This is a genomic window from Pseudomonas sp. H26/SER47-MNA-CIBAN-0231, from assembly GCF_040310465.1.
Taxonomy (GTDB): Bacteria; Pseudomonadota; Gammaproteobacteria; order Pseudomonadales; family Pseudomonadaceae; genus Aquipseudomonas; species Aquipseudomonas atacamensis.
Genome location: NZ_JBEOPW010000001.1, coordinates 451,142 through 564,803 on the forward strand (window position 1 = coordinate 451,142; position 113,662 = coordinate 564,803).

Sequence of the window (113,662 nt, forward strand, 5' to 3'; positions counted from 1 at the left end):
ATCCATATCCACCATATCCGGGTTGAAGCTGATCTCCAGCACATCATCGCCATTCAACGCATCGGCATCCGCCGCAGCAATCTCGATCTTCAGCAGTTTCGAAGTCAGCGTGACCTTCACCCCGTCAAGCGTCGAAGGCTCGCCATCCAGGGTGATCTCCAGCTCATCCTCATCCGGATAACGGCTCATCAGGAACATCTCGCCCTTGTCGCTGTGGCAGCAGAGCATGGCCATGTTGTCTTCTTCGTCGTCGCACGGGTTGACGATCAGTAGGGCGGTGGTCATTTGCATGGGGGAAATCCTGAGCAGTGGCGGCGGTGAGTCTGTTCGAAGGCGCGATTTTGCCAGTCTCAACCGGTTTGCGCTGCCTGCATCGGTAAAAAGTGGCAAAGCAGGACATTTCTGTCGCCCGGTTCCGAGTAGCGAGAAGGGAAAATCCGACGCCAGCGTAAGGCGATTACCGGATGCGCAAAATCCACCCGAAATTGCGATTTTTCGCTTGTGATCGCGGCCTTTTTACCGTTAGTTTCGGCGCTCTTGCGCAATGGAGTGCGTTACGACAACCCCAAAAAGGGAACTTTGCCATGACCCAATATTTCGATCGCGCCGAAGAAATCCGCCACCTGTCCGATGAACAGATCGAGGAAATCTACAAGCGCTATCTCGAAGGCGAAAAAACTGCCGCGCTGATGGCGGAATTTCAGATCCCTGCAACGGTGCGCAGTCTGCTCAAGGTTTTGCCCCCGGTCATCAGTGCCGACCTCAGCTGTCCTTACTGCAAACTGCCGATGTGGGTGCGCCGACACGCCAGGGGTACTCCGCTTTCGCTGCGCAGTACATTCAAATGCGTACGCTGTGAGCACCAGCAAAGCCTTCCCGGCACCAATACCCGCCACATGACTTGCAGCTGCACAGAATGTTTCAAGGTGCGCCAGCAGCAGCTTGCCGCCCGGGCCACGCGTGATCGCCTGGAATTGGAAGCTCGATATGGCGCGCGATGCCCCGCAGTGCCTTACGCCAATCTGGGGTTTGTGCAGAAGCTGACGTTGCTCGCCTTGCTGGATGATGGTTACGGCGCGACCGTTGAATGGATTGCGCCGTTGAATGCGCCATCCAGAGAAGAACTCCTCGCCCTGACGTTCGAGGCACGTGAGGAGCTGCTCAAAGGCCTGCACGAAGCCGGGGTGCTGGCAGTTTCCACCGATTCCGACATCAACGCCTTCGATCGCAGCGAGGGCTGCAATATCCGCGAGTACAGCGCGGTGCGCTGGCTGCCCAGCGTCACGCTCGACGGCGTAACGCGCTGTGCCCGCGAGAATTTGTATCAGGTGCTGTATCAGGAGTTGTCGGGCAGCGTCAAAGCCGCCTGGAAGAGCGAAATCTATTCGCTGGTCTTCAGTCTCGCCCGCGAAGCGTCCATTCAATACATCCGTGTGCTGGCCGCTGAAGTGGATTTTGCCTTCACGGCCGAGGCCCGTGCCGAGGAGGTGGTCGGGCAGTTGTTGCAGGACTTCTCGGTGAGTCAGTTGTATTACTTCGCCCGCCTGGCGGTACGAAACGCCGCGCACTTTTATGCCACCGGCAATTCCAAAGGGCGCAGCCACGCCTCCAACACCATTCCGCGCAACATGCTGAGCACGGCGCAGGACGCGCTCGCGCGCAACTGGCGCAAGAACGCCCATCGCGATGCGCGAGTACCGCAAACGGCCTTGCAGCGCTTGCTCTACGACGTGGTGCTCAAGGACAGCGGCGCCGGGTTTTCCAAGTCGCCGGGCATGTACTGGCGTGACGAACTGGTCCCGCAATTCTTTTCCGCCGTGGCGTTCGACAGCGACTTGCTCAGCCATCTGCGCCTGTTCTGCCGCGAATGCGATTCGAGCAACATTGACGCCAGCATGGACAAGCAGATCCTGCAGACGATGTGCTACGACTGCGCCACGGTGAGCAAATTCAGAGCCTTTGAGGAACTGCCGGACTGATTCGCGTCAACCGCTGGCGCTGAACCGGATGCCACGCTCAGGGTCGATAACAGGGCCTTGGGCGTTTTCGTTTCCGGATATGTAACGTCCTCGGCGACCGACCTGGCACGAAAGTCCCGTGAAACCGGGGTTTTGAACCTGCATTTCGGCGCACGCCTGCTAGTGTTGATGCAGGCCAAACCCTGCATTTACGTGCCAATGACCGAATATGTCGCAGCACCGCAAGCAGACACATTGTCGCACCCATTAAGCTGCGCAACGGATGAGCACCCGTAAAGGCATTGCCGGCAGTGCTGGCAGTCGCTTTTGCAGATGCTCATTCATGGAAGGTGAATGTGACCTGAGTGTCCCGTCCAGCTTCACCCACCTGTCTCCCTGTTTCCTCTGCCCGAGAATCAGGAACAGGGCGACACCAGCCCCGAAAGGGGTGTTGCACGCGACGCTTTCCATCAATAACAAGCTTAAGCGGAGTACCACAGATGGCGTTCTTCACCGCAGCCAGCAAAGCCGACTTCCAGCACCAACTGCAAGCGGCACTGGCGCAGCACATCAGTGAACAGGCACTGCCACAAGTGGCGCTGTTCGCTGAACAATTCTTCGGCATCATTTCCCTGGACGAGCTGACTCAACGTCGTCTCTCCGACCTCGCTGGCTGTACTCTTTCTGCGTGGCGCCTGCTTGAGCGCTTCGATCACGCGCAACCGCAAGTGCGTGTCTACAACCCCGATTACGAACGCCACGGCTGGCAGTCGACCCACACCGCGGTCGAAGTGCTGCACCACGACCTGCCATTTCTGGTCGACTCGGTGCGCACCGAGCTGAACCGTCGCGGCTACAGCATTCACACCCTGCAGACCACCGTGCTCAGCGTACGTCGTGGCAGCAAGGGCGAATTGCTGGAAGTCCTGCCAAAAGGCAGCACCGGCGAAGGCGTGCTGCACGAATCGCTGATGTACCTGGAAATCGACCGTTGCGCCAACGCGGCCGAGCTGAATGTGCTGAGCAAAGAGCTTGAGCAGGTGCTCGGTGAAGTGCGCGTAGCCGTCGCTGACTTCGAGCCGATGAAAGCCAAGGTGCAGGACATCCTCACCCAGCTCGATAACAGCGCCTATCCGGTCGATGCCGACGAAAAGAACGAAATCAAGAGCTTCCTGGAATGGCTGGTGGGCAACCACTTCACCTTCCTCGGCTACGAAGAGTTTGTGGTTACCGATCAGGCCGATGGTGGCCACATCGAGTACGACCGGAACTCCTTCCTCGGCCTCACCAAACTGCTGCGCACCGGCCTTACCTACGAAGACCTGCGCATCGAAGACTACGCCGTGTCCTACCTGCGCGAACCGACCCTGCTGTCGTTCGCCAAGGCTGCGCACCCGAGCCGCGTACACCGTCCGGCTTACCCGGATTATGTGTCGATCCGTGAAATCGACGCCGACGGCAAAGTCATCAAGGAACATCGCTTCATGGGCCTGTACACCTCGTCGGTGTACGGCGAGAGCGTGCGGGTCATCCCGTTCATCCGCCGCAAGGTCGAAGAAATCGAGCGCCGCTCCGGCTTCCAGTCCAAGGCTCACCTGGGCAAGGAACTGGCGCAGGTCCTCGAAGTGCTGCCGCGTGACGACCTGTTCCAGACCCCGGTCGACGAACTGTTCACCACCGTGATGTCGATCGTGCAGATCCAGGAACGCAACAAGATCCGCGTGTTCCTGCGCAAAGACCCGTACGGTCGCTTCTGCTACTGCCTGGCCTATGTGCCGCGCGACATTTACTCCACCGAAGTCCGCCAGAAGATCCAGCAAGTGCTGATGGAGCGCCTGAAGGCTTCCGATTGCGAGTTCTGGACCTTCTTCTCGGAATCCGTGCTGGCCCGCGTGCAGCTGATCCTGCGTGTCGATCCGAAGAACCGCCTCGACATCGACCCGCTGCTGCTGGAAAAAGAAGTGGTCCAGGCCTGCCGCAGCTGGCAGGACGACTACGCCGCACTGACCGTCGAAAGCTTCGGCGAAGCCCACGGCACCAACGTGCTGGCCGACTTCCCGAAAGGCTTCCCGGCCGGCTACCGCGAGCGTTTCGCTGCGCATTCGGCCGTGGTCGACATGCAGCACCTGCTGAGCCTCAACGAAAAAAATCCGCTGGTGATGAGCTTCTATCAGCCGCTCGGTCAGGTCTCCGGCCAGCGCGAGCTGCATTGCAAGCTGTATCACGCCGACACGCCGCTGGCGCTGTCGGACGTCTTGCCGATTCTGGAAAACCTCGGTCTGCGCGTACTGGGTGAATTCCCGTACCGTCTGCGCCACACCAACGGCCGCGAATTCTGGATTCACGATTTCGCTTTCACCGCCGCTGAAGGTCTGGACCTCGACATCCAGCAACTCAACGACACCCTGCAGGACGCGTTCGTGCACATCGTGCGCGGCGATGCCGAAAACGACGCGTTCAACCGTCTGGTGCTGACCGCCGGTCTGCCATGGCGCGACGTGGCACTTCTGCGTGCCTACGCCCGTTACCTGAAGCAGATTCGTCTGGGCTTCGATCTGGGTTACATCGCCAGCACTTTGAACAACCACACCGACATCGCTCGCGAGCTGACCCGGTTGTTCAAAACCCGTTTCTACCTGGCGCGCAAGCTCGGCAGCGACGATCTGGAAGACAAGCAACTGCGTCTGGAACAAGCGATTCTGACCGCACTGGACGACGTTCAGGTGCTCAACGAAGACCGCATCCTGCGTCGTTACCTCGACCTGATCAAAGCCACCCTGCGCACCAACTTCTATCAGACTGACGCCAACGGCCAGAACAAGTCGTACTTCAGCTTCAAGTTCAACCCGCATGCGATCCCTGAGCTGCCGAAGCCAGTGCCGAAGTTTGAAATCTTCGTCTACTCGCCACGCGTCGAAGGCGTGCACCTGCGCTTCGGCAACGTTGCTCGTGGTGGCCTGCGCTGGTCCGACCGTGAAGAGGACTTCCGTACCGAAGTGCTCGGCCTGGTAAAAGCCCAGCAAGTGAAAAACTCGGTCATCGTGCCGGTAGGTGCGAAGGGCGGCTTCCTGCCGCGTCGCCTGCCACTGGGCGGCAGCCGTGACGAGATCGCGGCCGAGGGCATCGCCTGCTACCGCATCTTCATTTCCGGTCTGTTGGACATCACCGACAACCTGAAGGACGGCGCACTGGTACCGCCGGTCAATGTCGTGCGTCATGACGACGATGACCCGTACCTGGTGGTTGCGGCGGACAAGGGCACTGCAACCTTCTCCGACATCGCCAACGGCATCGCCATCGATTACGGCTTCTGGCTGGGTGACGCGTTTGCGTCCGGTGGTTCGGCCGGTTACGACCACAAGAAAATGGGCATTACCGCAAAAGGCGCGTGGGTCGGCGTACAGCGCCACTTCCGCGAGCGCGGCATCAATGTTCAGGAAGACAGCATCACCGTGGTTGGCGTCGGCGACATGGCCGGCGACGTGTTCGGTAACGGCCTGTTGATGTCTGACAAGCTGCAACTGGTCGCTGCGTTCAACCACATGCACATCTTCATCGACCCGAATCCGAACCCGGCGACCAGTTTCGTCGAGCGTCAGCGTCTGTTCGACCTGCCGCGTTCGGCCTGGACCGACTACGACACCAGCATCATGTCCGAAGGTGGCGGTATCTTCTCGCGCAGCGCGAAGAGCATCGCGATCTCGCCGCAGATGAAAGAACGCTTCGACATCCAGGCTGACAAGATGACCCCGACCGAACTGCTCAACGCCTTGCTCAAGGCGCCGGTGGATCTGTTGTGGAACGGCGGTATCGGCACCTACGTCAAGGCCAGCACCGAAAGCCACGCCGATGTCGGCGACAAGGCCAACGATGCACTGCGCGTCAACGGTAACGAGCTACGCTGCAAGGTCGTGGGCGAGGGCGGTAACCTCGGCATGACCCAACTGGGTCGTGTGGAATTCGGTCTCAATGGCGGCGGTTCCAACACCGACTTCATCGACAACGCCGGTGGCGTGGACTGCTCCGACCACGAAGTGAACATCAAGATCCTGCTGAACGAAGTGGTTCAGGCCGGTGACATGACCGACAAGCAACGCAACCAGTTGCTGGCGAGCATGACCGACGAAGTCGGCAATCTGGTGCTGGGCAACAACTACAAGCAGACTCAGGCCCTCTCCCTGGCGGCGCGCCGTGCCTACGCGCGCATCGCTGAGTACAAGCGTCTGATGAGCGATCTGGAAGGCCGTGGCAAGCTGGACCGTGCCATCGAATTCCTGCCGACCGAAGAGCAACTGACCGAGCGCGTCGCTGAGGGCCACGGCCTGACCCGTCCTGAGCTGTCGGTGCTGATTTCCTATAGCAAGATCGACCTGAAAGAGCAGCTGCTGGGCTCGCTGGTGCCGGACGATGATTACCTGACCCGCGACATGGAAACGGCGTTCCCGCCGACCTTGGTCAGCAAGTTCTCCGAAGCCATGCGCCGTCACCGTCTGAAGCGCGAGATCGTCAGCACCCAGATCGCCAACGATCTGGTCAACCACATGGGCATCACCTTCGTGCAACGACTCAAAGAGTCGACCGGCATGAGCCCGGCGAACGTGGCTGGCGCTTACGTGATCGTGCGTGACATCTTCCACCTCCCGCACTGGTTCCGTCAGATCGAAGCGCTGGACTATCAGGTTTCCGCTGATGTGCAGCTGGAACTGATGGACGAGCTGATGCGTCTGGGCCGTCGCGCTACGCGCTGGTTCCTGCGTGCTCGCCGCAACGAGCAGAACGCTGCCCGTGACGTCGCGCATTTCGGTCCGCACCTGAAAGAGCTGGGCCTGAAACTCGACGAGTTGCTCAGCGGCGAAATCCGCGAGAACTGGCAGTCGCGCTATCAGGCGTACGTCGAAGCCGGTGTACCGGAATTGCTGGCGCGTATGGTTGCGGGCACCTCGCACCTGTACACGCTGCTGCCGATCATCGAGGCCGCCGACGTCACCGGGCAGGACCCGGCCGAAGTGGCCAAGGCTTACTTCGCCGTGGGCTCTGCGCTGGACATCACCTGGTACCTGCAACAGATCAGCGCCTTGCCGGTGGAAAACAACTGGCAGGCTCTGGCCCGTGAAGCGTTCCGTGATGACGTCGACTGGCAGCAACGGGCGATCACCATCTCCGTCCTGCAACAGGGCGACGGTTCCCAGGACGTGGAAGCACGCTTGGCGCTGTGGATGGCCCAGCACGAGAGCATGATCGAACGCTGGCGCGCCATGCTGGTGGAAATCCGTGCTGCGAGCGGTACGGACTACGCCATGTACGCGGTGGCCAACCGTGAACTGCTGGATCTGGCGTTGAGCGGGCAAGCGATCGTGCCTGCGATCACTGCGAATGCCGAGCTTGAACTGGCGTAAGTAGTGGCTGAGTGAAAAAGCCCCGCTCTCGAAAGAGGCGGGGCTTTTTCTTGTCTGTCATTCAGAGCGTATCGGCGCAGCGGAAGGCGAAGCTACCAACGCCGTCGGCACGGGGCAGGGATGTTCCGGTTACGACAATCTGATTGTTCTGAATAGCAAGGCCTCCCGCCATGTCGAGCACGTCGGTCAGATTGATCACCAGCACACCGTCGTCGGCAAAACCGCGATCCGGAGCGCCGTCCGATTTGAACTGGGCAATGACGATTTCGGAATCTTCTTCGCCGTGGGTGCTGGAAAGCAACACGATGCGTACGCCTTCTCGCAGCGTGCCAGCAGTCCATTGGATGCCGAAAGGCGCATCGGAATAAGACGTCAGGACTGGACTCCCTTCATTGAAGTCGCTGGCGTATTTGCCATTTCTGTCGACACAAACCAGGACGCCCCGGTGAACAAGATCCTCCGAGGTGGCGCTACCGATGCCGAGGATGTTGCCATCAGGCATTTCCACCAGTTGGTTGATCTGACTGAGCTTGTCCAGGCGGTCGAACAGGGCAAAACCGTTATCGCCAAAGCTGCTGACAGGCTTACCTGCGGCGTCGAAGAGGGCGATCATTGCGCGATAGCGGTCTTCACGTGAAATGTAACCTGCGATGGCGAATTTGCCGTCCTGCAGCCGGATCAATGAGCCAGCCCACGTGGAATTGTCCAGGTATCGAATCGTGATGTAACCCTGACCTTGGCCAAAGGAAGTGTCCAGAGCCCCGTCGCTATGCAGCCTGATCAAAAGACCGTATTGGTCATTGGGGGAATATTGATGATTGCTCAGGACCATCAGTTTTCCGTCGGCCAGTTCAATGGCATGGCCACTGTAATCGGATGCCGTAGTGCGTTTTTGCTCCGGTGCTACCTCGGACGACACGAGGGCGGGCAACGGAATCTGGCTAACGATGACCACGCCGTTGTCGCCAAATCCGCTCTCGGGCGTTCCGTCATTGCGAAACATTGCCAAGCAGCGCTGTGGTCGTGCGTATTCGTGTAGGACAAAGGCACCCTGAAGCAACAGATTGTTGTTCTTGAGGATGCTGATGCTGCCACCCGTGGATTTATAGCCCTGCGCGAAAACCCCGGTCGCCACGCCATCCCGGGCAAACGAAGCGTCCTGTGTGCCATCAGGCTTCAACCGCACAATGGCGAACTTGTTGCCCGCACTGGCGGCGATCAGCAGCTTGCCGTCCGCCGCGACGGTAACTGCGTTGGCGAAGCCGTTTTCCTGATCGGGATATTCAAACCAGGTGAGGCCATTTTTATTGGGGCCGAAAGTGGGGTCCAGGTTAAGCACGGCGGTGTCTTTGACTTCAGTCATGGTCAGCTCCTCGAATACGCTGTTTTTGCGTAAAGCGATCAGTCGATAGAGACCGGCAAATCAACGCAGTGCTGGTATTTGGGAAGCTTTCGGTCGCGCTGTCCACTGTCAGACCTGACAGTGGACAGCGGGGGATGATTGTGGATTTGGCAGCAGGATGGCCAGTCTTGGCGGGCTTTAATGTCAGAGGTTTTTGTGGTGTCTGGTCTGGCGCCTTCGCGAGCAGGCTCGCTCCCACGGTTGATCGCATTCCAAATGTGATCACGCAGCCATCAGTTTTCCAGCGGGATCAACACCTGCTCATTCGGGGCCATCACCATGAACACCAGCAACTTGGCCGGCTTGGTCGAACTGGCGTTTTTCGACACCAGATGCTCGGAACCGGCCGGCTCGTACCAGAACTGGCCCTTCTTGTAAGTGATGGCCTGTTCGCCTTTGACTTGGGAAATCACTTCGCCGTCGAGCACGTAAGCCATCGCCGTACCCTCGTGTTTGTGCGCGATCGAAGACTGGCCGGGCTTGTAGTCGACTTCGATCATCATGGCTTTCTTGCCGGGGACGTTTTTCAGCAGTTGGTCCTGCAGGACGGTGATTTTCTCGGATGGGTCGTGAGCCATTGCTGAAGCGGAGAGGGTGAAGGCGAGGGCGGCAGCGACGAGGTGCAGGGCTTTCATGGCGGGTTACCTGTGATGGTTGGGGTGTGCTCACAGTAGGCCGCAATGGGGCCGGTTCAAACGGCCAATATTCGCGAAGATCAGGTGACCAATTGGTCTCGCAAGGATTTCGGTGTGGCGCAAATCGCCTTCGCGAGCAAGCTCGCTCCCACAGGTTCTGCGGTTGCTCACCCATCTTGTGAACAACAAATAACCCTGTGGGAGCGAGCTTGCTCGCGAAGAGGCCGGTTCAGACGATGGGAAAGCTGTTGAAATCCACGCTATTGGCCAGGCGGCTATCGATCAGGTCGATAAACCCCTGTGCCTCCGGCCGGTTGAAATGCGCCTGCATCGCCGCTTCCGACTGCCAGCGCGCGCTGACCGTCCAGCGGTGGCTGTCTTCCGGGCAGCGGTCGACCAGGTAGGAATCGCAGCCCGGAGTTTCGCGCAGGGTGTCGACGATCTTCTGCAATTGCTTGCCAAGCTCTTCCGAGCGGCCCGCAACCGCCTTGACCTCAACCGTGTTGATCACTTCGTTGGACATTGCTCACACTCCTGAATCAGGCCGGACGAATCCTGCTCACTGAGGGATAACGCCTGTGCAGAATAGGCCTGCCGCCGTGAATCACCAATAACCAATCGGCGGTAAAAGCCTTATACCAACGGCTCATGACAGCTGTTCGAGGATGTCGCGCAGGCGATCGAGGGCGATGTCGATGTCGAGGGTTTCGATGGCGCCGAAGCCGAAATACAGGCCTTCTTGCGCCGGCTGCTGGTAGTAGAAACCACTGATCGCATACAGGCCGACCTCGACCTTTTTTGCCAGCTCGATGACCAGCGGCAAATCGACCGGCACCTTGCAGAACACCGCCATGTGAAACCCGGCACTGGCCGGCACGGCTTGCAGCCATGGCGCAAGGTCGGTGGCCATGCGCTCCAGGATGCGTTCGCGGCGTTGCGCGTAGATCGTGTGGCAGCGGCGGATGTGCTTGAGCAGGCAACCTTCGGCGATGAACTTGGCCAGCGCCCATTGCGGCAGGGTCGAGGCGTGCAGATCGGTCAGCTGTTTGGCACGAATCACCGCTTCGATGATCGACGGCGGCAGGATCGCGTAGCCCAGGCGCAACTCCGGCAGCAAGGTTTTCGAGAAGGTGCCGACATAGGCGACGATACCGCGCTGATCGAGGTTGTACAGCGAGTCGGTGGGCCGGCCCTCGTAGCGGAATTCGCTGTCGTAATCGTCTTCGATGATGATCGCGCCGAGCTCATAGGCACGGGCAAGCAGGGCCTCGCGGCGCGCCTGACTCATCGCCATGCCCAGCGGAAACTGATGCGACGGCGTCACATAAATCAGCCGCGTGCCATCGGGAATGTGCTCGACCTGAATACCCTCGGCATCCACCGGCACCCCGACCACTTCGGCGCCGTGCGTACCAAACAGCAAGCGCGCGGGCGGGTAGCCGGGATCTTCCATGGCCACCAGACTGCCGGGGCGGGTCAGTACCCGGGCAATCAGGTCCAGCGCCTGTTGCGCGCCGTTGCATACGACGATGTCCTCGTCCTGACAGTTGATGCCACGGGAAAAGGCGATGTGCCGGGCGATCGCATTGCGCAGCGCCGGCAAGCCTTCGGCGACGCTGTAGAAGCCTTTCGACTGCGCCATCTGCCGCATCGCATGGGCGACGCAGCGGCGCCAGTCGTCGTGTGGGAACTGGCCTTTGCTGGTGGCGCCGCCGATGAAGTCGTAGCGCAGCGAACCTTCCAGCGTCGGGTGACGCAGGAACACCGGCAGATTGCGCCAGCTCTCGATCACCTCGGCACTGGCCAGCTCGGTGTGGCTCTGCTTGCGCTGCACCTGTGCCGGGCGGGCGTTGACGTAGGTGCCTTTGCCGATCACGCCGGTGAGGAAGTTTTCGTAGGTCAGTTGCGCATAGGTGTCGGAAATGGTCTTGCGCGAGATGCCCAATTGCTCGGCGAGCAAGCGACTCGGCGGCAACTGCGTACCCGCCGCCAACCGCCCGGACTCAATCGCCGCGCGCAACTGCTGATACAACTGACCGGCAAGATCCTTGCGGCCGTTGATCACGACATGAAGTTCCATACCGACGAGGCTCCCGGGTGTTGAGTGAAGTGTCGGTCAGATTAGCGTTGTTGGGCTTTTGGCAGTAGTTGCGTGGAGTAAAAACCGCAAATTGGCGCAAGTCCCTGTGGGAGCGAGCTTGCTCGCGAAAGCGGCGGGTCAGTTACCTGATCGTTCCCACGCTCCGCGTGGTAACGCCTCCCGTGACGCTCTGCGTCACAGTGGACGCGGAGCGTCCATGGCTGCATTCCCACGCAGAGCGTGGGAACGATCAAAAATCAGGACTGCCATATGACCCGAAACTTGCGCTTGCCCGGTGAGGCTCAAGACGGTATCTACACGGGATTGGTGTTTGACGGGGATGCTGTGGTGTAGCGGTTTTCCATGCAATTGGGGCTGTAATGCTTTGCTGTCTGCGTTTACCGTGAACTCATCATTCCGCCTGCCGAGAGCCGCGCCATGTCCCTGCGTCTGGATTACTACAACGCGTCGCCCAAGGCGATGAAAGCGATGCTTGCCATGGAGGCACTGACCGCCAACCTGAGCATCGAAGCGCCGCTGCTGCAATTGATCCGGATCCGCGCCTCGCAACTCAACGGCTGCGCATTCTGCACTGACATGCACTCGGTGGACGCGCGGCGAGCCGGGGAGAGTGATCGGCGTCTTTACGCGATCGCGGTGTGGCGCGACAGCAACTTCTTCAACCCCCGCGAACGGGCGGCGCTGGCCTGGGCCGAGGCGGTAACGCTGTTGGCCGAAAGCCACGTGCCGGATGACGTCTACCAGGGGGCGCGCGAGCAATTCGATGAAGGCGAACTGCTAGACCTGACGGTTGCGGTCAGCACGATCAATAGCTGGAATCGCTTGGCCGTGAGCTTCCGCCAGACCCCGAGTGATTGAGTTGCGTCGTAAAAACAAAACGAGAGAAAGAAGAGGTACACGCCGATCGTTCCCACGCTCCGCGTGGGAATGCCTCAAGGGACGCTCCGCGTTCCAATGGGACGCAGAGCGTCCCGGGCTGCATTCCCACGCAGGAGCGTGGGAACGATCAGTCCTTCACTGCGGCGGTCGCTGCGGTTTCACCGAGGTGCCAAACGTATTCCCCATCCGCGTACTGGTCGCCGCCGGGGTCGCCAGCCCGACCTGATTCGGCGCGCGCTTGTGCACCGGCACATTCAACGCTTCCATGTTCTTCTGCGCCGCCGCCGCGCCGTCGGGATTGTTGCCCATCTGTTGGCTCAGGCAATCGTAATTCGGCGCCTTGTAACCGCCGACCGTGACCTCGACACAGCCCAGCGGCTCCTCCGCCTGCGCTGCACCCACTGTCATCAGCAAGACCCACATCCACCGTGTTTTCATGTCCGCCTCCTGGCCCGCCCGAATGGGCCGCTCTGGGTTTGAGTCTAGTGCAAGCGCGGGGCAAAACCCGTGATGGTTTTTTTGCACTGCCCGTCATACCAGAGTCATAAATGCCCCGCAGGATAGCGATTTTCAGGGGTGCGCCAGTCGTGCAGCGAGGCAGTTCGCGGATCAGTCTTCAGCGCTCGGCGACGCTTGTGCGCCGCGCGGGTCTGGGGTGGCTGCTCGGTCTGCTGACCTGCGCGGCCAATGCGGATTCGGCAGCCGCGGACATGCGCATGACCTTGCACATCCCCGCGCAGGAACTCGCTCGGGCGTTGGATCAATACAGCCGCGCCACGGGCGTCGCGGTGTTGGTCGACAGCCAGTTGAGCCGGGGCCGTCGCTCCCTCGCCGTGGATGGCGAATTCACCGCCGCCGATGCCTTGCGCCACCTGCTCGGCGGCACCGGGTTGATGGCGCGCTACGCCCGCGCCGACGCGTTCACCCTGCAAGCGGCGCAGGTGGAAGACCTGCCAGTACCGACGGACAAACCCACGCCGGCTGCTGTCGCGGTCAACCGCAGTTACGCGACGGCGGTGCAAGCGGCGATCGAGCGCAAGCTTTGTCGTTCGCCGCTGACCCGCCCGGGCAGTTATCGCGCGGTGTTGCAGGTGTGGGTCGGGCGCGACGGCGTGGTGCAGCACAACCGGTTGGTCACTTCGACCGGCGATGTACGGCGCGATAACGCGCTGGTGGAAAGTTTTCGCAACCTCACAATCGACCGGCCGACGCCCAGCGCCTTACGCCAGCCGGTCACGTTGCTGTTGTTACCGGAGTCGTCAGGGAAACGCATGGAATGCACGAGATGGGAAGGAGTTTCCGGGGGATGAAAGACGCCGGACAAAGCGTGATGGGCCAGCTGTTCCTCAGCTCCTACGAGGATTTTCGCGTGCGCCTGCGCCGCCGCCTCGGCTCCGAGGACCTGGCCAATGACGTGCTGCACGAAACCTGGCTGCGGGTCGATCGCATGGAAACCCCGCCGAACCTGCTCAAGCCCAACGCCTACCTGTATCGCATGGCCCTGAACATCGCCGCCGACCGCCGTCAGGCCGATGCGCGCCTGCTCACCGGCACCGAAGTCGAGGAACTGCTGCAACTGAGCGACGAGGCCCTCGACCCGGCGCGGGTGGTCGGCGGACAAAAGGAGATGCAGGCCCTGCTCAGCGCCTTGTACGAACTGCCCGCACGGCGTCGACGGATCTTCATCGCCGCGCGGCTGGAAGAAGCGCCGCACCTGGAAATCTCCCAGCGTTTCGGCATTTCCACGCGCATGGTCGAGAAGGAAATCAAAGCCGCGCTGGGCTTCTGCGCAGCGAAACTGGAAAGAAAAGTGTTTCAGCGGTTCGGTCGCGGGGCCGGAAAACCGTCTAGCGAATAGTGACCCGATTAATCCGTTGAGAATTTGCGCGTTTGAACATCTTTCGACTGAAACCCGCCGAGCCTTCGGCCACCGAGTCTCTGCACAGCGAAGCCCAAGATTGGCTGATCCTGCTGACCTCGGGCCGCGCCACCGTCGCCGACGCCCGCGCCCTGCGCGAATGGTGCGCGCAAAGCGGCGAACATGCCCGGGCGTTCGAAGAAGCCAAGCAGCTCTGGCATCACCTGCAACCGGCCGCCGAAGCCGTGCAGGGCCGACGCAGCTTCGGTCGACGGGCATTTCTCGGCGGTGCGATTGCCGCGTCAGCCGCATTCCTGCTGGTGCGCGGCACCATTCCCGGTGGTTTCGAAGGACTGGGCGCTGACTACATCACTGAAGTCGGCCAGCAGCGCCGGGTCGAACCGGTGCAAGGCGTCAGCCTCGAACTCAACACCCAAACCCGCATCAACCAGCGCAGCGTCGAAAACGGCGTGCAGGGCTTCGAACTGCTCAGCGGCGAAGTTGAAGTGCAGACCGCACGCCTGCCACTGGCGATGCAGGCCGGAGCAGGGTGGTTGCGCGCCAGCCATGCCCGCTTCAACCTGCGCAACACCGACCAGCAAGTCTGCGTGACCTGCCTCGACGGCGCGGTCGACGTCGCCCTCGAAGGCCGCAACCTGCGCCTCGAAGCCGGCCAGCAAGTCACCTACGACGCACGGCAAATCGGCAACGTACAAACCGTCGACACCGCCGCCGTGATGAACTGGCGCCAGCAAGTGCTGGTGTTCAACGGCGCGACCCTCAGCCAGATGATCGACGAAATCAACCGCTACCGCCCCGGCATGCTCCTGCTGCTCAACCGCGAACTCGGCCAACGCCGCGTCCAGGCCCGCTTCAACCTCGACCAACTCGCCGGCGTCGCCTTGCTGATCCGCGACGCCTACGGCGTCAAATGCACCGAACTGCCCGGTGGCGTCGTAGTGCTCAGCTAACCAAAGCCCAGCGCAATCCAAATGTAGGAGCTGCCGAAGGCTGCGATCTTTTGATCTTGCTTTTGCTTTCTGTGGGAGCTGGCTTGCCAGCGATGACGGCCTCACAGCCTCCCAATCCCCAACTGCCTGCACCCAATCCAAATGTAGGAGCTGCCGAAGGCCGCGATCTTCTGATCTTGCTTTTGCTTTCTGTGGGAGCGAGCCTGCTCGCGAATGCGGTTGCCCAACTGGCCAAAATCTTCCGGTCGCACTCGAACCCTGTGGGAGCTGGCTTGCCAGCGATGACGGCCTAACAGACCGCCCCCAATTCAATTGTGGGAGCGAGCCTGCTCGCGAAAGCGGTCTACCATCCGACCAATATCTTCCGGTCGCACTCGATCCCTGTCGGAGCTGGCTTGCCAGCGATAACGGCCTAACAGCCACCCAACCTGCAACTGACCGCCCCAACCCAATTGTGGGAGCGAGCTTGCTCGCGAAAGCGGTCTACCAGTAACAACAATGCTGACTGACCCACCGCAATCACGAGCAGGCTCACTCCTACAAAAAAGCCGCGGTGATCCCGGCTATTGCAACAACCCAATCACCTGCCGATACCGCTCAACCCCCTGCGCCGTCTGCCGACTCAAACGAATCTCCAATCCCAACGGATCCTCCCGCCGATTCCCACTCAACTGCCGCCACCCCTTATCCACCTCCCAAACCCGCACCTGCACATCACTCACCTCACTCAACACCGCAACCCCATTCCCAGGCGCCGGCAACGGATAGCGACTGCGCGCCTCAGCCACCGCCCGATACAACGTATCCCCCTTGACCCACCACCGAACCCGCTGCAACGCTCCCGGCTGATCCGCCGCGCTACGAATAATGTCCAGCCGAAACGCCTTGCTGTCACTACTGCGCACCGTCACCGCTGGCGGCGCAGTCGGCGCCTCATCCTCAGCCCCGACCTTGCGCGGCTCGCTCAACTCCACCCCCGCGCGCATGTCCACATCGCGCTGCAACTGATTCAACACCCGCAACAACCCATCGCTCTGCTCACTGCTCGCCTGCAAATGACTGTCCGCTCCCGTCACACTGTCCAGCCCGCGCCAGGCAATCAGACTCACCACCGCCATCAGCAGAATCGCGACCATCACCTCTATCAGAGTGAACCCTTGCTGAGTCTTCATTGAATACTGATCCGCCCACTGCCATCGCGCAGCACACTCAGCCGATTGGCCCCATCAGACAAAATCAGCCGCAACGGCGGATTGATCCACTCGGCATTCAGCACCACCGTCTGCCGGGGCTCCACACGCACCTCCACCTTCGGGCTCTGCCACGCACGCGGGCGCAACTGCGCATCCTCCTTGAACGACTCAAACCCCACGCCACCCTCACCACGCCGACCAAAACGAAACCCCTTGGCATCCGTCACCCACACAATCGGCCGCCCATCCGCGCGAGCCTCCGCCTGCGCCACCTGCAACAACTGCGCAACCCGCTCGGCATCCTTGCGCAACAACTGCAACGGATCGGGCCTGATACTCAGGCTGATCGCGGCACTGGCAATCCCGATGATCACCAGCACCACCATCAACTCGATCAACGTAAAACCCTGCTGCCTGCTCATCACCCACGCGCTCCTTGGCGTCCCACCCCATCGTGCCCGGCGAACATGTAAGACATGTGAAATAAAACGGAGAGAATTGCCGCGTAGGCTGGCAACAGGGACAACAAGGAGCGACAACCCATGAAACTCACCGCACGGATTACCCCGGCGCAAACCGTCCAGGCCCTGGCACTGCTCACCGCCCTGGTGGGCGTCGCGACGTGGTCGTCGCTGCTGCTGACCTCCGCGGAATCCCACACACCCGCAGCCACCCCGCAAGTGCTGGCGGCGAGGAGTGACAGCCCGGCGTTGCAGTGGTTTTCCAATGAGACCGCGCCGGTGGATATCAAGGTGAGCGGGGTGATCGCGGGCGGGAGTGGGACGGTGGCGATATTGAGTTTGAATGATGGCGCGCCGAGGAGTTTTTTGGTGGGGGAGAAGGTTGGGGTTGGAGTGAGGTTGGTGGAGGTTGAGGGGGATGGGGTGGTGATTGAGCGAGGGGGGGAGAGGGTGCGGTTGGGGGTGGAGAAGTTGGGGGAGGGGGTGGAGTTGCCGAGGCTGATCCGGCCGGAATTGTAGAGCGGCGAAAAAGGGAGAACTCCCGAGGTCTGGGCGTTTGCTTTTACCCAAAAGCCAACAATTGTGGTTGTCCGTTATCGGCCAAAAGCAGACAGTTGCGCCCTTTTTCTTTCGGCGAACTCAAGATTACTCAAGCTTGCCTCTTTCTTGATTGCTTGGCATATGCGTTTCTGCAATCATAAATCGATATCCTTCATTAGTCGCAATTACGATTCCGTCGAAAAAATTCAAGGCTCGCATAATGGAAAGAGACGAATACAAAAAATGCCACGAAGACGAACTTGACTGGTCATCAATTGAGCAGCTTCATGAGGCCACTTTACAAATAAGCAATCAATGCTTTGAATATAAAAAACTTTGCGTTGGCGTAATTGGAATCATTATCGCGGCGCTACTCAAATTCGAGACATCCACAAGTTGGAGTTCGATTTCTAACATATGCGCCGCTATAAGCTTTGGTTTTTGGCTGTGCGATGCTAATGCATACTACTACCAAAGAGCTAATAGACAGAAAATAAACAAGCTTGTCGATCAAATAAGAACTCGAAATTCAAACAAGCAAGAGCATGTTTCAAAACTTGAAAACTCTTGGGCAAGCGCATTTTTCAATCGATCAATGAGTCTATATTTCTACGCATTGACACTTTGCTTTGGGGCAGTTCTTTATGAAAAAATCGCATAATTCATGCTTAAATAAAGACAACAAGATATTTGTCAGCTACACGACTCGAGATTCGATCATAAATATGGAATCCTTAGCATCATTACTGCACACGATCTCTTCACTAGGGAAACCTTTTATTGATCTTATCCATAATAATTCCCCAATGAAACAGGCTCGCGTAAAATCCGAATTACAGAACTCAACCCTATTACTGCTACTGGAAACGGCATCGGTTGAAAAATCCCAATGGGTTCAATGGGAGATTAAATTGGCCAAAAGCTGTGGAATTCCAGTGAAATCAATTAAGATTCATAACATTATGCCAACCAAACAACAGTTGATAGTCGCGCTAAACAGCTAGAACAGCGGCATGCAGCCGGTCAGACGAGACCGCTAACGGGCACATTCGGACGTTCACCAGGTCATCCCGAGCACAGCATTTCAATCGACCGGTTATTCCTGCGATGCTTGCCTCTGCATCATCATATTCCGAAGGAATTTTATGACAACCGAGAGCGAAAAGTATATCCGAAGCAAGGCTCAGATCAAGCAAGCCTACAAGCAAACCGTGCGAATCAGTCGCAACCAACGCAAGACCAATAGAAACTATCGTATTGAAACCCTATATTTTTGGTCCGCTATGATAAGCCCGTCAGTTGTGGCGGTATTACTGGCAATCCTTGGCAAATCCATCGTCGCCCACTGGATGTTCAACGTAAGCTGGGTGCTGATTGCCATGTCTTATCTGGCCTTGTTCCTCTACCCTTTTGTGGGTGTGTTGCTGTACCGCCATTCGTTAAAAAAAGTGATTTCTGCTCCGTTTGCCAGCCTTTTGGAGTGGAGCGTTAAAACGGTAATGCAAATCGACGCACAGTATTTGCCCGAACTCTCAGCACTTTCTCGTGAGACTCTAAAACTTGGCGCACTGGAACTCAAAAGCGAGCGCAACGGATTCGAAAAGCGCACCTACATGTTAGTCGGCGCATTGGAAAAAGTTGGGATTTTCCCTGGCTTCCTTGCCCTATTTATCGGCATTTCGACACTCATTAAAACTCTCGACGGCGCAGGCATCAGCGCACGTATGGATTGGGTATTTGCCGTAGCAGTGGCAAATGTCTTTTTCTTCTTCATGTGTGGCTATGTGCAAATGATGCTTGTGCAATATGATCGTATGATCGCGCTCACTGAATTGGCCATAGAACTCAAAAAAGAACGTCTCGAATCCGACAAAGCGGCAACGCGCTAGATAACGCTTCCTACCTCCATTACTAAATGCTGGGCGTGAGTTGCAGCTAAACCAGGCGACATTTCCATGGTCCATGAAGCCTGCCATTCGAAGACTTTACGAATTCGCCTTCACTCACAGGCAGCAGCCGACCCAGAGCTGCCAGTCAGTCTTTTCCATGGTCTCCCCGAGATTTGTCTGCGAGGAAGATACGTCTGGATGAGACGCCTATAAGTCCTACAGGCAGAATCACGAGAAATGGGTTTGTCGCCGATCTTCCATTCAGTGTCATAGCACTCACCTCAAGAGCTTAGGCATTCTCTGAGATGGCATCTGTGCTTGAACCCTTGGCACCACATTTTGCCCTCATTGATGGACTGAAGACATGCCAGACTGAGTTGGGCTGGCAAAAATCCAATCGAGGAGCTGCAACTTGAAAAATCCAAGGGGGGCTAGGAGGCATATCAATGACTGCCCGTAATGGCGCCATGATACTATGCATCTCTTTCCGAGCAATGGACTGCCCCCGTGAGCGAGTCAAAACCACTGAGTAAGCACGTCGCAACGACACCGCATTTCGGTAACGTCGAGTATTTGAGCGCCATAGAAGTGCGCGACGAGGGCATTGATCCGGCTGAGGCCAGTTTCTGCACAGTGACTTTCGACGCTATACCTATGCAGCTTCTGCCTTTCTTACGCCGCGCCAGCTCCCAAGAAATCCTTAACGCTCCAGACATGGCATTGAGTTTCCTGTTGATGGAAGCAGAAATCCCCATTGCCGATTTTCAACAGGCTGTGGGAAACGGTGGCTGGTGCTCTCTCATTGTCTCAGACGATCCAGAGGCTAGCGAGGGTTTCTATGAGGCTACAGCACTTGAGTTTTCTCAAGATGGGCAGGAATTTACTCCGACAGTCCTCTACGTGAAGATCAATTCATCGCCACCTGACAAAAAAGATCTTAAGGCGCTAAAGCGAGTTACCGAGTGTCGACATCATCCAAGTGTGGCATTCGATAATTTAGGAGTTCAACCGAAAGACGATTTGTTCGTTGTAGTTTACGACGTCGGTCAGGCCAACATGTGCGCCATTATCGGTGAGGATTGCAAACCTAAAGCGTTCTTTGATTTCGGATGGCCCATAAACGCTAAACGCAGGTCGGCTCCAAATTGCCTGGCCTTCGACCCGTTGGCCGGCGATGATCCAGCCAACCCTGCTCCAGTCTTCCTTTCGCATTTAGATTGGGATCACTGGGGATATGCTTATCAATCTGGTCGCGCTACGAGAGACGCACGCGGCTTCTGGAAGACACACGTTACGTATCGGCCCGGCGTACTAGATCGTCCGTGGGTAATGCGACGGCCGTCCGAAAGCATGAAGCTGGGTATCAGCCATGCACACCTTCTATTTGAGTTGCAAAATCAAATTCTCCACGACGGCAGTCGCGCATTGAAATTCTGGCCCTCTGCCAGAACACAGGTTCATTGGGGTGCTTGCGTATTATTTGCCTGCAATCCGGTTCTTGGTACACACGATCCGAAGTACTTGCGCAACAATTTAGCTTTGGGCATGTTGGTGGAAAACTCCCAAAGTCCCTACTACAGACGCGTGCTACTCTGTGGAGATGCCGATTACACTTCTATCGCCTCACGGTACAAACAAGACCTGAGCGGAATTGTGGCACCTCACCACGGAGGTCGAGTAACACTTAACTCGATTCCTGCGCCAGGCGCTCACACCAATGATCACCGATATATGGTATTTTCAACTCATGAAGGCTGCTATTCTCAAATACCGTCGACCGACACCATCGATGAGGCCCTAAGATTAGGTTGGAGGATTTCCCGAACTGACGAGCGACGGAGATGCTTGTGTGGCCACGGCGAAAGACGAAACAGGTGGTTTTCCCTTTCCAGAACTTCAACTCCAAATTGCGGCCGTTATTGCACATGCTGCTGTCGGTAGCTTTATTTACGTTGCTCGGTGATTCCTTAGTTACATCTTCCGTAAATACTAGATAGAAGGAATTTAAAGTGAAAGTGAGCATGCTCACTGAGCGGGAAGCCACTAGTGCTCTCAAACGATTAGTTAAAACATGCAATCGATATGCGGTAGCAGTTGCATGGGCTGGTGCGAACGAAATTGTCGAATCCATGCTGGATGCAAAAAAGAAGCTCGGAAAGGTCATAATTGGTACACACATGTATCAGACGGATCCGGCAGTGCTGCGTCGCTTTAGCAAGTGCAAAGGTGCGCGCTGCCTACCTCCAAGCGGACGTCTTTTTCATCCAAAACTTTATTTTTTTGAAATGTCTGACGGGTACGCAGCGGTCGTTGGAAGCCATAATCTGACAGGAGGTGCCTTCGGAGGAAAAAACATTGAGGTTAGTGTGTTACTCAAAGGCGGCGAAGAAAACTCTATTTTTCTCGACCTAAAGAATTTTATCGAATCGCAATGGTCTGTTGCTGACGATATCCTTGAGGATGAATTTCTGTTTGCCTATGAGGCTCAGTACTTTGTAAATAAAGAAAAACTTAATGACTTAAATAAATTCCATAACTTTTGCAGGCCACGTGCCGGCGCGAAAACTTCACCTTTAGCCATCACATGGTCGAGTTTCGTCGATGACGTCAAAAACGACGACCATCACAATCTGCAGGGTCGGCTTGCCGTTCTGGAACGCGCAGCTACATTGTTTTTGAAACACGACTCATTTGACGCTATGCCTCGCCCCGAACGCAAAGCTATTGCTGGGACTTATGCGGCTAACGAGCGAGGACTCGATAGTATGGATTGGGCTTGGTTCGGAAGAATGTCTGGTCAAGGGGACTTCAAAAACTTGGTCAATGAGTCTCCTCAATTGCTTTCCAAAGCACTGGACAATATTCCTGTCGACGGAGCAATTTCTGAGGGTAACTATGACTCCTTCTGCCAGGATTTCGACCTCGCTTTCCGCAACAAAACTCACAAGGGCGGGATAGCAACGGCCTCTCGTCTCTTGGTAATGAAACGTCCGGATTTCTTCGTGGGCGTCAACGATGCTAACAAACGCGGCATATGCGATGCATTTGGTGTAGCTCACACAACGCTAGGCTTAGGAAATTATTGGGAGCGTATCGTTGTGCCGATGCAGAATAGTCCTTGGTGGCTAGCGCCAAGACCTCGAACGACGCTTGCTGCGAGAATTTGGGATAACCGGTCAGCGTTGCTCGACAGCATTTATTATGAGCCAAAGTAGTTTTAAAGGGTGTCACTAGTGGCTTCTTTCTGCTCTCGCTGGCAGACTGCTTCTGGCCGTAAACAGCCTCTCAGGAACGTTCGCTACTGGCCGAAAGCAGGCGGGAATTACCTTGTTTCAGCTGCGTCAGGAGGCCAGCTCTCATAGAAAGAGCCGCATACAGGAATCGGGTTGCCATCCATATGGTGTGCGGCCCATGCCAGTAGGTGTGCCATACGTTCGGCAGCAACTGGCGACAGCGTTTAGGGCTGGAAAAGACCATGGGGGCGGCAGCTCTTGGCCGAAAGCGGTTGACCTTGTGTGGCAACTAACGGCCAGGAACAGCCATTCGAGACCGTCGCCTGGCCGGTTGCTGCCTGCGGCGGAGGGCCGCAAGCGACCCAAGGCTGCCGCTGGTTACTAACCGGGGTGGCCCGAATGGAGCGTCAACATCCCTCTAGTTAGCTTTCAGGTGACTTCTATCCCAACTCTGAGAGATGATCCTAAATAGTCGCCGACATGGAGAAGAGCATGGACGATAGGATTTTGCAGCTAATCGGAGATGCTCAGTTCGAGCGTGAGCTGTATGAAGCCGCGACATTGAACCTCGAGGACCGCAGAAACAAGCTGCGTTTTCATAACTTCGCCTTCGCTATGCGTGAGCTGGTGGGGCACACGCTGAAGCGCCTTGCTCCAGATGCTGAAGTGAGAAAGTGCATATGGTGGCAGCAAAAGCCAGAAGGCGTTGTCCCGCAGGTAACGCGAGTCGAGCGGTGTGTTTATGCAACGCAGGGCGGACTTTCCAATCACTACGTGCGGACAAAGCTGCGGCTTGACTTCGCTCAGGAGTTCAGTGAATTTCGGGATGCCGTAATCCGTTTGAACGAGTACGTTCACATCACACCGGAAGTTTTCCAGTTGGAAGACGACGACATCAAGCACCTCGCACTGGAAACAACCGAAGCCGTGGCCGTTCTTATGGTATGCATTCAGGAGTGCAGAGCCGCGGTTGGAGATCGGTTATCAAGTGCGATCAGTGATGCAACAGTCCAGCAGATAGTCGGAGAAAGCTTGGACGCTGTAGATGAGCTAGCTACGCACTATTCTCTCGAGCAAATCTACGTGGATTCGCATGAGGTTACCTGTATCACTTCGCAGACCGTTCATATCAAAGTAAGCGGTAGCCTAGGCGTGACACTCCAGTGGGGTTCCAACTCTGATCTCAGAAGGGGCGACGGAGCCGAACTGGATGAATCCTTCGAATACACCTGCGAATTGACTTGTGAAGCGGCAAATCCAGATCCTGAGGCGCTTGAGTTCGTCGAAGACTCGTTGATGGTAGATACGCGAGACTGGCACGATCATGAGGATGAATGGAGCGCCCCTGCAGCAGATACCCTTCAGGATCCCGAGCCTCTCGACGCCACTGACATGCGGTCAGACTTCTAGACTCAGTTATTTATCTATACCACACGGACGACTGTTATGGAGCCATAGCTACCTGCCGGTGGCAACCGGCAGCCATCGGCAGAAAGTAGCCAGAAGGCCATCTATTTTTTATGCTTATTCTGGCTACCTCCTCATTCGCAAAAAGTTATACTCTTTTACTTCGTGGTTTCTTTCTGTACATCAATTGATTTCCAATATTTTCGTACTATTCTGTCCCACCCGCCCGGAAGATTATCCCCGGTGGTAATTAGGAAAGAGTCATCATCTTTAAAAATGTTGAACTTGCCTTTGACCTTCCAATAGAATTTATCTTCCGCCATTTGTATTGGCTCGCCAAATGCCTTCTCCAGCTGGGCCTGAAGATAATTCGCCTCTACACTTTCTCCAAAACCAGATCGAGTCATGTACATAACTTGATAGATGTTTTGTGGAGCTTCATCACTATAATAATAAACGACACTCCCAAAGAGAGGATGATCCACATCCAGATTAACAAATCCATCTTCTTTTTTTATGAGAGTGCCCGCAAAGACTTTTTCAACGATGCTGATTGGCTGTCCAATCTTGACCTTATCAAACGAAGATGGATATACCCCGCCCTCAAAAAATAGATTCCCTAGTTTGAAACTTGAAAACTCAAGTTTTGTTTTTTCCAACATCGCCTTAACGGATTTCAACTCATCCGACAGCTGTCTTTTTTCAGACGAGCTGGTAACTATATTTTTTTCGGCGACTTGCTCTGCTATCAGCTTCTGTGCTTTAACATCTTTAAGCTGTCTTTCAAGCTCGCTAACCTTGTAGTCACTCGCTGCCATTTGAGCTGGCAGCAAAACCTCTTTATACAACGCAATACATATAGCAATAGTTCCTGCTACCGAAACTCCCGCCACATATACGGGATGATCCACCCAACTCCCATTAGCCATGCTTATCCTTAAAATATTAGTTGGTTGTTAGTCTTATTATTAACAGCATGAGTCTTGGCTGATGACTTCATCAGACGCGAAGGATTGATCACCATGTATAATCCACTTCAGATCTGCAATTTATCCACCTCTGGCTCTCGCAAAACAGGCCATCTGGAGATCCACAAATCACCAGCCATCCCATCAGCAGCCACTCTATCGATGAGTTTGGTTTCTGCTGCGCACCGCCCCAAATGGCATTCGAGACGAGGCATGATGGCATCGGATAGACATACACATTGAGTTAACCCCACGCCCGAAGCGTTCTACTGTATATGACCTATAGCACGGCTAACATCATGCTAGAAAAGCAGCCCCTTCGCTGGAGTACGCCTGCGTCCCTCGTCCTTCGCCGTTGATGCCCTGCGGGCCCAAATAGCATCACATATATCTAGCTAAACGGCATCGGGGGCTTTCGGCCAACACCGGGCACTTACTAACGATGAACGGCAGTCATTCCCTGTGCATACGATATTAGATGTGCGTCAGTATTCATTTCCAAAATTAGGTTGCTAGGATTAAGAGGAATCTTTCATGTTCTTCATAGTTTTCGGCACGGCATACACTCGCATCCCTTCTCGAAGCTTCATCGCACTTGAAGGCCATTCAAAGCCCGCAGGATCACCTTTTTTTGCGTTCTGAACGTCTAACTTGTTAACTTGGATTGATGCGATTTCTACCTCTTCAAAATAAATATCTCCTTCTACGGCTAAAAAATCACCTACCTCCACTTTATTTTCTAGGATGTGCATACCAAAAACGTCGCTAAAGACTTTTGATACGTTCCCAATATACTGATAATGCTCAGGTATAGGTGAAATTCGCTGGAGCTTATAGAACAAAGGCTTTACCCAGTCAGATGACCAACGATGTCTTTGTTTGTTTACTACTAACCGGTATAAATCAAACGTGGTCATTAGCCCCATCCCTGTTTCCCCAGCGAAATCAAGAATCTCTTTGCGAAACGGTTCGTTATTCTCTCGTAAGAGCGGCGGTAGATGTCTTTGCTGGTTGATTATTGATAGGCCTTGTATTGTAGTGACCTTCAACTCCCTCATATTTATTATTGCGTGCTTGTTGGCCTGCATGAGATCCTCGTCGCCAGCTTTACCTCCAACCCCTTTAATATCAATAACTAGAGTGAGTTCATTGTCTTCTATTCTTAAATCTTCACGTCGACTTTTGCCTTCAGCATCTCGTAGTTCATCTACATCAATAACATGCTGAAACCCAAGCTTGGAGAGAGCAGTTTTAATGGCTATAACCAGATCGTCCCCTGTAGCGGTTATTAGGTCATGCAGCCATCCATTCTCTGACCGATGCGCGGCAATTTCCCGAGTGATCTTGTCGAGTTCATTTTCAGCTTGAGCGATCACTTGCGATTTCTTGGCCTCTAACTCTAGAACGTGCTCAAGTTCATACTCAGGTAGATGGGTCCATTTTCCTTTTTCGATATCTGGAAATAAATTAGGCAAATATTCAGGTAACACGCTCTCAACGAGGTCTGCAATAAAGCTCGCTTTATCGGAAATCTGAGGAAAAATAAAAATCAATCCGTCTCCGTGCTGACCAGCTAAGGCGACATCCGAGCCGTATTTATTAGTCGCCAATGGGGTCCACTTACCATACTTCGACCATCGAGGTTTAAAGGAACATTTGAACTCAGCACCCTCCATGTGACGCTTCAATAGTTTTTCTATTGGAGCGTCGCCGTTCACATTGATTACGGAACCTGACTCGGAGGAAAATTTTATTTCCTCCATAGGGTCGATGAAATTCCATACGCCGCCATCAATGCTTTCACTTGTTGCTAGACCACGATATCCGGCAGACGCCCACTGAAATTTCATGGGACTATCCGGTTCTGCAAAGATTATTAGAGCGCCTCCGTTAGATACAATTCGATTAAAATTTTCTTTTGCGTACAATACTGTCCGCACCCTCGCATCAATCCACCCACTATCACATTTAGCCCACAAGTCTATTTCTTCTTTGGGAGTGTGCTTTCCTCCATCGGCACCAGGGGCCAGACCTCTTGACGTCAAATCAACGATAACTAGGTCTGACTCTTGATATTTTACAAGTTTCTTATGTTGGACTACCGGGCGCCAATCACTGTCACTTGGCACTTCGTAGGGGATACCAAGAGTGCCAACCCCAATGCTACCCCATTTGCTTTTTAAAGATTTGTAAACACTGTCGTCGGTATCAATGAGAAAAATATTGGGTTGGTGGTACATTTTTGCTCCCCTTACGTGGCAACACCATTATTTTACTGAAAGATAATAACTATGCGAACGAACGCGAAGCAACGGAATTGGGCGAACCACACCTCAAATTAAATTGACAACAGTGCATCATAATCAACGGGCTTCGATTGGGTTACACGGAGACAGAGCTCGTTCTTCGATCATAGCCAGTTCAGATTTCGGGCAGGGTTGAATGCATCCGCATCTGGCCAAAACAAGCACTGCTGAGAGTCTGCTTATGGCCGAAAGCAGCCGTTTGCATGCGTAAAAATAAGCTCAACAGTCCGATACGGGACGCATCTGTCCGCCCACCTTGGCGCAATTGCGCCTCATAAACACAAATGTTTAAAAAGACATCTCCAGTCACGCTCCTAGGCTACACATCCTTGCGCCTTTGCCTACAGCTGCGCCAGAATCCGCCGGCTTGTGCGCCTTGGGGGCGGGTTCTATTGTGGTCGGGTCGCTGACGAATCAGCGATCGGGTTTGGTAGCCCGGCTTAGACTTGGCGCATAGCGTCACCCGATTCAGTCCTTTTTGGGTCTGTGTTTTTATGGTGGCCATGCGCAGGGCGTCTTCGGGCGCGCCGGTTTTCCAAGTCACCGGTCTACCAACCTTCGTATGGCCACCACCCCTTCGTTTGGTAGCGAAAAGATGATGGCTCCTTTTCTATGATTTGGAGATTCACTCATGATCAAACCAACACCCAACCCGCCCGAAACCGATCCCACGTCTCCCTACGAATCCCTCGATTCCAAAAAGCTCCACGAAGCCGCTGACCGCGCACTCGATCATTACCTGTCGCCAAACAATCTCCTGCCTCCGCCGCGTAAGGCGCGTGGGATGTATGCGGTGACGGCGGATACCAAGAATGAAGAACTGCTGGCTGATGCTAGTGAAACGCTTGCTTCGGCGAAGACGATTGCTCAGGACATTTCCAGTCTGTTGCCGGCGCCGCAGCGGCGGGCGTTGTTGGGGGTTGCTCAACTGATCATGCTGGGGGAGCTGGCGGTGAATCGGGTGATGGATAATTTGGAGATGGCGGGGTGATGTGATGTGCGGGGGCGGCAGCAGGTTGATTTGTTGCTTGGGCTGGCGCTTTCGCGAGCAGGCTCGCTCCCACAGGGGTTTGGGAACAAAAGGGGGGGGCGGGTCTTGTTTTTAATAAAGCCGTCCCTTTTTACGCGATCCTATCGCTTGGCCCGTTACTCCTCCCATCCGAGCTCTGCGTAGGACATTTGATCATGCTCCGGAAAGTCTGTCCGGTATCCACCCCACTCCATGAGGGAATAGTATTTGGTCATCGCCTCGAAGTAACTGTCCGCTTCGACTGTCCAGATCAGTTGGGAGTTTGCTGAAAGTAGACTGCGAGCGTCATCACCGTGAACTCCGGCCAGGCAGAAAGTCTGGCAACCATCAGGTTCCAACCAAAGTTCATGTTTCATACTCATAGCTCGTTTTCCCCTGCTTTTATGGCGGACGCGCAGGCACCGATCTCAAGGTCGATGTAGCCCTTTCGCATCCCGCCAGTACAAGGTTTGTTCGAATTGAAAGCTAATTAGAAAGAAGGCGGGACACGACTGCGATATTGATTCAGCGATTTTATCCAAATCCTCCATAGGCGAGTGTCCCTCAGCGTCAGCCCCTTTTATTCTGATGGTGCAACGCAAAGCGACAGGAAACTCGATGCCTTTTTTATTCTCAGCATAGATCGTAGAGTCGGCTGTTACGTCGCCGCCGCTCACACTGAGTCCCGAGGCAAATATCGCTAACAAGCCATCACCCGCTACATCTATTTCCAGAGCTCCTGCATTCTCAAGGGCGCTTTTCAGCGCTGAAATTGTGAGCGCGCTATCGGCTTCCAAGTGCAGATCAAGACTCATGAACCCCTTTTCTCCCTGAACAGTTGCATCAGACTTTGAGCAATTTTGCGAGTGTATATGGTCAATGGCTTGAAGGTCTGCTTCTGGCTCAGTAACTGCCGGGGAGAAGGGCGGCTGCTATCAGGCGGGGTGGCCGGCGTGGGTAGTCGACTGACCTACGCCAGTGCAGCTTCGTCGATCGCAGCCATCGCTTCTCTGCGCTTCGCAATTAGCTCAAGCCTCTCCGAACCCGAAAGACGTTTTCCTGGTGTAGGCAAGGCGGAAGCTGTGGCCTCGCACCAACGTGAATACAGAACGCTGGTACTGGCGAAATCTGCTAGTTGCGCCTTGCGCGCCAATGCCTGCTTGATCTGTTTAGCGATGATGGGATTGACCGTGGAGTAAGCAAACTGCGAAGACGGGTGATTAGCCACTGCCACAGGTATACCGCCCGCTAGCGCAGTAACTCGACGTCCGTTTCGTTTGCTGAAGCAGACGATCAACTCTGGTGCCAGCACCTCCAAGACTTCAGTAAACGATTGCTTGCCTTTCTCCCAAGCTGCGGCCGATGGCGCTTTGCGGATGCCGGGTAAAAACTCTTGGATGAAGTTGTAGTAGGCAATGCTATGCCAAAAATCACTCCTATCTGCTTTGGAAAAGTGCTTCCTGGCATTCAGGATAGAAGCCATGATTTTGGTGAAATGTGCATGTTGCCGAAGCTTAGCTGTCGCTTGAGGGTGTTTCTGACCCAAGGCCAGGGCCTTCAATACCTCGGGTGTGGCTGTCGGGCGTTCATGTTCTTTGGCGCCATAGTGAGATTCGCAGACCACGAGAATGCGTAGACCGTGGATGCCGCGCTCGTAATGGGCGCCGACCCAAGGTGCGAAACGGACTGTAGATTTGCTCATTGCCGTCCTTAGTTTGTTTTCTCAGGCCAACACTTTTGGCTCAACCGTAATCACATCATTATTTTTGAATACTAGCGACCGGATTTTGAAGCCGGATTGGATACTGTCATGGGGCGCTGAAATTTGTGGAACCTGGCCGGCAAGGCTGGCGGTGGCACATGTGACCATTTCGGTGCCTGATACTGCGCATTCGCGAGCAGGCTCGCTCCCACAGGGGGATTTGTGTTGGTTGCGGGAGAGAGGATCCAAAGATCGTCCGATCGCGGCCCGAGCCTTCGGCAGCTACTGGGGGCGGGTCAGTAGGGTCTCGAGTTTTGCGAGTGGTGGGGCATCCTGGTTGCGGCCAAATACTTGGATTCCAATCTTGAGCAGTCGCCCATTCTCTGCGCTAGCGATCACCTGTTCACAGCGCAACAACAATCTTCCTTGATCACATTCAACAGCCTTCACCCCATTCGGCAATCGACCTTCCAACCGTAGCTCAGCCATCCGGCTCTGCGCGGCAATCATCGCCACCGACCGATCCCTTAAAACCCCACTGCTCTGCGTCATCAACCCCGCCACACGCACGGCGGCGGACATGGCGACGGCGATGATCGCCAGTGCCACCAGCACTTCAATCAGGGTGAATCCTTCCTCTCGCGTTCGCGCGCGCATACATGGCCTAAAAGCAAAACCCAGCCCTCGACGCTAACCCCCGTCCTTGACGGCTTGACGACGGAAACACCCGAGGATTTTCAACATCCCTGACATATCTTCTTGCAACACTGCGCGTCGAATTCGGATCAAGCCAGGGAATGTCGAGATGGATATCGCACCTTTGAACACGCTCAGTCAGTCGCCGCGCATGCCGCGGAACCAGCAGGGTTTTACCTTGATCGAGATCATGGTGGTTGTGGTGATTCTGGGGATTCTGGCGGCGATGGTGGTGCCCAAGGTGCTCGACCGGCCGGATCAGGCGCGGGCGACGGCGGCGAAGCAGGATATTGGCGGGTTGATGCAGGCGTTGAAGTTGTATCGCCTCGATCACGGCACGTATCCGAGCATGAATCAGGGGCTGAAGGTGCTGGTCGAGCGGCCGGCGGATGCGAAGAACAGCAACTGGCGTTCGTATCTGGAGCGTTTGCCGAATGACCCGTGGGGCCGGCCTTATCAGTACCTCAACCCGGGCGCGAACGGTGAGGTTGATATCTTGTCCCTCGGCGCCGATGGTCAGCCTGACGGCGATGGCGTGAATGCCGATATCGGTTCCTGGCAGTTGTAAGGCCGGCCGTGAACACAGGTTCGCTCAACGGGGCGAAGCAACAGGGCATGGCGATTATCAGCGCGTTGTTGATTGCCGCCGTGGTGGCGGTGATTGCGGCGGGGATGTTGACGCGTCAGAGCGTGGCGACCCGGGCGCTGGAGGCCGATCAGCAGCGGGTGCAGGGGCGTTGGCTGGCGCAGGGTGGTCTGGAGATCAGCCGGCAGTTGCTCTGGGATGCGCGCCTGCGTGATCCGTTGACCCGGCGCGATCAGCCTTGGGCGCAGCCGTTGTTGGCGGCGGGTTTTGCCGGGCGGCTGGAGGATGAGCAGGGCAAGTTCAACCTGCGCAATCTGGTCGCCAATGAGCGCATCGATGAGGCGCAGGTGCAGGCGTTCGAGCGGTTGTGTGAGCTGGTCGGTGTGAGCGCCGTTGTCGGGCAGCGCATTCGTCAGCGCGTGATTGCCGGTTATCCGCATCTACTGAATGCGCAGATTGGTGCGACGGGCAAAGCCGGTTTCGACAGTGGCCGCGCGACTTCGCCCGATGCCGATCACAAACCGTCACCGCCGAAGGTGCCGATGCTGCGCACGCTGGATGATTTGCGCAGCGTCGAAGGCGTGACCGATGCGCTGATCGGCCAACTGGCGCCGTACGTGACGGTGATTCCGGCGACGACGTGGATCAACGGCAACACCGCCACGGCGCAGCTGCTGGCGGCGTATGTGCCGGGGCTTTCGCTGGAGCGGGCGACGGCGTTGATTACCGAGCGTGACGCCGGGCGCTGGTTTATCAATCGCGGCGATTTTGTGAACCGCTTGCGCATGCCGCAGCTGGAAATGAGCAGCGTCAAGGTCGGTATCACCAGTGACTGGTTTCGTTTGCGCGGTGAGGCGCGGCGGGATCAGCGCCGGGTCAGTCTCGACGCTTTGCTGCACCGCAGTGAGGATCGGCTGCCGCAGGTGATCTGGTCGCGGGTGGGCGCATGAGCCAGTTGCGCGTTGCGTTGCCGCCGCTGGCGGAGCTGGAGTTGCACAGCGAAGTGAGCTGCGCCTGGCTGGATCGTCAGGGGCAGGTCAGTCGTGAGGAACGGCTCACTTTGGGTCAGTTGGGGCAACGGCCGAAGCAACCACCGCTGCTGTGTTTTCTGCATCCGGCCGACAGCCTGCTCGCCAGCATTGATCTGCCGCCGCTGCCCGCGAACAAAACGGCGGCCGCTGTGCAGTGTGCGGCGCAGGCGTTGATGCTCGGCGACAGCAGCCAGATGCATATCGGCCACAGCCCTCGTGATGCGAGCGGGCAGGTGCAGATTGCCTGGGTCTCGCGGCTGCATTTGCAGGTTCTGGCTGCGGTGCTCAAGCAGGCGGGTTTGAGTTTGCGCGGTTTGTATCCGGCGCCGTATAGCCTGCCAGTGGCGCCCGGTGTTGTCGCTTGTGTGGCGGACGGGCATTTGCTCCGGCGCGAGAGTTTGAACAGTGCGCAGGTTGAGCCGATGCTCGGTGACGAAGTTGATGAGGCATCGTTCGCAGCGGACGCGACACAGCGCTGGATCGGCCCCTTGCCCGGTTGGGGTTTGCACGGCGGCCTGCAGCAAACCGGCGGCGAGCAACGTGGCTGGGGTCGCGCTGTCGGGTGTGTGGCTTTGGCCGTGGCAGTCTGGGTGATCGGGCTGAATATGTACGCCGCTCGCGAAGCTCGGCAGGGCCAGCAGCTCAAGGCGCAGATGAGTCAGCGGGTGAAGCAGGCGTTCCCGGAATTGCCGGTGATTCTCAACCCGCTGCAACAGGCGCGTCAGCAACTCGAGCAGCGGCAAAAAGGCGCTGTCGATGACCCGGCGCAGAACTTCAATCGACTGGTGTTGCAGGCCGGCACCGGCATGCCGTTCATGGCCGGCAGTGTCGAGCGCCTGACCTATCGCGACGGCGCCTTGCAACTGGCCTTGCTCAGCGATGCAAACCATGGCGGCAACGATAAGGACTGGCAAAGCACGTTGGCCCAGGCCGGCATCAGCGTCACTGCCGATGACGCAGGCTGGACGCTGCGCCCGAGCGATGAATCCAGCGCAAACACCAACGAAGACGACGACAGCGGAGCAGACGATGAGTAGGGCGACGCTGGCGATTTACCGTGCGCGTTGGCAGCGCTTGCGCAACCAGTTGCAGGCGCGTTGGCAGCCGTTGGCGCTGCGTGAAAAACGCATGGTCGTCGGCATGGCGCTGGTGCTTGTCGGTCTGCTGATCTGGCTGACGCTGGTCAAGCCGCCGCTGGCCAGGATCACTTTCTGGCAGAACGAAACGCCCAAGTTGCGCGCGCAAACCGAGGCGCTGGAAGTGCTGTTGCGCAGCGTCAATGTGCGGCCGCAGGGGCAAAGCGTTGACCAGTCGCTGGAGCAAAGTCTGCAAGTGGCGGGGCTGGCCGGGCATTACCAATTACAGGCAGCGGAGGGCGGCGCGTGGCAGCTGAATGTCGACGCCGCACCGGCCGATGCGCTACTCGACTGGCTGCTCAGCCAGCCGTCACAACTTTCTCTGCAGGTGGTCGAGGCGCAGTTGCAGCGCGCAAACGAAACCTCGACCGATGTCACCGCCGGCACTTTGTCAGGCACCGTTCGCATGGATCAGGCGCAGGGCGCTAAGGAAGCTTCATGAAGGAGTCACGCTGCAAACCGGCACGTCTGGCGCTGCCGTTGTTGCTGATGGCATTGAGCGCGTGCAACAGCACCACGGCGCCGCAGAATCAGCCGCCGCTGTTGGTCGACAGCGAACTCGGGCGGCCGCTGGCCAACACCCAGCGCAGCGGCGATGCGGTGGCCGATCGCGAACGGGCGCAGGCTCAGGCGCGACCGGTGCCGAAGCAGTTGCATAACATCAGCCAGCGTGGGCGCAGTGGTGGTGCTGCGCCGAGCAATGCGATCCCGCGCAATCCGTTGGGCGAGCAACCGGTGACGCTGAATTTCGTCGAGGCCGATATTCAGGCGGTGGTGCGGGCGCTGTCGCGGGCCACCGGGCAGCAGTTTCTCGTCGATCCACGGGTCAAGGGCAATCTGACCTTGGTCTCGGAAGGTCAGGTGCCGGCCCGCCAGGCTTACGACATGCTGCTCGCGGCGTTGCGCATGCAAGGCTTCAGCGTGGTCGATGTCGGCGGCGTGGCGCAGGTGGTTCCCGAGGCCGACGCGAAACTGCTCGGCGGGCCGATCTATAGCGCCGACAAACCGGCCGGCAACGGCATGCTCACGCGCACGTTTCGTCTGCAATACGAGAACGCGGTGAACCTGATCCCGGTGCTGCGCCCGATTGTCTCGCCGAACAATCCGATCAATGCCTACCCCGGCAACAACACCGTGGTCATCACCGATTACGCCGAGAACCTCACCCGCGTCGCGCAGTTGATCGAGAGCATCGACACGCCGAGCGCGATCGACACCGATGTGGTGCAGATCCAGAACGGCATCGCTGCCGATATCGCGCCGATGGTCGCCGACTTGCTCGACGCGCCGGGCAATGATCCGACGCAGAAAATCGCCGTGATCGGCGACCCGCGCTCGAACACCATCATCATCCGCGCCGGCAGCCCCGAGCGCACCGAGCTGGCGCGCAACCTGATCTACAAACTCGACAACGCGCAGAGCAATCCGAGCAATCTGCATGTGGTTTATCTGCGCAACGCTCAGGCGGCGAAACTGGCGCAAGCCTTGCGCGGTTTGCTCACCGGCGAGAGTGACAGCGGCAGCAGCGACGCGGCGCGGTCGGTGCTCAGCGCGATGGGCAGCGGCACCGGCGGCAATGCCGGGCAGAATGGCCAGAGCAGTACGCCGGGCACTGGCACGGCGACCTCGACTGGCAGCGGCGCAAGCGGCGGCAGTTATGCCCAGGGCAGTGGCAGTGGCGGCGGCAGCAGCAGTGGCGGTACGCAGAGCAGCGAACAGAATGTTGCGTTCAGCGCCGGCGGGGTGACGATTCAGGCCGATGCCACCACCAACACGCTGCTGATTTCTGCGCCGGAGCCGGTGTATCGCAACTTGCGTGAGGTTATCGATCTGCTGGATCAGCGCCGTGCGCAGGTGGTGATCGAGAGCCTGATTGTCGAGGTCGGCGAGGACGATGCCAGTGAATTCGGTGTGCAGTGGCAGACCGGCAATCTCGGCGGCAAAGGCGTGATCGGTGGCGCGAACCTGGGTGGCGCGGGGCTCAACACGGGGGCCAAGAACAGCATCGACGTTCTGCCGCAGGGTTTGAATCTTGGCTACGTCAACGGCACGGTCGACATCCCCGGCATCGGCAAGATTCTCGACCTGAAAGTGCTGGCGCGGGCGCTGAAGAGCAAGGGCGGCACCAATGTGCTGTCGACGCCGAACCTGCTGACCCTGGACAACGAAGCGGCGAGCATTTTTGTCGGCCAGACCATCCCGTTTGTCAGCGGCAGCTACGTCACCGGCGGCGGGGGCACCAGCAACAACCCGTTTCAGACCGTGACCCGCGAAGAGGTCGGCCTCAAGCTCAACGTACGCCCGCAGATTTCCGAGGGTGGCACGGTGAAGCTGGATATCTATCAGGAAGTCAGCAGCATCGATGAGCGCGCGTCCAACAGCGTGATCGCCGCCGGCATCGTCACCAACAAGCGCGCGATCGACACCAGCATTCTGCTCGACGATGGGCAGATCATGGTCCTCGGCGGCTTGCTCCAGGACGGCTACAGCCAGAGCAATGATGCGGTGCCGTGGCTGGGCAGCCTGCCGGGCATCGGCGCGCTGTTTCGCAACGAACGCCGGGCGATCACCAAGACCAATCTGATGGTGTTCCTGCGCCCGTACATCATCCGCGACAGCGAAGCGGGGCGCAGCATCACCCTCAACCGCTACGACTTCATGCGCCGCGCCCAGGGCGGCTTGCAGCCGGAACGCAGCTGGGCGATGCCCGACATGCAGGCGCCGCAGTTGCCAAGCGCCGCGCAAGGCGTGCCAGCGCCGGGGCCGACATCAGGCCCACGCGCCACGATCAAAGCCGTACCGATTGAACGGAGCACCCGGTTTTGACTGAGATGATGAGGGTGGCGAGGGGATTTATCCCCGCTCGGCTGCGCAGCAGTCGTAAACCGGGCACATGCGATTTTCCTGGAGAAACCGGTTCTCAAAGATTGGGTCTGCTTCGCAGCCCAACGGGGATAAATCCCCTCGCCACAGGGGACCGCATTGCTACAGGGGATCTCATTGCTACGGTACCCATTGAAGGGAGCACTCGGTTTTGACTGGAATGATGACGGTGGCGAGGGGATTTATCCCCGCTCGGCTGCGTAGCAGTCGTAAAACCGGTACACGGGATTTGCCTGGAGAAACCGGTTCTCAAGGTTTGGGTCTGCTTCGCAGCCCAACGGGGATAAATCCCCTCGCCACAAGGGGTCTCATTGCCACAAGGGATCTCATTGCGCCAGAGGATCGCATTGCCACAGGGGATCGCATTGCTATGGCGAATTGCGGGGAGGATGGACGATGAGTGCATTGCCTTACGCCTGGGCCAAGGCGCAGCGCATTCTTTTGCGCGATGGCGTGCTGACGGTGTGCCCATCGACGCCCGGCTGGTCGATCAGCGAAGTGCGTCGGCAGTTCGGTGCGACGCAGGTTGAGCGGGTGCGCGATGACGAGCTCGACGGTTTGCTCGCCAGCGCTTACGCCGATACCGGCAGTGCGGCGGCGGTGGTGGGTGCGGCGGAAAACGAGGTCGATCTCGATCGGCTGATGCAGGACATGCCGGAAATCACCGACCTGCTCGACACCCAGGATGGAGCGCCGGTGATTCGCATGATCAACGCCTTGCTCACGCAGGCCGCGCGCGATGAAGCCAGCGACATTCACATCGAGCCGTTCGAAACCCATTCGGTGGTGCGCTACCGCGTCGACGGCACCCTGCGCGATGTGGTATCGCCGCGCAAGGCGTTGCACGGTGCGCTGGTGTCGCGGATCAAGATCATGGCCCAGCTCGACATCGCCGAAAAACGCTTGCCGCAGGATGGCCGAATCGCTTTGCGCGTAGCGGGGCGGCCGATCGATATTCGTGTGTCGACGGTGCCCACTGGCCACGGCGAACGGGTGGTGATGCGCCTGCTCGACAAACAGGCCGGGCGCTTGCATCTGGAAACCTTGGGCATGGATGCGCAGGTATTGGCAAAGCTCGACCACCTGATCCGCCAGCCCCACGGCATCGTCCTGGTCACCGGGCCGACCGGCAGCGGCAAGACCACCAGCCTCTATGCGGCGCTGGCGCGGCTGGATGCGAGCACCAGCAACATCCTCACCGTGGAAGATCCGGTGGAATACGATTTGCCGGGGATCAGCCAGATTCAGGTCAACGCCAAGATCGACATGACCTTTGCCCTCGCGCTGCGGGCGATTCTGCGGCAGGACCCGGACATCATCATGATCGGTGAGATCCGCGATCTCGAGACCGCGCAAATCGCCGTGCAGGCCTCGCTCACCGGGCACTTGGTGCTGGCGACGCTGCACACCAACGACGCGGTGTCGGCGGTCAATCGCCTGATCGATATGGGCGTTGAGCCGTTCTTGCTCGCGTCATCCATGCTCGGCGTCCTCGCGCAACGTCTGGTGCGGCGCCTGTGCAATCAATGCAAACAGGAAGACCCGGCCACGCCCGGCACCTGGCGCCCGGTCGGTTGCGCGGCGTGCAATCACACCGGTTACAGCGGCCGCACCGGCATCCACGAATTGTTCTGCATCGACGACGATATCCGCACGCTGATCCACCAAGGGGCAGGGGAGCAGGCCTTGCGCGCGGCGGCGTCGAAAGCGGGGATGTTCAGCCTGCGTGAGGACGGTGAGCGCTGGATTCGCAGCGGTGCCACCGCGCCGGAAGAAATCCTTCGTGTGACACGGGACGCCTGATGAATCGCTATCGCTTTGAAGCGGCGGATGCCACCGGGAAAATCGAGTTCGGGCACCTTGAGGCCGACAGCCAGAGCGCAGCGTTCAGTGCCTTGCGCGGACGTGGCCTGACAGCGCTGTCGGTGCACGAGGAAAGCAACGTCGCCCGACACGGCGGCGGTTTGTTCAGCGCCAGACTCTCCGACAACGACCTCGCCTGGGCCACGCGGCAACTGGCGAGCCTGCTCGGTGCCAGTCTGCCATTGGAAGCCGCACTGAGCGCCACAGTCGAGCAGGCCGAGAAAAAGCACATCGCCCAGACCCTCAGCGCCGTGCGCGCCGATGTACGCAGCGGCATGCGTCTGGCGGAATCGCTGGCGTCGCGGCCACGGGATTTTCCCGAGATTTACCGCGCGCTGATTGCCGCTGGCGAAGAGTCCGGCGATCTGGCGCAGGTGATGGAACGGCTGGCCGATTACATCGAGGAACGCAACAACCTGCGCGGCAAGATTCTCACCGCGTTCATCTATCCGGGCGTGGTCGGGCTGGTGTCGATCGGCATTGTGATTTTCCTGCTCAGTTACGTGGTGCCGCAGGTGGTCAGCGCGTTCTCTCAAGCGCGGCAGGATTTGCCGGGGCTGACGCTGGCGATGCTCACCGCCAGTGATTTCATTCGCGCGTGGGGCTGGTTGTGTGCGGCGCTGATGGCCGGGGCGTTCTGGAGCTGGCGTCTTTATTTGCGCAATCCGGCGGCGCGGTTGAGCTGGCATCACCGGGTGCTGAAATTGCCGCTGTTCGGGCGTTTCATTCTCGGCCTGAACACCGCGCGCTTCGCCTCCACGCTGGCAATTCTCGGCGGTGCCGGCGTGCCGTTATTGCGTGCGCTGGAAGCGGCGCGGCAGACCTTGTCCAACGACCGCTTGAGCCTGAGCGTCAGCGAGGCCACGGCGAAAGTGCGCGAAGGCGTCAACCTCGCCGCCGCGTTGCGGGTGGAGAATGTCTTCCCGCCGGTGCTGATTCACCTGATCGCCAGCGGCGAGAAAACCGGCTCACTGCCACCGATGCTCGAGCGTGCGGCGCAGACGCTTTCCCGGGACATTGAACGACGGGCGATGGGCATGACCGCGTTGCTGGAGCCGCTGATGATTGTGGTGATGGGCGGGGTGGTGCTGGTGATTGTGATGGCGGTGTTGTTGCCGATTATTGAGATCAACCAGTTGGTGCAGTAGCCAAATTTGATGTTGGCCGGGCCGGCCTCTTCGCGAGCAGGCTCGCTCCCACAGGGGAACGCATTTCAACCGTGGGAGCGAGCCTGCTCGCGAAAGCGCCAGTCCCGACAACACAAAACTCAAATATTTTGCACCGGCCTGACCCTCACCCGAGTCCCGATCCCATCATCCTCGGGTTCTCCATTCTGTCATCTGCAACCACCCGCCAACGGCTCTAGCCCGATTCAGCCAAACCCCCGATCCAGACATGCCGCCACATCCCGCAAACACCCGAGAAATCCCCACAAAAATCCCCGCGCAGCTCCCGAGGTTTTTTCCTTTATCTGTCACCGGAAGCTGCGAATTTCTCCCTGCGGCTCCACTGCGGTGGACCCTCCCGGTGTCATGCAAGCCTTCCGAAACCTGTGTTCCAAACCAAGTTGAAAAGGAGATTCTTCATGTTCAAGCGCACTCTGATCGCCGCCTCACTGACCGTCGCCGCTCTGGCTTCCGCCCAGGCCATGGCCGTAACCGGTGGTGGCGCCTCGCTGCCTGCCGCGCTATACAAAGGTTCTGCCAACAGCATCCTGCCTGCCAACTTCAGCTACGCCGTGACCGGTAGCGGCATCGGCAAAAGCGCTTTCCTGACCAACAACGCCGCCCAGTTCAGCACCACCGGTACTGTGCATTTCGCCGCTAGCGACTCGATCCTCAGCGCTGCGGAACTGAGCACCTACACCACCAACTTCGGTGCTTCGTACGGCCCGCTGATCCAGCTGCCATCGGTGGCCACTTCGGTTGCCATTCCGTACAAAAAATCCGGTCAGACCGCGCTTAACCTGACCAGCGCTCAACTGTGCGATGCGCTGTCGGGCACCGCCACCACTTGGGGCGCTCTGCTGGGTAACGCCGACAGCACGCCGATCCGTGTGGTTTACCGCAGCGTGTCCAGTGGCACCACTGAAATCCTCAGTCGCCACCTGAACGCCGTTTGCCCAGGCAAATTCGCCGTCAACTCCACCTTCACCAACGCTCGTCTGCCGGCCGGTTCCGCGCTGCCATCGACTTGGGTCGGCGTAGCCAACACCGCAGATGTGGCCACTGCGGTGAACGCCGTGGACGGTTCGATCGGCTATGTGGGTCCGGACGGCGTGAACGCCACCAGCAACGCTGTGGTTGCCCGCGTCAATGGCGTCCAGCCAACCAACGCTAACGTGACGCTGGCGCTGAGCACTGCACCGGTGCCAAGCGCACCTGCCAACCCGGCTGGCTGGGCCCCGGTCGTGCCTAACCCGGCAAGCGGTTACCCGATTGTGGCTTACACCAACTTCATCTTCGGCCAGTGCTACAAAGATGCAGCCGTGGCCACCGCCGTGCGCAACTTCCTGACCACCCACTACAGCAACCCGGGCAACAACGTCGCCACCGTCGCCCACAGCTTCACGCCGGTTCCCAACAACTGGAAAACCGCTGTGACCGCCAACTTCATCACCAACACCTCGGGCAATAACCTGGACATCAACAACGCCAACGCCTGCAACGGCATTGGTCGTCCTTTGTAAGCCTTGTCTCAACTGCAATGAAACGGCAGCAGCCTTCGGGCTGCTGTTTTTTTTTGCCGATTTACTCCTTGATCATGAAGTTTGTGTGACATCCGTTCGGTCGTGAGGCTCGCCAACTGCCTATGTCGTAACAGCAGGGCTGATCCGACCTGCCACCCAAAAGGACCTGTAGTGATGCTTGCTCGCACCTCCCGTCACAGTAACCGTATCCGGCCGATCAAACGTGGCGCGGGCGATCCCGCACAGTGGCTGCTCAAGCCATTGGCGCAAGCCGTCGCCTTGTGTCTGGTGGCGGGCAGTGCCGAGGCGGCGACCGCGTTCAGTTCCACCTGGTTTGCCGCGAAGGGCGCGGCGCAGCAGGCTTCGGCGTCGCGTCCGGGTGGGAGCGGTCTGCCGGGGATGACCCCACCGCTGGCACAGCAGCAACGGGCCAGCCAGCAGTTGCAGCGCTCTTTGCAAACACTCAATAACACCGTGGCAGCGATTGCCGCTCAGCAGGCCGCACAAGCCGCTGGACGTGCCGCCGCATTGGGCAGTGTGCAAGTGGTTCCGGACGGATTGGGCGAGGGTGGCCTGAAGATCGATAACAGCTTGAGCCAGGGCTGGATGAACGCCAAAGGCCCGCAACAAACCCAGGCCGACGGCAAGACCACGGTGAAGATCGAGCAGACCGCCGACAAGGCGATTCTCAATTGGGAAACGTTCAACGTCGGCCGCAATACCACAGTGGAATTTGCCCAGCAGGCCAACTGGGCGGTGCTCAATCGCGTCAACGATCCGAGCGCACGGGCCAGCCAGATCCAGGGGCAGATCAAAGCGGACGGCACGGTGATGCTGATCAACCGCAACGGCATCGTCTTCAGCGGTGGCAGCCAGGTCAATGTGCGAAATCTGGTAGCGGCAGCCGCGAACATGACCGATGCACAATTTCGCGATCGGGGTCTGTATTTCGACAGCACCGGCAGTCAGCCAACCTTCACCGACGCTGCTGGCAAAGTCCTGGTGGAGCGTGGCGCAGCCATACAAACGCATCAACCTGCGCTCTCCACCGACGCCGGCGGCTATACCTTGCTGCTCGGCCAGGACGTGCAGAACGACGGCTCGATCAGTACGGCCAAAGGTCAGACGGTGCTGGGTGCGGGCGACCGTTTCTATATCCGCAAGGGCTCGGGCACCGACGGTAATGGTTATTCAACCACCTTCGGCAGTGAGGTCATTCCCGGTTTCAAGGCTGACAGCTCGGGCAAAGTCAGCAACACCGGCCTGATCCAGGCATCCACCGGCGACATCACCCTGACCGGCCGCGACGTTGGGCAAAACGGTGTGCTGCTGGCGAGCACTTCGGTGGCGACGCGCGGCACCGTGCATTTGCTCAATCCGGCCAGCGATGCCCAAGGCCGTGTGACCCTGGGCGAAAATGGTGTCAGTGCGATTCTGCTCGACAGCAGTGATCTCACCGCCCTGGACAGCCAGCGCGATGCGTCGCTGACCGGCGTCAATGCCAACAACCGGATCCGCAGCGATCAGTCACGCATCGACATCGGCAGCGGCGGCACCGTCGAATTCAAAAGCGGCTCGATCACCCTTGCCACCGGTGGGCAGGTGGCAGTTGCCGCCGGACAGCGCAGTCTATTGCGCGAGGGGGCGGTGATCGACGTGTCCGGCGCCCTCGGCGTCAAAGTGGCGATGGCAAACAACAACATCAAGATCAACGTCCAGGGCAACGAGCAGCGTGATGCGCCGGTCAATCGCGAGAACGGCGCGCTCAACAGTAACGACATCTGGGTCGATGTCCGTGAGCTGGTATTCGTGCCGGCGGGCACCAACGGTTACGCCACCGACCGCTGGTACACCGCCGGTGGGTTGTTGGAGGTCGGCGGATACCTCGGCACTCAGGGCCATGGCGTTGGTGAATGGATGGCGCAGGGCGGTGAGGTGCGGTTTTCCGGAAAGGACGTGATCAGCGAAAAAGGTTCGCTGATCAATGTGTCCGGCGGCACGCTTGATGTGCAGGGCGGCGAGATTCGCCAGAGCTGGCTGCGCGGTGCGGACGGGCGGTTATACGAAGTGTCGCGTGCGCCGGGCGATATTCTCTACAACGGTCTTTACAAAGGTTACGAAAGTCACAGCGAGCGCTGGGGCCAGACGGATTATTTCTATAGCCCGCTGATCGCGCCGACGCGTCGTCAGGAAGCGGGTTACACCGTTGGCCGGGATGCCGGCCAGTTGGTGATCGCCACGGGCAACGCCGTGCTGGAAGGCCAGCTGTTGGGTGAGGTGTTTCAGGGCGAACGGCAAATCCAGGCACCGCGGGCAAGTCTGGACGGCTATGCCCAGACCCAGACCGCCCGGGCGCGGCGAGGGCAGTTGGTGGTTGGCAGTTACGATGCTGCTTATGTCGCTGCCAGTGCCGGCCTGCTCTATCAACTCGACCCGTTGCTCGATCAGGTGCAAGTGGGGGGCGCGCATGCCAGCGTAGCGAACGCAGGGCTGACCGACGCGGTCGCGGCAGAACGCGCAGGCAAACTGTTCCTCGATGCCGGGCTGCTCAATGGTTTCGCGCTGGGCGCGCTGAAGATTTCGGCGAAAAACACGATTGGAGTCAATGAAGGCGTGACGGTGGATCACGGTGGCAACATCACCCTGTTCAGCCCTGACGTGCAGGTCAATGCCGATCTGATTGCGCAAGGCGGCAGCCTGCAATTGGGCAACGTTTTGAACCAGCTCGCCACCGATCGGCGTGATGACACCAGTCTCCAGGTTTCAGCAGGCAAGCAAGCGCGAGTGACGGTTGCGCAGGGTGTGCAGCTGCAGACACGCGGTCTGTGGAGCAACCTGTCGAGTAACCCGGACGACGCGGGCGGCCTGGCGTACCTCAATGGCGGGACGGTGTCGATCCGCAGTACCGGCGACATTCTGCTGGCCAGTGGCAGTCTGGTCGATGTTTCGTCGGGCGGCGCGGTATTGGCCAACGGCAAGACGCGTGGCGGCAAGGGTGGCGACGTGACGCTTGAATCCAGCGCCAACAGTGCGCCGGGCCTGTCGCGCATGGTGCTCGGTGGCGAGGTGCAGGGCTATGGCGTGAACGGCGGCGGCACCTTGACCGTGCAGGCCAGCAAGGTGCGGATCGGCGCTTCCGGCGAAGTGGCCGAAGAACAGACCTTGCGCCTGACGCCGGAGCTGTTCCGCACAGGGTTCAGCGCCTACAACATCATCGGTCTGAAGGGGCTGGAGGTCGCTGCGCAAAGCGCGATCGATGTGCAGATGCCGGTCTATCGATTTGGCGAATCCGCCTCGACCATTGTGTCCGGTATGTCGCCGCGCGCTGCGCTGGAGCTATGGACGCCCGCGCTATTCCAGGAAGACCCGCTCAAGGGCGTCTTGACGCAAAGGGCCGGCGCTTCTGTCGCATTGCAGGCCGGCGCGACGCTTGTTGGCTTGATTGATCCCGCCAGCAGTCCGTTGTCGATTGGCGAAGGCTCACGGATCAGTGTCGATCCCGGCCAGCGCATCGGTTTGCGCGGGGCAGGCCAGATCACGCTTGATGGTGAACTCAACGCCTGGGGCGGTATTGTCGATATCCGTCAACAGCAGTTCGGCGCGATTGATGTGGCGACGTCCTTGCAAGAGGCCGATCCGACCCCGCACAACCGTTCGATCTGGATCGGTGAACATGCCTTGATCGATGTCGCCGGTCGGGCAGCGACCGCTGTCGATGCGCTGGGCCGCGTCTACGGCCAGGTTGGCAAGGGTGGCTCGATCATTGTCGGTGGCGAGATTGATGTGAAGAAAATCACGGCGACCGCTGCCGATGCTTACGTCATCATCCGCCAAGGTGCGCGACTGGAAGCGTCCGGTGCGCAAGCCGTGCTCGATAGCGGTGGGCAAGGCCCCGCTCGTGTGGCCACCGATGGCGGACGGATCACCCTGAGTTCCTACAATGGTCTGTTCATCGAGGGCAGTCTGCAGGCCAGTGCTGGCGGTGCAGGTGCGGCAGGCGGGCGTCTGGAGATCGCTCTGGATACACCGGCGTACGGTCCCGCGAACTTGAGCAATGCGGTGCGCGTGCCACGTGAAATGATCATTGCCCAAGGGCCCGCGCCGGCACTGCCGCAGCCGCTGCGAGCGGGCGAGGCTTCGCCACTTTTACGCTACGGGCGTACACGCTTGAGTGCCGATCAGCTGATGAGCGGTGGCTTCGACAGCGTGAGTCTGCTGAGCAACGGTCTGATGACGTTCGACGGCGATGTCGACCTGCACATGGGACAGGGCCTGAGTCTGTTCGCCGGTTCTCTTTCATTGGCCGAGTCGGCGAGTGACAGCGCCCGGGTCAACCTCAGCGCACCTTACCTGCGCCTGTCAGGGCTTGGCACCTATTTGAGCTCGGAAGTCAAAGTGCGTCCGCGGGTGATGAGCAATCCGACAGCGCAGTTGTCCGGCGCGCAATTCACCGCCAGCGCGAACCTGCTGGACGTGGGCAACTCGCTTTCATTCGGCACCGAAGGGACTCTTGTGCAATCGGCCGCACCGGCGCTGGCGGTCAGCCGCCGTGGCTTTGGTCTGGTCACGCTCGACAGCCAGGGCGACTTGCGCTTCCTCGCGCCAACCGATGAACAGCAGCGCAGCCGTCTGTGGACTGCGGGTGACATGCACATGCGGGCTGCGCAGATCTACCCGGCCAGTGGCGTCTCGGCTGAGGTGCGAGTGGGCTATCAGAGTATGGCCGGATCGGTGCCGGAGCATACGTTGCGTATCGGCAATCACGGGGCGGCGCCGACCGCTTTGCCTTACTCGGTGTTAGGCAGCCTGACACTCAGTGCGGGACAGATCGAGCAGGGCGGCGTCATTCGTGCGCCTTTGGGGCTGATATCCCTGGGTGATGACGTCATTGTCAAAACCCGTGAACTTCACCTTCTGCCGGGCAGCGTGACTTCAGTCAGCGCCGCCGGACTGGTCATGCCCTATGGAGGAACCACCGACGGTATCGACTATCGGTACAACGGTAAGTCGGTGATGTTGAATGGCATTGCCGGAGCGACCTCCGGGGTCATCCTTGATGCGCAATACACCAATGTGCAGGCCGGGGCGGTGATCGACCTTTCGGGCGGCGGCGATTTGCGCGGTGCCGGTTTTGTCTCCGGGCGAGGTGGCTCCACCGATGCGCGTTTCAATCCGCTGGTACGCAATGCCACCGATGGCACCTTCAGTTTGCCGGGGCTGGCCAATAACCCCGTGTATGCAATCGTGGCCGGTGACCAGAGCCGCTATGCGCCGATGCTGGCCGAGGCCGGCGCGGTCGACCCGCGTATCGGCCAGCAGATCACCCTCGGGACCGGCGTTGCCGGACTGGCACCCGGCACCTACACCTTGTTGCCATCGACCTTTGCCTTGTTACCGGGCGCCTTCCGGGTCGAAATCAATGGTCAAGCGATTGCGGGACCGATGGACAGTGCGTTGAAATTGCGCAATGGCTCGTGGACCACGGCCGGACAGCTGTCGATTGCCAACACCGGTATTCGCGACAGTTTGCCCAGCCAGGTCATCGTGACGTCTGCCGATGTGCTGCGGCGCTATTCAAAGTACAACGAAACCGGGTTCAGCCAATTTGTGCTCAACGATGCTGCCCGCCGCGGTCTGCCGCGCGCCCGCACGCCGCTGGACGGCAACACGCTGCACCTGCGCATGGTCAGTGGCGGCGAGCACGACTCAGCCCTGGATTTCAACGGGCAGGTGCTGTTCAAACCTGCCAGCGGCGGGGTCATTGGTACGGCGGTCGTTCAGGGCGGTTATACCGGTGCAGAGTTTGAAATTCTCGGTGCCGGGAATACGCGAACGCCAGGGTTCGACGGTGTATCGCTGTACGCCGACACCCTCAACCGCTTGAATGCCGGACGTTTGACCATCGGCGGCACCCCAACCGTGTATTACGGTTCGGAGGGCGGCTCGATCAAGGTGATCGGCAATACCTCGGCGATTCGTCTGCGCGAGGGCGCGATCCTCTCGGCGCCAGAGGTCGTGCTGAGCAGTAACAGCGCCAATGGCGGCATCACCATCGATGCGGGAGCGGGCGTCAATACCTTGGGGCGAGGTAACGTCCCGTATGATGCCGCAGCCGGTTTCGTCTACGAACCGGGGCGCTCCAGCCTGCTGGTGGTGTCCAATGGCTGGACGCCGGTGCTTGCGCCCACCGAAGGCGGGGGCGGGAGCATTCGTATCGGCAACTGTCCGACGGCCGATTGCACCGCTGCGGCGTTGCTGTACTCCAACGGCAGCATCATCGCCGCCACTGACAAAGACTTCGAACTGGGCGAAAGCGTGCGCTTTGGCACTCGTCAACTCGGGCTTTCGGTCGGTGTGGTCAATGCCGGTAGTCCGCAAGCACTGGCCGCAGCCAGCGGCCGCACACCCGCGGGCCTGACGCTTAACCAGAACGTGCTGGATCGCCTGTTGCGGGGCGACACGCAATCTGGCGCCCCCGCCCTGGAAACCCTGAGTCTGGTGGCCCGCGATGCGTTCAACTTTTTCGGCAGCGTGACCCTCGACACCATTGATCCGCAGACCGGCCAGAGCCGTTTGCAGAATCTGGTGTTGGGTAGCCCGGCCATCTACGGCTCGGGCGCTGCCACCGATGTCGCGACGATCCGCACCCGCAATCTGATCTGGAACGGGGCGACTCAGGCCCCGGGTACGGTGGTCAACGACGGCGCCGGCAACGGGCACGGCACGCTGGATATTCAGGCGCAGCGGATCGAATTGGGTTACGGCCCGAACCCGCAGCCCAATGGCCTTGATCGCAATAACCGACTGGCCCTGGGGTTTGCCAACGTCAACTTCAACGCCAGCGAGCGCATCACCGCCAACCACAAGGGCAGTCTGGCGGTGTACGAATCCCAAGGAGCTTATGACGCGGTCAAGGGGTTCAGCTACAGCGGCGGCAATCTCAATCTGCGCACGCCATTGCTGACCGGCGAGGCCGCCTCGGTCAGTGAACTCAAGGCGGGCAACAACCTGACTCTGAGTGGTAGCGCCACAACGGCTGCCGCGGATGCCCTCGGTGCGCAACTGAGCCTGACGGCACGCAGTGTTGTGCTCGACAGTCGCATCGTCCTCGCCAGCGGCAAGCTGCTGGTCAATGCCGAGGATGATCTGCTGCTTGGCAGCGGCGCGCAGGTGGACATGGCGGGCCGGGTTCTGCCGTTCAATGATGTGCAGAAATACAGCTGGGGCGGGGACGTGTCGTTGCAGAGCAACAACGGCAATATTCGTCAGTCGGCGGGCTCGCGAATCGATCTGTCCGCCGTCAACAATCAGGCCGGGCAATTGAACGTTGTGGCCCTGGCCACTGACGCTGGACAGGTTGATCTGCAAGGGCAGATTGTCGGCAGCAGCGGTGGCTATTACGACGCGGGCGGTACGTGGGTGCCGTACAAGGCCGGTGGCGTGGACATTCGCGCCCAGCGCCTGGCGGGTGATTTGAGCCAGGCCTTTGCCAGCCTTAACCTGCGCTTGAATGCCGGCGGGGTAGTAGGCAGTCGAAGCTTCCAGTTCAAGCAGGGCGATCTGCGTATCGGTAACGAACTCAAAGCGGGCGAAGTCAATGTCTCGGTGGACAACGGCAACCTGACCGTGGACGGGGTGATCGATGCCAGTGGTGAACGGGTCGGCAGCATTCGCCTTGCCGGCAAAAACGGTTTGAACCTGACGGGCAACGCGCTGCTCGATGCCCATGGCCGCGTACTGCGCGTCGACAGCTACGGCAAAATCATCGACGCACCGAACCGCGCCATGGTTGAACTCAATTCAGGTGACGGCGTGCTGACGCTGGCCGCTGGTGCACGGATTGATCTGCGTCACGGCACCGATGCAGTGCCTGGAAACCAGGCGGGACAACGCGATGACGTGTCGCGTGGGACGCTGGAGCTGAATGCACCGCGCCTGGGCGGCGGTGACATTGCGGTGGATGCCAGCGGTACGTTGAGTATCCAAGGTGCCCGCTCCATCGGGCTGAATGCCGTGCGAAGTTACAGTGATGCTGCCGATGGCACCGATCCGGCGGCCAGCGGTCGCCCGTATCAAGTAATCGATCAAGCCTACCTGGATCGCATTCACTCAGACAGCAGTGGCTTTATCGATGCGGCGCTGGGTAACAGTGATCTGCTTCAACGCAAACTGGCCGGCCTCAACAATGCGACCTATGCCGATGCGTTTCATCTGCGCCCGGGGGTGGAAATCGTCAGCAAAACCGCTGACGGCGATCTGGTGGTGCAGGGCGATCTCGACTTGTCCGGCTACCGTTACGCCAGCCTCAACCCGCACACTCGCCGGACCTCGGTGTATGGCAGCGGAGAAGCGGGCAGCCTGTTGATCCGTGCCGGTGGCAACCTCGATATCTACGGCAGCATCAACGACGGTTTCGCACCGCCGCCGGAAACCGTGGACGACGCTGGCTGGAAACTGTTGCCGGGGATACAGCCTTTCGGCGGTGACCTGATCGTACCGGGCAGTGGTGTCAGCCTTGCCGAAGGGACGCTCTTTCCGGTTGGCGCCACCTTGAATTACGACCTGCCGATTCAAGCCGCCACACTGGCTGCGGGCACGGTGTTGCCGGTTCAGAGCACTTTGGCCGCACCTTACGTGTTACAGGGTGGAACGGTGCTGGCCGGCGATGTGCATGACGCGGCGGGTAACCTGATGTATGCCGCCGGTACGTTGCTCGACAACGCTGTGACCCTGCCGACCGGCAGTCGTTTGGGTGCAGGTATTCGCTTGAACAACGCCACCGCACTGCAGGCCCTGCTCTGGCCCAAAGGCGTGCCGCTGCCGGGTGCGGTTGATGCCGACAATAAAACGGTGGGTGTTGTGTTGAACGGAACGTTGGCGCTGTTGCGGGGTTCGCTGATCCCCTCCATGACCAACGTGAAGCTCGCCGATGGCACGGTATTGCTCGACCTGCGTCCTGCCAATGGCAACCAGCAAGGTCGAAACTGGGCGATCGCCAGCATGCTGCCGGCGGGCAGTGCGTCGTGGTCAATGCGCATGGTGGCAGGGGCCGATCTGACCGCGGCCGACAGCCGTAGCGTGAAACCTCAGGCCAGCGTTGGCAACTTGCAGATGGCCGACACTCACTATGGTGTGAGCATGATTGAGGTGGCCGGCAAACTGGTCTGGGCGGTGGATAACGAGTATGGCTTTACACCGTACGAACCGGTTCCCGAGGAATACCTTGTGCTCTGTGATATCGCTCCCGGTTCTTGCGCGCCCATGGCGCGCAGTGTGTGGGCGCCTGGCAACTGGATGGGCATGCCGGATTACACACCGATGAACGATGACGAATTGTTCTGGTGCTCCATCGACCCGGCACTGTGCATTGAAAACAATCCGAGCAAGAGCGCCCGGGCCCACACGCAGATGTTCAGCGTTTTGCGTACTGGCACCGGCGACCTGGACTTGATGGCGGCCGGTAACCTCAGCATGGCTTCACCTTTCGGCGTCTACACCGCCGGCACCCAATCGGCAGACGTCGATGCGCGTTATAACCAGCCCCGCGGAAGGCTGTCGGCTGATGGCTCGGTATTGGGCAGCGCTGGCAGCGATTACGAAAAATGGGTCGATGGCGGCACTGCCAGCCTCTATCAGGCCTGGTATCCGCAGATGGGCGGTAACCTGACGATCAATGCCGGTGGGTCTGTGTCGGGTGACGTGCTTGGCCGTCGCTCGGTCGCCACGGGCGACGGTACGCGGGAGCAGGTGCCGAGTGTGGCGGTGGGCAATTGGCTCTGGCGCCAGGGCACCGGCAACAACGATGTACCGACTGCCTGGTGGATCAATTTCGGCAGCTACGCTGCGCAGCCATTGCCAGCGCTGGGCGAGGAAACCAGACCTTATCTGGTGGGCTTTACCGGGTTCGGTACGCTGGGCGGCGGCAACATCAGTCTGAGCGCCGGCGGGGATGCTGGCATGCTCAAGACCATGGGCGACGACAGGTATGCGTCGTACCCTCGCAGTCAGGGGTTGATCGTGGCTGTCGGCAGTACGGGCCGCGTGGGCAGTGACGGGAAGCTGCAACTGACCGGTGGCGGAGACCTGGATATTCGTCTGGGCGGTGTCCTTAATCCGTCTCTGCAGGCACGTGCCGGCCTGGCGGGTACCGGCACGCCGACGCACGACTTGCAGGGCGCGCTCATCAACCTGCGCGGTGCGGCGCAACTGACGGGCGCCGCGTTGGGCGGTATCAATCTGCAGTACGGCGCCTCGGCGCTGTTTCATGACCCACGGGAAACGCGCGCCTTCGACCCGTTCAACTCGACGGCCAGTAATGCCAGTGGTGGGCTGGTGCTGATTCCCGGTGACTCCGGCATGCGCCTCAACACCCGCGGCGATCTGGTGTTGGGTGGCGCCGCCGATCCGGGCCGCGTGAGGTTGCAGAACTCCACACCGTTTACCACGGCGGATGGCATTTACCATGCCGGTGGCGGTTTGAGTGGTTTCTCGCTGTGGACCGATCACACGGCCATCGATTTGTTCTCGGCCGGCGGCAACCTGACGCCCAGCACCCAGTTGATGGAAACCACCGGGCAGGACCCCGTCGCCGGGCTTAACGGGTCACCGACCGATGACCGCTTCGTCTTTCCTTCGATATTGCGTGCCGTGGCCGGCCAGGGCTCGATTTATGCGGGACCATCAGCGGCCTACGGCATAGGCAACCCGGCGCCGGCTCTGGCCTGGTCATTGCTGTTGGCACCTTCCAGCGCGGGGCAGCTTGAACTGATCGCTGGGGATTCGATCTATGCCGGCGGCTACGCCATCAACCAGTCAGGGTCCAGCCCAGCGGCGCTCGCCACACCGTTTGCACCCGCGTTCAATGGCTACGGCAACAACCAGTCCGCTCGGCCGATCACGACCAACGCCGGCAGCGATGGTGTGCTGGCGCAAACCAATTCGCGCTATCCACTGTTTGCCTTTGGTCCCGATAGCTACTCGGGGTTGAGCAGTGTTCAGGGGCCGGCGCGCTTCTATGCACTGACCGGTGACCTGGTAGGAATTCGCACGGGCGAAACGCTGGCGTTCGCGACCACGAAGCGCACCTGGTATGAATCGGCAGGCCCGGTGTGGATGGTGGCGGGGCGTGACATCGTGGCGTCCGGTACCAATTTGGGGCAACCCACGTTTGCGCCCGTTGGGGGCATGGGTCGCAATAACGAACAGATCGCGTCTACCGGCAATCTGTTCGTGCATAACGATGCGCGCGACATTTCGCGGATTTCGGCCGGGCGAGACATTCTTTACAGCAGCTTCGACATTGCCGGCCCGGGTGTTCTGGACGTCAATGCCGGGCGCAATATCCTGATGGAAGATCGCGCCAGCATCACCAGCCTCGGTCCTGTCGTGGCAGGCGATCAGCGCCCCGGTGCGAGCATCGTGATGCAAGCGGGTGCGGGCGCGCAGGGGCCGGATTACTCACGGTTCATTGCGCGTTATCTGAACCCGCAAAACGTCGCGGATTCAGCGGTGGCCCTGAGCGCGCAACCGGGCAAAGTGGTCAAGACCTACGTCGAAGAACTGCAGAGCTGGCTGAGCCTGGGTTATGGCTTCAAGGGTGGCGACGAACAGGCGCAAGCGTTCTTCGCCGCACTGCCGAGTACCGAGCAGGCGATCTTCGCCCGCCAGGTGTACTTCACCGAACTGCGTGCCGGCGGCCTGGAATACACCGATGCCGACGGCCCGCGCACTGGCAGTTACCTGCGCGGTCGCAACGCCATTGCGGCACTGTTCCCGACCACTGATGTCGCCGGCAATCTGATTCGCTACGACGGCGATATCACGATGTACGGCGGCGCCGGGGTCAAGACGCTGTTTGGCGGCGATATCCAGATGCTCACACCGGGCGGTGGTCAGGTGTTCGGCATCGAAGGCGCGGCGCCGCCGTCGACGGCGGGGATCATCACTCAGGGTTCGGGCGATATTCAGTTGTACTCGCAAGGCAGCATTCTGCTAGGCCAGAGCCGGATCATGACTACGTTCGGCGGCTCGATTCTCGGCTGGTCCGCCGAGGGCGATATAAACGCCGGTCGCGGCTCGAAAACCACCGTGGTCTACACGCCGCCGAAACGTGTCTACGACACTTGGGGCAACGTCACGCTGTCGCCGTCGGTGCCGAGTACCGGGGCCGGTATCGCCACGCTCAATCCGATCGCCGAAGTGGCACCGGGCAACATCGACCTGATTGCGCCACTGGGCACCATCGATGCCGGCGAGGCGGGGATTCGCGTGTCAGGCAACGTCAACATCGCCGCGCTGACGGTGGTCAACGCCGCGAACATTTCGGTGCAGGGCAAAGCGACCGGCGTGCCGGTGGTGTCGGCGGTGAATACCGGCGCAATCACCTCGGCCAGTTCGGCGGCGTCCTCCGCTACGCAAGCGGCGGAAGACGTCGCCCGGCAGCAACAGGCAGCGGCGCGGCAGAACCAGGCCTCGGTGTTCACTGTGCAGGTGCTCAGTTTCGGCAACGAGCAACTGGCACCAACGCGCGATGGTGCCAGTCGCACGCCGGCGACCGGTTACAACCCGGACAGCCCGGTGCAGGTTCTTGGCGCCGGGGCGCTGGATGAACAGGCGAAGCAGCAGCTGACCGAGGAGGAGCGCGGGCAGCTGACGTTGTAAAGGACTCTCGTGCAGTACGTTTGGGCGGGCGGTTGGCCGCCTTTTTTTATGAGTGGTTATGGATATTTTTTACGGGCGTGCAACACGGTCAGAATTTTGATGTGGTCTGTCACCCGGTAGACCAGTAAATAATTCGAGTTAATGACCATTTCGCGAGTGCCCGGTATTCGGCCGGAGCGGAAACCATGGGGTATCCAGGAAAGCCTTCGCGCTGCGGCGCTGAGCTTTTGGTGCAGTGCAACTGAAGCGACAGTGTTGCGTTGTTCTACGTATTCGATGATGTCAGCCAGGTCTCCAAGAGCCGGTTTACTCCAGCTAACCGGCAGCGCGTCGATTCTTGCGTCTCTCTTCCAGCATCTGACCTAGCAGCACCATTGCCTCATCGTGGGGGATAGGCGGACGTGGATCATCAAGTGCGGCTTGTACCTTGGCGCGATACCAAAGGTCGTAATCCGCAGCCTCTTCTTCGGTTTCGAAGTCTGAAACGATAAGTGAAAGTTCAGCGCTCATCATGACCTCCATGATCAATGTGAAGCAGTCTAAGGGGGATGTGGCTCGTTGTCGTCACTGGCGGGACGAGGGAGACATCATCCGCAAACAGACGATGCGCATCTGTCAGACGCTTCGCTTGTGATGCACGTGAAGTCGATCAGCTGTGTAGTTCAATTCTGTAGGAACTCAGCTTTTGGTCATTGGGCTGACAGCCGCCGTTCAAAGCAGCGGCCACAGCCACGCCGCACTCAGTTACCGTCCGCCACTTTGCGCTCAATCTCGTCGACCTTGCGCTGCAACTCTTCAGCTTCCTGCTCTTTGACCCGAGTGGAAGACGGCGTGATGACTTTGTCTACGCCTTCGGTTTTGCCGTCGCGGTCCTGCAGATCGCGCTCGACCACATTCACCGGTTTGCCGCTGGCATCGGTGGGCGGGGCGTTGGGGGTTTTGTCGTCGTTGGGGTTCATGGCGCTGGCCTCCTGTGGGTGTACACATTGGAGACAGCGCGGCGGCAGACGTTCGAAATTTTTCAGCGGCTGTGCCCTCTCCCGCAGGAGAGGGCACAGCGGTTGTTTCAGTCCTTGAGAATGTCGCGATCCTTGGTTTCCGGCAGGAAGAACGTGCCGAGTATCGCCGTCGCCACAGCAATGACAATCGGGTACCAGAGACCGTAGTAGATATCGCCAGTAGCGGCGACCATGGCGAACGCCACGGTCGGCAGGAAGCCGCCGAACCAGCCGTTGCCGATGTGGTAGGGCAGCGACATCGAGGTGTAGCGGATGCGCGTCGGGAACAGTTCGACCAGCCACGCGGCGATCGGGCCATAAACCATGGTCACGTAGATCACCAGCACGGTGAGCAGGAGCAGCATCATCGGGTAATTGATTTTCGCCGGATCGGCTTTTTCCGGATAACCGGCGTCTTTCAACGCCGCGCCGAGGTTGGCGGTGAAGGCGTCGTTGCGGGCCTTGAAGTCGGCGGCGGTGAGGGCGCTGCCTTCGAAGCTCTCGACAACGCGGTCACCGATGCGCACCTGCGCCACCGTGTTCGGTTCTGCGGCGACGTTCTCGTACGGGATCGCGCGTTTCGCCAGCAGGGTTTTCGCCAGGTCGCAGGAGCTGGTGAATCTGGCCTTGCCCACCGGATCGAACTGGAACGAGCACTGCTCGGGACTGGCGATGACCTTGACCGGATTTTTTTCCTGGGCGACGAACACGTCCGGATTGCCGTACTGGGTCAGCGCAGTAAAGATCGGGAAGTAGGTCAGCGCCGCCAGGATGCAGCCAGCCATGATGATCGGTTTGCGCCCGATGCGATCGGACAGGCTGCCGAAAATCACGAAGAACGGTGTGCCGATCAGCAGCGATCCGGCGATCAGCAGATTGGCGGTCTGCGCGTCGATCTTCAATGTTTGCAACAGGAAGAACAGCGCATAGAACTGCCCGGTGTACCAGACCACCGCCTGCCCAGCGGTGCCGCCCAGCAACGACATGATCACCACTTTGAGGTTGTCCCAGCGTGCAAAGGATTCGGTCAGCGGCGCTTTCGAGGCCTTGCCTTCATCCTTCATTTTCTGGAATACCGGCGACTCGCTCAGTTGCAGGCGAATGTACACCGACACGGCCAGCAGAATGATCGACAGCAGAAACGGAATCCGCCAGCCCCACGCCTCGAACGCCTCGTTACCCAGCGCGGTGCGACAGGCGAGAATCACCAGCAGCGACATGAACAGACCGAGGGTGGCGGTGGTTTGAATCCACGAAGTGAAAAAGCCACGGCGGTTGCGTGGTGCGTGCTCGGCCACGTAGGTCGCCGCGCCGCCGTATTCCCCGCCCAGCGCCAGGCCTTGCAGCAGACGCAGGGTGATCAGAATCACCGGGGCGGCGACGCCGATGGTCGCGTAGCCGGGCAGGAGACCGACGATTGCCGTCGACACGCCCATGATCACGATGGTGATCAGAAACGTGTGCTTGCGCCCGATCATGTCACCCAGGCGCCCGAAGACGATGGCGCCGAACGGCCGCACCGCAAACCCGGCGGCGAAGGCCAGCAGGGCAAAGATGAACGCGGTGGTTTCGTTGACGCCGGCGAAGAAGTGCTTGGCGATGATCGCCGCCAGTGAGCCGTAGAGGTAAAAGTCGTACCACTCGAAAACCGTGCCCAGCGAGGAGGCGAAGATGACCTTGCGCTCCTCCTTGGTGATGCCGCCGCTGCGCGGTGGCGTGCCGGTGGATGCTGTGTCGATTGTGGCCATGGGTGTTCTCCGTCGTGCTTATTGTTGTAGGCCGGAGTCCCCCGTTACTGCCTGTCGCACTCTGGCCCGTTGGCATCTGCCGCCGTTGCTCTAGCGTGAAGCTTGCACAGTCTGACCGCCTCGCAGGGCTGCAAGGTTTCCTGAAGCATAATCAGCTTTTGCCAGATATCCACTCGGCCTACGCTTTGACCCAACGCTGCCGGCTCCAGGCGCTCAACCAGTCGACCAGAAACACCAGCAACAGCATCGCCAGAATCACCGTGCTGGCCTGGGCTTCCTGGAACAGGCTGAGGCTGACATACAGCATCTGCCCCAGGCCGCCGGCGCCGACGAAACCGAGCACGCTGGCCATGCGGATGTTGTTTTCCCAGCGATACAGGCAGTAGGCGAGCAGTTGCGGGGCGAGGTTCGGCAGGGTGCCGTAGCAGAACGCGAGAAGCGGATTGCCGCCCTGCAAGCGAATCGCCTCGGCCGGTTGCGGCGGGGTGTTTTCCAGCGCTTCGGCGAACAGCCGACCGAGTACGCCGGTGGTGTGCAGAGCGAGGGCGAGGGTGCCGGCGTTCGGCCCGAGACCGGCGGCGAGCACCATCAGCGCCGCCCAGACCAGCTCCGGAATCGCCCGCAAGCCGTTGAGCAGCAGACGCGCCGCGCTTTGCAGCGGCCAGCCGAAACGCCCGGCAGCGGGCAGCGCCAGAACAATGCCGAACAGCGCCGCGAGCAGGGTGCCGAGGGCTGACATAGCGAGAGTTTCCAGCGAACCGTGAGCGATGGCTTTCAGATACCCGGCGCTCAAATCGGGACTGAGAAAACGCTGAACATAACTGCCCATCTGCTTGAGGCTATTGGCGCTGCCGAGTTCGGCGAGATCCAGTTCCAGATAGGCAAAAGAGGCGACCACCGCGACCGCAATGGCGGCGAGCAGCAGCAGGTTGATCAGGCGCCTCATGCCAGCCTCCAGCGTAGCAAGCGGCTGAGTTGATCGGCGCACAGCACCAGCAGCAGGAATGTCAGCAACATGCTGGCGACCTCACCGCCGGCAAACATGCGGATCGACAAGTCGATCTGTTGCCCCAGCCCACCGGCACCAACAAAGCCCATCACCACCGAGGCACGAATCGCGCACTCCCAGCGGTAGACGGTGTAGGAGAGCAATTCGGCGGCGACATTAGGCAGCGTGCCGTAGGCAAACGCCGCCAGTCGACCGCTGCCGGCCTGCAACAGTGCGTGCGCCGGGCGTTGGTCGGTGGATTCGAAAATTTCTGCGTAGACCTTGCCGAGCATGCCGCTGTAGGTGATGGCGATGGCCAGCACGCCCGCCGCCGGGCCGAGGCCGACCGCGCGCACGAACAACAGCGCCCAGACGATCTCCGGCACGCTGCGCAGAAAGATCAGCAAGCCGCGTACCGGCCAGCGCAGCAAGCGCCCGGGCAGGCTCGGCACGCCGCCCCGGGACGCCGCCGAGAGCGACAGCGCGCGACTGGCGATCAGGCTTGCCGGCACTGCCAGCAGCAACGCCAGGGCCATTCCCGCTGTGGCAATCGCCAGGGTTTGCAGGGTGGCTTTGAGCAGCAGTTGCATAAACGCCTGATCGTGCGCCGGTGGCCAGAACGCCGAAACGAAACGGCCCATTTCGTTCTGGCTATCGGCCTGAAACAGCACGCCCAGGTCCAGCTCGCTGAGCTGAATGCCCGGCCACAGCAGGGCCAGCGCCAGCAGCGTCAGCAACAATCGCGGCCACGCCGCCGGGTCCCGTGAATCGGCTTTCAGCATCGCGGAATCTGCACAATCAAAGGCGCGACCGCTGGTGCAGGCGATTGCAGTTGTTCATTGGCGTACAGCGCATCGAGCTTGTCGCGGCTGACTTGATCGGATGGGCAATCGAAAAGAATCTGCCCGTCGCGCAGGCCGATGATCCGTGGAAAGTGCGCCAGCGCCAGGTCCACCGCGTGCAGGCTCGCCACCAGCGTGACGTTGTGCTCGCGAGCATGGCGCGACAGGATCGACAGCGTGTGGCCGGCGAGGACCGGGTCCATCGCTGACACTGGCTCGTCGGCGAGCAATATTTCCGGCGCCTGATACAGCACCCGCGCAATGCCGACGCGCTGCAACTGCCCGCCGGACAACTGCTGGCAATGGGCGAACAGTTTGTCGCCCAGATCCAGTCGCGCCAACGCCGCGCGGGCGCCCGCCACATCCAGCGGATGCAGCAGATTCAACAGACTTTTACCCAGACTCCACTGGCCAAGTTTGCCGGCCAGCACCGCCGTGATCACCCGCTGACGCGGCGGAATCGGCGGCGTCTGATGCACCAGGCCGATGCGCGCACGCAGGCGCTGCCGCTGGTGCGCCGACAAGTGCCAGGCGCGTTCGCCGAGCACTTCGATGTCACCGCTGCTGGGTTTCAGCGCCGTCGCCAGCAGATTGAGCAGGCTCGACTTGCCAGCGCCGGACGGACCGATGATCGCTACCTGTTCGCCAGCGCCAATCTGCACGTCGATGTTACGAAGGGCATCGACGCCATTGGCGTGGCGCAGGCTGCCCTGGGTGAGGCGTAGGGTCATTTCAGCAGTTCGGCGGCGCGGGCGGCTTCCTCGATGCCCTTGTAGTTCTCGGGCTTGGTCTCGATGAAGCGACTGGCGGCCTGCAGATCGAGGATCTTCTTCTGCTCGGGATTGGCCGGGTCGAGGTCGAGGAAGGCTTGCTTGATCTTCGCGGCCAGCTTCGGATCAAGGGTGCCGCGCACGGTCCAGTTGTAATCGAAGTAGGTCGGCGTGGTGGCGAAGACCTTGACCTTGTTGGTGTCGACCTTGCCGGCGTCGACCAGTTTCTGCCAGACGCTGGCGTTCAACACCCCGGCGTCGACCTTGCCGGCCTGCACCCAGGCAACGGTGGCGTCATGCGCGCCGGAGTAGGCGACGCGGCTGAAATAGCCCTCAGGCTTGATGCCGTCGTTTTTCAGCATGAAGTAACGCGGCATCAGACTGCCCGAGGTGGACGACACCGAACCGAAGGCGAAGGTTTTGCCCTTGAGGTCGGCGAGGCTTTTCACGTTCGGGTCGGCGGTGATGAATTTGCTCGTGAACTGTGCATCCTGTTCGCGCTGCACCAGCGGGATCACTGGCGTAGTGGCGTCGGTCTTCAAACGTGCCTGCACGAAAGTGAAACCGCCGAGCCAGGCCATGTCGAGGCGATCGGTGGCCAGCGCTTCAACCACGGCCGGGTAGTCGGCGACGGGGACAAACTGCACCTTCATGCCCAACTGCTGCTCAAGATAGGCACCCAGCGGTTCGAACTTGCGCAGCAGCTCGGTCGGGGCTTCGTCGGGAATCGCGCTGACGCGCAACACATCAGCGGCTTGCGTCATCAGGGCAGAAAAGGACAGCGCCAGACCGGCGGTGAGGGCGAGGGTACGCTTGAACATAGAATTCTCCGTTTCGTAAGCGTCAACATTCGAAGGGCTGCCGGTAGTCAACGGCGCGCCACGTCAGGGTAGACGAAACGGCGAGGTTATACGCATTCGCGAGGAGATTGGCCAGCCTCCGTGCCGGCGCGTTGTGTCTGTTTGTGTGCGGTGCCGGTCAAGCGGCTTCCGGCAGTTTGGCAATCACCTTGATCTCGAAATCAAAACCCGCCAGCCAGGTCACGCCGACAGCCGTCACCGTCGGAAACGGCGCTTCGCCCCAGAACTCCGGCACCACGCTCCAGATGGTTTCGAACGTCGAGTGCGGATCGACCATGAACACGGTGACATCCACCGCATCATCGAAGCTGCAACCGGCCGCAGCGAGGATCGCGTTGAGGTTGTGGAAGGCGGTGCGCACCTGATCGCGCAGATCCGCCTCGGGCGAGCCATCCTCACGGCTGCCGACTTGTCCCGAGACAAACAGGAAACCGTTGGAGCGAATCGCCGGCGAGTAGCGGTGACGCTCATACAAGGCATGGCGGGCGGGTGGGAAAACTACATCGCGCTTGGACATGGGGCTGACTCCATCAGTGGGTTGATGGGAAACGACTTTAGGTATTTGCAGTGCGCGGATAAACGCGCAAGCTTGGCGTTCACTGTTTGCAAATCCCAAACAATCGAGGGGCGCGGATGGACCGGTTCGATGCGATGCAGGCCTTTGCCCGGGTGGTCGAGGCGGGCAGTTTCACCAAGGCTGCCGAAACCTTGCACATGAGCAAGACCACGGTGACGCAACTGGTGCAGCAACTGGAGGCGCGGCTGCGGGTCAAGCTGCTCAACCGCACCACACGCAAGGTCAACGTTACCGCTGATGGCGCGGCGTATTACGAGCGGGTGATCAAGCTGCTGGCCGACATGGACGACGCCGAAACCAGCCTGCCGGGCGCCGCCGCACGGCCGCGCGGGCGTTTGCGCATCGACGTGCCGAGCCCGTTCGCGCGGCACATTCTGGTGCCAGCCTTGCCGGATTTTCACGCGCGCTACCCGGACATCCAGATCGATATGGGCGTTAGCGACCGCATCGTCGACATCATCGATGAGAACGTCGATTGCGTGGTGCGCGGCGGCGAGCTGCTCGATCAATCGTTGATGGCGCGCAAGCTTGCCGATCTGCCCTTGGGTGTTTTCGCCGCGCCGGCTTATCTGGCCCGCGAAGGGACGCCTGAGCACCCGCTGGAACTGCAAGACTCCCATCACCGCGTCGTCGCATTTCTCTGGGCTCGCACTGGTAAACCTCTTCCGTACACGTTGCACAACGGCACCGAGCGCCTGCAGATCAAGGGCCGGCATGTGCTTGCGGTGGATGATGGCAATGCTTATCTGGCGGCGGGACTGGCGGGCATGGGGGTGTTGTGGTTGCCGACGTATATGTCTGATGCGCATGTGGCGCGGGGCGAGTTGGTGCAGTTGTTTGAAGGCTGGCAGCTTGAATCGATGCCGCTTTATCTGGCCTATCCGCCAAATAGGCATGTCAGCCTGAAGTTGCGGGTTTTTATTGATTGGGTGGTTGGGCTGATGGCGGCGGCAGCGCCAATCGTGACGCACCAGTCACGGCCATGATTGACTCTTGCGCAGAAGCGGCCAACTATCGCCGCATAACAACGACCGATGGACCCGACCTTGATTGAACGACGTCAATTCAGCGGTGGCATGAAGGGCAAGAACCTTCGCTATCTGAATGAACAGAACCCCGATAACACCGGTGTGACCCGCACCGGTTTCCTCTTGCTTGAACATTTTTCACTTCCGGCCTTCACCCAGGCGCTGGACACGGTAGTCACCACCAACCTGTTGCGCCCGGGACTTTTCTCGTCGCGCACCTTCGGCCTCGGCGATGGCGAAGTGATCAGCGATCTGGGCCTGGTCATCCGCCCCGATGCGCGCCTGGATTCTGCTGCGCTTAACGAGCTGGATCTGCTGGTGGTGTGCGGTGGTTATCGCACCGAATTGCGCGCCAGTGACGAATTCATCGGCCTGCTCAAGTCCGCAGCGGAGCGGGGCGTGAGCCTGGCGGGCTTGTGGAATGGTTCCTGGTTTCTCGGTCGCGCCGGTTTGCTCGATGGCTATCGCTGCTCGATCCACCCGGAACATCGCCCGGCACTGACCGAAATCGCCAAGAGCACCCACGTCAGCAGCGAACCCTATGTGATCGACCGCGACCGCCTTACCGCCTCCAGCCCGTCCGGGGCCTTCCACATGGCGCTGGACTGGATCAAGGGCTTGCACGGCAAAGCCTTGGTCGAGGGCATCGAAGATATCCTCGCCTTCGAAGAGTCGCGCTACCGGCGCATCAAACCGGATGAAAACATCTGCGTCAGTGCGCCGTTGCGTGAAGTGATCAAACTCATGGACGCCAACCTCGAAGAACCGTTGGAGCTGGAACAATTGGCGGTCTACGCCGGCCGCTCACGGCGCCAGCTCGAGCGCTTGTTCAAGGAGCAACTGGGCACCACGCCGCAGCGCTATTACCTGGAACTGCGCATCACCGAAGCACGGCGTCTGCTGCAACACACCGAGCTGTCGCAGGTGGAAGTGCTGGTGGCGTGTGGTTTTGTTTCACCGAGCCATTTCAGCAAGTGCTATAGCTCGTACTTTGGTTATCGGCCTTCGAAGGAGAAGCGGCTGGTGAAATAGGCCAGCCGGTGCAGCCCTCTAAACCCCTCACCCCAGACCTCGCCCAGAGGGAGAGGGCGCCGAGGTGTCTTGCGCTGTACATCGACCTGAAAGATGGATGTCGATTATGGATTCACTACAGCGCTTTCAGGTTGGCGTGACTCTTCGACATCCCCCGATCAGTTCCCTTTCCCTTCGGGAGAGGGCTAGGGTGAGGGGCTTTTGTGGGCGGGTCTGTCAGAGATGATCCGCATCAACCACAGCCTGCGCAAACGCCTTCGGATCCTCCTGCGGCAAATTGTGCCCAATCCCACCCTCAATCAACCTGAATTGATATTTCCCGGTAAAACGCTTGGCATAGTCCTCAGGCTTGGGATGTGGCGCTCCATTGGCATCGCCTTCCAGGGTAATCGTCGGCACGCTGATCGACGGTGCAGTAGCCAACTTTTCTTCCAGCGCGGCATATTTCGCCTCGCCCTGCACCAGGCCCAGCCGCCAGCGGTAGTTGAACACGGTGATCTCGACGTGATCGGGGTTCTGCAACGCTTTGGCGCTGCGGTCGAAGGTGGCGTCGTCGAATTTCCACTGCGGCGACGCCAGTTGCCAGATCAGTTTGGCGAAGTCGTGGGTGTTCTTTTCATAGCCGGCGCGGCCGCGTTCGGTGGCGAAGTAGAACTGGTACCACCACTGCAATTCGGCTTTCGGCGGCAGCGGGTTTTGACCGGCGGCCTGATTGCCGATCAGGTAGCCGCTGACCGCTACCAGCGCTTTCACGCGCTCTGGCCACAAGGCCGCGACGATGTCCGCCGAACGCGCGCCCCAGTCGTAGCCGCCCAGCACCGCTTGTTTGATTTTCAGCGCGTCCATGAAGTCGATGACGTCGCTGGCCAATGCCGCCGGTTGGCCGTTGCGCAGAGTGGCTTTGGACAGGAACTGCGTGTCGCCATAACCCCGTGCATACGGCATCAGCACGCGGTAACCCTTGGCCGCGAGCAGTGGTGCGACTTCGTCGTAGCTGTGAATGTCGTAGGGCCAGCCGTGCAGCAGGATCACCACCGGCCCATCGGCAGGACCGGTTTCGGCGTAGGCTACGTCGAGCAAGCCAGCCTTGATGTGCTTCAGCGGGCCGAAAGGAGAGGGCGCCGAATAGCTGGCGGCGGCCGGTTCAGTGGTTTGCGCCTGAACGCTGCCGACGGCGCCGAGCAGTGACAGCGCCAAGACTGACAAACCAAGTGCGGCTTTGAATTTAGAGGTATGCAGAGCCTGTTTCATGCTGACGTCTCCTTTGCGAGCCTGTGGCCAAGGGGCTGGATGAACCCTTGAAACCCTGAGTGCATTGAAGCGTGGCGAGGTATCTGCTCTGTGTCGCCAGAGAGCGTTTTTGCATTGGGTTGTGTAGCAGCGGGGCGCGTACACAGTGTGATACATGGCGATGAAACGGTGAGTTTACGCGCGAAAATAATAAGTGGCTGTTTTAAAACAAAAAAAATTTCATCTCGGGCTTCCCAAATGAAATGAATGTTGTTAAATTGCGCCCCGTTCTCACAGCGATCCTAACGGAGCCGCTGACCAGAGCTACAGGGGCGTCGCCAAGCGGTAAGGCAGCAGGTTTTGATCCTGCCATGCGTTGGTTCGAATCCAGCCGCCCCTGCCATCTACGAAAAAACGCCAACTTCGCAAGAAGTTGGCGTTTTTTTATGCCTGCGATTTACTGCGCTTGAGCTAGCCGGGGCGTGCGCGATGCCGAAGCGCCGCGCACGCCGGTCACTCAGTGCGGTGCGCGCGGGATGGTTTTCATCAGGTCTTCAGGGCTGATGTGGCCGACCACGCTGCCCGGCTGCGGCAGGTTGAGGATGTGGCCTTTCATCTTGCCGATGATGTGCATCTCGCACGGCTTGCAATCGAACTTAAGCGTCAGCACCTCATCGCCGTGGATCAACTGCATCGGCGCGACCTTGGTACGCACACCAGTCACGCCTTTGGCCTGTTTCGGGCACAGGTTGAAGGAGAACCGCAGGCAATGCTTGGTGATCATCACCGGCACTTCGCCTGGCTCTTCGTGAGCTTCGTACGCCGCGTCGATCAGCTTGACGCCGTGACGGTGGTAGAAGTCGCGCGCCTTCTGGTTGTAGACGTTGGCGAGGAAGGTCAGGTGCGAATCCGGGTACACCGGTGGCGGCGTGGTTTCGGCCTTGCGGCTGCCACGCGGATGCGCGGCGACGCGGGCCGCCGTCAGCGCTTCGATCACTTCACGACGCAGGGATTTGAGCTGCGAGTTGGGAATGAAGAACGCTTGCGGCGCATCCAGCTTGATGTCGGTGGCGTGATACTGCGTGGTGCCGAGCTGGCCGAGCAGGTCGCGCAGTTGCTCCAGCGCCTGTTCCGGCTTGTTGGCAGCGCCGAACGGCCCGTTCAGGGTGACGCTGGCGCTGATGCCTTCTTCGCTGGTCGCGGTCACTTCCAGCTGTTCTTCACGCAGACGAGCGAACCAGCTCAGGGCCACGCGACGTTCCGAAGAGGTCTTCTGCAACGCCTGCTGCCAGTTGTGATCAAGGTTGCGATTCAACGGATGGCTTGGACGCAGCTTGAACAGGCCTTCGGGCATTTCGTTCGGCTCGACGCGGTAGCGGTAGCGCTTCTCGCCGTCTTCTTCGAACTCGCCTTTGGCCTCGGCGATGTTGGCGCGGAAACCGACCACTTCGCGTTTGACCAGAACGTTCAAGCCATCGCCGTTGGACAGCGGCTCATGGGTGACGACCTGCATGTCACGCTTGCCGACTTTCTCCACCGTACCGACCGGCAGGCCGGTAAAGGTTGGCGAGTCGAAGGCGCCGATGTCGATCTTGCGATCAGTGACGAAATAATCGGTGCTGCCACGGTGGAAAGTCTTTTCCGGATCGGGCAGGAAGAAATGCACGGTGCGGCCGCTGGAAGCGCGGGCCAGGTCCGGGCGATCCTCGAGCACGTCGTCCAGACGCTGGCGGTAATAGGCGGTGATGTTCTTCACATAGCCCATGTCCTTGTAGCGACCTTCGATCTTGAATGAACGCACGCCAGCCTCAACCAGTGCGCGGATGTTGGCGCTCTGGTTGTTGTCTTTCATCGACAGCAGGTGTTTTTCGTAGGCGATCACGCCACCCTTTTCATCCTTGAGGGTGTAGGGCAAGCGGCAGGCCTGGGAGCAGTCGCCACGGTTGGCGCTGCGGCCGGTTTGCGCATGAGAGATGTTGCACTGGCCGGAGAAGGCCACGCACAGCGCGCCGTGGATGAAGAACTCGATGGCGGCATCGGTTTCATCGGCGATGGCGCGGATTTCTTTCAGGTTCAGCTCGCGGGCCAACACCAACTGGGAGAAACCGGCCTGATCGAGGAACTTCGCTCGCTCGAGGGTGCGGATGTCGGTCTGGGTCGAGGCGTGCAGCTCGATCGGCGGAATGTCCAGCTCCATCACGCCCAGATCCTGGACGATCAGCGCATCGACACCGGCGTCGTACAACTGATGGATCAGCTTGCGCGCCGGCTCCAGTTCGTTGTCGTGCAGGATGGTATTGATGGTGGTGAAAATACGCGCGTGGTAACGGCGGGCGAACTCGACCAGTTCGGCGATTTCGCTGACTTCGTTGCAGGCGTTGTGGCGTGCGCCGAAGCTCGGGCCGCCGATGTACACGGCGTCAGCGCCATGCAGGATGGCCTCGCGGGCAATGGCGACATCGCGGGCAGGGCTGAGCAATTCCAGGTGATGCTTGGGCAAGGACATAGTTTTTTTAGTCAGGCGGTCACGGGCAAGGGGCGCATTGTACCTGTGAAACACCCAGGCGGCACCAGCGTGCCGATATCAGGTACGAAGGACCTAGCACAATACGAGGCAATGCATAACTGTAAAGTCTGTCAGTTGTCCTTCCGCGTCCAAAGCGTGAACATCGGGTGGGAGCGGGAAAGTCGCTCTGGCCTATATCACGCAAGACATTGGAGATTAATATCATGAAAGGTAATAGCGCCTTCGCGACGATTGGTATCTCGGATTTCGCGTCGTTTAAATCTCGTCCTCGGAAGACGGCCGAGGTGTATTACAAAGCGGTCGTTTCACCCAATCATCCGGGCATTGGCAAGCCAATATTCTCCGCTACTCGGCATCTTTATTTCGGCACAAAGGAAACGTTCAGCGTTATTGGTCAATATTTTACGGACGAGGTGGGTGAGATTATTTCATTTGTGATAGATCGCTCCCTTACGGACGGTACGCATGAAGTTGGCGGGTTCGGAAGTCCCGTGGCGGGATTGATGACTATGTCGCATGAAATTTTATATGCGAAAACAGGAACGATAGAGTTTGCGCGCAAACACGAAGAAGGTATCGATTCGATTACGGCAACATTCAATTTTGAGATCGAGCACCGCGGGCAAACATACCGGGTATCAGAAGGTAAACTGTTTGTTGTAGCTAGCGGTCCGCTTCAAGTTTTGTGAATAGACCGTTGACGCCAATTCGCTCAACGGGCGAGCCAGCGCTTGCCAAACGGCCTCATCCTGGTGGCTGCTGTGTTTGGCGCGCGCCCTTAAGTATTTTTCACAGCGTATGCCGCACCCGGAATCGTGGCGGCAGCCTACGCTGTATTTCCGCAAATCAGCCCTTGGCCGCCATCGCCGTCACTTCCACACGCATCCCTTCAACTGCCAGCGAGGCCACGCCTACCGCCGCCCGCACCGGCCAAGGTTTGGCGAAATAGCGTTTGTACACTTCATTGAAAGCCCCGCGATCGCTCATGTCGGTCAGGTAAATGGTCAGGTGCAGCACCCGGTCCATCGAACTGCCGGCACGTTCCAGCGCGACTTTCAGTGCTTGCAGCGTGCACTCGCTCTGCTCGGTGATGCCGCCGAGTTCCAGGCTGCCATCGGCGCGGGTTGGAATCTGCGTGGAAACCATGATGCCGCCGAAGGTGGCAACGTCGGAAGAAATCGAATCGGTGTCGGGATCCGGCGTGAAGATGATGTCTTGATTGGCCATGGGCATCTCTTGTTTGAGTGAATGAAGATTGCGGCAGTTTACAGATTGTTTTCCGCCATGGCCCGGTCGGGTACCGCAACACGTTTGTATAAGCATGTATCAACCCTCAGCGCATACACACGGCAACACCAAACTGCGCCTTCGAGACACATCCGCCCTACATGCCGAGCCCAAAGTAGCCCTCACACCAACACTACGTTCAAGAGGGCATCACCATGTACCGTCAAATGTTTCTGGCTTCTGCCGTTATCTTCGCCTCCCTGACCGGCTTCGCCCATGCGGCGGATGCGCCGGCAACGAACTGGCAGAAAGGTCTGAGCCGCACCGATCTGGTTCGTCAGGATCTCGGCGCTGACAATCGCGAGGTGATTCAGGCGCGTATCGATTTCGACGCTGGCGTCACCTCGCCTCGGCATGCTCATCCCGGCGTGGAAGTCGCCTATGTCATCAGCGGCACGTTCGAGTATCAGCTCGAAGGGCGGGCGCCGGTGATACTCAAGGCCGGCGATTCGTTGTTCATTCCGGCGGGCATCGCGCATGTGGCCAAAAACGTTGGCAACGAGAAAGGCGTCGAGCTGGCCACTTACGTCGTCCCGAAAGGCGAACCGCTACTGATCCTCAAGCCATGAGGCGCCAGTCCGCTATTTCGAGCGCGGCTTGCTCATCGCGCGCTTGATGCGCATCCAGTCCTGATAGGCCGCCGTTCGTTTGGCGTCGGCCATAGCCTTGGCTTCGCTGAAACGGGCCCAGGCTTCAGGATTGTCCGTGTCGTTCTCGATGATCCTGTAAGCCGCTTCTTCGAGCAGATCGGCCTCGCGGAACATCGCGGCATTCTCCGCCATCTCGTCATCCCACGAGCGGCCGAAACCGAATTTCAATGTGCGTTCTGTCATTTCACGTGATCCTCCTCCCAGACCAAAGGTACTGATTCTCGCCATTGCACCTCGGTCACGCCAAAGCGTTCCGCCATCGGTTTGGAGAAACGTTTCAACGGAGGTCGGCCGGGGCGGGGGATGGGCGCGATACCCGCGTCACAACTTGCCCATTGCCACGCTTCGGCATTGTTCATGGTTTTTGTGCGAATGATGAATGACCTGGGCTTCCCGTGAAGCAGGTAATCAATCACGTACAAATCCTCTCCGCTCATACATTTCCTCCGGCTGTTAAGAAGAGGGATATCTGGCGAAATGAATAATTCAGAGAAATTGAAACGGGCGTGATGACCGGCTGATTGGGCGCTTTGTAAGTCTGTACGGCAGAGTGAATCTGTACAACTTCGTCTGGAATTTTTGGCTGAATTGCCGGCTGTTAAGGAACGCGCCTGCTACGACGCGTTATCAAGTGGGACGATTCAGGAGTAGATGCACGAGCAGACAAAGTCCGCGTGAACCTCGGTGTCTTCAATCGCCGTAATAAGGCCTGAATGCATGGCTTCTTCAGGATTGATGATGCGCGGCGCTGCTGTCAGATATTTCTCTGTCTCCAGCGCATTTTTTCCGTTGCTCGTACGCTCGGCGACAATCTGGGCGTAGAGGTGCAAGTCGTAATCCAGGCTCATGGCGTATTCCGACATGCGCGAATGATCGACCGAACCTTGCAGGTGCCAATGAAATGGGTGAAACAGAAACTTGCTGTGGGTACAGGCGGTGCGGCGCTGGCCGGCCAGAAAGACAATGTTGCCCATCGATTCGACCGTTCCCAAATTGTGGGTGTGTACCGGAATAGGCAGGGCCAACAGGAAGTTGTACATGGTGAAACCGTAACTGCATTCGCCGCCCATAGTGGCGATGTTGACGATCAGTCGCGGTGCATCTTCCTTTACGGCGAGCGAGGCTTTATCGATCAATTGGCCGCACGTCGAGGCATTGATCGGGCCGGTGAAGTTGATGACATGAACAGGCATGGCGATTCCCTCGGCTGGTCAGGACTCCTAAGCAATAGCTGTAATTTCTCTTGAATGAAAGTGTGCAGGGGAGCTGTGCTCCCCTGCACCCGACGCATCAACTGTTGCGCCCGCCACCATGGCTGTTTTGACCACCTTTGTGTCCAGCTTCAGAGGCTTTTTCACGATCGTTGGCAAAGTTGCCGCCGCTGCTCTGGCCGCCCTTGCTGCCAGCTTCGGACGCTCTGTCCCGATCGTTGGCAAAATTGCCACCGCTGTTCTGGCCACCTTTGCTCCCGGCTTCGGAGGCGCGCTCAGGATCATTCTTGAAGTTGCCGCCACTGTTCTGGCCGCCTTTACTGCCGATTTCCTGATAGAACTCTTTATCGTGCGAAGCCGAAGTGGCATCACCACCTTTCTTGCCTGCTTCGTTAACCGACATGCTGCCTTGTTGTTTATCTTGTGCCATTTCAAACTTCCTCATTTTCTCTATATAGGCACTCGGCGAATCAAGGATGCACAAACTACGTGCCGTCGTTGTTCGCGAATGCTCATAAAGTTTACTGATGTCGTTTGCTTTAGTTGGTCTGGCTTGTCTAGTGACTACAAGTTAGACCTTTGTGCTAAGAGGAGCGCTCATAAGTCGGCGTTGTATCCGGTGTCCGGGAGTTTTCAGAATTTACTGCAAGTTCCCGGCGTTCATAACATTCCTGCTGAACACTTTCCCGGTGCCTTGGACTGATTTGCTGTCGTTCGACACAAGGTGACACCGACGGACTGTCCGACCTGGTCACGTGCGAACTGCGCGCTGCTTCGGGATACACTTCCGCTCCCTTGTTTCGTTGCACTTCGCCTCGTGCAAAAGCCGGTACCGTTCTCATGATTACGCTCCATCAGCTGATTTCAAAGGGCAGCGAGGCTGCCCTTGTACCGCTAGCTCAGGACTTGCGACCGCCGCCGTGGCTGTTCTGCCCGCCTTTGCGGCCAGCCTCGGATGCTTTTTCACGATCATTGGCAAAGTTGCCGCCCGACGACTGACCGCCTTTCTTGCCGGCTTCAGATGCCTTTTCACGATCGTTTGCGAAGTTACCTGGATTTTTATTTCCTGTGGTCATGATAGCTCTCCGATATCAATTAACGTTTCGCTAGTTATGTCCGTTGTCGCACCGGACATCTACTCCGATTACGAGCCGGCAAAAAATGTTTTGAAAATTTTTCCTCAGGCCGATGAACGGTAAGTTTGTGATGAAACTTATACAGCCTGCTGTTTTCTGCGCCGCTTCGTATAACTTTCCGAGTTGCTGGTTGATGTGCAAAAGAGGTTGGAGTTTGTTACCGCTTCGCTTCGGAATTCTGACCATTTGTCGGTGCGAAGTTGAACTGTGATCGGCTGAAACTAGAGTCTGTTAAGTGTATGTATTAACTAGTCCGAGGACATTGAGATGACCAATCATCACAAGGATCAACCGTTCGCTGAAGACCCACAGAAAATCAAGGAAGCCGGCAAGAAAGGCGAGAGTCCAGTCAACGTGAAAGTTGATCGGGCCGAGAAGTCACGCGTCGGCGGGCAGCACAGCCATGGAGGCGGCCGTACCGGCAAGGGCGACTGAGTCGGTTGGAAAAGTACCAATCGGCGTCCTCTCTGCGCCGATGCAGAGAGGACTGCTACGCGGAGGCCTATCTGAACCGTGGCAACGGCCGGTCGATCGGTTTGAGCGTCGAGAGCGTATCGCGAATCAGCGGCGCATCTTTTTCGATGTCGTGCAGCCGGTCGCGAATTCGCAAAGCCGTCGGATGCCCGCCCTGATGATCAACCCAGTCGGCAATCTCTTTGCAGGCGGCTGCGAGGCGCGCCTGGCGGGCGTCGAGCAGGGTGAGGAGGGTGGTGATGGACTCTTTTTCGGACATGGAACACCTCCGTTCGCTGAAACGGCTGAGTTGCAACAAAAAGTCCGCGTGGCGCGAACCTTCAGATCAACTATAGAAGACCTGTGTGATCGTGCAAAAAATACCCAGTTCAACTCGTCGGCGAAACCTTTGGAGCGAGCGTTACGCTGGAGATCAAGACGCCTCGCTTACCTCACACATCCGCTCGAGAAACATCGCCAAGGCTACTTCCTCAGCGCGCAGGCCTTTGCGCACGCGCGGTCGGGGCAGTTCGGCGAGGGCGCCGAGCATGAAATGTTCGACCACTGCGGGGTGGATGTAGCACTTGCGGCACACCGCCGGCGTGTTGCCCAGTTGTTTGGCGACGTTCTTCACCGCTTCTACCACATGGCGCTTGGCTTCGGTTTCCGACTCATGCTGCAACTCGCGCAGCACCGACAACGCCAGGGCGCTGCCCGCCCAGGTGCGATAGTCCTTGGCGGTGAACGCCGCGCCGGTGAGCTTTTGCAGATAGGCATTGACGTCGGAGGAGGTGACGGTGTGCCGTTCGCCATTTTCATCAAGATACTGAAACAGGTTCTGCCCGGGGATCTCCAGGCAGCGCTTGATGATTCGCGCCAGGCGACGGTCCTTGACAGTGATCTGGTGCTCGATGCCGCTCTTGCCACGGAACTGGAACAGGATCGCGCTGCCGTTGACCTCGACATGCCGACTGCGCAACGTGGTCAAACCGTAAGAGCGATTGTCCCGTGCGTATTGGGTATTGCCGACGCGGATCAGCGTGGCGTCGAGCAAGGTAATCACCGTGGCCATGACCTTGTCGCGGCTGAAGCCCGGCTCATCGAGCAGCGCCTCGAGCTTGCGCCGCAGTTTGGGCAGGGCCATGCCGAAGTCGCGCAGGCGCGAGTATTTGTCGGCGTCGCGCACTTCGCGCCAGCGTGCGTGATAACGGTACTGTTTACGCCCGCGCGCATCGCGGCCGGTGGCCTGCAAATGGCCGCACGGGTCGGCGCAGATCCATACATCGGTGTAGGCCGGTGGTACCGCGAGGGCATTGATGCGTTTGATTTCCTCCGGGTCGGTGATGCGCTCGCCCGACGGTTCGAAATAGACGAACTTGCCGCGCAGTTTTTTCCGGGTGATACCAGGCTGAGTGTCATCGACGTAATGCAGATCGGCGGGCAGGGCATCTGTCAGCACGGTATCGGGCATGGCGGTTTCCTTCGGTCATACGGCAGTCTGTAACTGATTGACCGCAGGCGCTGGCCGTCGTGCCGAATGATTTACGCGAGCACCGCCACCGCCTTGATCTGCGCCCACAGCCGCTGGCCCGGATGCACGCTCAGTTGATCACGCGAGAAGCGGGTGATCCGCGCCAGCAGCGGCGTGCCGCCGGCATCGAGGCGGATCAGCACATGGGCACTGTTGTCAGCGGCCTGTTCGCTGACGACCGTAACGGGCAGACGATTGAGAATGCTGCTGGCTGCATCGTTGTTCAGCGCCAGGCTGATGTCGCGCGCGTGCACTTTGCAGCGCAGAGCCTGGCCCACGGCCATCGGCGCATGGGTGACGCGAATGTTCATTTCAGTGGCCGGCAGTTGCAGGCTGAGCAATTGATAGGTGGCGTCGTAGGCGCTGACCTGGCCTTCAATGATCACCCCGGCGTCATCGCCCAGCGCCAAGGGCAGATCCAGGCGTGCGAGGGTCTCGCCGATCGGGCCGCTGGCGAGGGCTTTGCCATCACGGAGCAATACCAAATGATCGGCCAGACGCGCGACTTCATCCTGCGCATGGCTGACGTACAGCAGCGGAATATCCAGTTCGTCGTGCAGGCGTTGCAGGTACGGCAAGATTTCGCTTTTGCGCCGGCTGTCGAGAGCCGCCAGCGGTTCGTCCATCAGCAACAGTTTCGGGCTGGTCAGCAGGGCGCGGGCGATGCCGACGCGCTGCCGTTCGCCGCCGGACAGATGCTGTGGATGACGCTCGAGCAAATGGCTGATGCCGAGCAGTTCTGTGGCCTGGTTCATATCGACCCGGCGTTGCGACTTGGCGATGCGTTTGAGACCAAACTCCAGATTGGCCAGCACCGACAGATGCGCGAACAGGCTGGCTTCCTGAAACACATAGCCAAGCGCACGTTTATGCGGCGGGACGAAGATGCCCTTGGCACTGTCCTGCCAGACCTCATCGTTGATCTGCACAAAACCGTGCTCGGCGCGCTCCAGCCCGGCGATGCAGCGCAGACAGGTGGTTTTGCCCGAGCCGGAATCACCAAACAGCGCGGTGACGCCGCGGCCCGGCACTTGCAGATCGATATCCAGTTCGAACCCCGGATAAGTGCGTTTCAGGCGTACATCAATCATCGATCAGCTCCAGCCTGCGCGGGTCTTGCGGCTGGAGTACAGCGCCAGCAACACCAGAAACGAAAACACCAGCATCGCCGCGGACAGCCAGTGCGCCTGCGCATATTCCAGCGCTTCGACGTGGTCGTAAATCTGCACCGAGACCACGCGGGTCTTGTCGGGGATGTTGCCGCCGATCATCAGCACCACGCCGAATTCACCCACGGTGTGGGCGAAGCCGAGAATCGCTGCGGTGATGAAGCCGGGGCGCGCCAGCGGCAGGATCACGCTGAAGAACGTGTCCCAGGGATTGGCGCGCAAGGTCGCCGCGACTTCGAGCGGGCGGGTGCCAATCGCCGAGAAAGCGTTTTGCAGCGGCTGCACCACGAACGGCATGGAGTAGATCACCGAGCCGATGACCAGCCCGGTGAAACTGAACGTCAACGTGCCCAGCCCCAGCCATTGAGTGAACTGACCGAGAAAACCGTGCGGCCCCAGCGCCAGCAACAGATAAAAGCCGATCACCGTCGGCGGCAGCACCAGCGGCAGGGCAACGATGGCGCCAATCGGCCCGCGCAACCACGACGAGGTGCGCGACAGCCATAACGCGATCGGCGTGCCGATCAGCAGCAGGATCACTGTGGTCAGCGACGCCAGTTTCAGGGTCAGCCAGATCGCGGCGAAGTCGGCACTGGTCAGTGACATTTACAGTTCATATCCGAAGGATTTGATCACCGCAGCGGCTTTCGGCCCTTTGAGGTAATCGACCAGAGCCTTGGCAGCAGCGCTGTCCTTGCCTTTGTTCAAGATCACCGCGTCCTGTTTGATCGGATCATGCAGAGCGGCCGGGACAATCCATGCCGAGCCACTGCTGACTTTGCCGTCCTTGTAGATTTGCGACAGGGCCACGAAGCCCAGTTCGGCGTTGCCGGTGGAGACGAACTGGTAGGCCTGCGTGATGTTCTGGCCTTCAACGATTTTGCTTTTCGTGGCTTCGCTCAACTGGAGTTTTTCCAGCACCTGGGTGGCGGCGAGACCGTATGGCGCGGCTTTCGGGTTGGCGATGGACAAGTGCTGGTATTGGTTGGTTTTCAGCACGTCACCCTGTGCATCGACATAACCTTCTTTTGCCGACCACAGCGCCAGGGTGCCAATGGCGTAGGTGAAGCGCGAACCTTTGACGGTTTCGCCTTCCTGCTCAAGCTTTGCCGGGGTCGCGTCGTCAGCAGCGAGAAACACTTCGAAGGGCGCGCCGTTTTTGATCTGGGTGTAGAACTGGCCGGTTGCACCATAGGCGGCGACCAGTTTGTGGCCGGTGTCTTTTTCGAAGTCGGCAGCGATGGCCTGGATTGGCGCGGTGAAATTGGCGGCGACCGCCACTTGCACTTCGTCAGCCTGCGCGGCGCCCATGCTGAACATTGCGAGGAGTGAAGCGAAGCAGGCAGGGGCGAAGCGTGTGGCAGCAAGTGTCATGTAAAGGCTCCGTGATCGGCGGTAAATGCTCGCTTTGGATAACGCCGATGCACGGGCGCAATCGCTGTATACGGAAATATATAGCGATACGTCGCCAAGTGGCGAGGGAATAAATCCGCTCGCCACGTAAATTTAGTGGCGGTTGAGTTTCGCCAAGGCGCCTTCGGCGAGTTGCCGGGTCAGTTCAGCGCTGCCGATATCCTTGCCGAGCGTGAGCGCCTGTCCGGCCCAGAGGTTGGCAAACTCGGCGTCATCCTTGGCCCGCAGCGGCATCAGCGCACCGCCAGCCAAGGGGAAGGCCGGCGCCTGCGCTGACATCGGGCCGAGTTCACGCATCGCCCGATTGACAATGCCCCGTGCCGGGCGTCCGGTAAAAATGTTGGTGATGGCGGTCTGGCTTTCCTTGGCGGTGCGCAGGGCCTTGTGGTGTGAGGCGCTGACTTTGGCTTCCGGCGTGAACAGGTACGCCGTACCAACTTGCACCGCCGAGGCGCCGAGCATCAACGCCGCTGCAACACCCCGCGCATCGCTGATCGCGCCCGCCGCGATCACCGGCACTTTCACCGCGTCGACCACCAGCGGCACCAGGGCGAAGGTGCCGACCTGGGTGCTCAGATCCTCGCTGAGAAACATCCCGCGATGGCCACCAGCCTCATAGCCCATGGCGATGATCGCATCGCAGCCGTGTTGCTCCAGCCAGATCGCTTCTTCGACCGTAGTCGCAGACGAAAGGATTTTCGCCCCGGTCGCCTTGACCCGATCAAGCAGGGTTTTTTCCGGTAGCCCGAAATGGAAACTCACCACCTCGGGTCGGAACTCTTCGAGCAAGGCACACGCGGCCTCGTCGAACGGAGCACGGTTGGAAACCGGGGTCGGCGCGTCGAAATCGGCACCCAATTCACGGTAGTAAGGTTCGAGCAGGTTTTTCCAGTCACGGGCCCGCTGTTCATCAGGCGCCGGTGGCTGGTGGCAGAAGAAATTGACGTTGAACGGCTTGGTGGTGTGCTGGCGAATCGTTTTCAGTTCTTCGCGCAGTTGCTCGATGCTCAGCATCGCTGCGGGCATTGAACCGAGGCCACCGGCATTGCACACGGCAATCACCATCGAAGAGTTGGTCGCCCCGGCCATCGGGCCCTGGATGATCGGCAGTTCGATACCGAGAAGATCAAGGATGCGGGTGTCTGGCCACTGGCTCATATAACGAATCTCCGAACGATGAAACGGGCAGGGACGGCAGGCGGTTTTAGCAGTAAAACCGGCTGCGGGGCCAGTCTGAAATTCTGAACATCACGTGCAGTTTTTCAGCGTCGGTGCGGGTGGCTTGGCGAAAGTCGAGTGTGGCAATGTGTTGCGATGTGTTATTTCAGGGCACGCTTTCTTCCCATTATTTTCGAGAGGCCGTCATGTTCAACGCCATTCTGATCGACAAAGACGACAACGGTTATCGCGCCAATCTGCAGCAAATCGATGAGCAGCAACTGCCCGAAGGCAATGTCAGCGTGAACGTCGCGTACAGCACCCTGAATTTCAAAGACGGCCTGGCGATTACCGGCAGCAGCCCGGTGGTGCGCAAGTTTCCCATGGTGCCGGGGATCGATCTGGCGGGAACTGTCGAGTCCAGTTCCCATGCCGATTTCAAGGCGGGCGATCGGGTGCTGCTCAACGGTTGGGGCGTCGGTGAGAGCCACTGGGGCGGACTGGCGCAAAAGGCTCGGCTCAACGGTGACTGGCTGATTCCACTGCCCGAAGCTTTCACCCCGGCGCAAGCCATGGCAATCGGCACCGCCGGCTACACGGCGATGCTGTGCATTCTGGCGCTGGAGCGCCATGGCGTGACGCCGGATCACGGCGAAGTGCTGGTCACCGGCGCCAATGGCGGGGTCGGCAGCTTTGCCATTGCCTTGCTCAGCGAGCTGGGATACCGCGTGGTGGCATCCACCGGCCGCGTGTCCGAGCATGAATATCTGGCGCAATTGGGTGCTGCCGAAATCATCGATCGCGCCACCTTGTCCGAACCGGGCAAGCCGTTGGCGAAAGAGCGTTGGGCGGCGGTGGTCGATTCGGTCGGCAGCCATACATTGGCCAACGCTTGCGCCAGCACGCGTTCGGAAGGCGTGGTTGCGGCATGCGGGTTGGCGCAAGGCATGGATTTCCCGGCCTCGGTAGCGCCGTTCATTCTGCGCGGCGTGACGCTGGCTGGAATCAACAGCGTGACCCAGCCCAAAGCACGCCGTATCGAGGCCTGGAACCGGCTGGCCAAGGATCTGGATATCTCATTGCTGCAATTGATCAGTCACGAAATCAGTTTGAGCGAAGCCCTTGAGGCGGCGCCCAAACTGCTCGCCGGGAAACTGCGGGGCAGGGTGGTGGTCGACGTCAATCGTTGAGTTCGCGCTCAAGCAGTTGGCGTTTGCGCTCGACGCCCCAGCGGTAGCCGGAAAGGTTGCCATCGCTGCGTACCACGCGGTGGCAGGGAATCGCCACCGCCAAGCGGTTGGCCCCGCAAGCCTGGGCCACGGCGCGCATCGAAGTCGGCGCGCCGATGCGTTGCGCGATTTCGGCATAACTGGCGGTGCTGCCTGCGGGAATCTCCCGCAGCGCCTGCCAGACGCGCTCCTGAAACGCGGTGCCGCGTATATCCAGCGGCAAGTTCAGGCTCGTCGCGGGCGCTTCGACAAAGCCGACGACGCTGGCGATCAACTGTTCAAATTCGCTGTCGGCGCCGATCAGGTTGGCGTTGCGAAACTGATCCTGCAGGTTGCAGACCAACTGATGCGGATCGTCGCCGAGCAGAATCGCGCAGATCCCACGTTCGCTTTGCGCCACCAGAATCGCCCCCAGCGAGCATTGGCCAACGGCAAAGCGGATGTCGTTGTTCTGCCCGGCGGCGCGGTAGTCGGTGGGCTTCATGCCCAGCAGTTGATCGGCTGATTCGTAGAAACGGCTGTTGGAATTGAATCCGGCGTCATACAGCGCGTCGGTCACCGAGCCGCCGTCGGCCAGGCGCGCACGCAGCTTGCGCGAACGATGCGCCATGGCGTAAGCCTTGGGCGTCAGGCCTGTCGCAGCTTTGAATACTCGATGGAAATGAAAAGGGCTGAGGCCGGCGCTGGCGGCGAGGCTGTCGAGCGCGGGCAGCGTCTCGGACGCTTCGATTTGCCGGCAGGCCGCTGCGATGATCGCCGCGTGCTGCGCGTCATTCTGGTCCTTGCTGGCGCGTTTGCTTGCCCGGTATCCCGCTGCTTCGGCCATTTCGGCGGTGTCGAAAAACTCGACATTCTGCGGTTTCGGCAAACGCGCAAGGCTGCTCGGTCGGCAATAAACGCCGGTGGTTTTTACTGCGTAGACAAACTGCCCGTCCGCACGCGGATCGCGGGCAACCACGGCGGCCCAGCGTGGATCGTCTTCAGTTCTGATCGTCTTCGAAAGCGTGTCCATGAGAGGGAATCCGTTGACCTGTTTGAGTCAGGTTAACCAGCATCGTAACCCGCGACACTCCGCGCCTTGCGGTCAAACTTTTATTGAACGCCCGCGACGCGGAAGGTGATGTTGATGCGCCGTTCGCCCAAGAGCGGGTGATGGCCGGGTTTGATTGGCAGCACGCCGTGATAGCGCAGACGGTCCACGCCGCCCCAGACCACCATGTCGCCATGCAGCAGCGGGATGCGCCGGGTTTTATCGCTGCGTTCGAAACCGCCGAACAGAAACATTGCCGGCAACCCCAGCGACAACGAAACGATGGGCGCGGCATAGCCCTTTTCGTCCTTGTCCTGATGCAGCGACATCTTGGCGCCAGGGACGTATTGGTTGATCAGGCAGGAGTCGGCCTGAAAACCCGGGAAGCCGGCGCGTTTCGCCGCCTCGTGGGCCAAATCGGCAAACACCGCCGGCATCGATGGCCACGGCAAGCCGCTGAGTGGATCGACGCTGGAATAGCGGTAACCGCTGCGATCAGTGATCCAGCCCAACTGCCCGCAGCTGCTGGTGCCGACCGACATGCTGAAACCGCCGGGCGTGACCATGTGGCGTAGCGGGGCGGCGGCAAGAATGGCTTCGAGCTCGGTCAGTAATTGCTCGACCTGCGGCAAGGCGAATCCGCGCAGCACCCACGATTGTTCGCCGATCTGCTCGGCGCGGGCTTGCTGTACGGGTTCGTTGTCGGCGAACAGGTCAAACGTGGTCGGTTGCATGATTCGGTTACAGCGCTTTGCTGACCTTGATGTCACTGAGTTCTTCGTCAGCGTGCATTTTCTTCAGCGCCGCTTTCGCCTCCTCGTCAGTGCCGGTTTCCAGTTCAGCGAACTCGAAACGCTGTTCACCGTCCAGTTTGTACTTGATCACGTATTTGGTTTTTTGCGCCACGGTCATGTTTCCCTTTCAATAGGCTGTGCGTCTCAGCTCAGTTTAGTGCTGGAGCGACGGATGATCTTGATCGAGTGGGTCAGCGTCGGCTTGCGAGTCACGCTGATTGCGCGGCGGTTGACGGTGTCGATGGTGATGTTCCAGAAGCCGGTGCTCGGTGCGGTGATGCGTGCCGGAAACGTGTCGAACGCGCCGCCGTGGTAGGTGTGACGGCCGCCGTTTTTGAAGCTGCGGAAGTTGGCGTCGTTCATCAAACGGATGTTGCACATCTGCGAGCATTGAATGACGACGATGTCGTCTTCGTTGAGGTGCTCGCGCTGGTGAATGAATTTCATGGGCGCCTCCAGAAGGGCTTTTTCTACTAAATCAAAACGATAGCTTGTCGATGGGCGCAGTTTATCAGCCCGCACGGGTTATTATCTGGCCGTCGGGCGTTGCTTTGACAAATTTTGAACAGAACTTCGCCACGGCAGGCGGGTTAAATGCACAAGGCACCGGAGAAAAGCGGCATTTGTGCTGTCGGACGGTCTTTGACGGAGGATTGATATGAAGTGGGGTGTGGTGTGTGTGCCGTTGATTCTGGCGATGGCCGGTTGTGCAAATGTTTCCGAAATCAATGAAACGCTGCCAACCATGAGCGTGATCTCCGGCAAAAAGCCCCAGGAGTATGCGCAATGCCTGACCGACAAGCTCGCTGACAGTCGCGGCGCGTTGCAGGTGCAGCCGCAGAAGGACGGTGTAAGAGTGATCGTCCCGGGTAAACTTTCTTCAGGCCCGGCAGCCGTGTTTGATATCGAAGATCGCGCCGGCGGCAGCAGCATCAAGCTGCATGAGCGCATGTCCAACGTGCCGGTTCGCCCTCGCGATGTGCAGAAAGCCGCGAACGCCTGTATTTCCGGCTGATAGACTAGCGAACATCAGCACCCGATGCCGTCACAGTCCTGCTGTGGCGGCATTGTCATTTATGGAGTCGTGATGAAGCGAGAGCATGTGCGGGAGCGCCACGCAGAGGGCCTTATCTCTGCCACCCATGTCATCCAGAACCCGGCGAATCCCGGTGAGTGGATCGTGTTTTTCAAGAAGAGTGCAGGGCGCAGCTACTTTTTGGTGGATGACAATGATGAAGTCGAGTCTTTCAATCGGCTCGACGATCTGATCGAGGTCGTCCGTGGCCTCGGGATCAAGTTTGCCGAAATCCACATGTAAGGCTTACTTGCAGACGACCACGACGTTGCGAGTCTTGTAATTGCCAACGTCAACGCCCAGGGTTTTGTCATCTTCCTTGGGCGCCGGCGTGCCATCGGTGCCGACGATGCGGTAACCGGTGCCAGCGCAGGAGGCATCGGCCTTTTCGTAGCACATGGCCCATGAGTTGGCTTCGCCGGAACAATCGATGCTCAGGCCCTGTTCGCCATTGTTCAGATAGGTGGGCTGCGAAGTGGCACAGCCGCTCAATACCAATACCGCGAGAAGCGGCTGCAGTTTGTTCAGGTTCATGGTTACGTGATCTTCAGGTGGGGGACTGGATGCTCTGACAGCGCCGCGATGAAAAGGTTATAGCGATTGGCCACTTGTTTGCCAACATGGCACAAAAAAGCCCTGCATGCTGGCAGGGCTTGGCGCAAGTGCGGACAGGATCAGTCTTGATCTTTACCACGGCGCTTGGAAGAAGCAGGTGTATCGGTGAACACCGAGGCTACATCCGTCGCCATCTGCTCGCTGTCGAAAGGTCCGGCGATGTGTTCGCCGTTGGTGGTGGTCAGCGTCCACTTGCCGTCTTTCTTGTCGATCACATACCCGTTGATGATTTTTACCGCAGCCATCTGGTCATTCTCGTTCGCTGGTTCAAAGGCGCCATGATAGCGGCAAATGCTCGCATTGGGGGCTGATAAGCGTATGGTGATCCTGTTTGCCCGGATCTTGAGCTACGCTGACTCCGCCGCTGAAATACCCGGATGGAACTATCCGCGCGAATATTTCTCTATGTTGGCATCGGTTAGCCAGCGCGGGGCATTGTAAGGCGCACGCCGCCTGATTAGACTGCCTCGAAACTCGTACACACAGCCTTTTCAAGGACTTATATGATCAAGAAATGCTTGTTTCCAGCAGCCGGTTACGGCACTCGCTTCCTCCCAGCGACCAAAGCCATGCCTAAAGAAATGCTGCCGGTGGTAAACAAGCCACTGATCCAGTACGGCGTTGAAGAAGCACTGGACGCGGGCCTGACTGAGATTTCCATTGTCACTGGCCGTGGCAAGCGTGCTCTGGAAGACCACTTCGACATCAGTTACGAGCTGGAAAACCAGATCAAGGGCACCGACAAGGAAAAGTACCTGGTCGGTATCCGCAAGCTGTTGGACGAATGCTCGTTCTCCTACACCCGTCAGACCGAAATGAAAGGTCTGGGTCACGCGATCCTGACGGGCCGCCCGCTGATCGGTGACGAACCGTTCGCCGTGGTTCTGGCGGACGACCTGTGCGTCAACATCGACGGCGACGGCGTGCTGACCCAGATGGTCAAACTGTACAAGCAGTTCCGCTGCTCGATCGTCGCTATCCAGGAAGTCGATCCGCAGGAAACCAACAAGTACGGCGTAATCGCTGGCGAAATGATCCGCGACGACATCTACCGCGTACACAGCATGGTCGAGAAGCCTAAGCCGGAAGACGCGCCGTCGAACCTGGCGATCATCGGTCGCTACATCCTGACCCCGGACATCTTCGACCTGATCGAGCAGACCGAGCCAGGCAAGGGCGGTGAAATCCAGATCACCGACGCCCTGATGAAGCAGGCCCAGAACGGCTGCGTCATGGCCTACAAGTTCAAGGGCAAGCGTTTCGACTGCGGTGGCGCTGAAGGCTACATCGACGCGACCAACTTCTGCTTCGAAAACTTCTACAAGACTGGCAAAGCTTACTGATAGCGTTTGCCTCGTCTGCAAAAGAAAGCCACCTTCGGGTGGCTTTTTCATTTTCCGCCCTTATATGGATGGCAGTGCTTGCCCAATGGATGACTGCGGGTATGCTGATGGCCTGCCGAGGAGATAGAAATGGCCTACGATTTTGACCTTTATGTGATTGGTGCCGGTTCCGGCGGTGTGCGGGCTGCGCGGTTTGCCGCAGGCTTCGGGGCGAAAGTGGCGGTGGCCGAGAGCCGTTATCTGGGCGGCACGTGCGTCAACGTCGGCTGCGTGCCGAAAAAGCTGCTGGTTTACGGCGCGCATTTTGCCGAGGACTTCGAGCAGGCGTCCGGTTTCGGCTGGAACCTGGGCGAAGCCAACTTCGACTGGGCCACGCTGATCGCCAACAAGGACCGTGAAATCAATCGCCTCAACGGCATTTATCGCAATCTGCTGGTCAACAGCGGCGTGACCCTGCACGAGGCGCACGCGAAAATCGTCGGGCCGCACGAGGTCGAGGTCAATGGCGAGCGCTACACCGCCAAAAATATCTTGATCGCGACTGGCGGCTGGCCGCAGATTCCTGAAATCCCGGGGCACGAGCATGCGATCGGTTCGAACGAAGCGTTCTTCCTCAAAGAGCTGCCCAAGCGTGTGCTGGTGGTGGGTGGCGGTTATATCGCGGTCGAGTTCGCCGGGATTTTCCATGGCCTCGGTGCCAACACCACGCTGCTGTATCGCGGCGATCTGTTCCTGCGTGGTTTCGATGGGTCGGTGCGCAAGCATCTGCAAGAAGAATTGACCAAGCGCGGCCTCGACCTGCAATTCAATGCCGACATTGCGCGCATCGACAAGCAGGCCGACGGTAGCTTGAAGGCCACGCTCAAGGATGGTCGCGTACTCGAAGCCGACTGCGTGTTCTACGCCACCGGCCGGCGTCCGATGCTGGACAATCTCGGCCTGGAAAACACCGATGTGCAACTGGACGACAAGGGCTTTATCAAAGTCGACGACCAGTATCAAACCACCGAGCCGTCGATTCTGGCGCTGGGCGACGTCATTGGTCGCGTGCAATTGACACCAGTCGCGCTAGCCGAAGGCATGGCTGTGGCGCGGCGTCTGTTCAAGCCGGAGCAATACCGCCCGGTGGACTACAAGATGATTCCGACCGCCGTGTTCAGCCTGCCGAACATCGGCACAGTCGGTTTGAGCGAAGAAGAAGCGCGCGAATGTGGCCACGAAGTGGTGATCTTCGAAAGCCGCTTCCGGCCGATGAAGCTGACCCTGACTGACTGTCAGGAGAAAACCCTGATGAAGCTGGTGGTCGACGCCAAGACCGACAAGGTGCTTGGCTGCCACATGGTCGGCCCGGACGCTGGCGAGATCGTGCAAGGTCTGGCGATCGCCTTGAAGGCCGGCGCGACCAAGCGCGACTTCGACGACACCATCGGGGTGCACCCGACGGCTGCCGAAGAGTTTGTGACCATGCGCACGCCGGTCAGCGCTTAAGCGTCTTTCGCTTTGGTCGAGTCTGGCGCTGCCGCAACGGCAGCCGCCAGACGCTGGCTGTCCTCAAGGCTTGCCTGAGCCTTGAGCAATTCCTTTTCCAGTGACTGATTGAGTTGCGTCTGCTCGTCGACGCTCTGCTTGAGTGCCTGGCTTTCCAGCGTCGCGACGCGCAGACGTTCCTGGAGGAGGGTGCGCTCGCTGTCCATGCGCGTCGCCTGCTCGAGCAATTGATCCTGCCGCTGATTGCTCTGCTTGAGCTGATCCTGCAACAAGTTCAGCTCGCGCTGGGTGCCACGGTTTTCGGTGAGCAGGCGTTCGTTGTCGCGGTGCAACTGTGTGATCTCATCCTGACGCACCAACGCGCTCTGCTGGGCTTGACGCAGTTCGGCCTGGATCTGCTGGATTTGCCCTTCGTGGCGGGCCTGTTCCTGCTCGCGCTGTTCCTTGGTGGCGTTACGGTAATGCTCCAGCGCATCGCGGGCGTGCAGGTGTTTTTCTTCCAGTGAGCGGATCTGTTCGTCCTTGTCCTGCAAGCGCAATTCAAAATCGGCCAATGCCTGGTTGAGGCCGGCATTGCGCGTCTGTTCGGTTTGCAGCATCGAGCGGGTGTTGCTCAGCGCTTCGGATTCGCGTTGCAGCGCGGCGCCTTGAATGTCGTGGTCGTGTTCGAGTTTCTCCAGCGCCTGGCGAACCTGTTTCAGTTCGGTTTCCAGTGCTTCCCGTTGCTCTTCGAACTGTTCGCGGGCTTGCTCGATGGGCTCCTGCGCCTGTTCTTTCAGACGCTGGGCGAGGCGAGAGACGAGGGCGGTCAGCTCATCATCGATCGGTTCTGCAGACGCTTCTGCTGGTTGTGCGCCGTCATCCAGTTCTTTCAGGTAGCGATGGATCGTGGTTTTCGAGCCGGTGTTGCCCATTTCGATGCGTACTGCATCGATGCTTGGGTGTTCGCCGCGAGCCAGGATCGCTGTGCGCGCGATTTGCACCAGTGCTTTGGTAATGCCGCCACGGGCCATGAGAACTCCTACGGTTACGTACTGTGGTACATGCCACTAAAGTACGCAGTGTACCATGCTGAACATATAGGTAAATATTTGAATTAAAACACGCGGGATATACTGGTATTACCCAATGTCAGGCGGCAAAATGCGCACCTGCATGTCTGAACCCGTACGCCAGCGAGAAAACTGCCCATGAGTGACATCGATCGATACCTGCAAGCCGCCACCCGGGACAGCACCCGCCGTAGCTATCGCATGGCCATTGAGCATTTCGAGGTGACGTGGGGCGGATTTCTCCCGGCTACTGCTGACAGCATTGCGCGCTATCTGGTGGAGCACGCCGGGGTTCTGTCGATCAACACGCTGAAATTGCGCCTGTCGGCGCTGGCGCAGTGGCACAACAGTCACGGCTTTGCCGATCCGACCAAGGCGCCAGTGGTGCGCAAGGTGTTCAAGGGCATTCGTGCTTTGCACCCGGCGCAGGAAAAACAGGCTGAGCCGCTGCAACTGCAGGATCTGCAGCGCGTGATCGATTGGCTTGAGCAGGAGGCGCAGACGGCCCGGGAAGAACAGGACCGCCCGACCTTGCTCAAGGCGTATCGGGATCGCGCGCTGATTCTGTTGGGCTTCTGGCGCGGCTTTCGCAGCGACGAATTGTGCCGTTTGCAAATCGAGCATGTGCAGGCGAGCGCTGGCAAGGGCATCACTCTGTATCTGCCGCGCAGCAAGGGCGACCGGGAGAACCTCGGGCAGACCTACCAGGCCCCGGCGCTGTTGAAGTTGTGCCCGGTGCAGGCCTATATCGATTGGATTACAGAGGCTGCGCTGGTACGCGGCGCGGTGTTCCGCAGCATTGATCGGTGGGGCAATCTGAGCGAGGAGGGCTTGCACGCCAACAGTATCATTCCGCTGCTGCGCCAGGCGTTGCAGCGCGCCGGGATTGCCGCCGCCAACTACACCAGCCATTCACTGCGGCGTGGCTTTGCCACATGGGCGCATCAAAGCGGCTGGGACCTGAAGTCGCTGATGAGCTACGTCGGCTGGAAGGACATGAAATCCGCCATGCGCTATGTTGAGGTCAGCCCATTCCAGGGAATGGCTCGGATTATGGATAAGCCGGATCAAGCGTAGAGATCGTTTTCTTCTATTAATACAGTCAGCTAATAGCGAAAACAAATCAGCAGTATCAGGTTTGCCAATGAGCCTTCCGTCGAGTGAGTGGGTAGGATTCACCCATCAACTTCATAACCCCTGACGGAGAGTCATCGATGCCTATCATCAACAGCCAAGTAAAACCGTTCAAAGCTACCGCGTTCAAAAACGGCGACTTCGTTCAAGTCTCGGATGCTGACTTGAAAGGCAAGTGGTCCGTAGTGTTCTTCTACCCAGCCGACTTCACCTTCGTGTGCCCAACCGAGCTGGAAGACCTGGCCGACAACTACGCTGAGTTCAAGAAGCTGGGCGTGGAAATCTACAGCGTTTCGACCGACACCCACTTTGCTCACGCTGCCTGGCACAACACTTCGCCAGCCATCGGCAAAATCGAATACACCATGATCGGCGACCCGACCCACGTCATCTCGCGCAACTTCGACGTGCTGATCGAAGAAGCTGGTCTGGCTGACCGTGGCACCTTCGTGATCAACCCTGAAGGCCAGATCAAAATCGTTGAACTGAACGATGGCGGCGTTGGCCGTGACGCTTCCGAGCTGCTGCGCAAGATCAAGGCCGCTCAGTACGTCGCTGCACACCCAGGCGAAGTTTGCCCGGCCAAGTGGAAAGAAGGCGAGGCCACTCTGGCTCCGTCGCTGGACCTGGTCGGCAAGATCTAAGTCTGTGACATGCAACGCAGGGCGGCACGCCGCACCTTCTTAAGTTAGCTGCACCGCCCAATAAAAATGCCCGGGCGAGATTCGCTCGGGCTTTTTTTCGCCTCAAATAAAGGAAATCGCCCGTATGTTGGACGCCAATCTTAAAGCCCAGTTGAAATCGTACCTGGAACGGGTCACCCAACCGATCGAGATCGTTGCATCCCTCGACGACGGTGCGAAATCCCGTGAAATGCTGGACCTGCTGAAAGACGTTGCCAGTCTTTCGAGCCAAATTACCCTGATCGACAGCGGTGACGATGTTCGCAAGCCATCGTTCTCGATCAATCGCCCTGGAGCCGACATCAGCCTGCGTTTCGCCGGTATTCCAATGGGCCACGAATTCACCTCGCTGGTGCTGGCCCTGCTGCAAGTCGGCGGCCACCCGTCGAAGGCCAGCGTTGAAGTCATCGAGCAGATTCGCTCGCTCAAAGGCGAGTTCAGCTTCGAGACTTACTTCTCGCTGTCTTGCCAAAACTGCCCGGACGTCGTCCAGGCGCTGAACCTGATGGCCGTGCTCAACCCGAACATCCGCCACGTCGCCATCGACGGCGCGCTGTTCCAGGACGAAGTCAACGATCGCAAGATCATGGCCGTGCCGAGCATCTACCTCAACGGCGAAAACTTCGGCCAGGGCCGCATGGGCCTGGAGGAAATCCTCGCCAAACTCGACACCGGCGCGATTGAGCGTCAGGCCGAGAAAATCAGCGCCAAGGAAGCCTTTGACGTGCTGGTCGTCGGCGGTGGCCCGGCCGGTGCTTCGGCGGCTATTTATGCCGCACGTAAAGGCATCCGCACTGGTGTCGCGGCTGAGCGTTTCGGCGGCCAGGTGCTCGATACCATGGCCATCGAGAACTTCATTTCCGTGCAGGAAACCGAAGGGCCGAAACTGGCCACGGCGCTGGAAGAACACGTCAAGCAGTACGACGTCGACATCATGAACCTGCAACGCGCCGACAAGCTGATCCCGGGCAAGAACGGCGAGCTGCATGAAGTCCGCTTCGCCAGTGGCGCGACCCTGAAAGCCAAGAGCGTGATTCTCGCCACCGGCGCACGCTGGCGCGAAATGAACGTTCCGGGCGAGCAGGAATACCGCAACAAGGGCGTGGCGTACTGCCCGCACTGCGACGGCCCACTGTTCAAAGGCAAGCGCGTGGCGGTGATCGGCGGCGGTAACTCCGGCGTTGAAGCGGCCATCGATCTGGCCGGTATCGTGTCGCACGTAACGTTGCTGGAATTCGACGTACAACTGCGCGCCGATGCTGTGTTGCAGCGCAAGCTGCACAGCCTGCCGAACGTCACGGTGATCACCAGTGCGCAAACCACTGAAGTCACCGGCAGTGGTGAGAAGGTCAACGGTCTGCGTTACAAGGATCGCACTACAGATGAGCTGCGTACGGTTGAGCTGGAAGGCATCTTCGTACAGATCGGTCTGCTGCCGAACACCGATTGGCTGAAGGGCACCATCGAGCTGTCGCCGCGTGGCGAGATCATTGTCGATAATCGTGGCGAGACTTCGATCTCGGGGATCTTCGCAGCGGGTGACGTGACGACTGTGCCGTACAAGCAGATCGTGATCGCAGTGGGCGAGGGCGCCAAGGCTTCGCTGAGTGCGTTCGATCACTTGATCCGGACTTCGGCCCCGGCGTAACTGCCAGGTCGAAAACTAAAAAACCCATGAGCGATCATGGGTTTTTTATTGCGCGTGGAAAGCCACCCCTCACCCCAACCCTCTCCCGAGGGAGAGGGAGCCGACCGAGGTGTCTGAAGTCATCCATCGACCTGAGAGAGCCGGTCGATTATGGATTCACCGCCAATCGTTCAAGTCGGCGTAATTCTCCAACATCCCGCAATCAGTCGCCTCTCCCTCTGGGAGAGGGCTAGGGTGAGGGGCTTTCAGCTTTTACAGCGGCGCAGGCTGAATGATTTCGACCCAGTAACCATCCGGATCCTTGATGAACGCCAGGCTCTTCATCCGGCCATCGGTCAGACGCTTCTGGAAATCGCAACCCAGCTCTTCAAAACGTGCACATGCTGCAACGATATCCGGCACTGAGATGCAGATGTGGCCGAAACCGCGCGGGTCGGTGTTGCCGTTGTGATAGGCGAAGTCGGCATCGTTTTCGGTGCCGTGGTTGTGGGTCAGTTCGAGAATACCCGGAATCGATTTCATCCACTCGGTACGCGCGGCGGCGTCGGTCGGGATCTGTGATTTATCGACCAGCGCGAGGAAGTACAGGCTGAACTCGGCTTCCGGGAAATCACGCTTCTCGACCAGCGAGAAACCCAGTACGCGGGTGTAGAAATCCAGCGACTTGGTGATGTCCTTCACGCGTAGCATGGTGTGGTTGAACACGAAGTTGCGGGTTGCGCTGTCTGGCGCGGCAGTCACGCCGGGGAAAGTGTTCAGTTCGTTGAGGCTCATGGGCCCTCCAATAACAAATGGGCGAGTGAATGGGCGCAATGATACGCATGCCCGCCGGCATCGCCAAATGCAAGGCGGGCTTGCCCTGCGCGAAGGCGGGGCTCAGACTTTGCTTTCTATCCATGAGTGCGTCCGGCAATGATCCGACTGTTGAAATCCGTGTTTGTTTTTTTTGCTTTGTCGTCGGCTGTGGTTTTACCCGTAATGGCCGAACCAAGTATCACTTGGCCGACGGGCTGGGAGGTTGAAGCATTGCCGGAAACCGCGCCGCCAGTCTCGCGGCAACGGGCGGTGAAGCTCGATGCTGATGGCAATCAGGTGATGGTGATGGAGTTGACGATGACGCAAGTGGAGGCGGGGCATCAGGTCAATTTGCAAGGCGTGCTGCTGGAGATGCGCAAATCGATCCAGAAGGATTTTTTCCGCAGTGGTTATCAGAGCGTCTGCAACAGAATTCATCCGGCTGCGCTCGGCTCATTGTCCGGGCTGGAGACGACCTGCACGGTCACCGAGAACGGTCGACACGTATTATCACAAACGTTGGTGGCAGCTGTGGAAACAGACAAGGCTTACGTACTTTCATATGCCGGTCAGGCCGACGTTTATAAGGCGAGCGCCGACGATATAGAAGCGGCGCGCAACAGCCTGAAATTATAAACGTTCGTACTAACTCGCAGCAGTTCGCTTACCGGAAGGGATTAAGCACATAGTTTGATCAAGCGCGCGAGGTAACATCGCGCAGCAAAATGTTTAGCCTGATGATTCAGAAGCGTTACACAAATTTCCAACTTGTTCGATGAAAATCATTTCATTTGTTAGATATTGTCAATAAAAAAGCCCTGCATCAGGCAGGGCTTTTTGTTGGCGTCAGATTAACCGCGCAACCATGAATCCACGGTGGCTGCACCGTACTGCTCTTTCCAGGCTTTCAAACCGCGATGGTTGCCGCCCTTGGTTTCGATCAGCTCGCCAGTGTGCGGGTTCTGATAAACCTTGACCACGCGGGCGCGGCGGGTCTTGGGCGCTGCGGACTGCTGCAGACCGGACTTTGCCGGGTTTGGATCAAGGATGGCGATGATGTCTTTCAGGCCTTTGCCATAGGTTTTCATCAGTCCCTGGAGCTTTTCTTCGAATTCGATTTCTTTCTTCAGCCCGGCATCGTTCTTCAGCGATTCCAGCTGTTTGAGCTGTTCCTGAAGGGCCTTTTCAGCTGCGCGAAATTCAGCGAGTCTGGACAATATCTTTACTCCAATAGTGTGTTTGGCTGATACCAACCGCAAACAAAGCTATAAGCCAAGAGCCTGGAAGCGACTCGGTGATAATTGGCTCACCTGCCAGTCTGGCTCAGGTTGAAAAAATTGTAGTAGTTAATGCGACAAGAGTAAATCCTGATGTTGTCGCCATGTAACAACAATGACTTTTTGTATCAATTTGGTGCGGTTGTTCGGCGGGCAGTGTCGGCGATTTAATGATGAGTTAATGCTTCGAGGAAATCAGCGCCAGGCATCGGTCTACCGTACAAATAGCCCTGCAAAAAGTTAACGTTATGCTCGGTCAGGTAATCAGCCTGGGCCTGAGTTTCGACACCTTCGGCAACAATGCCCAAGTCCAGTTTGGCCGACAGTTCAATGATGGAGTCGAGAATATGCCTCGATAACGCGTCTACACCGATCATGGCCACGAAGCTCTGATCGATCTTTAGAAAGTCGACGTTGAAGGTGCGCAGATAACCAAGGCTCGAGTGCCCGGTACCAAAGTCGTCGATCGCGATTTTTACTCCCAGTGCATGCAATTGCTCAAACAACTGAAGCGTGATGTCGCTCGGCTCGATCAGTTCGCGCTCCGTCAATTCCAGCACCAGTTCGACGCTGCCGGGCGCAAACGCCGCCAAGAGGTCGCGACAATCCTCGACCAGCTCCAGATCCTGGCAGTGGCTGGCGCTGATGTTGATGCCGATATGGAAAGGCTTGGCGAAGTTCACAGAGTGCGGTCCCAGCAGGGCCGCAGTCTGTTGCATCAGTGAGCGGGTCATCGGCACGATCAGGCCTGAGTGTTCGGCAAATGGAATGAACAGGTCCGGGCGTACCAGCCCCTCTTTCGGGTGATTCCAGCGCATCAGCACTTCAGCGCCCGACCACTGCTTGCTGTCACCGTGAACCACGGGCTGGAAGTAAGGAATGAATTCCCCGGCCTCGAGTGCGCGCATCATTTCGTGGCTGGGCGAGGTCGATCGCTTCTGAACGAAGTGGCCAATGGCACCGGAGATTGCACCGAAGAAAATCAACAGACTGAACAGCGGAGGATATTCAGCCGCCATGTAACGCCGGACTTCGCCCTGGGGGAAACCCGCCGACACTTTGAAACCGTAACGCTCGGATTCCAGCAGGCTGCGCGCGACCGGCGGGGCAGGCAGTGATCCCTGATGAACTTTGCCGTCGGCGGACAGCCAGTTATCGCCCACTTGCAACGTCAGTAATGTCTGGCGGCCGATCAGGCGCAGGATGTTGCTCAAGTGATAGCCATCCAGTGTAGTCAGTGCGCCACCGCGACCGTCGCTGAGACGGTAGATCAACAGTGCCGTATCAGGCGTCACCGGATTGCCGTTCATCAACCACAGTTTGCCTTGATGATAGTCCCCGGCATTGACGGCTTCCTGGAACGCCCCGAAGAGTGAGCTGCAGTAGAGATTGTTGTCCCAGACCAGATTGGTCGAGCGCACGAAGGGGCGGCGGGTCACTTGTTCGCGCAGGGCCAGTTTCACCTCTTCGCAATTTTTCCCGGCAAGCGGCAGCAGGACCCGAGCGGCTTCTGCCGTGTTATCGAGCATCAGATCGAACTGTCGCAGCGCTTGTTCGGCCGTCTCCCCGGCACTTTGCTGCAGTGTGCGTTCTGCCTGCATATAAAGAATCCCACTGCCCAGTACGATCGGCAGCAGACCGCTGAGCACAGTCACGACGATGCGGGTCCTGCGTTTGCGGCGGGTTTGACGGGTCAGCGGCATGGACACATCCTGTGGTCTAGAAATCCGACCCGATAAACAATTGAGCCAAAAGGGAGAATAGATGGCAGATGGCTCTTGCGCCGTACGAAAAAAAGCGGATTTTATACAGAGGGCAGACAGGTCTCGTTACGCTGTGTAGAATCGATTTACGCATACAATAATAATCGTCTTCTGGCAGCAGAAGCCTCGCCCGCAAGAGCCTTGGGTCGACAATGAAGATATTCGGGTTCCAACTGATCTACGGAGACTTCCTCGCGCGCAGCGTGCGTGGCATCTCCTGTGCGCCTCCCTCTACATCACTTTCCTGACAAATAACCCTGGTTAATTGATAAGAAATGATGAGGCGTCACCATGGCAGATTTATACGAAAACCCAATGGGCCTGATGGGCTTTGAGTTCATCGAGTTCGCAGCGCCGACTCCTGGCACGCTGGAGCCGATCTTCGAGATCATGGGCTTCACCAAAGTCGCGACCCACCGTTCCAAGAACGTGCACCTCTATCGTCAGGGCGCGATCAATCTGATCCTCAATAACGAACCCAACAGCGTCGCCTCGTACTTCGCCGCCGAACACGGCCCGTCCGTTTGCGGCATGGCGTTTCGCGTCAAGGATTCGCAGAAAGCCTATTCCCGCGCACTCGAACTCGGCGCTCAGCCGATCCACATCGAAACCGGTCCGATGGAGCTTAACCTGCCGGCGATCAAAGGTATCGGCGGCGCGCCGCTGTATCTGATCGACCGTTTCGGCGAAGGCAGCTCGATCTACGACATCGACTTCGTGTTCATCGAAGGTGTTGATCGCAACCCGGTTGGCGCCGGCCTGAAGATCATCGATCACCTGACCCACAACGTTTATCGCGGTCGCATGGCGTACTGGGCGAACTTCTACGAGAAGCTGTTCAACTTCCGTGAAATCCGTTACTTCGACATCAAAGGCGAGTACACCGGTCTGACTTCGAAAGCCATGACCGCACCGGATGGCATGATCCGCATCCCGCTCAACGAAGAGTCGTCCAAAGGCGCCGGGCAGATCGAAGAGTTCCTGATGCAGTTCAACGGCGAGGGCATCCAGCACGTTGCGTTCCTCACCGACGACCTGATCAAGACCTGGGATCAACTGAAGAAAATCGGCATGCGCTTCATGACCGCGCCGCCGGATACCTACTACGAAATGCTTGAAGGTCGCCTGCCAAACCACGGCGAGCCGGTCGATCAGCTGCAATCACGCGGCATTCTGCTCGACGGTGCCTCGGAGCAGGGCGACAAGCGCCTTCTGCTGCAGATCTTCTCGGAAACCCTGATGGGCCCGGTATTCTTCGAGTTCATCCAGCGCAAGGGTGACGACGGTTTCGGCGAGGGCAACTTCAAGGCTCTGTTCGAATCGATCGAGCGTGACCAGGTGCGTCGTGGTGTGCTGACCACTGAGTAATTCGCACCTGAAATAAAAATCCCGGCCTGCAGAAATGCAGGGCCGGGATTTTTTAAGATCAAAAGATCGCAGCCTTCGGCAGCTCCTACATTTGGGATGCATTTTTCCTGTAGGAACTGCCGAAGGCTGCGATCTTTTGCTTTTAAGAGCGGCGTTGCCGCGTCAAATGCTTGAAGCCTTCGAAAACCAGCACCACAACCGCCAGCCAGATCGGGATGTAAGTCAGCCACTCGCCCGACTTGATGCTTTCTCCCAGCAACAACGCCACCGCAAGCAACAACACCGGTTCCACATAACTCAACAAACCAAACAGACTGAACGGCAGCAAGCGGCTGGCGATGATATACACCACCAGCGCAGACGCACTGATCAGGCCGAGCAGTGGAATCAGCCACATCAGCCCCGGATATTGATCGAACACGGCCAGGCCCTGTTCACCGCCCTGCACAAACCAGTAGGCGACTGGCAGCATCAGAGTCATGTCGACCCACAGGCCACCGAGGTTGTCGGTTTTCAGGTATTTGCGCAGTACGAAATACAGCGGATAACCGACCACGACCACCAGCGTCGCCCAGGAAAAGCCGCCAACCTGATACAGCTCGTTCAACACGCCCAAGCTGGCGAAAAATACCGCGATTTTCTGCAGGTAAGACAGGCTCTCGCCATAGGCAATCCGCCCGGTCAGCACCATCGCCAGCGGCAACAAGAAATAACCCAGCGATACATCCAGGCTGTAGTCATTGAGCGGTGCCCACATGAACAGCCACAGCTGAACCCCGAGGAGGGCGGAAGAAACCAGCAGCCCGGCGATCAGCTTCGGCCTGGCTGCCATCAATCGGAACAGCTCCAGCACCCGCCGCCATTCCCCGGAAACCAGCATGAACACGGTCATGCACGGCACGGTCAGGAGCATGCGCCAGCCGAAGATTTCCACGCCGCTCAGAGGCGTCAGCAGCGACGTGTAGTAATACATGACGGCAAACAGCACCGAGGCTGAAACCGATAGAGCGATACCTTTAGACAAACTGTCCTCGCGACGTGATGGTTGAACGGGCCGCGCAGGATACGTGGTTTCTGTGCTGAATATTGAGCGGATGCTCATTATTTCCCACATCAGAGCCACAAATCCTGTGGGAGCGAGCCTGCTCGCGAAGCGGCCGGCAGATTCAGCATAGATGTTGCGTCGGCTGGCGCTATGCATGATTGCACCGCTTAAACGCAAAAGATCGCAACCTTCGGCAGTTCCTACAGGGAACGCATTCCACAGTAGCTGCCGAAGGCTGCGATCTTTCGATCTGCGCTTCTGATTAAGCCCGCAACGTCCTCGTCATCCGCAACGCCAGCAGACTCCCGCCAACGATCACCGCCGCCAGCACATACAACGCCGCATCCGTCGAGCCAGTGCTGTCCTTGACCCAACCCACCAGATACGGGCTGAGGAACCCGGCCATCTGCCCCATCGAGTTGATCAACGCCAGACCGCCAGCCGCCGCGCCCGCGCTCAGCATGGCGGTCGGCACCGGCCAGAACATCGGCAGACCAGTCAGTGCGCCCATGGTCGCGATGGTCAGGCCGAGAATCGCAATCGCCGGATTGGCCGCAAAGTTCACTGCGATCACCAGCCCGATCGCGCCCATCAGCATCGGCACCACCAAGTGCCAGCGGCGCTCCTTGCGCAAGTCCGCCGAGCGGCCGACGACCAGCATGAACACCGCCGCGAGCAGGTACGGAATCGCACTCAGCCAGCCGATCACCAGGTTATTGCTGAAGCCGAGGTTCTTGATGATCGACGGCAGCCAGAAGTTGATCGCGTACACGCCGCTCTGGATGCAGAAATAGATCAGGCCGAAGGCCCAGATCGCAGGATTCTTGAACACCGCAAGCAGTGAGTCGGTGGCGGTTTTCGGTTTGTTGGCGAGGTCTTCGGCGTGGTCGGCTTCGAGCACCGAACGTTCGTGGGCGGTCAGCCATTTGGCGTTGGCAAAGCTGTCGCTCAACAGGAAATATGCCAGCGCACCAAGGATCACGGTCGGAATGCCTTGCAGCAGGAACATCCACTGCCAACCGGCCAGGCCACCTTGGCCGGCGGCGAAGTGGTTAAGGATCCAGCCGGAAAACGGGCTGCCGAGCAGCCCGGAGACGGGGATCGCCGACATGAACAGCGCCATGATCCGGCCACGGCGGAACGTCGGGAACCACTGCGAGAGGTACAGCACGACGCCCGGGAAGAAACCCGCCTCAGCCGCACCGGTGAAAAAGCGCAGGGTGTAGAACTCGGTCGGGGTGGTGACGAACAACAGGCAGGTCGACAGCGTGCCCCAGGTGATCATCATCAAGGCAATCCAGCGCCGAGGACCGAAGCGGGTCAATGCCAGGTTGCTCGGCACGCCGCACAGCACGTAACCGATGAAGAAGATGCCGGCGCCGAGGCCATATACGGTTTCGCTGAATTTCAGTGCGTCGAGCATCTGCAATTTGGCGAAGCCGACGTTGACCCGGTCGAGGTAGTTGAACAGGTAGCAGATGAAAATGAAGGGAATCAAACGCAGGGTGATGCGTTTGTAGACGGCGTTTTTACCGTCGTCGATGGTCTGGGTAGCTGCGGCGCTCTGCGACATAGCGGCTCTCTCTTTATTATGATTTTTTGCGATGCAAAGGGTAACGTTGATCGCCCTGAGAGTCTCGGCCACCTTTGGCCGGATTGTCTTTGTGCCTGAGCACAGGGTTTGCCGCCAGACCCTGTGCGGCTGAACAACCGCTTGTGCCTGAAATGAAGGATTGCCGCCGCTATGTTCGAACTCGATCACGACCTTGCCCAGGACATCGTTGACCGGGCCATGGCCATTTTGCCGTACAACGTCAATGTCATGGACAGTCAGGGCCTGATCCTCGGCAGCGGTGAACCGGAGCGCATCAACACCCGGCATGAAGGTGCGCAACTGGTGCTGGCCAACGGGCGCGTGGTGGAAATCGATGCGCAGACGGCGGTGCACCTCAAAGGCGTGCAACCGGGCATCAACCTGCCGCTGTTGCTCGATCAGCGCTTGATCGGCGTGCTTGGCATCACTGGCGAGCCGGAGCAATTGCGCACCTACGCCGAGCTGGTGCGCATGACCGCCGAAATGCTCGTCGGCCAGCGCAACCAGCAGGCCGAGCAGCAGTGGCGACGGCAGCGCTGCGATGATCTGCTGGCGTTGCTGTTGAGCGAGGCGGGGGATTCGCCGCGTCTGGTCGATGAGGCGCAACAGTTGGGACTCAAGCCGCAACTGACGCGGGTGCCGTATCTGTTTGAACTGGGGCTTGAGCACGGCCCGGGGCAAACCGTCGAGGCGTTGAGTGCATGGCTGACCTCGCGTTATCCCGACAGCTGGTGCGTGAGTTCGGCGAAGTCGTCGCTGTTGTGGTGTCGCCCGGCGAGCCAGAACGTCGAGCACGATCGCCTGCTGGAAAAACTCGATGGCCTCGGCTGGAAGATTCTGCGCATCGCCGTCGGCGGGCAGGCGGATGGCCTGGCCGGGTTGCGCCGCTGTTATCGACGGGTCGGCGACTTGCTGGCGTATGGTCGTGACGTGCTGCCGAATTCGAGACTGCTGACGCTCAATCGTTATCGCTTGCCGGTCATGCTATGGCGACATCGCAACGATGATGCGCTGGACGAACTGCTCAAGCCGCTGCGCCAGGTCATCGCCAAGGACAGCAACGGCCAACTATTGGCGACCCTGCGCAGTTGGTGCGAGCACGACGGGCAGAGCCAGGCCTGTGCCGAGGCGCTGGGCATCCATCGCAACAGCCTGCGCTATCGCATGGAACGGATTGCCGAGTTGAGCGGGGTTGATCCGTTGAAGCTGGACGGGATGCTGGCGTTGTATCTGGGGGTGCAGCTGTTGCCGCAGACTGATCCATTGACATGAGTTGTCCTTGCGGCCGCCATCGCTGGCAAGCCAGCTCCCACAGGTCAGAAGGCGTTCATAACTTCCATATCCACCGCAGAACCCTGTGGGAGCTGGCTTGCCAGCGATGAGGCCGGAACATCCAACGCAAGTCTTTTGTGGAAATGAACAATAAACGCCGACGCCACTTGTGCACCCGACCGGCGTCAAGGCGCAGGCCGACTGGCAGCATGAATGCCACTGCAACCGGAGAATTCCCATGAAGATCGTCATCGCCCCCGACTCGTTCAAGGACAGCCTGAGTGCCCAAGGCGTTGCCGAAGCCATTGCCCTCGGACTGGCGCAGGTCTGGCCGCAGGCGACGCTGATCAAATGCCCGATGGCCGATGGCGGCGAAGGCACGGTCGAGTCGATTCTTGCAGCCTGCGAAGGTGAGTTACGCCGCACCCGCGTGCGCGGTCCACTGGGCGCGCCGGTCGATGCTGCGTGGGGTTGGCTACCGCACAACCACACCGCGATCATCGAAATGGCCGAGGCCAGCGGTCTGCAACTGGTCCCGCCGGGACAGCGCGATGCCTGCATCAGCAGCACGTTTGGCACGGGTGAATTGATTCGTGCAGCGCTGGATGCCGGCGCGCAACGAGTGATCCTGGCGATCGGCGGCAGCGCGACCAATGACGGCGGTGCCGGGGCGATGCAGGCGCTGGGGGTGAAGTTGCTGGATGCGCAAAATCAGCCTCTGGTACCCGGCGGCCTGGCCTTGGCGCAACTGGCGCGATTGGACCTGAGTGGGCTCGATCGACGTCTGGCCGATGTGCGTTTCGACATCGCCGCCGACGTTAACAATCCGCTCTGCGGCCCCCATGGCGCCTCGGCCATTTTCGGCCCGCAGAAGGGCGCATCGCCTGCGCAGGTTGAGCAGCTCGATCAGGCGCTGGGGCACTTTGCCAAACTCTGCGCGCAAGCATTGGGCAAGGACGTGCGCGATGAACCGGGCAGCGGCGCGGCGGGTGGTCTGGGCTTTGCCGCCAAGGCTTTTCTCGGTGCGCAGTTTCAGGCGGGCGTCGAGGTGGTGGCGGAACTGGTCGGGCTCGCTGAGGCAGTCAAAGGTGCGGATCTGGTGATTACTGGAGAAGGCCGCTTCGATGCGCAAACCCTGCGCGGCAAAACACCGTTCGGTGTCGCGCGAGTTGCCAAACAATACGCTGTGCCGGTGATCGTGATTGCCGGGACCTTGGGCGAGGGCTATCAGGAGCTCTATCAACACGGCATCGACGCCGCGTTCGCCGTGACCAGCGGACCGATGACTCTGGAACAGGCCTGCGCCGAAGCCCCGCGCCTGCTGCGTGAACGCGTCACCGATATTGCTCGGGTCTGGCAACTCGCCTCAGCCTGAAAAATATTTACCGCCGACCCGAAACCTTCCTCAAGCCTGGCCGATACAACGGTCAGGCGCACACAAAACCACAATTCAGTGCCGCCGGACTGTCGCCCGCTATGGGCCAGTGCTCACGGCATGGACGCTCGTAGTTTCTTTCTTTCGAGAGTCCGACCATGTCCCTGCGTAACCTGAATATCGCGCCCCGTGCTTTCCTCGGTTTTGCCTTTATCGCCTTGCTGGTGATTGTCCTCGGCGTGTTTGCCGTCAGCCGCATGACGGTCATTCGTCAGGCGTCGATCGACATGGACACCAACCAGTTGCCAAGCGTGACCCACCTCAGCGTGGTCACGGAAAACGTCCTGCGTATGCGCATCCTCTCGTTCCGTGTGCTGGTCAATCGCGAACCGGCCAGCCTGCAAGAGGCAGAAACCCGCATCGCGGTGCTGGTCGACAAGGTGCGCAAAGCGCAAGCCAGCTACGCTGCGTTGCCGGCAGGTCCTGAAGAGCACGCTGTTTTCCAAACGTTTTCGACGACGCTCGATAATTACCTGCAAGCGCAGAATCAGATGATTGAGCTATCGCGCAAGGGCGATCTGGAAGCGATGCGTGCGTTGATCAACACGCGCATCAAGGAAGGCACCGATCAGATGGGCGAGCAGCTCAACAAGCTGATCGGCATGAATACCGCCGGGGCCAGAGCGGCTGCCACCAAAGCCGGTGAAAACTATGACAGCGCCATCACCGGGATCATCATCGTCGCCGTGATTGCGGCACTGGCCACCGTGTTGCTCGCCTGGTTGCTGACCCGCAGCATCGTCACGCCGCTCAACCGCGCCGTGCTCGCTGCGCAAACCATTGCCAGCGGCGACCTCAGCAAAGCCATTGAAGACGACGGCAAGGATGAACCGGCGCGCCTGCTCGAAGCCCTGGCCGCGATGCAGACCAACCTGCGCAAAACCATCGAGCAGATCGCCGGTTCCGCCACGCAACTGGGCGCCGCTGCCGAAGAACTCAGCGCCGTCACTGAAGAAGCGTCGCGCGGGCTGCAGCAGCAGAACAATGAAATCGAACAGGCCGCCACGGCCGTCAACGAGATGACCGCTGCGGTGGAAGAGGTGGCGCGCAACGCCGTGTCGACTTCCGAAGCGTCAAACCAGTCGACCTACGCCGCCCGCGAAGGTCGTGATCAGGTGGTGAAAACCGTCGACGCGATCCAGACCATGACTCACGACGTGCAGAACACCGCACAGATGATCGAAGGCCTCGCCGCGCAGGGCCGTGACATCGGCAAGGTGCTGGACGTGATTCGTGCCATCGCCGAGCAGACCAACTTGCTGGCGCTCAACGCTGCGATTGAAGCGGCGCGTGCCGGCGAGGCTGGCCGTGGCTTTGCCGTGGTGGCGGACGAAGTGCGCGCCTTGGCCCATCGCACCGCGCAGTCGACTCAGGAAATCGAAAAAATGGTCGCCGGCATTCAAAACGGCACCGGTGAAGCGGTTTCGTCGATGCAGCAAAGCAATCAGCGCACTCAGTCCACGCTGGAAATGGCCCGCGCTGCCGGTGTGGCGCTGGAGCAGATCACGCAATCGATTCACCAGATCAACGAACGCAACCTGGTTATCGCCAGCGCTTCGGAAGAGCAGGCGCAAGTCTCCCGCGAAGTCGATCGCAACCTGGTCAACATCCGCGACCTCGCCACGCAATCGGCCGCCGGCGCCAATGAGACCAGTGCCGCGACCCATGAACTGTCGCGACTGGCAGTGGATTTGAACGCCATGGTGGCGCGTTTCGTGATTTGAGATACGGTGAAGGCTGGAAACCGCGCTAACAGGAGACGTACATGCGCTATTCAGCCTTGACCCAACGAATCGCCGGGGAGGGTGCCGCTGCCTGGCAGATTCACGACCGAGCGCTGGAACTGCGCGCCGAGGGCGTAGATGTTTTGTTGTTGAGCGTCGGCGATCCGGATTTCGATACGCCGTTGCCGATTGTCCATGGCGCGATCGATAGCCTGTTGGCCGGCGATACCCATTACGCCGATGTGCGTGGGCGGTTCGAGCTGCGCAGGCTGATTGCCGAGCGTCATCGCCAGCGCAGTGGTCAACGGGTTGATCCTGATCAGGTGATTGTCCTGCCCGGCGCGCAATGCGCGGTGTATTCGGTGGCGCAGTGTCTGCTTGATCCGGGTGACGAAGTGATCGTCGCCGAGCCGATGTACGTTACCTACGAAGGAGTGTTTGGCGCTTGCGGTGCCAAGGTAATTGCGGTGCCGGTGCGCCCGGAGAACGGTTTTCGTGTCGACCCGGCCGATGTCGCTGCGCGCATTACCCCGCGAACTCGCGCCATGCTGCTCAACAGCCCGAACAATCCCAGCGGCGCCAGCCTGTCCTTGCTGATCTGGCAGGAACTGGCGGCGCTGTGCATTCGCCATGACTTGTGGCTGATAAGCGATGAGGTGTACAGCGAGCTGTTATATGAAGGCGAGCACATCAGCCCGGCGAGCCTGCCGGGCATGGCCGAGCGCACCGCGACGATCAACAGTCTGTCGAAATCCCATGCGATGACCGGTTGGCGTATCGGCTGGATGATCGGCCCGAATGCCTTGGCCGAGCATCTGGTGAATCTGTCGCTGAGCATGCTCTTCGGTCTGCCGGATTTCGTACAGAAAGCCGCGCAAGTGGCGCTGCAAAGTGATCTGCCGGAAGTCTCTCAGATGCGCGAGGAGTATCGCTTGCGCCGCGACCTGGTGTGCGAGCGGTTGCACGGCTGCCCTGGGTTGCAGCCGATTTGCCCGGATGGCGGCATGTTCGTGATGGTCGATGTGCGCCAGACCGGCCTCGGCGCTCAGGCGTTTGCCGAGCGATTGCTGGAAGGTTACGGCGTGTCGGTGCTGGCCGGCGAAGCGTTCGGGCCGAGCGCGGCGGGGCATATTCGCATCGGGCTGGTGGTGGATCGGGTCAAACTGGCGGATGCCTGCGCGCGGATTGCGCTGTGTGCGGTGCAGCTGCTGCAGGCGCGGAGTGCCTGAGGGTCTTGCATTGCCTGCCCCGGCCTTACCCTACACACTGATCGTTCCCACGCTCCGGCGTGGGAATGCAGCCGGGGACGCTCTGCGTCCCTTCGTAAGCTGGAACGCGGAGCGTCCCTTGAGGCATTCCCACGCAGAGCGTGGGAACGATCAGTTTAGAGGATTCACCAGATTCGCCGGCCGCTGCCCATTCAGCGCCGCCAGCAGATTCTCCACCGCACAGCGCGCCATCGCTTCACGGGTTTCATGAGTCGCCGAGCCCATGTGCGGCGTCGCCACCACGTTGCTCAACTGCAACAACGGCGAGTCATGATTCAACGGCTCGCGCTCGAACACATCCAGCCCCGCCGCGCGAATCCGCTTGCTGCGCAACGCCTCGATCATCGCCGCCTCATCAACCACCTTGCCCCGCGAGATATTGATGAAAATGCTTTCCGGCCGCATGAGCGCAAATTGCTCGGCGCCGATCAAGCGTTCGGTCTGCGCCGTCAGAGGCAAAGTCAGGCAAATGAAATCGGCCTGCTGGAGCAAATCTTCGAGGCTGCGATATTGCGCGTCGAAACGCTCCTCGACCGCCGGTTTGCGCGACTGGCTGTGGTAGATCACCGGCATGCCGAAACCGAAATGCCCGCGCTGGGCCAAGGCTTCGCCGATGCGGCCCATGCCGATGATGCCCAGCGTCTTGCCGTGCACATCGGTACCGAAATGCGCCGGACCAATGTTGCGACTCCACTGCCCGCCACGCACCATGTTCGCCAGTTCGACTACACGGCGGGCGGCGGCGAGGATCAGGGCGAAACCCGTGTCGGCGGTGGTTTCGGTGAGCACGTCGGGAGTGTTGGTCAGCAGAATCTTGCGCCGATTCAGATACTCGATGTCGTAGTTGTCGACACCCACCGAGACGCTGGCAATTGCCTCCAGCTGCGGCGCCAGGTCCAGCAACGCCGCATCCAGTTTGAGGCTGGCGCCGAGCAAACCGTGAGCGCGGGGCAGGGCATCGCGCAACTGCATGAGGCCATCGGCGTCGAGGCTTTCGATCAGCGTCACGTCAAACTGCTCTTGCAGGCGCGCCATCAGCGCGGGCGAAAGGTTCTTGTACAGCACGACCTGTTTTTTCATGGCAAAAGTCCTTTCAGGAATGCGCCGGCACACGCGGTGTGGCGACGGCTTTGGCGACGACGCGATCACTGGCGCCGGGCTTGAGGAAAATGGTCAACACCACCGACAGCAACAGCGCGCCGCTCATCAATAAATAGGACGCGCCGGGCGAGCCGGTGGAGCTGTTCAGGTAGCCGACCAGATACGAACCGCCGAATGAGCCGAGTGCGCCCATGCTGTTGATCAGCGCCATGGCGCCACCGGCAACGTTGGCCGGCAGGATCTCCGGGACGATAGCGAAGAACGGACCGTACGGCGCGTACATGCAGGCGCCGGCAATCACCAGCAGCGTGTACGACCACCAGAAGTGTTCGGCGCCCAAGGCATATGAGCCGTAGAACGCAATCGAGGCGATCAGCAGTGGCGGCCAGACAAAGCGTTTGCGCTTCTGCAACTTGTCCGAACCCCACGACACCGCGAGCATGCCCAGCACTGCCGCCAGATATGGCAGCGCCGAGAGCCAGCCGGCCTCGATCATGTCCATTTGCGCGCCGGCCTTGAGGATCGACGGCAGCCACAACACAAAGCCGTAAACGCCGATGCTCCAGCAGAAAAACTGCAGCGCGAGAATGATCACCTTCGGCGAACGGAAAGCCTCGGCGTAGTTCTTCACAGCCTTGATGCCGACCTGCTCTGCGGCGAGGGCGCTTTCCAGATCCTGCTTTTCCTGGTCGTTGAGCCACTTGGCCTGGACCGGACGATCATCGGCCAGACGCCACCAGATAAACGCCCACAACACTGCCGGCAGACCTTCGATGATGAACATCCAGCGCCAGCTGAAATGCTGCACCAGATAACCCGAGACCACCGACATCCACAGCATGGTCACCGGGTTGCCGAGGATCAGAAAGGTGTTGGCCCGTGAGCGTTCGGCACGGGTGAACCAATGGCAGAGATACACCAGCATCGCCGGCATCACGGCCGCTTCGACCACGCCGAGCATGAAGCGAATGACGATCAGCCAATAGGCGTTGGATACCACGCCAGTCAGCGTGGCGAGCCCGCCCCAGAGAATCAGGCTGACGAAGATCAGTTTTTTCACGCTGTGCTTTTGCGCGTAGATCGCGCCAGGTACCTGGAAGAAAAAGTACCCAAGAAAGAACAGCGCACCGAGCAGCGAGGACAGGCCCGGTGTGATCATCAGGTCTTCGGCCATGCCCGACGCGGCGGCGAAACCGTAGTTGGCGCGATCGAGATAGGCCAGGCTGTAAGTGATGAACACGATCGGCATGATGTACCACCAGCGGCGGGTGGCGAGGGTAGCGGTTTTCATCGGTGTGACTCCTGAGCTTGTTGTTTTTGTCGCAGCAGGTTCATTGATTTGCGGTGATCAGGCGGGCCTCTTCGCGAGCAGGCTTGAAATGCGTTCCCCTGTGGGAGCGAGCCTGCTCGCGAATTCAGCGGTCAACTCCAAGCGGGAAGGCAACCCCTCCATATCCCCACGGCTCTGCACCGCGCGACTGCCAATCCAGTTCGCTCGCTGCACGGCCTCGGCAAAACTCTGATGCTCGAGCAGGGCGCTGATCATCCCGACCGCAAAGCCATCTCCGGCACCCACGGTATCGACCACGTTGCTCACCGGCACGCCGGCAACGAAACCCTGATCCAGCTGCGTGCGGTAATAAGCGCCCTCAGGCCCGAGCTTGATCGCCACCGCCTCCGCACCTTGGTCCAGATAGAACGCAGCAATGTCGGCCGGGTCGTCGAAACCGCTGAGCAAGCGGCCCTCGCTTAACCCCGGCAACACCCAGTGGGCGAGGGCGGCGAGGCGGTTGATCTCGCGGATCATCTCGGCCTCGTTGGCCCACAGGCTCGGGCGCAGATTCGGGTCGAATGAAACGCTGCGTCCGGCGGCGCGCATGCGGGTCATCAGCTCGAGGGACATTTCCCGCGCCGAGGCGGAGAGCGCCGGTGGGATACCGGTGGCGTGCAAATGGCGGGCGCTGAGCAGGTTGTCGTTGATGGAGTGCGGCGACAGATGACTGGCCGCCGAACCACGGCGGAAATACTCCACCTGCGGGTCGCTGCCATCGTCGTTGCGCGATTTGAACTGGAATCCGGTCGGATGGTTTTTATCGACTTCGACGTGGCTGCAATCCAGACCTTCCTTGATCAGCGTCTCGACCACAAAGCGTCCGAGCGAATCGGTACCGACCCGGCTCAGCCACGCGACGTTGAAACCCAAGCGCGACAAGCCGATCGCGACGTTGCTGTCGGCCCCGGCAATCCGTTTGTGAAATCGCTCGACCTTCGCCAGATCGCCGGTCTGCTCGGCGACCAGCATCGCCATGGTTTCACCGAAAGAAAGAATATCGATCTCAGACATGAGCTGGCTCCAGGCGCGATTGACCGAGGCGGGCGAGGGCGGCGACGTGTTCACGGGTCAGTTGCACCAGGTCATCGCCTTGCAGCGGGTATTCGGCGGCGCGCATGACGCCTTGGTCCATGTGCCGCAGCAGTTGTTCCCAAAGATGCAGGTCGCTGATGGCCGGCGGTACGGCGACCAGTTTGCCGTCGGCGCGGCGCGCAACGGCTTTGCAATGCACATAACCGACGTGACGGCCGAGCGCGCGTGCGGCGCTGGCGGCGGACTGATCCTGCCAGTGCCAGTTACCGATGTCGAAAGTCATCTTGATCGGCAGGTTGTGCTGCTCGACGGCGGCGAAGAAACGCTGGAACGGCTCGATGCGCCCGCCGTGCAAGGTCTGGTCGTTCTCCACCAGCAGTTGCACCGGGCTTTGCTTGAGTCGCTCGGCCAGTGCCTGCAAATCAGAGTTGTCAGTGAAATAGCCAAGCGAAACTTTCAGCCATTTCGAACCGAACGCCTGGGCCTGTTGCAGCGCGGTAATCAATTCGGGATTCGGCTGCGCTTGCCCTGCGAGCCAGAGTTCGGTAGGTGAGGAATAAATGCTTTGCAAGCCCTGCGCCTGGGTAGCCTGAGCCAGTTGCGCCGGGTCTTCACGGGTCAGCAGCTCTTCACGCCACTCGATGCGATTCGCCCCGGCTGCCGCGAGGATGTCGATAAAACAATCCTGCCCACGCTGGCGCACGAGCTCGGCACCGTAGCTGGACAGACTGATGGAAACGGCGGGTTTATTCATTGTTATTGACCTCTGAAACCGGTTTCATTTTTGTTCAAAAAAATATCAGATGGTTCTGTGGTGTTTTTGCAGGCCCTTTCGCGAGCAGGCGTCAGATCAGACTCCGCCAACCTCACGGGTCGACCCACGCTCAACCAGCGCCGGCGCAAAATCCAGTACCCGCGCCATCTCATCATCTCCGCGCAAACGCTTGAGCAGACACTCAAACGCCCGCGCGCCAATCTCTTGCGTCGGCTGCGCCAGCGCGGTAATTCCGCTGCCCACCAGCGGATACCAGTCCAGATCATCCAGAGCAATCAATCCGACGTCTTTAAACAAACGCACACCCAGCATGCGCAACGCATGAGTCGCCGCCAGCGCCGCGACGCCATTGGCGCAAAACAGCGCTTTCGGGCCATCACCGGGTGTGTTTAAAAAGCTTTGAAGTCGCGCGTTCAGATCATCACCGGTTTCCAGCACCGCCCCAGTCAGGGTTGAGCGCTGAGCAATCTGCGCCTGAAAACTGCTGACCCGCTCGATCCGCGAGCTGGTGCCGTCATACGGTTCAGTCACCAGCAAAAGATCCCGATATCCGCGTTGCTCGAGATGCGCGAGCGCCATCTCTACTGCTTGCGAGTTGTTCAACCCGACCATGTCGCTGTCGAGCCCGTCGACCTTGCGATCCACCAGCACCAGCGGCATCTCGCGGCGCAGTTCGTGCAGTTCGTCCCGGTGATGGCCCAGCGTGTTCACGATCAGCCCTTCGATGTTGTACGAGCGCAGGAGCGCCAGATGCTGGCGCTCCTGCTCGTCATCGCGGTCGGTGTTGCAAACCACCAGGCTGTAGCCGTGCGCCCGGCAGGCGGTTTCCACCCCGTGCATCACGGCAATCGAATAGGGGTTACGGATATCGGCGACAAGCATGCCGATCAGGCGCGTACGCCCGCGTTTCAGGCCACGGGCCATTTGGTTGGGGCGGTAGCCGAGTTCATCAATCGCCTGCTCGATGCGCCGGGCTATGGCATCGGAGAGCAGGGCGCGGTCATCGCCGATGAAACGTGAGACGCTGGCCTTGGACACGCCGGCGCGCTCGGCGACATCGAGCATGGTCACGCGGCTGCGCTGGGCGGCGGAGAAGTCATTCAATGAGTTAGACCTTGTTTTTGAATATAGCGGTCTGACGGCACCAATACCGCTGAAACCGGTTTCAGAAGACACCATCTGACCTCAAGCCGTCAACCTCCAAATGCAGCAGAAGTCGTCACGGCAAAAATTGGTTTCCGACAAACGGTCGGATTACCTGTCAGATCTGACAGTAGGAATCTTTCCAATACCAGCGCTTAATTTCTTTCAGGCCAAGATGACCCGCCAGTGAGAAATTCCATGCCTATCGAAACGCCAATAACTTCCAGCAATCCCTTGAATCCCGGTGTGCTTCTGAGCTTGCCTAGAGTGGAAGGCGTCGATCCGCTTGACCCCGCCGGAACATTGCCGCCGGACGCAAAACAGGTGGGCATCGTTTGTATTATTGACCGCTGGCCGAACTTTCCTGTTTCAGGCGTGCGTAAAGACCGTGTTGAGATTTTCATCGTCGGTAACCCTGATTACATCGCATATGCCGAATATGGGGCCGCGGATGATGCGCCGGAGTTTCGTATTCCAGTGGCTCCCGAGAAACTTCCGGATTTGGCTACGTTTGAGCTTTTTTACACAGTACGTTCGATCAACCCTACTACGTCGCCTTCACGACGCCTGACTTTTGCAATAGTTAAGCCGCCGCAACGTTTGAAAGAGGTTATTTTTCCCGATGCGGATGATTGGGGTTATATCGGCTGTTACAAGAACCATCCCGAAGATCCGGAAGCCTTGTTTATCTGGGAAGGGGTACGTATCGAAATTCCTTTCGATGACTTGTTTCAGCTTACGGATGTCCTCAGCCTCGATTGGCAGGCATGGGATTCTTTAAACGGGTCGGGAAACCCTTTGACACAGGTGTTTAACTTTACTGAGGTTGTGACAGATGTTGTAACCAAGGAGCCGGTCAAGATAGTAATCAAGCCATTCGATTCACATATAGCACCCATGGAGGAAAACGATTCGGCCATAGTGAATTACCAGCTATTGCGCAACGGTGTACCCATCTTTCGCTCGTTTACCGGGCTGGTGAAGGTAGACAGGAAAATTCCGGGCGAAAGCAAGTATTGCTCGGATTCAAGTTGGATGAAGTGATCAGGGCGCAACAGGGTAGCGATATTAAGACAGCAGTTGGCGACGTTCGCCATTGTCGAAGATGCATGGATCAAAAAACATTTTCTACGCAATGGAGAAGGCACATGACAAGCATTCAAACAGCGGAGTCGAGTACCCAAGCAGGCATTCTTGCCGCACCCACCCCCGAATTGCCAGACGGGCGCGGTACAAACAAGGACATTATTCCGATAGCTGCGATACCTGTGGGCGGCCCGCTGACACTTATGGTCAAGACCAATGTGTGGTTGAACCCCCATAACGGTGATCAGATTGCTCTTGAGGTTACGCGAACTCAACCCCCGTCCAATCCGTTGCCGACAGACTTCACGCGGCTGCCCCGGGTAAGGCTCGGTGACGTGGGCACCCGCCCTGTAGATTTTCCGATCACAGTGCCCACTGAATATCTGGGTGAGAATGCGACCCCGGACGGACCGACGCCGATCTGGGTTCGTAGCGTGCTGTTTGAGCGGGGGCTCAACCCGCTGACCGGTGTTGTGATGCAGTTTTTCATCGACCGTACCGGTGCCTGGCAAGCGAAACCTGCACAAACAGGGACAAATCCAGGGCAGGTTCCAGGCGCCAGAACAGTTCCGCCAGCCACGTTTCCCAATGCCCCGGGCGATCTGGATGACACCTGGGCGAATCAGCCAGGTAACGAAGGGGGATTGCAGGTAGAAATTGATACAGGCTACGCCAACGCTCAGCCCGATGACACGTTAACCCTGTACGTGGGAGGCGTACGTACCAATCCTCCGCAGGTGCCCCCTTTTTTCAACGGAACGATGCCTATCGATGGCAAGCTGTCGATCCCGACCGCGGAGCTTCGCAAGGTAACGAGCGGCAGAGCGTTCATCTGGTTCATCATCACTGACGTTGCTGGCAACCCGAGCGCATGGGGTGTGTATTTCAAAAACGTACGTTTTTTGCCACTGCCTAAACTGGGGGTCATTACCGTCCCGGCAAACGAAGATGGTCTGATTGATCTAAACGATGCGCGTGCAGGTGTGAAGGTAAAAGTCAGCCGGTTGGCAGATACAATCGGCACCGACGGAGTGAGCCTGACGTACGGCGCTCAACCGGCCCAGGATCTCCAATTCAATGCACTCACGGAGCTGGAGTTTACTATTCCTTGGTCGAGTCTGAGCAAGGAGTACTTCGATAACCAGACGGGTACGAATTTTGAGTTGGACGTGGTCATCAAAGCTGACTTGATGCGTGGCGGTTTATCGATCGACAGTGGAACAATAACTGTAAAAACAGATTTCTCGACGTATCCGCCTTACACGGTTGACCCGACGACCCCCCCCCCTGAGGTAAATCCAGAATTCCGCAAATTGATCGTTCGCGGACAGGCACCTGTTACGGATAACGTGCTGGGCCCTCATGATGTCGATCAGACAGCCAAGGCTCACATCGATGTATCGCCTGTCACCGCCGGAACGACATTCCCTGAACCCGAAGCAGGCGATCTGGTCACTCTGAAGTATCTCGGTGATCAAGGCGAAATCATTGTTAATTCAATAGCAATGGATGTATCGAATATCAATACGGTCGTTCAGATAGATCTGCCATATAGCGTTGTCGGTCCGGGTGGTATTGGGCCTAAAGAGGCTTGGTGGACATATGAAAACCCCGCTCGAAACAATAGCCAGGATTCGGCAAAAGAGACAGTGAATGTCAATACAGTAGTTATTGTTCTTGATAAGCCAGAGTTCCAGCGTCCACCGACCGATGGCACCGAGTACCCAAACATTATCTGCGAGAGCTTGGCGGGGGAGGATCACGTTGCGACGTTCTTGATCAAGCCCAATGATCATTTCACCGATGGAATGGACATCACATTCAATTGGCAAGGTTGGCATGACGATGCTTATACAGTAGATGCGCCGGCTGATACCGTGTTTAGTGATACACGTGCGATCACTTTGCAGGAGCTAAAGGACGGGATGCTTTGGGAGGTGCCATATGTGCCTTTTATTCGTAATCTTCCTCGTCCTCCTGCTACCCCTCCTGATCGAAACGATTTTTATGCGGGCTATGTGAAAATCTGGTACTCGACGCCAACTGTAACGACGTCAGAAGTTCAGGAAATGGTCGTTTACTTGCTCAATGGTGACTTCCTGTACTGCGAGTCGGAACCGGGCTGGGATCCTGCGCCTGCTTCATAAATGGCATTCGCGATCATTGCATTGCCGGAAGAGCCAGCCTCTTCAGGCAATGCAATTTAATTGGAGAAGTAAGAAACATCTCGAAATGTCGCGAGTTGGCGATTAAGCCCACCTACTAAGAGGATTAGTCCTACAGAGAAAGTCCGGACTAGCAGGTATTCTCCGGCGTCGCCTACAAAGGTCGTCTGATGGAATATGTACGTCTGAACCGTCCTTCTTCCGTCCCGATTAACCTCAACGAGAAGTGTATATGACGTTTGAAAATAGCTTGGGACCGACAGTTTTGAAACTCACTGGCACGCTCTCTTGTGCAGCATTACTGATCGCGATATCCGAGACGGCCTTTTCCCGGAATCTCAATCCTGGTGAAGTCGAAACCGTATCCGTCGGTGCTACGCCAGAAGCCTGGTTTATCCCTGCCACTGCCACGCTTAACCTCAATGGTGGTGACGCGCTTAACATTGTGGTCGGCGGTGGAACGTTGAATGCGATTTCCGCCAACACTGCCCAGATTGAAGCCTCAAACGCCCTCGTAACTCTGGATGGGGCGAGGGTGACCGGTAGCAATTTCGACACTGCGCTGAGCTTGACCGACAGCTCGGCAGTGGTGTCCGGCAGTACGCTGTCCAGCGATGGCAGAGCAATGTCGCTTACGCGCGACCTGAACGTACCCGTTGGTTCAACAGCGACCGTCACTGGCAGTACGCTGACAGGAGGTTTCTCGGGCGCAGCGATAACATCCCTCAGTACCTTGAATCTGGTGGACAGCCGGGTTGAAGGGACCGACGCAGATAGTGTTGGCCTCGAACTTTACGGCGGCAACGTCAACATCAGTGCAGCCAGCGAGGTCATCGGAGAACTGGATGGGATCATCTTTGGCGAGGATACTGTCCTTAACCCGAGCGATGTCACCGCACAGAGTGTACTGAAGATTGATGGGTCAACCGTGCAGGGCCGCACCGGCGCAGCGATCAAAGTCGATTTTGCAACGCCAGACGATCAACCGGTATTGATCGAGATAGCTAACCGTTCGAATCTGATCGGCGGCAACGGTAATATCGTCGAGGTCATTGATGGCGCAGCAGCGCGCTTTCAAATCGACGACAGCCAGTTGACCGGCAATGTAGCGGTTGCTGACGGCGGGACCGCCGCGGTTTTCTTGCAAAACAATGCCAGCCTCGACGGCAATTTGATCAACGTCGATTTTGTTTCGCTCGATACCCGAAGCATACTCACCGGTGACATTCAGGGCTCCGGGACTGGCGTCGTGATGCTGGACAACGACTCGATCCTGCACGGTTCGGTTACTGGCGTCAGCGCTATGTCCATCGGGCGTGGCGCTGAATGGAACCTGGTTGGCAACAATTCGTTATCGAATCTCGAAATGCAGGGCGGGAACGTGAGATTCGGCACGCCCGCCGAGTTCGTCCGCCTGGACGTTGCCAACTTGTCAGGCAACGGCCGGTTTTTTTTGGATGCTGACGTGTCCACCGGTGAAACGGACTTTCTCAATGTCACGGAATCAGCCAGTGGCCGGCACGAGCTGGTAGTCGGTGCAAGCGCCAGCGAACCTGTCACCGGTGCACCGGTTCAAGTGGCTAACATCGCTGGCGGGGATGCTGAGTTCGATCTGAGAAACGGTCAGGTTGATCGTGGTGCTTTGGCGTACAAACTGGTGCGAGAAGGCGAAGGTATTTTCCTGCGAACTGATGGGACAACGCCGAGCACAGGTACGCAAACGGCGTTGGCGATTGCCGGTACCGCTCCTACGGTTATCTATTCGGAAATGACCACTCTCAATACCCGCCTCGGCGACCGTCGCATGGCCGGCACTCAGCCCCGATCGCAATCGATTGCTGCATTGGACTCAGATAATCAGAACGCGACCACCGGCCTGTGGATACGGACTCATGCCAATCAGTACAACGTCAAGAATGCCTATGGCGATGGTTACAAACAAAATCAGACTGGCGTCTCGTTGGGGGTGGATACGCCACTACCGATGGGTGATGGCCAATGGTTGATTGGGGTTTTTGGTGGATACAGCACCACTCGCCTTGACCTGGCCCGCGGCAGCGCGGGCACGATCAATAGCACCTATGGCGGGATGTATCTGTCGTGGTACGACGAAATGACCGGGTACTACGTGGATACCGTTGGCAAAATCAACCGTTTCAGTAATGACGTCAAAGTCACATTGAGCGATGACACTCGAACAAAGGGTGACTTCGATAATCTCGGGATCAGTGGGACCGTCGAAGTGGGCAAGCATATAGTCTTGAATCGAGGCTATTTCATCGAGCCCTCTGCCCAGTTTGGTGTAGCGACGGTAAAAGGCAAAGATTATCAGCTGGACAATGGGCTGCAGGTAGACAGCAACGAGACCCGCTCATTGCTCGGCAAGGTCGGAATGACAGTTGGCCGCGAGGTGGTGCTGAACAATGGCGGCAAACTGCAACCCAGGCTGCACGCGGCGGTAAGTCATGAATTCGTTAACAACAACCGTGTCAGCGTCAATGACACTGGATTCAACAACGACTTGTCCAGCACCAACCTCGAGCTGACCGGTGGCCTCAACTGGGTTCCGGCCAATAACAAATGGCAGGTATATGGCGAGCTAGGAACCAGCAGGGGCAGCAAAGCTGACCAGGAGCTGGGAGGGAGTGTCGGGCTGAGCTTCAGTTTCTGATTGCATCAGCATAAAAAAAAGGAAGCCTCGCAGCTTCCTTTTTTCCGTAGTCAGTAAGTGCTTTTTCTTTTGCTCAGGTCGGCGTCAACGACAAATTCCCCAGCAATCGGGAACTCTTCGGTGCCATTCTCTCCACCATGGTCATATGTGCCGGACCAAGTGCCTCTCAGTGTTTTTTCAATGTCGTCATATTTCAATGTCAGGCTCCCGCTCACAGAGACATGCAGGTCGCCCGTCGCGGGATTGGAATAGTAGGTGCTTCTGACATCATCGCTATCTTTGGACAGGTCATAGCTCAACGATTGAGGTTTGAAAGGGAACACAAACTCAAGCGTACGCGTCACACCATCCTTGGTGTGTCCAGCTGTCAAAACGTAACGCAAGCCTTCCGGGTAGGGCTTAGGCCCGAAGGAAGGCACAGAGGTAGATCGAAACTCCATAAACTGAGGGACTTTGACAAACCTGTAGCGTGGATTGGCATCGCCGTTGATCGTGGCTGACAAAAAGGTCTGCGCTGTATCCGGCAAGATCGTCCTGTAGGCTCGGGCTGTATAGCTCATGAGTTATATCTCCATACGATATGGTTGGGGACATCCAAAGACTGACCCGTCCTACTTCTGGATGTTGTATGGAAGCCTGAATGCAGTGCGCCTGTAAACTGTCA

At 58.8% G+C, this 113,662-nt stretch carries 99 protein-coding genes and 1 tRNA gene (1 of these 100 only partly in view); 46 read left to right on the forward strand and 54 right to left on the reverse strand.

Translation table 11 applies throughout. From position 1 onward, the window contains the following. Positions 1-291: the 5' portion of a hypothetical protein gene (locus tag AAEZ10_RS02030; protein ID WP_110647060.1), read on the reverse strand. Its footprint begins 66 nt before the window's first position; only the first 291 of its 357 coding nucleotides appear in the window; the start codon lies at positions 289-291; its stop codon lies off the left edge, out of view. Positions 292-584: 293 nt separating this feature from the next. Between AAEZ10_RS02030 and AAEZ10_RS02035 the strand changes: the two genes are divergently transcribed. Further along, a complete protein-coding gene (locus tag AAEZ10_RS02035; RefSeq protein WP_110647061.1) occupies positions 585-1,979 on the forward strand; it encodes a hypothetical protein in 1,395 nt (464 codons plus the stop codon). Between the two features lie 479 nt (positions 1,980-2,458). Further along, positions 2,459-7,354, forward strand: a complete 4,896-nt coding sequence (locus tag AAEZ10_RS02040) for an NAD-glutamate dehydrogenase (RefSeq protein WP_350567310.1) — start codon at positions 2,459-2,461, stop codon at positions 7,352-7,354. Positions 7,355-7,415: 61 nt separating this feature from the next. Here the strand turns inward: AAEZ10_RS02040 and AAEZ10_RS02045 are convergent, their stop codons facing one another. The 4 genes from AAEZ10_RS02045 to pdxR form a co-directional block, all read right to left on the reverse strand. Further along, positions 7,416-8,717 (reverse strand): NHL repeat-containing protein, encoded by a 1,302-nt coding sequence (locus AAEZ10_RS02045; protein ID WP_350567313.1) that lies wholly within the window; start codon positions 8,715-8,717, stop codon positions 7,416-7,418. Positions 8,718-8,989: 272 nt separating this feature from the next. Then, complete coding sequence (locus tag AAEZ10_RS02050; protein WP_350567316.1) at positions 8,990-9,391, reverse strand: cupin domain-containing protein; 402 nt, start codon at positions 9,389-9,391, stop codon at positions 8,990-8,992. A gap of 229 nt (positions 9,392-9,620) precedes the next feature. Beyond that, on the reverse strand, positions 9,621-9,914 hold the full coding sequence (locus AAEZ10_RS02055; RefSeq protein ID WP_016774982.1) for a putative quinol monooxygenase: 294 nt from the start codon (positions 9,912-9,914) through the stop codon (positions 9,621-9,623). A gap of 123 nt (positions 9,915-10,037) precedes the next feature. Further along, a complete protein-coding gene (gene pdxR, locus AAEZ10_RS02060; RefSeq protein ID WP_350567319.1) occupies positions 10,038-11,471 on the reverse strand; it encodes a MocR-like pyridoxine biosynthesis transcription factor PdxR in 1,434 nt (477 codons plus the stop codon). Between the two features lie 438 nt (positions 11,472-11,909). Here pdxR and AAEZ10_RS02065 point away from each other — a divergent pair, with 438 nt between their 5' ends. Beyond that, a complete protein-coding gene (locus AAEZ10_RS02065) occupies positions 11,910-12,350 on the forward strand; it encodes a carboxymuconolactone decarboxylase family protein (protein WP_350567322.1) in 441 nt (146 codons plus the stop codon). A 156-nt stretch (positions 12,351-12,506) separates the two neighbouring features. Here AAEZ10_RS02065 and AAEZ10_RS02070 read toward each other — a convergent pair whose 3' ends face one another. Next, positions 12,507-12,809, reverse strand: a complete 303-nt coding sequence (locus AAEZ10_RS02070) for a hypothetical protein (protein WP_016774979.1) — start codon at positions 12,807-12,809, stop codon at positions 12,507-12,509. A gap of 149 nt (positions 12,810-12,958) precedes the next feature. Between AAEZ10_RS02070 and AAEZ10_RS02075 the strand changes: the two genes are divergently transcribed. Genes AAEZ10_RS02075 through AAEZ10_RS02085 form a run of 3 tightly spaced genes read left to right on the forward strand, consistent with a single transcriptional unit; the run spans position 12,959 to position 15,200 of the window. Then, the gene (locus tag AAEZ10_RS02075) at positions 12,959-13,681 is read left to right on the forward strand and encodes a secretin and TonB N-terminal domain-containing protein (RefSeq protein ID WP_163032919.1); all 723 of its coding nucleotides are present in this window, start codon (positions 12,959-12,961) and stop codon (positions 13,679-13,681) included. Then, a complete protein-coding gene (locus AAEZ10_RS02080; RefSeq protein WP_095180176.1) occupies positions 13,678-14,229 on the forward strand; it encodes an RNA polymerase sigma factor in 552 nt (183 codons plus the stop codon). Before AAEZ10_RS02075 ends, AAEZ10_RS02080 begins: the two co-directional genes overlap by 4 nt. A 32-nt stretch (positions 14,230-14,261) precedes the next feature. Continuing rightward, positions 14,262-15,200, forward strand: coding sequence for a FecR family protein (locus AAEZ10_RS02085; RefSeq protein ID WP_350567326.1), 939 nt, complete (start codon positions 14,262-14,264; stop codon positions 15,198-15,200). A 563-nt stretch (positions 15,201-15,763) separates the two neighbouring features. On the opposite strand, the gene AAEZ10_RS02090 is transcribed toward AAEZ10_RS02085, so the two are convergent. Both AAEZ10_RS02090 and AAEZ10_RS02095 read right to left on the reverse strand, forming a co-directional pair. Continuing rightward, the gene (locus AAEZ10_RS02090) at positions 15,764-16,372 is read right to left on the reverse strand and encodes a type II secretion system protein GspJ (RefSeq protein WP_350567329.1); all 609 of its coding nucleotides are present in this window, start codon (positions 16,370-16,372) and stop codon (positions 15,764-15,766) included. Continuing rightward, positions 16,369-16,815: a GspH/FimT family pseudopilin gene (locus AAEZ10_RS02095; RefSeq protein WP_350567332.1), complete on the reverse strand. Its 447-nt coding sequence runs from the start codon at positions 16,813-16,815 to the stop codon at positions 16,369-16,371. Before AAEZ10_RS02095 ends, AAEZ10_RS02090 begins: the two co-directional genes overlap by 4 nt. Positions 16,816-16,935: 120 nt before the next feature. Between AAEZ10_RS02095 and AAEZ10_RS02100 the strand changes: the two genes are divergently transcribed. The 7 genes from AAEZ10_RS02100 to AAEZ10_RS02130 all read left to right on the forward strand — a co-directional run bounded on the left by AAEZ10_RS02100 (position 16,936) and on the right by AAEZ10_RS02130 (position 23,926). Beyond that, positions 16,936-17,373 (forward strand): type II secretion system protein N, encoded by a 438-nt coding sequence (locus AAEZ10_RS02100; RefSeq protein WP_350567335.1) that lies wholly within the window; start codon positions 16,936-16,938, stop codon positions 17,371-17,373. Positions 17,374-17,614: 241 nt separating this feature from the next. Beyond that, on the forward strand, positions 17,615-18,055 hold the full coding sequence (locus AAEZ10_RS02105) for a hypothetical protein (protein WP_156388206.1): 441 nt from the start codon (positions 17,615-17,617) through the stop codon (positions 18,053-18,055). After that, positions 18,039-18,398: a TIR domain-containing protein gene (locus AAEZ10_RS02110; protein WP_350567338.1), complete on the forward strand. Its 360-nt coding sequence runs from the start codon at positions 18,039-18,041 to the stop codon at positions 18,396-18,398. The genes AAEZ10_RS02105 and AAEZ10_RS02110 overlap by 17 nt, the downstream gene beginning before the upstream one ends. A gap of 141 nt (positions 18,399-18,539) precedes the next feature. Next, positions 18,540-19,283, forward strand: coding sequence for a hypothetical protein (locus AAEZ10_RS02115; RefSeq protein ID WP_350567341.1), 744 nt, complete (start codon positions 18,540-18,542; stop codon positions 19,281-19,283). A 507-nt stretch (positions 19,284-19,790) separates the two neighbouring features. Beyond that, complete coding sequence (locus AAEZ10_RS02120) at positions 19,791-21,224, forward strand: hypothetical protein (RefSeq protein WP_130901556.1); 1,434 nt, start codon at positions 19,791-19,793, stop codon at positions 21,222-21,224. 68 nt (positions 21,225-21,292) lie between these two features. Then, positions 21,293-22,498: a hypothetical protein gene (locus tag AAEZ10_RS02125; RefSeq protein ID WP_350567344.1), complete on the forward strand. Its 1,206-nt coding sequence runs from the start codon at positions 21,293-21,295 to the stop codon at positions 22,496-22,498. A 510-nt stretch (positions 22,499-23,008) separates the two neighbouring features. Then, entirely contained in the window at positions 23,009-23,926 is a 918-nt protein-coding gene (locus AAEZ10_RS02130) for a pPIWI-associating nuclease domain-containing protein (protein WP_056789508.1), read from the forward strand. Positions 23,927-24,081: 155 nt separating this feature from the next. Here the strand turns inward: AAEZ10_RS02130 and AAEZ10_RS02135 are convergent, their stop codons facing one another. After that, positions 24,082-24,852, reverse strand: coding sequence for a hypothetical protein (locus AAEZ10_RS02135; protein WP_350567347.1), 771 nt, complete (start codon positions 24,850-24,852; stop codon positions 24,082-24,084). A gap of 557 nt (positions 24,853-25,409) precedes the next feature. Then, positions 25,410-27,131, reverse strand: a complete 1,722-nt coding sequence (locus AAEZ10_RS02140) for a hypothetical protein (RefSeq protein ID WP_130901559.1) — start codon at positions 27,129-27,131, stop codon at positions 25,410-25,412. A gap of 697 nt (positions 27,132-27,828) precedes the next feature. Here AAEZ10_RS02140 and AAEZ10_RS02145 point away from each other — a divergent pair. Then, entirely contained in the window at positions 27,829-28,188 is a 360-nt protein-coding gene (locus tag AAEZ10_RS02145) for a DUF6124 family protein (protein ID WP_350567350.1), read from the forward strand. Between the two features lie 446 nt (positions 28,189-28,634). Here the strand turns inward: AAEZ10_RS02145 and AAEZ10_RS02150 are convergent, their stop codons facing one another. The 3 genes from AAEZ10_RS02150 to gspI all read right to left on the reverse strand — a co-directional run bounded on the left by AAEZ10_RS02150 (position 28,635) and on the right by gspI (position 30,565). Beyond that, entirely contained in the window at positions 28,635-29,021 is a 387-nt protein-coding gene (locus AAEZ10_RS02150; RefSeq protein WP_056789525.1) for a hypothetical protein, read from the reverse strand. A gap of 155 nt (positions 29,022-29,176) precedes the next feature. After that, entirely contained in the window at positions 29,177-29,908 is a 732-nt protein-coding gene (locus AAEZ10_RS02155; protein ID WP_350567354.1) for a hypothetical protein, read from the reverse strand. A 282-nt stretch (positions 29,909-30,190) separates the two neighbouring features. Next, a complete protein-coding gene (gene gspI, locus AAEZ10_RS02160) occupies positions 30,191-30,565 on the reverse strand; it encodes a type II secretion system minor pseudopilin GspI (RefSeq protein WP_350567357.1) in 375 nt (124 codons plus the stop codon). A gap of 148 nt (positions 30,566-30,713) precedes the next feature. Between gspI and gspG the strand changes: the two genes are divergently transcribed. From gspG to AAEZ10_RS02205, 9 genes are all read left to right on the forward strand, one after another. Further along, positions 30,714-31,172: a type II secretion system major pseudopilin GspG gene (gene gspG, locus AAEZ10_RS02165; RefSeq protein ID WP_502947663.1), complete on the forward strand. Its 459-nt coding sequence runs from the start codon at positions 30,714-30,716 to the stop codon at positions 31,170-31,172. A 47-nt stretch (positions 31,173-31,219) separates the two neighbouring features. Further along, positions 31,220-32,140: a type II secretion system minor pseudopilin GspK gene (gene gspK, locus AAEZ10_RS02170; protein ID WP_350567360.1), complete on the forward strand. Its 921-nt coding sequence runs from the start codon at positions 31,220-31,222 to the stop codon at positions 32,138-32,140. Further along, entirely contained in the window at positions 32,137-33,258 is a 1,122-nt protein-coding gene (gene gspL / locus AAEZ10_RS02175; protein ID WP_282384726.1) for a type II secretion system protein GspL, read from the forward strand. The genes gspK and gspL overlap by 4 nt, the downstream gene beginning before the upstream one ends. Further along, positions 33,251-33,799 (forward strand): type II secretion system protein GspM, encoded by a 549-nt coding sequence (gene gspM / locus AAEZ10_RS02180; RefSeq protein WP_350567364.1) that lies wholly within the window; start codon positions 33,251-33,253, stop codon positions 33,797-33,799. Before gspL ends, gspM begins: the two co-directional genes overlap by 8 nt. Further along, the gene (gspD, locus tag AAEZ10_RS02185) at positions 33,796-36,183 is read left to right on the forward strand and encodes a type II secretion system secretin GspD (protein WP_350567367.1); all 2,388 of its coding nucleotides are present in this window, start codon (positions 33,796-33,798) and stop codon (positions 36,181-36,183) included. The genes gspM and gspD overlap by 4 nt, the downstream gene beginning before the upstream one ends. 453 nt (positions 36,184-36,636) lie before the next feature. After that, complete coding sequence (gspE, locus tag AAEZ10_RS02190; RefSeq protein WP_122698142.1) at positions 36,637-38,043, forward strand: type II secretion system ATPase GspE; 1,407 nt, start codon at positions 36,637-36,639, stop codon at positions 38,041-38,043. Further along, the gene (gspF, locus tag AAEZ10_RS02195) at positions 38,043-39,251 is read left to right on the forward strand and encodes a type II secretion system inner membrane protein GspF (RefSeq protein WP_122506769.1); all 1,209 of its coding nucleotides are present in this window, start codon (positions 38,043-38,045) and stop codon (positions 39,249-39,251) included. Before gspE ends, gspF begins: the two co-directional genes overlap by 1 nt. Before the next feature lie 437 nt (positions 39,252-39,688). Continuing rightward, positions 39,689-40,792: a substrate-binding domain-containing protein gene (locus AAEZ10_RS02200; protein ID WP_076562612.1), complete on the forward strand. Its 1,104-nt coding sequence runs from the start codon at positions 39,689-39,691 to the stop codon at positions 40,790-40,792. Between the two features lie 174 nt (positions 40,793-40,966). Then, positions 40,967-53,452: a filamentous hemagglutinin family protein gene (locus tag AAEZ10_RS02205; RefSeq protein WP_350567372.1), complete on the forward strand. Its 12,486-nt coding sequence runs from the start codon at positions 40,967-40,969 to the stop codon at positions 53,450-53,452. Positions 53,453-53,508: 56 nt separating this feature from the next. Here AAEZ10_RS02205 and AAEZ10_RS02210 read toward each other — a convergent pair whose 3' ends face one another. The 9 genes from AAEZ10_RS02210 to AAEZ10_RS02250 all read right to left on the reverse strand — a co-directional run bounded on the left by AAEZ10_RS02210 (position 53,509) and on the right by AAEZ10_RS02250 (position 60,175). After that, positions 53,509-53,787: a type II toxin-antitoxin system RelE/ParE family toxin gene (locus tag AAEZ10_RS02210; RefSeq protein ID WP_306106531.1), complete on the reverse strand. Its 279-nt coding sequence runs from the start codon at positions 53,785-53,787 to the stop codon at positions 53,509-53,511. Then, positions 53,768-53,962 (reverse strand): type II toxin-antitoxin system RelB family antitoxin, encoded by a 195-nt coding sequence (gene relB, locus AAEZ10_RS02215; RefSeq protein ID WP_056789559.1) that lies wholly within the window; start codon positions 53,960-53,962, stop codon positions 53,768-53,770. Before relB ends, AAEZ10_RS02210 begins: the two co-directional genes overlap by 20 nt. A 230-nt stretch (positions 53,963-54,192) precedes the next feature. Then, a complete protein-coding gene (locus tag AAEZ10_RS02220; protein ID WP_042606898.1) occupies positions 54,193-54,411 on the reverse strand; it encodes a hypothetical protein in 219 nt (72 codons plus the stop codon). Positions 54,412-54,518: 107 nt separating this feature from the next. Then, a complete protein-coding gene (locus AAEZ10_RS02225; RefSeq protein WP_073476721.1) occupies positions 54,519-56,198 on the reverse strand; it encodes an MFS transporter in 1,680 nt (559 codons plus the stop codon). Between the two features lie 178 nt (positions 56,199-56,376). Next, positions 56,377-57,144, reverse strand: coding sequence for a phosphonate ABC transporter, permease protein PhnE (gene phnE / locus AAEZ10_RS02230; protein WP_136492558.1), 768 nt, complete (start codon positions 57,142-57,144; stop codon positions 56,377-56,379). Then, complete coding sequence (locus AAEZ10_RS02235; protein WP_350567378.1) at positions 57,141-57,968, reverse strand: PhnE/PtxC family ABC transporter permease; 828 nt, start codon at positions 57,966-57,968, stop codon at positions 57,141-57,143. The genes phnE and AAEZ10_RS02235 overlap by 4 nt, the downstream gene beginning before the upstream one ends. Continuing rightward, complete coding sequence (locus AAEZ10_RS02240; RefSeq protein WP_350567381.1) at positions 57,962-58,759, reverse strand: phosphonate ABC transporter ATP-binding protein; 798 nt, start codon at positions 58,757-58,759, stop codon at positions 57,962-57,964. The genes AAEZ10_RS02235 and AAEZ10_RS02240 overlap by 7 nt, the downstream gene beginning before the upstream one ends. Then, entirely contained in the window at positions 58,756-59,619 is an 864-nt protein-coding gene (locus AAEZ10_RS02245) for a putative selenate ABC transporter substrate-binding protein (RefSeq protein WP_041480134.1), read from the reverse strand. The genes AAEZ10_RS02240 and AAEZ10_RS02245 overlap by 4 nt, the downstream gene beginning before the upstream one ends. A 157-nt stretch (positions 59,620-59,776) precedes the next feature. Further along, complete coding sequence (locus AAEZ10_RS02250; RefSeq protein WP_130929755.1) at positions 59,777-60,175, reverse strand: RidA family protein; 399 nt, start codon at positions 60,173-60,175, stop codon at positions 59,777-59,779. A 116-nt stretch (positions 60,176-60,291) separates the two neighbouring features. Between AAEZ10_RS02250 and AAEZ10_RS02255 the strand changes: the two genes are divergently transcribed. Continuing rightward, positions 60,292-61,221 (forward strand): LysR family transcriptional regulator, encoded by a 930-nt coding sequence (locus tag AAEZ10_RS02255; protein WP_346622774.1) that lies wholly within the window; start codon positions 60,292-60,294, stop codon positions 61,219-61,221. A gap of 48 nt (positions 61,222-61,269) precedes the next feature. Then, positions 61,270-62,295, forward strand: a complete 1,026-nt coding sequence (gene souR, locus AAEZ10_RS02260) for a transcriptional regulator SouR (RefSeq protein WP_071172615.1) — start codon at positions 61,270-61,272, stop codon at positions 62,293-62,295. A 216-nt stretch (positions 62,296-62,511) separates the two neighbouring features. Here souR and AAEZ10_RS02265 read toward each other — a convergent pair whose 3' ends face one another. Further along, positions 62,512-63,546, reverse strand: coding sequence for an alpha/beta fold hydrolase (locus tag AAEZ10_RS02265; protein WP_130929752.1), 1,035 nt, complete (start codon positions 63,544-63,546; stop codon positions 62,512-62,514). 307 nt (positions 63,547-63,853) lie between these two features. Here AAEZ10_RS02265 and AAEZ10_RS02270 point away from each other — a divergent pair. Continuing rightward, positions 63,854-63,928 (forward strand) — tRNA-Gln (locus AAEZ10_RS02270). A 114-nt stretch (positions 63,929-64,042) separates the two neighbouring features. On the opposite strand, the gene AAEZ10_RS02275 is transcribed toward AAEZ10_RS02270, so the two are convergent. Further along, on the reverse strand, positions 64,043-66,031 hold the full coding sequence (locus tag AAEZ10_RS02275) for a peptidase U32 family protein (RefSeq protein WP_122602900.1): 1,989 nt from the start codon (positions 66,029-66,031) through the stop codon (positions 64,043-64,045). A gap of 224 nt (positions 66,032-66,255) precedes the next feature. Between AAEZ10_RS02275 and AAEZ10_RS02280 the strand changes: the two genes are divergently transcribed. After that, positions 66,256-66,741, forward strand: coding sequence for a hypothetical protein (locus tag AAEZ10_RS02280; protein ID WP_122746101.1), 486 nt, complete (start codon positions 66,256-66,258; stop codon positions 66,739-66,741). A 157-nt stretch (positions 66,742-66,898) separates the two neighbouring features. Here AAEZ10_RS02280 and AAEZ10_RS02285 read toward each other — a convergent pair whose 3' ends face one another. Beyond that, a complete protein-coding gene (locus AAEZ10_RS02285; RefSeq protein ID WP_073476703.1) occupies positions 66,899-67,279 on the reverse strand; it encodes a RidA family protein in 381 nt (126 codons plus the stop codon). 215 nt (positions 67,280-67,494) lie between these two features. On the opposite strand from AAEZ10_RS02285, the gene AAEZ10_RS02290 reads away from it, so the two are divergent. Beyond that, positions 67,495-67,908 (forward strand): cupin domain-containing protein, encoded by a 414-nt coding sequence (locus AAEZ10_RS02290; protein ID WP_151551706.1) that lies wholly within the window; start codon positions 67,495-67,497, stop codon positions 67,906-67,908. A 12-nt stretch (positions 67,909-67,920) separates the two neighbouring features. Here the strand turns inward: AAEZ10_RS02290 and AAEZ10_RS02295 are convergent, their stop codons facing one another. The 5 genes from AAEZ10_RS02295 to AAEZ10_RS02315 all read right to left on the reverse strand — a co-directional run bounded on the left by AAEZ10_RS02295 (position 67,921) and on the right by AAEZ10_RS02315 (position 70,276). Beyond that, positions 67,921-68,172, reverse strand: coding sequence for a hypothetical protein (locus tag AAEZ10_RS02295; protein WP_122602898.1), 252 nt, complete (start codon positions 68,170-68,172; stop codon positions 67,921-67,923). Then, positions 68,169-68,426, reverse strand: coding sequence for a DUF6555 family protein (locus AAEZ10_RS02300; RefSeq protein WP_073476698.1), 258 nt, complete (start codon positions 68,424-68,426; stop codon positions 68,169-68,171). The genes AAEZ10_RS02295 and AAEZ10_RS02300 overlap by 4 nt, the downstream gene beginning before the upstream one ends. 204 nt (positions 68,427-68,630) lie before the next feature. Then, a complete protein-coding gene (locus AAEZ10_RS02305) occupies positions 68,631-69,182 on the reverse strand; it encodes an ATP-dependent Clp protease proteolytic subunit (RefSeq protein WP_073476696.1) in 552 nt (183 codons plus the stop codon). 97 nt (positions 69,183-69,279) lie between these two features. Next, a complete protein-coding gene (locus AAEZ10_RS02310; protein ID WP_016774939.1) occupies positions 69,280-69,630 on the reverse strand; it encodes a con-10 family general stress protein in 351 nt (116 codons plus the stop codon). A 469-nt stretch (positions 69,631-70,099) separates the two neighbouring features. Then, a complete protein-coding gene (locus tag AAEZ10_RS02315; RefSeq protein ID WP_016774938.1) occupies positions 70,100-70,276 on the reverse strand; it encodes a con-10 family general stress protein in 177 nt (58 codons plus the stop codon). 327 nt (positions 70,277-70,603) lie between these two features. Here AAEZ10_RS02315 and AAEZ10_RS02320 point away from each other — a divergent pair, with 327 nt between their 5' ends. Continuing rightward, complete coding sequence (locus AAEZ10_RS02320; RefSeq protein ID WP_130929748.1) at positions 70,604-70,771, forward strand: con-10 family general stress protein; 168 nt, start codon at positions 70,604-70,606, stop codon at positions 70,769-70,771. 67 nt (positions 70,772-70,838) lie between these two features. On the opposite strand, the gene AAEZ10_RS02325 is transcribed toward AAEZ10_RS02320, so the two are convergent. From AAEZ10_RS02325 to AAEZ10_RS02350, 6 genes are all read right to left on the reverse strand, one after another. Then, positions 70,839-71,069 carry a hypothetical protein gene (locus AAEZ10_RS02325; protein WP_016774936.1) on the reverse strand — a complete coding sequence of 77 codons (231 nt, stop codon included), beginning with the start codon at positions 71,067-71,069 and terminating at the stop codon, positions 70,839-70,841. Positions 71,070-71,222: 153 nt separating this feature from the next. Further along, a complete protein-coding gene (locus tag AAEZ10_RS02330; RefSeq protein WP_339101494.1) occupies positions 71,223-72,260 on the reverse strand; it encodes a DNA topoisomerase IB in 1,038 nt (345 codons plus the stop codon). Positions 72,261-72,331: 71 nt separating this feature from the next. After that, positions 72,332-73,411, reverse strand: coding sequence for a molybdenum ABC transporter ATP-binding protein (gene modC / locus AAEZ10_RS02335; protein WP_151551700.1), 1,080 nt, complete (start codon positions 73,409-73,411; stop codon positions 72,332-72,334). Positions 73,412-73,414: 3 nt separating this feature from the next. Beyond that, positions 73,415-74,095 (reverse strand): molybdate ABC transporter permease subunit, encoded by a 681-nt coding sequence (gene modB, locus AAEZ10_RS02340; protein WP_151551697.1) that lies wholly within the window; start codon positions 74,093-74,095, stop codon positions 73,415-73,417. After that, positions 74,096-74,809, reverse strand: a complete 714-nt coding sequence (gene modA / locus AAEZ10_RS02345; RefSeq protein WP_178116977.1) for a molybdate ABC transporter substrate-binding protein — start codon at positions 74,807-74,809, stop codon at positions 74,096-74,098. A gap of 186 nt (positions 74,810-74,995) precedes the next feature. After that, entirely contained in the window at positions 74,996-76,060 is a 1,065-nt protein-coding gene (locus tag AAEZ10_RS02350) for an NAD(P)H-dependent flavin oxidoreductase (RefSeq protein ID WP_350567396.1), read from the reverse strand. A 206-nt stretch (positions 76,061-76,266) separates the two neighbouring features. Here AAEZ10_RS02350 and acuI point away from each other — a divergent pair, with 206 nt between their 5' ends. Next, positions 76,267-77,250 carry an acrylyl-CoA reductase (NADPH) gene (gene acuI / locus AAEZ10_RS02355; RefSeq protein WP_350567399.1) on the forward strand — a complete coding sequence of 328 codons (984 nt, stop codon included), beginning with the start codon at positions 76,267-76,269 and terminating at the stop codon, positions 77,248-77,250. Here the strand turns inward: acuI and ada are convergent. The 4 genes from ada to AAEZ10_RS02375 form a co-directional block, all read right to left on the reverse strand. Next, positions 77,240-78,301 carry a bifunctional DNA-binding transcriptional regulator/O6-methylguanine-DNA methyltransferase Ada gene (ada, locus tag AAEZ10_RS02360; protein WP_243241070.1) on the reverse strand — a complete coding sequence of 354 codons (1,062 nt, stop codon included), beginning with the start codon at positions 78,299-78,301 and terminating at the stop codon, positions 77,240-77,242. The genes acuI and ada overlap by 11 nt on opposite strands. Before the next feature lie 80 nt (positions 78,302-78,381). Next, the gene (gene alkB, locus AAEZ10_RS02365) at positions 78,382-79,053 is read right to left on the reverse strand and encodes a DNA oxidative demethylase AlkB (RefSeq protein WP_350567402.1); all 672 of its coding nucleotides are present in this window, start codon (positions 79,051-79,053) and stop codon (positions 78,382-78,384) included. Positions 79,054-79,060: 7 nt separating this feature from the next. Further along, entirely contained in the window at positions 79,061-79,231 is a 171-nt protein-coding gene (locus tag AAEZ10_RS02370; protein ID WP_016774926.1) for a hypothetical protein, read from the reverse strand. 26 nt (positions 79,232-79,257) lie between these two features. Beyond that, positions 79,258-79,560 carry a DUF1883 domain-containing protein gene (locus tag AAEZ10_RS02375; protein WP_007912251.1) on the reverse strand — a complete coding sequence of 101 codons (303 nt, stop codon included), beginning with the start codon at positions 79,558-79,560 and terminating at the stop codon, positions 79,258-79,260. Positions 79,561-79,771: 211 nt separating this feature from the next. Here AAEZ10_RS02375 and AAEZ10_RS02380 point away from each other — a divergent pair, with 211 nt between their 5' ends. Next, positions 79,772-80,128 carry a hypothetical protein gene (locus tag AAEZ10_RS02380; RefSeq protein WP_016774925.1) on the forward strand — a complete coding sequence of 119 codons (357 nt, stop codon included), beginning with the start codon at positions 79,772-79,774 and terminating at the stop codon, positions 80,126-80,128. Between the two features lie 72 nt (positions 80,129-80,200). Then, positions 80,201-80,431: a hypothetical protein gene (locus tag AAEZ10_RS02385; protein ID WP_016774924.1), complete on the forward strand. Its 231-nt coding sequence runs from the start codon at positions 80,201-80,203 to the stop codon at positions 80,429-80,431. A gap of 3 nt (positions 80,432-80,434) precedes the next feature. Here AAEZ10_RS02385 and AAEZ10_RS02390 read toward each other — a convergent pair whose 3' ends face one another. Together AAEZ10_RS02390 and AAEZ10_RS02395 are read right to left on the reverse strand one after the other, a co-directional pair. Further along, positions 80,435-80,722: a hypothetical protein gene (locus tag AAEZ10_RS02390; protein WP_071172599.1), complete on the reverse strand. Its 288-nt coding sequence runs from the start codon at positions 80,720-80,722 to the stop codon at positions 80,435-80,437. A 140-nt stretch (positions 80,723-80,862) separates the two neighbouring features. Further along, the gene (locus tag AAEZ10_RS02395) at positions 80,863-81,048 is read right to left on the reverse strand and encodes a hypothetical protein (protein ID WP_016774922.1); all 186 of its coding nucleotides are present in this window, start codon (positions 81,046-81,048) and stop codon (positions 80,863-80,865) included. A 258-nt stretch (positions 81,049-81,306) separates the two neighbouring features. Between AAEZ10_RS02395 and galU the strand changes: the two genes are divergently transcribed. Next, positions 81,307-82,146 carry a UTP--glucose-1-phosphate uridylyltransferase GalU gene (galU, locus tag AAEZ10_RS02400; protein ID WP_024013124.1) on the forward strand — a complete coding sequence of 280 codons (840 nt, stop codon included), beginning with the start codon at positions 81,307-81,309 and terminating at the stop codon, positions 82,144-82,146. Positions 82,147-82,275: 129 nt separating this feature from the next. After that, positions 82,276-83,634 carry a glutathione-disulfide reductase gene (gene gorA, locus AAEZ10_RS02405; RefSeq protein WP_122506793.1) on the forward strand — a complete coding sequence of 453 codons (1,359 nt, stop codon included), beginning with the start codon at positions 82,276-82,278 and terminating at the stop codon, positions 83,632-83,634. Here gorA and AAEZ10_RS02410 read toward each other — a convergent pair. Continuing rightward, a complete protein-coding gene (locus tag AAEZ10_RS02410; protein WP_350567409.1) occupies positions 83,631-84,647 on the reverse strand; it encodes a DNA-binding protein in 1,017 nt (338 codons plus the stop codon). The two genes, gorA and AAEZ10_RS02410, sit on opposite strands and share 4 nt — an antisense overlap. Before the next feature lie 177 nt (positions 84,648-84,824). Between AAEZ10_RS02410 and AAEZ10_RS02415 the strand changes: the two genes are divergently transcribed. The 3 genes from AAEZ10_RS02415 (at position 84,825) to ahpF (ending at position 88,151) form a co-directional block, all read left to right on the forward strand. Then, positions 84,825-85,763: a site-specific integrase gene (locus AAEZ10_RS02415; protein WP_350567412.1), complete on the forward strand. Its 939-nt coding sequence runs from the start codon at positions 84,825-84,827 to the stop codon at positions 85,761-85,763. Positions 85,764-85,900: 137 nt separating this feature from the next. Then, positions 85,901-86,464: an alkyl hydroperoxide reductase subunit C gene (ahpC, locus tag AAEZ10_RS02420; protein WP_016774916.1), complete on the forward strand. Its 564-nt coding sequence runs from the start codon at positions 85,901-85,903 to the stop codon at positions 86,462-86,464. 124 nt (positions 86,465-86,588) lie between these two features. Continuing rightward, positions 86,589-88,151 (forward strand): alkyl hydroperoxide reductase subunit F, encoded by a 1,563-nt coding sequence (ahpF, locus tag AAEZ10_RS02425; protein ID WP_350567415.1) that lies wholly within the window; start codon positions 86,589-86,591, stop codon positions 88,149-88,151. A gap of 252 nt (positions 88,152-88,403) precedes the next feature. Here ahpF and gloA read toward each other — a convergent pair whose 3' ends face one another. Next, positions 88,404-88,925 carry a lactoylglutathione lyase gene (gene gloA / locus AAEZ10_RS02430; protein WP_350567418.1) on the reverse strand — a complete coding sequence of 174 codons (522 nt, stop codon included), beginning with the start codon at positions 88,923-88,925 and terminating at the stop codon, positions 88,404-88,406. 138 nt (positions 88,926-89,063) lie between these two features. Here gloA and AAEZ10_RS02435 point away from each other — a divergent pair, with 138 nt between their 5' ends. Further along, positions 89,064-89,582 carry a DUF4946 domain-containing protein gene (locus AAEZ10_RS02435; protein WP_282385248.1) on the forward strand — a complete coding sequence of 173 codons (519 nt, stop codon included), beginning with the start codon at positions 89,064-89,066 and terminating at the stop codon, positions 89,580-89,582. 215 nt (positions 89,583-89,797) lie between these two features. Here the strand turns inward: AAEZ10_RS02435 and AAEZ10_RS02440 are convergent, their stop codons facing one another. Beyond that, a complete protein-coding gene (locus AAEZ10_RS02440) occupies positions 89,798-90,163 on the reverse strand; it encodes a histone-like nucleoid-structuring protein, MvaT/MvaU family (RefSeq protein ID WP_016774912.1) in 366 nt (121 codons plus the stop codon). A 227-nt stretch (positions 90,164-90,390) separates the two neighbouring features. Continuing rightward, positions 90,391-91,926, reverse strand: a complete 1,536-nt coding sequence (locus tag AAEZ10_RS02445; protein ID WP_350567422.1) for an EAL domain-containing protein — start codon at positions 91,924-91,926, stop codon at positions 90,391-90,393. A gap of 351 nt (positions 91,927-92,277) precedes the next feature. Here AAEZ10_RS02445 and hppD point away from each other — a divergent pair, with 351 nt between their 5' ends. Next, positions 92,278-93,354 carry a 4-hydroxyphenylpyruvate dioxygenase gene (gene hppD, locus AAEZ10_RS02450; RefSeq protein ID WP_016774910.1) on the forward strand — a complete coding sequence of 359 codons (1,077 nt, stop codon included), beginning with the start codon at positions 92,278-92,280 and terminating at the stop codon, positions 93,352-93,354. Between the two features lie 142 nt (positions 93,355-93,496). Here hppD and rarD read toward each other — a convergent pair whose 3' ends face one another. Then, complete coding sequence (gene rarD, locus AAEZ10_RS02455; RefSeq protein ID WP_071172591.1) at positions 93,497-94,378, reverse strand: EamA family transporter RarD; 882 nt, start codon at positions 94,376-94,378, stop codon at positions 93,497-93,499. A 283-nt stretch (positions 94,379-94,661) separates the two neighbouring features. Continuing rightward, positions 94,662-95,972, reverse strand: coding sequence for an MFS transporter (locus AAEZ10_RS02460; RefSeq protein ID WP_350567424.1), 1,311 nt, complete (start codon positions 95,970-95,972; stop codon positions 94,662-94,664). Positions 95,973-96,143: 171 nt separating this feature from the next. On the opposite strand from AAEZ10_RS02460, the gene AAEZ10_RS02465 reads away from it, so the two are divergent. From AAEZ10_RS02465 to AAEZ10_RS02480, 4 genes are all read left to right on the forward strand, one after another. Further along, positions 96,144-97,265, forward strand: coding sequence for a sugar diacid recognition domain-containing protein (locus AAEZ10_RS02465; protein ID WP_122750490.1), 1,122 nt, complete (start codon positions 96,144-96,146; stop codon positions 97,263-97,265). Between the two features lie 238 nt (positions 97,266-97,503). Then, a complete protein-coding gene (locus AAEZ10_RS02470; RefSeq protein ID WP_350567427.1) occupies positions 97,504-98,640 on the forward strand; it encodes a glycerate kinase in 1,137 nt (378 codons plus the stop codon). Positions 98,641-98,798: 158 nt separating this feature from the next. Then, on the forward strand, positions 98,799-100,424 hold the full coding sequence (locus AAEZ10_RS02475) for a methyl-accepting chemotaxis protein (protein WP_350567430.1): 1,626 nt from the start codon (positions 98,799-98,801) through the stop codon (positions 100,422-100,424). Between the two features lie 41 nt (positions 100,425-100,465). Further along, a complete protein-coding gene (locus AAEZ10_RS02480; RefSeq protein WP_110645410.1) occupies positions 100,466-101,653 on the forward strand; it encodes a pyridoxal phosphate-dependent aminotransferase in 1,188 nt (395 codons plus the stop codon). Between the two features lie 150 nt (positions 101,654-101,803). Here AAEZ10_RS02480 and AAEZ10_RS02485 read toward each other — a convergent pair whose 3' ends face one another. The 5 genes from AAEZ10_RS02485 to AAEZ10_RS02505 form a co-directional block, all read right to left on the reverse strand. Continuing rightward, positions 101,804-102,772 carry a 2-hydroxyacid dehydrogenase gene (locus tag AAEZ10_RS02485; protein WP_350567433.1) on the reverse strand — a complete coding sequence of 323 codons (969 nt, stop codon included), beginning with the start codon at positions 102,770-102,772 and terminating at the stop codon, positions 101,804-101,806. Positions 102,773-102,785: 13 nt separating this feature from the next. After that, complete coding sequence (locus AAEZ10_RS02490; protein ID WP_073476638.1) at positions 102,786-104,084, reverse strand: MFS transporter; 1,299 nt, start codon at positions 104,082-104,084, stop codon at positions 102,786-102,788. A 57-nt stretch (positions 104,085-104,141) separates the two neighbouring features. Further along, on the reverse strand, positions 104,142-105,137 hold the full coding sequence (locus AAEZ10_RS02495; protein WP_350567436.1) for a sugar kinase: 996 nt from the start codon (positions 105,135-105,137) through the stop codon (positions 104,142-104,144). Beyond that, on the reverse strand, positions 105,130-105,912 hold the full coding sequence (locus AAEZ10_RS02500; RefSeq protein WP_217848947.1) for a sugar phosphate isomerase/epimerase family protein: 783 nt from the start codon (positions 105,910-105,912) through the stop codon (positions 105,130-105,132). The genes AAEZ10_RS02495 and AAEZ10_RS02500 overlap by 8 nt, the downstream gene beginning before the upstream one ends. 96 nt (positions 105,913-106,008) lie before the next feature. Next, positions 106,009-107,037 carry a LacI family DNA-binding transcriptional regulator gene (locus AAEZ10_RS02505; RefSeq protein ID WP_110645405.1) on the reverse strand — a complete coding sequence of 343 codons (1,029 nt, stop codon included), beginning with the start codon at positions 107,035-107,037 and terminating at the stop codon, positions 106,009-106,011. Between the two features lie 237 nt (positions 107,038-107,274). On the opposite strand from AAEZ10_RS02505, the gene AAEZ10_RS02510 reads away from it, so the two are divergent. The 3 genes from AAEZ10_RS02510 to AAEZ10_RS02520 all read left to right on the forward strand — a co-directional run bounded on the left by AAEZ10_RS02510 (position 107,275) and on the right by AAEZ10_RS02520 (position 112,998). Next, positions 107,275-108,120 carry a hypothetical protein gene (locus AAEZ10_RS02510; RefSeq protein ID WP_073476628.1) on the forward strand — a complete coding sequence of 282 codons (846 nt, stop codon included), beginning with the start codon at positions 107,275-107,277 and terminating at the stop codon, positions 108,118-108,120. 104 nt (positions 108,121-108,224) lie between these two features. Next, entirely contained in the window at positions 108,225-110,309 is a 2,085-nt protein-coding gene (locus tag AAEZ10_RS02515; protein ID WP_073476625.1) for a hypothetical protein, read from the forward strand. Positions 110,310-110,559: 250 nt separating this feature from the next. Further along, positions 110,560-112,998, forward strand: a complete 2,439-nt coding sequence (locus AAEZ10_RS02520; protein ID WP_073476623.1) for an autotransporter outer membrane beta-barrel domain-containing protein — start codon at positions 110,560-110,562, stop codon at positions 112,996-112,998. Positions 112,999-113,048: 50 nt separating this feature from the next. Here AAEZ10_RS02520 and AAEZ10_RS02525 read toward each other — a convergent pair whose 3' ends face one another. Continuing rightward, positions 113,049-113,558, reverse strand: a complete 510-nt coding sequence (locus tag AAEZ10_RS02525) for a hypothetical protein (protein WP_016774894.1) — start codon at positions 113,556-113,558, stop codon at positions 113,049-113,051. Positions 113,559-113,662: the final 104 nt, after the last annotated feature.

What these genes read in the sequence shown, in the direction of transcription:
- AAEZ10_RS02035 (WP_110647061.1), top strand. Translation starts at nt 585, where the DNA reads ATGACCCAATATTTCGATCGCGCCGAAGAAATCCGCCACCTGTCCGAT.
- AAEZ10_RS02040 (WP_350567310.1), top strand. Translation starts at nt 2,459, where the DNA reads ATGGCGTTCTTCACCGCAGCCAGCAAAGCCGACTTCCAGCACCAACTG.
- AAEZ10_RS02045 (WP_350567313.1), bottom strand. Translation starts at nt 8,717, where the DNA reads ATGACTGAAGTCAAAGACACCGCCGTGCTTAACCTGGACCCCACTTTC.
- AAEZ10_RS02050 (WP_350567316.1), bottom strand. Translation starts at nt 9,391, where the DNA reads ATGAAAGCCCTGCACCTCGTCGCTGCCGCCCTCGCCTTCACCCTCTCC.
- AAEZ10_RS02055 (WP_016774982.1), bottom strand. Translation starts at nt 9,914, where the DNA reads ATGTCCAACGAAGTGATCAACACGGTTGAGGTCAAGGCGGTTGCGGGC.
- pdxR (WP_350567319.1), bottom strand. Translation starts at nt 11,471, where the DNA reads ATGGAACTTCATGTCGTGATCAACGGCCGCAAGGATCTTGCCGGTCAG.
- AAEZ10_RS02065 (WP_350567322.1), top strand. Translation starts at nt 11,910, where the DNA reads ATGTCCCTGCGTCTGGATTACTACAACGCGTCGCCCAAGGCGATGAAA.
- AAEZ10_RS02070 (WP_016774979.1), bottom strand. Translation starts at nt 12,809, where the DNA reads ATGAAAACACGGTGGATGTGGGTCTTGCTGATGACAGTGGGTGCAGCG.
- AAEZ10_RS02080 (WP_095180176.1), top strand. Translation starts at nt 13,678, where the DNA reads ATGAAAGACGCCGGACAAAGCGTGATGGGCCAGCTGTTCCTCAGCTCC.
- AAEZ10_RS02090 (WP_350567329.1), bottom strand. Translation starts at nt 16,372, where the DNA reads ATGAAGACTCAGCAAGGGTTCACTCTGATAGAGGTGATGGTCGCGATT.
- AAEZ10_RS02095 (WP_350567332.1), bottom strand. Translation starts at nt 16,815, where the DNA reads ATGAGCAGGCAGCAGGGTTTTACGTTGATCGAGTTGATGGTGGTGCTG.
- AAEZ10_RS02100 (WP_350567335.1), top strand. Translation starts at nt 16,936, where the DNA reads ATGAAACTCACCGCACGGATTACCCCGGCGCAAACCGTCCAGGCCCTG.
- AAEZ10_RS02105 (WP_156388206.1), top strand. Translation starts at nt 17,615, where the DNA reads ATGGAAAGAGACGAATACAAAAAATGCCACGAAGACGAACTTGACTGG.
- AAEZ10_RS02110 (WP_350567338.1), top strand. Translation starts at nt 18,039, where the DNA reads ATGAAAAAATCGCATAATTCATGCTTAAATAAAGACAACAAGATATTT.
- AAEZ10_RS02115 (WP_350567341.1), top strand. Translation starts at nt 18,540, where the DNA reads ATGACAACCGAGAGCGAAAAGTATATCCGAAGCAAGGCTCAGATCAAG.
- AAEZ10_RS02130 (WP_056789508.1), top strand. Translation starts at nt 23,009, where the DNA reads ATGGACGATAGGATTTTGCAGCTAATCGGAGATGCTCAGTTCGAGCGT.
- AAEZ10_RS02135 (WP_350567347.1), bottom strand. Translation starts at nt 24,852, where the DNA reads ATGGCTAATGGGAGTTGGGTGGATCATCCCGTATATGTGGCGGGAGTT.
- AAEZ10_RS02140 (WP_130901559.1), bottom strand. Translation starts at nt 27,131, where the DNA reads ATGTACCACCAACCCAATATTTTTCTCATTGATACCGACGACAGTGTT.
- AAEZ10_RS02145 (WP_350567350.1), top strand. Translation starts at nt 27,829, where the DNA reads ATGATCAAACCAACACCCAACCCGCCCGAAACCGATCCCACGTCTCCC.
- AAEZ10_RS02150 (WP_056789525.1), bottom strand. Translation starts at nt 29,021, where the DNA reads ATGAGTCTTGATCTGCACTTGGAAGCCGATAGCGCGCTCACAATTTCA.
- AAEZ10_RS02155 (WP_350567354.1), bottom strand. Translation starts at nt 29,908, where the DNA reads ATGAGCAAATCTACAGTCCGTTTCGCACCTTGGGTCGGCGCCCATTAC.
- gspI (WP_350567357.1), bottom strand. Translation starts at nt 30,565, where the DNA reads ATGCGCGCGCGAACGCGAGAGGAAGGATTCACCCTGATTGAAGTGCTG.
- gspG (WP_502947663.1), top strand. Translation starts at nt 30,714, where the DNA reads ATGGATATCGCACCTTTGAACACGCTCAGTCAGTCGCCGCGCATGCCG.
- gspK (WP_350567360.1), top strand. Translation starts at nt 31,220, where the DNA reads ATGGCGATTATCAGCGCGTTGTTGATTGCCGCCGTGGTGGCGGTGATT.
- gspL (WP_282384726.1), top strand. Translation starts at nt 32,137, where the DNA reads ATGAGCCAGTTGCGCGTTGCGTTGCCGCCGCTGGCGGAGCTGGAGTTG.
- gspM (WP_350567364.1), top strand. Translation starts at nt 33,251, where the DNA reads ATGAGTAGGGCGACGCTGGCGATTTACCGTGCGCGTTGGCAGCGCTTG.
- gspD (WP_350567367.1), top strand. Translation starts at nt 33,796, where the DNA reads ATGAAGGAGTCACGCTGCAAACCGGCACGTCTGGCGCTGCCGTTGTTG.
- gspE (WP_122698142.1), top strand. Translation starts at nt 36,637, where the DNA reads ATGAGTGCATTGCCTTACGCCTGGGCCAAGGCGCAGCGCATTCTTTTG.
- gspF (WP_122506769.1), top strand. Translation starts at nt 38,043, where the DNA reads ATGAATCGCTATCGCTTTGAAGCGGCGGATGCCACCGGGAAAATCGAG.
- AAEZ10_RS02200 (WP_076562612.1), top strand. Translation starts at nt 39,689, where the DNA reads ATGTTCAAGCGCACTCTGATCGCCGCCTCACTGACCGTCGCCGCTCTG.
- AAEZ10_RS02205 (WP_350567372.1), top strand. Translation starts at nt 40,967, where the DNA reads ATGCTTGCTCGCACCTCCCGTCACAGTAACCGTATCCGGCCGATCAAA.
- relB (WP_056789559.1), bottom strand. Translation starts at nt 53,962, where the DNA reads ATGAGCGCTGAACTTTCACTTATCGTTTCAGACTTCGAAACCGAAGAA.
- AAEZ10_RS02220 (WP_042606898.1), bottom strand. Translation starts at nt 54,411, where the DNA reads ATGAACCCCAACGACGACAAAACCCCCAACGCCCCGCCCACCGATGCC.
- AAEZ10_RS02225 (WP_073476721.1), bottom strand. Translation starts at nt 56,198, where the DNA reads ATGGCCACAATCGACACAGCATCCACCGGCACGCCACCGCGCAGCGGC.
- phnE (WP_136492558.1), bottom strand. Translation starts at nt 57,144, where the DNA reads ATGAGGCGCCTGATCAACCTGCTGCTGCTCGCCGCCATTGCGGTCGCG.
- AAEZ10_RS02235 (WP_350567378.1), bottom strand. Translation starts at nt 57,968, where the DNA reads ATGCTGAAAGCCGATTCACGGGACCCGGCGGCGTGGCCGCGATTGTTG.
- AAEZ10_RS02240 (WP_350567381.1), bottom strand. Translation starts at nt 58,759, where the DNA reads ATGACCCTACGCCTCACCCAGGGCAGCCTGCGCCACGCCAATGGCGTC.
- AAEZ10_RS02245 (WP_041480134.1), bottom strand. Translation starts at nt 59,619, where the DNA reads ATGTTCAAGCGTACCCTCGCCCTCACCGCCGGTCTGGCGCTGTCCTTT.
- AAEZ10_RS02250 (WP_130929755.1), bottom strand. Translation starts at nt 60,175, where the DNA reads ATGTCCAAGCGCGATGTAGTTTTCCCACCCGCCCGCCATGCCTTGTAT.
- AAEZ10_RS02255 (WP_346622774.1), top strand. Translation starts at nt 60,292, where the DNA reads ATGGACCGGTTCGATGCGATGCAGGCCTTTGCCCGGGTGGTCGAGGCG.
- souR (WP_071172615.1), top strand. Translation starts at nt 61,270, where the DNA reads ATGGACCCGACCTTGATTGAACGACGTCAATTCAGCGGTGGCATGAAG.
- AAEZ10_RS02265 (WP_130929752.1), bottom strand. Translation starts at nt 63,546, where the DNA reads ATGAAACAGGCTCTGCATACCTCTAAATTCAAAGCCGCACTTGGTTTG.
- AAEZ10_RS02275 (WP_122602900.1), bottom strand. Translation starts at nt 66,031, where the DNA reads ATGTCCTTGCCCAAGCATCACCTGGAATTGCTCAGCCCTGCCCGCGAT.
- AAEZ10_RS02280 (WP_122746101.1), top strand. Translation starts at nt 66,256, where the DNA reads ATGAAAGGTAATAGCGCCTTCGCGACGATTGGTATCTCGGATTTCGCG.
- AAEZ10_RS02285 (WP_073476703.1), bottom strand. Translation starts at nt 67,279, where the DNA reads ATGGCCAATCAAGACATCATCTTCACGCCGGATCCCGACACCGATTCG.
- AAEZ10_RS02290 (WP_151551706.1), top strand. Translation starts at nt 67,495, where the DNA reads ATGTACCGTCAAATGTTTCTGGCTTCTGCCGTTATCTTCGCCTCCCTG.
- AAEZ10_RS02295 (WP_122602898.1), bottom strand. Translation starts at nt 68,172, where the DNA reads ATGACAGAACGCACATTGAAATTCGGTTTCGGCCGCTCGTGGGATGAC.
- AAEZ10_RS02300 (WP_073476698.1), bottom strand. Translation starts at nt 68,426, where the DNA reads ATGAGCGGAGAGGATTTGTACGTGATTGATTACCTGCTTCACGGGAAG.
- AAEZ10_RS02305 (WP_073476696.1), bottom strand. Translation starts at nt 69,182, where the DNA reads ATGCCTGTTCATGTCATCAACTTCACCGGCCCGATCAATGCCTCGACG.
- AAEZ10_RS02310 (WP_016774939.1), bottom strand. Translation starts at nt 69,630, where the DNA reads ATGGCACAAGATAAACAACAAGGCAGCATGTCGGTTAACGAAGCAGGC.
- AAEZ10_RS02315 (WP_016774938.1), bottom strand. Translation starts at nt 70,276, where the DNA reads ATGACCACAGGAAATAAAAATCCAGGTAACTTCGCAAACGATCGTGAA.
- AAEZ10_RS02320 (WP_130929748.1), top strand. Translation starts at nt 70,604, where the DNA reads ATGACCAATCATCACAAGGATCAACCGTTCGCTGAAGACCCACAGAAA.
- AAEZ10_RS02325 (WP_016774936.1), bottom strand. Translation starts at nt 71,069, where the DNA reads ATGTCCGAAAAAGAGTCCATCACCACCCTCCTCACCCTGCTCGACGCC.
- AAEZ10_RS02330 (WP_339101494.1), bottom strand. Translation starts at nt 72,260, where the DNA reads ATGCCCGATACCGTGCTGACAGATGCCCTGCCCGCCGATCTGCATTAC.
- modC (WP_151551700.1), bottom strand. Translation starts at nt 73,411, where the DNA reads ATGATTGATGTACGCCTGAAACGCACTTATCCGGGGTTCGAACTGGAT.
- modB (WP_151551697.1), bottom strand. Translation starts at nt 74,095, where the DNA reads ATGTCACTGACCAGTGCCGACTTCGCCGCGATCTGGCTGACCCTGAAA.
- modA (WP_178116977.1), bottom strand. Translation starts at nt 74,809, where the DNA reads ATGTTCAGCATGGGCGCCGCGCAGGCTGACGAAGTGCAAGTGGCGGTC.
- AAEZ10_RS02350 (WP_350567396.1), bottom strand. Translation starts at nt 76,060, where the DNA reads ATGAGCCAGTGGCCAGACACCCGCATCCTTGATCTTCTCGGTATCGAA.
- acuI (WP_350567399.1), top strand. Translation starts at nt 76,267, where the DNA reads ATGTTCAACGCCATTCTGATCGACAAAGACGACAACGGTTATCGCGCC.
- ada (WP_243241070.1), bottom strand. Translation starts at nt 78,301, where the DNA reads ATGGACACGCTTTCGAAGACGATCAGAACTGAAGACGATCCACGCTGG.
- alkB (WP_350567402.1), bottom strand. Translation starts at nt 79,053, where the DNA reads ATGCAACCGACCACGTTTGACCTGTTCGCCGACAACGAACCCGTACAG.
- AAEZ10_RS02370 (WP_016774926.1), bottom strand. Translation starts at nt 79,231, where the DNA reads ATGACCGTGGCGCAAAAAACCAAATACGTGATCAAGTACAAACTGGAC.
- AAEZ10_RS02375 (WP_007912251.1), bottom strand. Translation starts at nt 79,560, where the DNA reads ATGAAATTCATTCACCAGCGCGAGCACCTCAACGAAGACGACATCGTC.
- AAEZ10_RS02380 (WP_016774925.1), top strand. Translation starts at nt 79,772, where the DNA reads ATGAAGTGGGGTGTGGTGTGTGTGCCGTTGATTCTGGCGATGGCCGGT.
- AAEZ10_RS02385 (WP_016774924.1), top strand. Translation starts at nt 80,201, where the DNA reads ATGAAGCGAGAGCATGTGCGGGAGCGCCACGCAGAGGGCCTTATCTCT.
- AAEZ10_RS02390 (WP_071172599.1), bottom strand. Translation starts at nt 80,722, where the DNA reads ATGAACCTGAACAAACTGCAGCCGCTTCTCGCGGTATTGGTATTGAGC.
- AAEZ10_RS02395 (WP_016774922.1), bottom strand. Translation starts at nt 81,048, where the DNA reads ATGGCTGCGGTAAAAATCATCAACGGGTATGTGATCGACAAGAAAGAC.
- galU (WP_024013124.1), top strand. Translation starts at nt 81,307, where the DNA reads ATGATCAAGAAATGCTTGTTTCCAGCAGCCGGTTACGGCACTCGCTTC.
- gorA (WP_122506793.1), top strand. Translation starts at nt 82,276, where the DNA reads ATGGCCTACGATTTTGACCTTTATGTGATTGGTGCCGGTTCCGGCGGT.
- AAEZ10_RS02410 (WP_350567409.1), bottom strand. Translation starts at nt 84,647, where the DNA reads ATGGCCCGTGGCGGCATTACCAAAGCACTGGTGCAAATCGCGCGCACA.
- AAEZ10_RS02415 (WP_350567412.1), top strand. Translation starts at nt 84,825, where the DNA reads ATGAGTGACATCGATCGATACCTGCAAGCCGCCACCCGGGACAGCACC.
- ahpC (WP_016774916.1), top strand. Translation starts at nt 85,901, where the DNA reads ATGCCTATCATCAACAGCCAAGTAAAACCGTTCAAAGCTACCGCGTTC.
- ahpF (WP_350567415.1), top strand. Translation starts at nt 86,589, where the DNA reads ATGTTGGACGCCAATCTTAAAGCCCAGTTGAAATCGTACCTGGAACGG.
- gloA (WP_350567418.1), bottom strand. Translation starts at nt 88,925, where the DNA reads ATGAGCCTCAACGAACTGAACACTTTCCCCGGCGTGACTGCCGCGCCA.
- AAEZ10_RS02435 (WP_282385248.1), top strand. Translation starts at nt 89,064, where the DNA reads ATGATCCGACTGTTGAAATCCGTGTTTGTTTTTTTTGCTTTGTCGTCG.
- AAEZ10_RS02445 (WP_350567422.1), bottom strand. Translation starts at nt 91,926, where the DNA reads ATGCCGCTGACCCGTCAAACCCGCCGCAAACGCAGGACCCGCATCGTC.
- hppD (WP_016774910.1), top strand. Translation starts at nt 92,278, where the DNA reads ATGGCAGATTTATACGAAAACCCAATGGGCCTGATGGGCTTTGAGTTC.
- AAEZ10_RS02460 (WP_350567424.1), bottom strand. Translation starts at nt 95,972, where the DNA reads ATGTCGCAGAGCGCCGCAGCTACCCAGACCATCGACGACGGTAAAAAC.
- AAEZ10_RS02465 (WP_122750490.1), top strand. Translation starts at nt 96,144, where the DNA reads ATGTTCGAACTCGATCACGACCTTGCCCAGGACATCGTTGACCGGGCC.
- AAEZ10_RS02470 (WP_350567427.1), top strand. Translation starts at nt 97,504, where the DNA reads ATGAAGATCGTCATCGCCCCCGACTCGTTCAAGGACAGCCTGAGTGCC.
- AAEZ10_RS02475 (WP_350567430.1), top strand. Translation starts at nt 98,799, where the DNA reads ATGTCCCTGCGTAACCTGAATATCGCGCCCCGTGCTTTCCTCGGTTTT.
- AAEZ10_RS02480 (WP_110645410.1), top strand. Translation starts at nt 100,466, where the DNA reads ATGCGCTATTCAGCCTTGACCCAACGAATCGCCGGGGAGGGTGCCGCT.
- AAEZ10_RS02485 (WP_350567433.1), bottom strand. Translation starts at nt 102,772, where the DNA reads ATGAAAAAACAGGTCGTGCTGTACAAGAACCTTTCGCCCGCGCTGATG.
- AAEZ10_RS02490 (WP_073476638.1), bottom strand. Translation starts at nt 104,084, where the DNA reads ATGAAAACCGCTACCCTCGCCACCCGCCGCTGGTGGTACATCATGCCG.
- AAEZ10_RS02495 (WP_350567436.1), bottom strand. Translation starts at nt 105,137, where the DNA reads ATGTCTGAGATCGATATTCTTTCTTTCGGTGAAACCATGGCGATGCTG.
- AAEZ10_RS02500 (WP_217848947.1), bottom strand. Translation starts at nt 105,912, where the DNA reads ATGAATAAACCCGCCGTTTCCATCAGTCTGTCCAGCTACGGTGCCGAG.
- AAEZ10_RS02510 (WP_073476628.1), top strand. Translation starts at nt 107,275, where the DNA reads ATGCCTATCGAAACGCCAATAACTTCCAGCAATCCCTTGAATCCCGGT.
- AAEZ10_RS02515 (WP_073476625.1), top strand. Translation starts at nt 108,225, where the DNA reads ATGACAAGCATTCAAACAGCGGAGTCGAGTACCCAAGCAGGCATTCTT.
- AAEZ10_RS02520 (WP_073476623.1), top strand. Translation starts at nt 110,560, where the DNA reads ATGACGTTTGAAAATAGCTTGGGACCGACAGTTTTGAAACTCACTGGC.
- AAEZ10_RS02525 (WP_016774894.1), bottom strand. Translation starts at nt 113,558, where the DNA reads ATGAGCTATACAGCCCGAGCCTACAGGACGATCTTGCCGGATACAGCG.